The sequence below is a fragment of the Pyxidicoccus trucidator genome (assembly GCF_010894435.1).
Taxonomy (GTDB): domain Bacteria; phylum Myxococcota; class Myxococcia; order Myxococcales; family Myxococcaceae; genus Myxococcus; species Myxococcus trucidator.
Genome location: NZ_JAAIXZ010000006.1, coordinates 173015 through 288357, shown reverse-complemented (window position 1 = coordinate 288357; position 115343 = coordinate 173015). Strand labels below are relative to the sequence as shown.

Genomic DNA, 115343 nt, shown 5'->3' with positions numbered 1-115343 from the left:
CCGTCGGAGAGGGCCAGGGTGCCCGCCAGCAGCGCCAGCCGGCCAGCGTCCGGGCACTGCTTCGCCGCACACGCCGCCAGCTCGCTCCGGGCCAGGGCCGCTGCTTCCGGCTTGTGGAGGCGCACCGCCTCCAGCGTCGCCGGGGACTGCCCCAGGGCCACCCCCGCAACCAGACCCGCCACCAGCCCGGTCCAACTCATGTGGTCTTCCTTTCCTGACGCGGCTTTGCGGCCTGCCAACGAGACGCGAAGGCCGATCATTCCCCTTGCATTCTCGGGGGGGTGGTTTGACAGAACGGGCGACAAGTCCTAGATCCCCGGCGCGTCGGGCCAGTCCGGACTGTTCGTCACCCGTCAACATTCGCCTGAATCGTCCAGGCGATTACGTGCTCTTGGGTAGGAGAAGGCGACCCATTGCGTCACCCGGAGTGAATCACTACTTTGCGCGGCCGTTACGCGCCACTCCGGTCCGCCCACCAAATAGGTGGGAACGTCGTCCGGTAGCACTGCTCGTTCACAGCGCTCGGGGGGGGAAACAGCTCAGAGGGAGGGCTCCATGAAGCCGTGTCCAGCCGATCTGCCGCAAACCATCAACCCCGAGGCCGGGCCGAAGCGTGCCGGCGTCGAGACGCATCGCAACCTGAACTGCCACCACTATGACAACTGTCTGGACGAGGCCGTCCGGCGGGGTTGGCAGTCCTTCACGTGCATGAAGTGCCCCATGTACCAGCACGTGGCGCCGCCCCAGATGGGGCTCGAGGCCTACGCCACCCAGCGCCGTCCCGTCTGAGCTGAGCACGTCACCTTCGCGAGTCTCGGGGCCGCCCCTGGTCTTCGACAGGGGCGCCTCTCCGGAGGCCCGCCGCCCCACGCGTGTCAGTGGACCGCGGCGTAGATGACGGCCACCCAGTACTGCTTGCTGCCGAAGCGTCGGGAGTCTCCCCGCACCACGCCCACGCCCACCCGGTTGTTGGTGGCGTCCGCGAGGCTGCGCGACTCCGGCAGGGCGGACGGGTCCGACACGACGAAGAAGTCCACCGCCGCCGTGCCCGCATCTGGCAGGACCTGGAAGACGCGCTCGTGGAGGGGTGTCTCCGCGGGCTGTGCCGAGGGCTGGTCCAGCTCCAGCGCGCGCTTCGCATGGGCGCGGGCCAGGGCCTCCAGCGCCGGGCTGCGCTCCAGCGGCGGCAGCTTCTTCGATGCGCGCCAGCGGGAGAGCATGTCGTAGGCCTCCTGCTGCGGGTCCTCCGGGGCCTGGGCCGCGGGTGAAGCGGCGGTGAAGACCTCCGTGAGGACGGCTTCTTCCCGCCCATCCACCTTCTGGAACGTCACTCCCACGCCCATGAAGCGGAAGCCGGGGTCCAGCAGGTTGCGGCGGTGGCCGGGGCTGTGCTCGATGCCGAAGTGCGCCGCCAGCGGGCCGGCCGCGAGGCCCAGGTTCTCCCCGGCGCGAACGTAGCGGGCGTCGGCTGGCAGCCGCTTCGTCAGCGTGGAGCCGTCCGGCGCCACGTGCGCGAAGAAGCCCTCGGCCGACATGCGGTCGCTGTACCCCTGCGCCACGCGCTCCAGCACGGGCTCGGGTGTCAGCTCCGGCAGCCGGTGGGCGCGGCGCAGCGAGTTGATGCGCTCGTACACGGCCACCCGGGACTCGTGCAGGGTGGTGGGCTCGAGGTCCTCCGCGCGCCTGTCGCGGCGCTGGGACGCGCCCAACTGGGCGAGGAAGAGGGCGGCCACCTCGGGACCGCCCGCGGCCTTGCCCACCACCTCCACCGTGTAGGTGCCGGGCGTGGCGAAGTCGAGGCGGGTGCAGAAGTCCCCGCTGGGGCCCTTGCGGGAGAGGGGCACCAGGTCCACTTCGCCGTCCGGGCGGGTGACGTAGATGTCCGGGTTGCGCAGGGGCGCCACGAGGGTGCCGCAGAGCGTGCGCGAGGCGCGCTCGCCGCCAGCCATATTGCGCGGGAAGGGCTTCAGCTCCGCCTTCCGGTCCGACAGGAGCAGCACCAGCGCGGCGCGCTCGCCCAGCAGCGCCAGGCCCACGCCGAAGTGGGAGGCTCGCTCGGTGTTGAAGTCCGTGCGCGCGAGGAAGGTCTCGATGGCGTGCCGGTGCGCCCACGCGCGGATGACGAGGACACGCGGCGAAGGGTCCGCGCCGCCCGCGTCGCTGACGGCCAGGGTGAGGGTGAAGAGGTCCGGCGCGCCGGTGGTGTACTCGGTGAGCGCCTCGCGTGCGAGCCGCCGCGCCGCCGTGCCCAGCGTGGCGTCCTGCGCCGGCGCGCGCCGGCCCACGCGCTCGAACTCGCGCACCACGTGCCGGGAGGCCTGGGTCTCCATGTCCCCGGCGGAGGCCGGCGGCGCCGCCGCGAGGAAGGCGCCGAGCGCGAGCAGGGCAATCACGGGCGCTCCAGCCGGAAGGTGAGGGTCTTCACCGTGCCGGGCCCGAGCCGCGCGTTGAGCCCCTCGCACAGCGAGGCGGCCTCGGCTTCCAGCGAGCGCGCCCACTCCTCGCCAGCCACCGTCACCACCAGCGTGGTGCCATGGAGGGCATGGGGGGAGGTGTGGCGGGCGAGGTGGGGACCCACCACCGCCACCCACACGGGCGCGAGCGCCTGGCCCCGGCCCGACTCTCCCGCGAGGCGGGCCAGGACACGGGGAAGGAGGCTCTCCAGGGACTTGGGCTCGCTGCGCGCCATGGTGGGCGATCATCGTTCCCGGCCACTTGAAAAGCCAACCTTCCCTTTCATGGCAGGGGCGGGGAGCGGGCGGCCGGGCCCCGGGGCTGTCGGGAGGGCATCGGAGTGCTTCGGGGACCGTCGCGCAGCGGGCGTCCTGCCTGTAAGGTCGAGGACGGTCCCCCCTGGAGTCGCACCCCATGAGCCCCTCACCCCGTTCCCACCCGCTGGTCGGCCTCGCCTGCGCGCTGCTGCTGGTGGCCGGCTGCGCGTCGGACATGGATGAGACTCCCGTCATCCCCGGAGACCAGCCTCCGACGCAGACGAACTGCGCGGTGGACCAGGACTGTCCGGACCCGGCGTTCTTCTTCTGCGACACGGCCGTCGCGCGCTGCGCGCCCGCGTGCCGCACCCGCGAGGACTGTGGCGCGGCCCAGCGTGGCCGGTACGCGCTGCCCGACTGCGACGAGTCCGCGCTGGGCTGTCAGTGCGACCTCAACCGCTGTGTGCCGGGCGTGTGCGCGGACGACGCGGACTGCCGGGAAGGGCGGGTGTGCCGCGACGGGGCCTGCGTGGCGCGGCCGTCCGCCGATGCCGCGGCTTCCTGCGAGGTGACGCCCGACGTCGTCGTGGGCCGGCCGGGCCTGTCCTTGGCCTTCACCGTGTGGGCCCGGGACTCCGCCGGACTGCCGCTGGTTCCGGGCGGGGGCGTGACGTGGCGCGCGCTCGCGCCGGCGGTGACGGGCGAGGGCTCCGGGACGAGCGCCACCTTCGTCCTTGCCGGGCCCGGCGTGGAGCGCGAGGCGGTGGAGGCCCGCGTCGGAAGCGTCACCTGCCGCGCCCGCGTCACCGTGCTGCCGGCGGAGGTGCCCGCCGGTGGAGTGCGCGTGCTGGTGGTGGACGAGCTGACCGGGCGCCCCGTGCCGCTGGCCACCGTGGCGGTGTCCTCCGTCGGGGGCGTCGTGACGGCCAGCACGGTGACGGGCCCCGAGGGCGCCGCGTGGGTGCCGGCCGTGGGTACGGTGGGCCTGTCCGTCTTCCACGCGGACCATGGCTACCTCACGCTGGCGCGCCATGACGCGACGGGCTCGCGCGACGTGCGGCTGGCCTTGCGGCGCAACCCGTTGGATCGCACGGGAGGCGTGCGCGCGGCCTTCAACGGGTGGCCCGTGGCGGGGACGTCCGCGACCGCGCTGCGGCTGGGGCTCGCCGGCCTGTCGGTGCCGGGACTTCCCTCCGACCTGGCGCCAGCGGCGCTGCTGGGGCCGGAGCGCGAGGTGGAGATCGGCCTGGGCAACGGCCGGCGCCGCCTGTCGCTGCCCTCCGGTGTGGCCGCGTGGCTGGCCGGAGGCGAGCCCATGGAGGCCATCGCCCCCGGCGTGGCCGGCGTCTGCGACATGTCGCCGGACGGCGTGCTGGCGCCGGAGCTGGCGGTGCGCGACGGCGCGTGTGGCACCCGCGCCGGGTGGGCGCTGGCTGGAGACCTTCCACTGGGCGCGCTGCCCCTGAATGCGCTGGAGCCCGGGGCGGATCCGCTGCTGCTGCTGGCGCAGCTGGTGCCGGGCTCGACGCGCTTCACCTCCACCGTGCGGCGTGACACGCAATTCTCGCTGGCCCCCACGCCCGGCATCGCCACCGGGGAGCCGGACCCGGCGGACGTGGAGTACCCACGGGCCGTGTCCTTCGCGCCAGGCGTGAGGCTGGCCTTCCCCTTCGCCGTGCGCGTGCCGGAGCTGCCGCGCTACCGCGGCGCGTACCTGGACCGCGCCTACGTGGTGGCCACGGTGGCCGCGCCCGGCCGGGGGCTGGTGCCGCTGGGCCTGGGCGCCGCCACGAACGTGACGCCCGCCGACCCGAACACGGACAAGGACGCGAGGCTGCCCGACGCCGGGCTGGTGCTGGTGCGCATGGCCCCCGCGCACGGAGGCCTGGAGGGACAGCCCTACCGCCTGCTGGTGTCCGCCACCTCCAGCGCCAGCCGGGACGACGCGTCCACGCCGGTGGCCACCACCACCCTGGTGGCGGAGCTGCCCGGCCCCGAGTTCGACCCGGAGGGCGCCCGCCCCGTGGAGCTTCGCACGGCCTTCCTCGGCATCCCCGAGGACGCCCGCTACAACTTCGACTCCGCCGAGTACGAGGGCCTGGAAGGCCGCCGGTTCCGAGCCGACGTGGACGACCGGGCCACCCTGGTGCGCCTCGTCTTCACCGACCGCGCCGGCCGCCGGTGGACGGTGCTGGTGGACCCGGAGCATGCCCGCGAGGGCGTGCGCGTGCCCCGGCCGCCCGGCGGCCTCGTGGACCGCACCACCTGGGGCGATGCCCTGGGCTCTCGCGCGCGCCTCCAGGTGGAGGTGCTGGCGGTGGGCGGCCCGGCGACGCGAGACGGGCTGGGTCCGGCCCGCCTCGCGGCGGCGGACGGCCCGGGGCTGGAGCGCGTGGGCGACCTGACACGCGCCGCTTCCGTGCTGGACGTGGGACGCCCCGAGGTGCGGTGGCTCTTCCCGGAGCTGGAGGGGCAGCCCCTCGTCCGAGGCAGCGCCGTGCGCGTGCGCGTCACCGGCTTCCGCATGGGTTCCGGTGGGGACGCGGAAGGACATGTGCGCCTGTCCCTGCTCGGAGGCTCCGGCTGCGCCGGCACCGTGCTGCTTGGAGACGAGGACGTGTCCTCGGGCCGGGGCGAGGTGGAGCTGCAGCTTCCGGCCACCTGCTCGGGCACGGGGGTGACACTGGTGGCCGAGCTGGCGGACGAAGAGGGAGCCCCGCTGCGCCCCCCCGTCACCGCCGTGCGCGGCGTGGAAATCCCATGAAGGGGTAGGTCGTGGTAGGTCGCCGTCCGCACTCGGGGGCTCTACCCGGACTCCTGCGTGTGGCTCGCTTTCAGGATTTACCGGGTGGTAGCGTTGGCTCTACGGGAGGCAGGGTGCAGAAGGAGACGGTCGTCACGGTCATCTCGAAGATCTCCGACCGGCCGGTCAACCTCGACGCGGCGCTGGTGGTGATCTACGGCCTGGACCTGGGGCGCAAGTTCGACCTCACGCGCGAAGAGACGCTCATCGGGCGCTCCTCGAAGGCAGACATCCAGATCGACCAGGAGTCGGTGAGCCGCAACCACGCGGGCATCACCAACACGCGCGAGGGCGTGCGCATCCGCGACCTCGGCTCCACCAACGGCACGTTCATCAACGACGAGCTGGTGGAGGGCACGCGGGACTTGCGCAACGGCGACCTGGTGAAGATTGGCCGCACCATCTTCAAGTACATCGCCGGCGGCAACATCGAGGCGGCGTACCATGATGAGATCTACCGGCTGACCACCATGGACGGCCTCACGCAGATCTACAACCGCCGCTACTTCGACGAGCAGTTGGATCGCGAGCTGTCGCGCAGTCGGCGCTACGAGCGCGTGCTGTCGCTGGTGCTGCTGGACATCGACCACTTCAAGAAGGTGAACGACCAGTTCGGACACCTGGCGGGGGACTCGGTGCTGAAGCAGCTGGCGTCCACCGTGCGCACGAAGATCCGCCGCGAGGACGTCTTCGCCCGCTACGGCGGCGAGGAGTTCGCCGTCCTGCTTCCGGAGGTGTCGCTGGGTGGCACGCGGCAGCTGGCGGAGAAGGTGCGGCGGCTGGTGGAGAAGCAGCGCTTCGAGTTCGACAAGCAGCCCATCCCCGTCACCGTGTCCGTGGGTGTGGCCACGCTGGAGCCCCAGCACCGCGAGGCCGGGGACCTGGTTCGCACGGCCGACGAGCGGCTCTACGAGGCCAAGGCCAGCGGCCGCAACCGCGTGGTGGGCTGAGGCGGACGGCGTCACCCCAGCCCCGCCGTCTCACGCGCTCAGCCCGCGAAGACGGAGCGGCGCTCGCGCAGCAGCGACTGCACCATGCCCTGGATGGACTCGCGGGTCTTCTCCGTGAGGCGCTGCACCTCGCCCAGGTCGTCCGCGGCCTCGGGGTGGAGCCCCTCCATGCCGATGGGCTCGCCGAAGCGGATGCTCCACTTGGCCGGCAGGGGCAGCGGCCCCAGCGGGGTGAGCGGCACGTAGGGCAGGCCGAGGAAGGAGGCGGGGAGCCGGCCCAGCAGCGGTGACGTCTCCTCCGCGCCGACGATGGCCACCGGGACGATGGGCGCGCCGGTGCGCAGCGCCAGCTTCACGAAGCCGCCGCGCCCGAAGCGCTTCAGCTTGTAGCGCTCCGCGAAGGGCTTGCTCAGGGCCTGGTAGCCCTCGGGGAAGACCACCAGCGGGCGCTGCTCGTCCAGCAGCCTCAGCGCGTTCTCCGGGCAGGCCCGCACCGCGCCCAGGCGGTTGAAGAGCGTGCCCAGCACCGGCGCGTGGAAGACCTGGTCCTCCACCAGCCACCGCGGCTCGCGCAGGTCCGGACGCTCGCGCGAGATGACGAGCGACATCACCAGCCCGTCGTAGGGCAGGGCGCCCGAGTGGTTGGCCACCAGGATGGCCGCGCCTCGCGGCACATGGTCCGCGCCCTGCACGGACACGCGCCAGTACTGCGAATAGAGGAACTCCAGCACCGGGTCCAGGCGCTCCACGAGCGACGGGTCCTTGCCGTACTCGTCGATGTTCTCGCCGCCGCCCGTGCCCAGCCCGGCGCGTACCGCCTCCATCAGCCCGTTCACCGCGCCCATGGCCCGGCCCAGGCCCTCGCTCGCCAGCGCGTGGCCGGCGATGTCCCTCGCCAGCGACAACATCCCCGCGGCCCGCTGGGCCAGGGGACGCTGCGCCTCGGGCTCGCGGGCCTGGTCCGTGAAGAAGGGCTCGCGCGGCCCATCGCCCGACTCGCCAGGCTGCACCAGGGATAGCGGGGCCCTGCGGGGCAGCTCATCGCGCGTGACGTCCGGCACCTCCACCTCCGGCTCCAGCGACGAGGCATCGGGGGCCTCGGCATCCTGCACCGACAGCGTCACGGACAGCTCCATGCCGGACGTGTCCCAGGTGGACTCGTCGTCCTCGTCCTCCTCTTCCTCCTCGTCGTCCTCGCCGGGGCCGAAGCCTCCCTCGGCCTCGGCTTCGAGGTCGTACGGGGCGCCGGCGTTGGCGGTGCGCGCCGCGAGGTCCTCATCCCGGGGTTCATCCGGAGGAGGCTGCCCGGGGACATGGCGGTCCAGCACCTCGGCCACGGCCACCTCGGCGGCGACCTCGGCCACCTGCGCTGCCACGGCGGCGGCCAGCTCGCGCTCGCGCTCCGGACGCTGGGTGGACGGGCTGTGGTCCAGCACCTCCTCCACCGCGGCCTCGGCCAGCTCGGTGGCCAGCTCCGTGGCCATGAGTCGGTCAGCGCCCTTCTCCTGACCGGGCCGGCGCTCCAGCGCCTCGTCCACCGCGACCTTCGCCGTGGCCTCGGCCACCTCGGCGGCAAGGGCCTCGGCCAGCGCGTGGTCCACGTCGCGCTGCTGCCCCGTGCGCGTGCCCGGCTCGTACGCCACCACCGGCTTGCGAGGCGGCGGCGGCTTGCGCGGGGACACGGGCGCGGCGGGCTCGCGCAGGGGCAGCGCCTGGTCATCCTCGGTCCGGACGGAGGGCTTCGGCGTATGCGAACGGGCCTTGCCATTCCCGCCCTTTACCGCTGCCGGCTTCGCCCCGACAGCGTTGCCCTTGCCGGCAGCCGCGCGCGCGGGTTGCTTCGTCGGGGACTTCTTCGCGGCCCCCTTGCGCGGGGGCTTCGCGCTGCCGGCGTCGGCGGCGTCCTTCGCGCCACTGCCGGGCTTCGCGGGCGCACCGTCGCGGGACGCGGCGCCACGCTGGAAGGGATCGTTCCCGAGGACACCCTTGGCCATGACTAGCTCCTCCTCAGCGCCGCAGCGGCGTCCCTGACGTGATGGAAGGGGATGAAGCCGAGCGCGGACTCGGCACGCTCGCCGTCCGCGACCCACGAGTAATGGATGTAGTCGAGCAGGGCCATGGGCAACTTGCCGACCCCCACGACGTCCAGCGTGCGGAGCGCGGCACGGTACAGCGGCCCCGGCAGGGGGAGCGGGCGGCCACCCGCCTGGCGGATGAGGCCGGACAGCGGCAGCACGCCCCGGCCCACGATGTTGAACTCGCCGGAGACCTCCGCGCGCAGGGCCAGGTGCAGCGCCCGCGCGGCGTCCTCCTCGTGCAGCACCTGCCAGAGCGGGTCGTACCCCAGCAGCGTGGGCACCACCCCGCGCTTCAGCATGCGCGTGACGGGGTTGTCCGCCGAGGGGCCGAGCAGCGGCGCGAAGCGCAGCACCAGCACGCGCATGTCCGGGTGCCGCTCGCGGAAGGCGCGCACCTGTCCCTCCACCTCCACCTTGTCGGTGACGAAGCGGCTGTGCGGACAGCCCTGCATCGGCGAGTCCTCGCGCAGCAGCGCGGGGTTGTTTCCGCGCGCGCCGTACACCGCCGTCATGGAGGGCACCACCAGCCGGGGCAGCCGCGCTCGACCGGCCGCGGTCAGCACGTTCATGGTGCCGATGACCTCCAGCTCATGCGCCAGCGAGCCGTTGTGGATGGGGCCGAAGAGGAAGGCCAGGTGGTAGAGCGCGTCCACGGGGCCGTCGGCGAGTGCCTCGGTCAGCTCCGCCTCCGCGTCGTGCCGGGTGAGGTCCACCCGGTGGTATTCGATCTTGGCACCTTCTGGACGTGCCACGTCGAGTACCAGGATGCTCTCCACCTCCGGATCTCGCTCCAGCCGATGCAGCAGCAGCTTTCCGTACTCGCCGCTCGCGCCCGTCACCGCTACGCGCAGCCGCCTCTTGCCTGGTCGTGACACGTCCATTCGCGGTGGCGGGTGTTAGCCCAGACGCTCGGGAATGTCAGCCAACAGCAGTGCCGATGCGCTGGACAACGTCGGCTGGGTGGCGGAGGGTGAACGGTCGCCATGTCCCGCATTGCCCGCCTCAGTGACGTCCTCATCAACAAGATCGCCGCCGGCGAGGTGGTGGAGCGCCCCGCATCGGTGGTGAAGGAGCTGGTGGAGAACTCGCTCGACGCGGGCTCCAACACCATCCGCGTCGAGCTGGAGGGCGGGGGCGTGGACCGCATCATCGTGTCCGATGACGGGCACGGCATGGGCCGGCAGGACGCCATCGCGTGTCTGGAGCGTCACGCCACCAGCAAGCTGCGCGAGCTGGACGACCTGTTCCACATCGACTCCATGGGCTTCCGGGGCGAGGCGATTCCGGCCATTGCTTCCGTCTCCCGCTTCACACTCCACACCGCCGAGGTGGGCGCGGAGGTGGGCACGCGTGTGGTGGTGGAGGGTGGAGGACCGGCGCTGGTGGAGGACGCGCCCCCGCGCACCGGCACCGTCATCACCATCGAGGACCTCTTCTTCAACGTGCCCGCGCGCCGCAAGTTCCTGCGCCGGGGCGACACGGAGCTGAAGCACGCGGAGGAGGCCGTGGTGCGGCTGGCGCTGGCGTACCCGGAGGTGGGCTTCTTCGCCTCGCACGAGGGCGCCACGCTCTTCTCCAGCGCGGCCTGTCCGGACGACCCGCGCGAGCGCATCGCCGCGGCGCTGGGCCCCACCGCGCACCCGCACCTGTTCCCCGTGGAGGAGCGGCGGCTGGGCGTCACCGTCACCGGCTACGCCGCCTCGCCCGAGTTCACCTTCAACAACGCGCGCGGCCTCTACACCTACGTCAACCGGCGCTACGTGAGGGACCGCGGCCTCATCGGCACCATCCAGCGCGCGTACCAGGACTTCCTCGCGTCGGGCCGGCAGCCGGTGGTGGTGCTCCACATCGACGTGGACCCGCGCGCGGTGGACGTCAACGTGCACCCGCAGAAGCTGGAGGTGCGCTTCGCCGACGCGCGCGGCGTGCAGGAGGCGCTGACGGCCGCGCTGACCCGCATGCTGCGCGCCGCCCCGTGGCTGGGCGCCGCGGCGGACGCCGGTGTCCCGCAGCCGGGCCAGCCGCGCGAGGCCGCCCACTACGCGCAAGCCGTGGAGCGCTTCCTCACCCGCGCCCAGGAGGCGACGTGGGGCGGACCCTTGCCCACCGCCATGGACGCGCCGGGCTCGCCGCCCCGTGCCCCGTTGGGGCCCATGCCCTCCGGGCCGCTCGGGCCCGGTGCCCCCGGTGCCCGGCCCGGAGCGCTGCCCTTCGCGCCGGGCATGGGGCAGGCGCCCGCCTTCGGTCAGGCGCAGCCCCAGCTCAACGAGGCCCCGCCGCCGGGCTACTTCGGCGCGCTCCGGCCGCTGGGGCTGCTGGGCGGCCGCTTCCACGTGTGCGAGGGCCCCGGCGGCACGCTGGTGGTGTTGGATCCGCACGCGGCGCTGGAGCGCGCGCGGCTGAACGGCTACCTGCGCGCGCTGGACGACGGGAAGGGCCCTCCGGCGCCGTCGCTGTTCGGCGCCACGCTGGAGCTGCCGGTGCCGGCGGCGAAGGCGCTGGTGGAGGGCCGCGAGGCGCTGACGCGGCTGGGCTTCGACGTGGAGCCCTTCGGCGGCACCACGGTGGCGCTGAAGACGGCGCCGCCCGGGCTGGAGGGCGTGGATGCGCGCTCGCTGCTGGAGGCGCTGGCCCGCGCGCTGCCACCCAAGGGGGCCACGCTGGACGCGGTCTCCCTGGCCGAGGCGGTGCGGGTGATGGCCTGCCATGCCGCCCGTCGCGCGGGCACCGCGCCCCTCACCGACGCGCAGCTCCGTGCGCTGCTGGGCGAGCTGGACCGCGCCGACTTCCACCCCGCCTGCATCCACGGCACGGTGGTGGTGCTGGAGATGCCGCTGCTCGAGCTGGAGCGCCGCGCCCGCTGACGCCGCGCCGGGAATCCCCAGTCATCTGGCCCGCTTGCCCGCCCGGAAAATTGACGCGTGGGAGCCCCCTGTTACGGTGCGCCACACGCCTGTAGCACGGGCGCGGACCCGGCAAGGACGTACGCAACGCGCACTCACGGCAACGCACAGGAGCGGGCACATGCGTGGTGTCATCACCCTGCGGGACGTGGTGTCCAACCTGGGCGTCGTGCTGCGTGAGTTCGGCGCGGTGTGTGTCGTCCGCTGTCTGCTCGCCTCGCTTCGCCGCCAGCAGACCACCTTCCTGGAAATCGCGCTTCGTCCCAAGCGCCCCTGAAGCCCGGGCCTTTTCGTCCCGTCCACAGAGTCCCATTGATGCTTCGCCGCTTCCTGCCGCCGCTCGCGCTGCTCATCGCCGCCCCCGCCCTTGCCCAGGACCCGAGCGGCCCGGACGAGGAGTACGAAGAGGTCTCCACCTCGCTGGACGGGGTGGGGCGCATCTCCATCCAGGGCGGCTGGCGCTACACGTCCAACGAGACGTTCTATACGAACTGGTATGGGCGCGATGAGAACAAGGACCTGGAGCGCGCCCAGGAGTCCACCGGCGGGCCGCTGGCCGTGGGCTCGTTCGCCTATGCCATCAACGACCTGGTGGAGCTGGGCATCGACCTGTTCTTCACCGGCGGGCGGCTGCACCTCAACACGCCCGACGGCGAGCAGACGATCAACACGCTGAGCTACGGGGCCGCGGTGGGCCTGCGCTTCCAGACGGTGCTGCCCGAGGTGGGCCCGCAGGGCCTGGTGCCCTTCGCCGGCATCCTCACCGGGCCGGCGCTCACGTCCTCGAAGCGCCCGGGCGAGAGCATCAAGGAGGGCACCACCCAGGTGTGGATGGGCTCCCTGGGGGCCACGCTGCGGCTGTCCCCCCGCTGGGGCGTGACGGGGGAGTACCGGCTGGCCTTCCTCCGTGGGCCCGTGGGACCGCCCGAGAACAAGCTCACCTTCAACACGGGGGGTAGCTGGTTCACGCTGGGCGTGACATACAGCTTTCCGCCGGAGCCGTCCCGGCCGCTGCCCAGCGGCCTGTAGGACGAGCAGGCGACCGGGGCCTGGTTGTCAGCTTCTGGAAATGGACCGCCCTCTTGGGGCTGTTCCGCTCCGGAATTTATCGCCATACGCCCCGGAGAAATCCCTACGATGCGTGAGTCGGCCGAGATCGTTTCCGCGCCCAGGAAGATGTCCATGCCAGAGCAGCCGAAGACAGATGTGGAGAAGGAACTGGCGGACCTCCGCCGCGAAATCGTCGAGGCCCGCAACCTCGTCATCAAGAGCGACAACCTGCTGAAGAACCTCCATGCGGAGGTGAAGGCGGTGGGCAAGCGCCACGAGGACTTCCAGAAGCGCGCCTGGCTCTCGTCCGCGGTGGCCTACGTCCTCTTCGCGGTCATCGCCGTGGGCGCCGCGCTGATGATCACCAGCGCGCGCAGCTCCAGCGCCACCAACGAGCGCGAGCGCCTGGAGAAGATGGTCGCCGACCTCACCACGCAGCTGGACAAGCAGCGCGCGGACACGGCCACGCACCAGACGGCGCAGCGCGCCGCGGGCGAGGTCTACAAGATGATGACCAACCTCCCCGGCGACGAGCGCCTCAAGGGCATCGACGCGCTGGTGAAGCTGGACACCTCGCGCCTCTCCTCGCTGGAGCGCCAGGCCCTCAATGACCGCGCCGCCGCGCTGCGCCGCGAGGCGGGCGACGCCGCCTTCGAGCGCGGGAAGATCGCCTTCCGCAAGAACGAGATGGACAACGTCATCTCGGAGATGGAGCGCTTCCTGGCCATGAACCCGCCGCAGGATCAGGCGATGGACGCGTCCTTCTTCCTGGGCACGGCCTACAACAACTCCCGCAAGCACGAGAAGGCGGTGCCCCTGCTGGCCCGCTTCGTCGAGGGCGACCGGGCCTCCAAGACGCGCGACTACGCCATGCTGCTGCTGGCCCAGTCGTACCAGGAGGTCGGCCAGTTCGATAAGGCGCTCGAGACGGCGCGTGACGCCGCCGGCACCTACCCGAACAGCCAGTACCAGCCCCAGTTCCGCGGCCGCATCGCCACGGTGAAGCGCGCCATGAACCCGGAGGCCGCCGCCGCGCCGGGCGCCCCCGCCGCCGCGCCCGCGGCCGTGGCTGCCCCTGCCGGCCAGTAGGCCCCGGGCTTCCGGGCCCTTCGGGGCCCGGACCTCCCACCGGATGACGGTGGCGACACGGAAGCGTTGAAACACGGGGTCCACGGTCGTAAGACCTGGACCCCGTGTCCGTTCCCGACCCCCGGAAAGATCCCCGCTTCCGCCGCTACCGCGGTGCCGCGTGGGGCGTGTACATCCTGCTCACCACCGTGTTCTCGGTGTGGATCCTCTGGAGCGTGAGCCGCTCGGTGGCGTCCATGACGCCGGAGCGACCGCCCGCCACGGACCAGCTGCTCGGCTATCGCGAGTGCCTGGACGGCGCGCAGGCGCTCTGGGCCGAGCTGGAATCAGAGCGCGAGAAGCTGGTGCGCGTGTCGCCCGCCAAGGACGTGGACCGCCAGTGGATGCGCGTCCGGACCGAATGGCTGCAGCGGCTGCGCCAGCGCGAGGCCCTGTGCGGCCTGGCCTCTAGAGATCGCGAGCCCCTGCGCGTGGTGTTCCGCCGCCTGGAGAGCGTGCAGGACCTCTACACCATCCACGCCGTGCAGTACGCGGGCGAGGTGGGCGCCTCGGTGGACGCGCTGCACGCCGCCTTCGCCACCGCGCGGACGCACGCGGGCGCCGGCCGGCTGCCCTGACCTCAGCGCACCGGTATCAGCGCGGTGTAGCGGCCCTGCTGGTCCGACACCGCCTGGGACAGCAGCACCGATGAGGGCCGGCCCTCCAGACTCACCACCCGGTAGAAGCGGATGGAGGCATAGGGCACGCCCCGCGCGGTGCCCGCTTCCGCGTCGCCCAACGTCACCCTGCCGCTGACGGTGCGGCCCTTCTGCAGGGGGAAGGTGGCCAGCTCTTGCGGCGCGGTGTCCTCGCCGGGGAGCACCGTGACGATGCGGCTGACGCGCGGCAGGTTCTCCGTGGGCACGAAGTCCACGCGGTACACGGCCGGGTCCAGACTCAGCCGGAACACCCCGGACGTGTTCGTGGTGCCCTGCGCCTCGCCCCCCGCGGGAGGCCGGGGCCAGCCCGGCACCTGGCCCACGGGCTCCGCCACCACGCGCACGCCCGCCGCCGGGTTGGTGGAGTCCGGCAGCAGCAGGGTGCCGGTGACGATGCGCCGGTCCGGAAGGCGGACGTCCGGCAGCGTGGCGCCGGTGCGCGGCACCTCCACCGGCAGCACGGTGAGGCCCGCGGTGCCCGAAGGCGGCACCACCACCAGGGACAGCGTCCTGCCCGGCGCCGCCGGCAGCGTGTCCACCGCGAAGCGCCCCTCGGTGCTGGTGGTCGCCAGCGGGCCATGGAACATGCCCCCACCGCCCACCTCGCCCTGGAACGCCACGGTGGCGCCCGCCACGGGCCGGCCGTCCGGGCCCAGCACGCGGCCCGTCACCTGGACGGGACTGCCGTAGTCGCCCAGCGTCAGCGGCTCGCTGAGGGGCGTGCGCGGGTCCACGGTGAAGGTCTTCTGCGGCACCCACGGCGCGTCGCCCGTGGCCGTCACCCGCACCAGCACCGCCGAGCTCCGCGCCGCCTCGCGGGGCATGGCGAGGCTGAACTCCCCCGTGCCCCGCGTCACCGTCACCCGCTGCGACAGGGGCAGCAGGTCCGTGTCCAGCGCCTGGACTTCCAGGGCCGCGTCCACCAGCACGCCCGCCTGACGCTCCACCCGGCCCGTCAGCCGCGCCACCGTGTCCGCCGCGGGCAGCAGCAGCTCCAGCGGCACGGAGGCGCCCGGCTCCACGCGGCTGTCCCCCCACACCGGGGGCACGTCCAGGTCGTCCGCGCTCAGCATCACCGTGTAGTCGCCGGTGCCCACCGGCAGCTCCCACGCACCGTTGATGGGCACCAGGGTGGCCTCGTACCGCCGCGACACGCCGGGCAGCAGCAGGCTCTCTCCGGTGGCGAGCAGGTGGAGGGGCTCGGAGTAGGGGCGGGTGGCGACGCCACCGTCCGGCGCGGGCAGGGACGTGGCGCGCACCACCCGGCCCTTCACGCTGGCGGGGCCTGACAGCTGCAGTTGCTGCTCCGGCCGCAGGGCCTCCACCCGGAAGTCCTGCGCGTGCAGGCCGTCATGGGGGTTGGGCGTCACCTCCACGACGATGTCCCGGCCCGGGTCTCCGCACCCGTCCGGGAAGCACACCTCGTTCAAGGCGCACTGGTCGTCCGAGCTGCAGACGAGCTGGCTGGGGTCGGGCTCCGTCTCCAGCAGCGCGCACCCGGCGCCGAGGAGCACCGCCAGCAGCGCCAGCCGCGCGCCGCGGGCCGTCACCGGCAGTCCCCCTGCACGGTGTTCACCACCCACGCGTAGGTGACGGCATAGCCCGGGTCCTCCATGGTGGTGCCGTCCGGCAGCTCCACCGTCTGGGACCTGGGCACCCGGTCCACCAGCTCGGCGTCGCTGACCAGCGCCTCCACCAGGTGGGTGCCGGGCGTGCCCAGCGGGCTGTTGGCGGACGCGAGGCTGATGAGCAGCGAGCCCCGGTCCGCGCGCCGCGGCTCGCGGGTGTTCGCCAGCTCGTACTGGCGATAGGGCCCGCGCGGGTCCTGCGGGTTGTAGTCCAGGTACCAGTGCACGACGAGCCGGTCGTCCACGTCCGGGTCCTCCACCACCACCTCGAACGTGAGGTCACACTGGCCGGCGCCGAAGTTGGAGATGATGCGCGCCTGGGGCGACACCAGGCTCTCGATGATGCGGGGCGGCCGGTTCATGAACCCGGGTACGCCCTCCAGCTGGATGTCGTCCTGGGGGATGAGACAGCCCGACGCCGCGCACGCGGCCGCTGCCACCAGCAGCCCCTTCCAGCTCTGTCGCCGCGTCGTGCGTTCCATCGTCCGTGCGGGCCACTCTCTAACACTTAAAGCAGCTCGTCGCCCTCCTCGGGCGGCAGGGTGCGGCCCGTCTTCTCCGCTTCCAGCTTCTCCAGGTGGCGGAAGATGGTGCGCGGGTCCACGCCCAGGTCCTTGGCCGTCTTGGTGCGGTTCCCGCTGTTCCGGGCGAGCACCTCGTTGATGTAACGCTTCTGGAATTCTTCCTTGGCCTGGAGCAGCGGCATGATGGGCTCCAGGTTCTCCGGCTTGAGGTCCAGGTCGTCCGGGCCGAGCAGCGGCTTGTCCGCGAGCACCACCGCCTTCTTCAGCCGGTTCTCCAGCTCGCGGATGTTGCCCGGCCAGCCGTACTTGCGCATGGACACGGTGGCCGACGGGGTGAAGCCCCGGGCCTTGGAGTTGAACTCGCGCGAGTACTTGGACAGGAAGAACTTGCCCAGCACCACCACGTCCTCGCCGCGGTCTCTCAGGGGCGGCAGCTTCAGGGTGACGACGTTGAGCCGGTAGTAGAGGTCCTCGCGGAAGGCGTTCCGCTTCACCTCGTCCTCGAGCACCTTGTTGGTGGCGGCCACCACGCGGATGTCCACCGGCTCGCCCCGGTTGTCGCCCACCTTGTAGACAATCTTCTCCTGGAGCGCGCGCAGGAGCTTCACCTGGAGCTGCAAGGGCATCTCGCCAATCTCGTCCAGGAAGAGCGTGCCGCCGATGGCCGCCTGGAACTTGCCCGCCTTGGTGGCCACCGCGCCGGTGAAGGCGCCCTTCACGTGGCCGAACAGCTCGCTCTCCAGGAGGCTCTCCGGAATGGCGCCGCAGTTGATGGTGATGAAGGGGCCCTTGACGCGCGGCGAGCGGCGGTGGATTTCCCGGGCGATGAGCTCCTTGCCGGTGCCCGTCTCGCCGGTAATCAGCACGGAGATGTCCGTGGGGGCAATCTTGTCGATGCGCTTGTACACGTCGCGCATGCCCTGGCACGCGCCGACGATGTCGCCGTAGCGCTGGTCCTCCAGCTTGCGGCGCAGCTCGGTGTTGTCGAGCTTGAGGTCATTCACCAGCATCGCGTTCTGCAGGACGAGCGACGCCTGCGCCGCGAAGATGGTGAGCATGTCCGCGCTCTTGGGCTCGAAGCGGTTCACCAGCCGGTCATTGCCGACGTAGATGACGCCGAACAAGTCCCCCTTGTGCATGAGCGGCACGCACATGACGGAGTGGACGCGGAGGTTGACCACCGACTCGCTGGCCTTGAACTCCGGGGCGTCCACCGCGTCCGCGACGATGAGCGGCTTCTGGTCCTTCACCACCTTGGCGATGATGGAGTCCGACAGCTTCTCCACCGCGTCCTCGATGTTCTCCCGGGCCACGTTGCGCGCCACCTTCACGCGCGGGTCTCCGTTCTCCATCAGGATGAGGAAGCCCTTGTCCGCGCGCGTCACCTCGATGGCCTCGTCCATCAGGCCCTCCAGGATGCGCTCCACGTCATAGAGCCCCAGCAGCCGCTCGCTGAAGGCGGTGAGGCGGCGCAGCAGGACCAGCTCGCGGCCGGGTACGCCGGGCAGCTCCGAGGTGTGCGAGTCCGAGCTGGAGGTGCGGCTCACCTCGCGGGGCGGAGCGGGGGGCGGCGGAGCGCGGGGTGCGTCCTCGCGGGCGAACGTCAGCTCGGTGCCGCCGACGCGGACCACGTCGCCGGTGGACAGGGCGTGGGCGTCGCGCTTCTTGCCGTTGACGTGGAAGGTGGCGCCCAGGCTGCCCACCTCGTAGCGGGTGCCGTCGTAGGTGACGTGCAGCGCGCTGTCGGGCACGCCGGGGTCTTCGAGCTGCACGTCGTTGTCCGGGCCCCGGCCGATGCTGGTGATGCGCTTGAGCAGGGAGACCGCGCGGACCTTTCCATCTGGAGAACGGACGGTGAGGCTGGCCATGGCTTCGCTTACCTGGAAACGCTCAGAAGATGAGGGTGAGGCCGGCGCCGAGTCCGCCGGAAGGGGAGTACAGGCTCAGGCGCGCGGAGGTGCCGGGCGCCTCGGCTCGCGATGGGGTGGGCGGCGGAGCACGGGGCTCCACGGTGGTGCGGATGACCTGGTCCTCGTGGTGGTAGAGCGCGTCCACCACGCCCAGCGCATAGATGGTGTAGAAGCCCGCCGCCGAGGACAGCTTGAGCAGCTGCCACGTGTCGCGCTGGCGGCGGCGGCTGGTGGGGATGAAGCGGACGCGCACCGAGGCCCGGCCGTCCGGGTCGAGGACGTTGTCCAGGTCGATGACCTGCTCCTCGAAGAGCGAGTCATAGGCGAAGAAGGAGATGATGCTCGTCACCGCGAGCGCGCCCTCGGTGGCGGCGAAGACGATGCCGAGGCTGGTGCGGCCCTGCTGGAACTGGCCGGCGCCGAAGGGGACGAAGTTGACCAGGAAGTTGCGCTTCTCCACGGTGCGCACGGTGACCTGGCTGGCCAGCTCCTCGGCGCGGCGGCGCTGCACCTCGGCCTCCACGCGCTCCCGCTCGCGGCGCTCGGCCTCGGCCTTCTCGCGCTCCTGGCGCAGGCGCTGCTCCTGCCGGAGGAACTCCAGCTCGCTGGACATCTCCTCCTTGAGCGCATCCAGGAAGGCCACCGCCGGAGGCGGCACGACGAAGGGGTCCAGGCCGTAGTCCGGGTCCAACCGGAGCAGGGCGCGCAGGTGGCGCGTGGCGTCCTCGGTGCGGCCGAGGTTGAAGGCCGCGAGGCCCGCCAGCTTGTGCAGCTCCACCAGCTCGTGCTCGGCCAGCCCGCCGCGGTCGATGCGGGCGCCCGCGCGGTCCAACACCTCCGCGTACTTGCCGTACTCGAAGCTGGCGCGCAGGGAGTCCACCTCCGAGTCTCCGGAGTCCTGGGCGAGGACGGTGGCGGGGGCGGCCAGGGCCAGCACCCACAAGAGGAGAAGGAGGCCGCGGCTCATTCGGGGATGAGGCTCCCGCGCAGGCTGGCGCGCTCGCCGGGCCGCAGGTGCACCGTGCGCTTCGCCGTGCTGTAGCCGGGGTGGGAGATCTCCACCTCGACGGTGTGCTGGAAGCCGGAGGGGCCGCGCGGGAAGCGGACCTCGAAGGGGGCCTGGAGGCTCTCGTGTGCGACGCGCGACTGCCCGTTCAGCGAGACCGTGGCGTCCGCCGGCTGGTAGTCGAAGGAGAGCTGCGCGGGCTTGGGCTGGGCGCGCAGGTGGAAGACGTTCTCCCTGTCCGCGCGCACCTCGATGGTGTCCACCACGTCCTCGCAGTAGTCGCAGGAGATGGTGACGGGGTAGAGACCCGGCGCCACCTCCACGTCATGCTTCTGCAGCGGCTGGGAGCTGGGCGCGCCATCGCCCACCCGGATGATGCCGTAGGGCCGCACCAGGATGGACACGGGCAGCTTGCGCACCTGCGGCTTGCGGTGAGCGCCGTCGTCCGCGGCGACACGCTCGGCGAGCGAGCTGGAGCTGGCGCGGCCACTGCCCGGGCGCGGCGTGCCGCCCGTGGCGGGAGCGGAGTCGCCCCGGGGCGTGAGGCCGCCCGGAGGCGTGGGCGGCTGGCCGGCGCGCGGGCCCTGGGGCGCGGTGGTGCGCGGACCGGAGGGAACGGAAGGCGGCCGGGTGTCCTCGGTGGGGACCGGCTCCTGCGCCATCGCGGGAGGCTTCGGGGAGACGCCCGGCTGCGCGAGCGCATCCTTCCCTGGAGCCTCCGGACCCCGGGACGCCTCCGTGCCGGGCCCACCGTTTCCGGAGGGGTTCGTCCCGGGTGACTCCGCGCCAGGGGTGTCCTGCGTGGCGCTCGCCTGGCGCGCCTTCCAGCCCCCGAAGCCGAGCAGGGCGATGGCGGCGAGGCCGATGCCCAGGCGCAGCCCGCGGCGGCGCCACTTCTTGAGGCGCTGAGTACGCTGCAGGCCCTTGAGGAGCGCGAGCGCGCGGGCGTTGTTGACGTCCAGCGCGAGCACCTGGTTGAGGCTGGCCAGCGCGCGCGGGGTGCGCTTCTCCGCGAGCAGCCGCTCGCTGCGCTCCAGCAGCGTGGCGACGATGCGCTGGCGCGCCAGCCTTCCGTACGAGTGCGGGTCCGCGAAGAAGGACACCAGCTCCTCGCCCACGCGCGAGAAGCCCAGGCCGGCGAGGTAGTCCGACAGCGCGTCGCGCAGCTTGGCGGCGTCCGGGTAGCGACGCTGCGGATCCCTCTGGAGGCAGGTGGCGCAGATCTCCGCCAGCTCGTCCGACAGCGTGGGCACGCGGCGGCGCGGGTCCTCGTAGTCGCCGTCCAGGATGCGCTTGAGCGTGGCCGTGGTGTTGGGGGCGGAGAAGGGCAGCCGGCCCGTCATCGCCGCGTAGAACATGATGCCGACGCTGAAGACGTCCGCCTCGGGACCGGCCTCCAGGCCCTCGATGATTTCCGGCGCCATGTGGGCCGGCGAGCCCACCAGCGAGCCCGTGACGGTCATCCGCTCCTCGATGTCGAGCAGCTTCGCGATGCCGAAGTCCATGAGCTTGAGGACGCCGTCCTCGCGCACCATGACATTCTCGGGCTTGAGGTCGCGGTGGATGACGCCGGCCTCGTGGGCGTGGGCGAGGGCCGCCGCCAGCTCGTGGATGACCATGGCCGCCAGCTCCGGCGGGTCCATGGGCGCATCGTCGAGGAACATCTTCAGCGTCTGGCCGCGGATGTACTCGGTGACGATGAACGCGTCCTGCGCGTCCGCGGAGGAGAAGTCGAAGACCTCGAGGATGTTGGGGTGGTGGAGCTTGGCCACCGCGCGGGCCTCGCGGGCCAGGCGCCGGCGCGACTCGTCCTTGCCGGCGAGGTGCGGGTGCAGCACCTTCACCGCCACCTCGCGGTCCAGGGCCGTGTCGAGGCCCTTGTACACGACGCTCATGCCCCCCGAGCCGAGCTGCTCGAGGATGCGGTAGCGACCGATATGGCGGCCGACGAGCGACATGGTGTGCGGCGGTCCTCCCCCTCAGTCCCCGAAGCTGATGCCCATGCTCTTCGCGAAGCGCACCAGCTCGCCGGAGGGGTCCACCCGGCGCTCCTTGCGCGACTCACTCAACGGTACCGCGACAATCTGGCCGGCGCGCAGCGCCACCATGTGGTTCCACTGTCCGTCCCGCACGAGATCCAACACCTTGCACCCGTAGCGCGTGGCCAGCACCCGGTCCGCGGCGCTCGGGCTGCCGCCGCGCTGCAGGTGGCCCAGCACCGTGACGCGAATCTCCGCGTCGACGTGCCGCGCGAGCAGGTCCGCGCACACCTTGCCGGAGCCGCCCAGCCGCACCACGCCGCGCCCGGGCACGTCCTCGGCCTTCTCCAGCACGGCCAGCGCGCCGCCCTCCGGGAAGGCTCCCTCGGAGATGGCGATGATGGAGAAGCTGCGTCGGCGCGTCGAGCGGCGGCGGATCTTCTCCACGATGGAGTCCACCCGATAGGGAATCTCGGGAATCAGGATGACGTCCGCGCCCCCGGCGATGCCGCTCTCCAGGGTGAGGAAGCCGGCGTGCCGGCCCATGATCTCCACCACCATGACACGGTCATGCGCCTCGGCGGTGGAGTGCAGCCGATCCAACGCCTCGGTGACGATGAGGCGCGCGGTGTCGAACCCGAACGTCTGGTCCGTCCCGGAGAGGTCGTTGTCGATGGTCTTCGGACAGCCCACGACGTTGAGACCCCTGGCGGCCAATCGGTGGCCAATCGAAAGCGTCCCGTCTCCGCCCACGGCGATGAGCCCGTCCAGCTTCAATTCCTCGCAGCGGCGGAGGACCTGGTCGGACACGTCCCGCTCCACCCAGTGCTCGTTCTCCTTGAAGGCGTAGGAGAACGGATTGGCCTTGTTGGAGGTGCCGAGGATGGTGCCGCCCTTGGGGAGGATGCCGCGCGTGTCCTCCTCGGTGAGCGGATGGGCGAGGCCCGGCTCGACGAGCCCCATGTAGCCATTCTCGATGCCCACGAACTCATGGCCGAACTCGTGCGTGCCCCGCTTCACGAGGCCACGGATCAGCGCATTGAGTCCCGGGCAGTCGCCACCACCGGTGAGGACTCCGAGTCGCAGGGAGCGGGGCATAAAGGTCGGACGCGGGTGTCAGAGGGATGGGGTACCACCATGACAGCAACGTCGGACCTGATTCTAGGGGTGGCTCCAGGGGGGTGCAACGCGGGAATCACCCGGTGCGGCGGTTTTGCGAGTGTAAACGGGGCCTTCCGTCAGTCACGCTTGAGGCGACGTCGCGAGGCGACCCGGTCCAGCAGGGCCTGGAGGCGAGGCTGCGCCTCCTTCGGAAGGGCCTTGTCTGTCGGGGACTGTAGGGGCATCTCCTTCGCGAGCCGATAGAGCTCGATCAGCCGCTCCTTCAGCAGCTCGCTGTCCGGGCGCTCTTGAAGGGCACGGCGGTAGGCGGCGGCGGCTCCCACGTAGTCCCCGAGGGCGAAGAGGCGCTCGCCCTCCTGCGCGGGAGAGGAGGGGGCGAGGGGTAGGGACTCTTCCTCGGGGGGCTTGGAGGCCTCGAGCGCCTGGAGCTCCGTCGGCTGGAGGGAGTCGCGCAGGTTGGAGAGCTTGAGGGCGAGCCCCGCGTCGTCCGGGAAGGCCTGGACGAGGGACTCGTAGAGGCCGAGCGCTTCGGCGAGCTCGCCGCGGCGCAGGGCGCGATCGGCGTGTGCCTCCATGTCGGCCCGGGCTCCTGGGGTCATCGAGCCGGGGAGGTTACCCGCGACGTCGGGGGGATGTCACAACGAAGGAGGGGCGGCGGTCGGATGCCTGGAGGTGCCCCGGGGTGGAGGGTGCGCTCCACCCCGGCGCGCGCGGCGCGGTGGGCCTATGCTTCCTGGCGTGCGGCTCTCGCTTCTGACCACGGTGGTGCTGTCCGGCGCGCTTGGCTCCGAATTGCGGCGTGACGGCTACAACTTCCGTCCGCCCGAGGGCTTCCACATGGTGCGCTGGGAGCAGTACTCCGGCTCGCGCGCGGGGGCTGTGGCGCTGGAGGCGGATGCACCGCGCACGCTGTCCGCCGCGCTGGCGGATGGCGAAGACGCGGACGCGGCGACGCTGCTGGTGTCGGTGGTGGAGCGGAGCTTCTCCGCGAGCCCCTCCGCGCGCGACGACTTCGCGGCGGCGGTGATGCAGCACTTCCAGAGGGATTTGGGCCTCACGCTGTCACCCGAGCGCGTGGAGCGGCTGGGCGGGGCAGTGCCGCGCGTGGAGGTGCTGGGCACGCTGCGCGAGGCGGGGCAGGTGCGCACGGTGCTGGTGGCGGGGCTGGCGTCGGAAGGGCGTCACGCGGTGGTGACGGTGAGCGCGCCCGCGGTGCGGTGGGAGGAGCTGGAGCCCCGGGTGCGGGCCTCGCTGGAGACGTTCCGGCTGGAGGCGACGACGGCCGCGGGGCCCGTGCCGCGCAGAATGCTGGGCGCGCTCGCCGGGGCCCTGGCGGGAGCGCTGGTGGCTTCGTACACGGCGTGGCGCAGGCGGCGCGTGCGCCACGGCACGTGAGTCGCGGCGGGGCCTCAGCCACCACGCGCTGGCATCGGCCTCACCCCGTGATGTGGAAGCGGTAGTGGCACTCCGCGTCGCCCTTGGAGAAGCCCTTGAGCCGCTCGGACCGGACGTGCTTCGCGCCCAGCACCTCGAGCCCGTGCTTCATGAAGCCCATGGTGATGTATTCGTAGTACGCGTGGGGCGACGGGACGCAGGGCATGCGCCACCGCGTTCTCCCCGAAGGTCCAGTAGGCCATCGGGTCGTTCTTGTAGAAGCGCGCGAGCAGCGCCTCCGAGAAGCGGACGTACGAATCCGCCGGAAGCCACGTCATGGGCATCACGGGCTTCGTGAAGACGGGGTCCTTCTTCGCGTACTCCGTGAGGAATGAGCGCCACGCGGCCTCGCCGAAGTCCGCTACCACGGACTCGTGTCTCGCAAGGAACGCCGTGCCCTTGATCTCCATGATGTCTGCTGTCTCCCGAGGGGTGTGGATGCGGGCGCCGTGTCACGCCCGCGAGTCGCCGGATTGTCCCCTCGCGGCGCCAGCGGATGCGAGGGCAGGCATCCAGGGTTGCATGCCCGCCCGCTCTACAGGATGGATAAGCATCGTGCGCGATGGTCGGTTGCACGTTTACACGACGGGGTGGCTCAGGGCAGGGGAAGCCAACCCCGGAAGGAAAGCATTAATACGACTTGGTCACTTCCCGAGGGAGGGCGTGGAACTCCGAGGGGAAATCCTCCTCGGAGGGTGCTCGCAGTGACCGATTGTTATTAGAAACAGCGGGGATTCCGGCCAACCTGAGTGCACCTGCATTCACCAATTTCCGAGCCATTCAAGCAACAGGGTTCTGTTGTAATCTCGGAGCAGAGTTTGGTCTCCATAAAATCACAGCTCCACATCCCCGACGGGCATGCCGGAGGTGGGCAGGCAATAAAGACGCTGTCGCACGTCACTCCCCAGTTTTGGGTCGCGGAACAGCTTGTCGTCGACGACGGGCTGGGCCGGAAGAACCACTACGGCAGCAAGTCTCAACGAGGCACCGAGGTGGCCGCCCTCTTCTATTCCCTCATCGAGACGGCGCGCCTGCGCGGTGAGGACCCGGGGCACTACCTGCGGCGCGCTGCGCTCGCCGCCATCGAGAACCCGGGCACCGTCACGCTCCCGAAGAGCCAAGACTGACGGTCGCGCCCCCGTCCGACCCGGTCGGGGCAGCTCCGTGCCGGGACGGGGCACGGCGAACTCTTACGGACGATCTGGCTCATCGAATCCGATCTGCCGCTTCTGGACTGGCGTGAGGACGGTCTCCACGCCCACTTCGTCTACCTGGCCCTCACCGATCCGCAAGCTGCCCTCGAGGTGGCGACAAGAAGCATGTCCGCGCTCCGCCGCTGAGCCCCTGGGATCGCCTCGGGCGCGACCTCGGGATTGCCGAAACGAGCGAGAAGTTGAGCGGGACGGGCTGCGGGAATCTACCTTCCCGCATCAAACAGGTCGCCGCGCCGCCGGCTTATCATTCCCGGCCCGGAAGTTCCCGCATCGCCTCGGACAGGGCCGCGGAGGCCTCGAGACTTGCCTTCGTACCCGGCCGCGCGCCGAAGAGCCGAAGCACAGCGCTGATCGCGCGGCCGGCCTGTTCGCGCGGCATCCCGCTCTCGACGAAATTCAGCTGCGCGTTCGCTTGGTCGAGCTCGTCGAGCGCCCTGAAGGCGACATCGGATGCCTCGGCGGCGCCGATCGAGGAGTTCACCGCCTTCCCCATGTTGATGAACATATTCAGGTGCCAGCCCTCGCAGGACGGGCCGGCGACGTTCGGCAAGGCGAAGGTCGGAATGCCCCAGCTGCCATAGCTTTTCCCGATCAGCTCGAAGAGCGCCTCATGTTCGGCGATCGGCAGCGACTGGCCCCTGCAGTGCAGCCATCCGGGCGGCGATGGAGGGGCGCAGGCGAAGAGTCGCATTTCGCCGACCAAAGCGTCGCTCATCGGACGTTCGACGTCCGCATATTCCGCAGTCGTGGGCGCGCGTCCATCGACGCGACGGGCCATCCCCTGCAGAGAGATGTAATAATTGAGGGCGCCGCGCCGCGCCGCCAGCGGGTCCAATTTGGGCAGCGCGACTTTCTCAACCTCGTCGGCGCCCTGGTTGGGAAGCTGGGAAAAAAGCGCCTCGTTCGCGGCCCTCTCCACAAACTGGCCATCGCAAAGGGCCCAGCCGGACCGGGCGAACCCGTAGGGCATGGCCCTGATTTCGCCAACATAGGCGTCGATCGTCCTTGAGTCTGCTTCCCTCGGCTCAGCCTCCTCAGCCTCACTATGCGCCGCGGCGCTGGGCACATCCCCCTGAATGCAGATGCAATAGGTCAAGGTCTGCGTGCGGGGAGCCTCGGCGAATTCTTCATCGACATGACGGCCGCTGGAGGGTGCGCACGGCACGCCGGGTAGATCGGGCAAAGCGAATGTCGTCTCGCCGTCACCGCCATAGGTGGTGCCGAGCAGGCAAAACAACGCTCTGTTCCGCTCGATCGGAAGCAGCTGTCCCCGGCACCGGACCCACCATTCCGGGACGGAGGGAAAGCTCATCAGCCGCACGTCGCCGAGATACGGCATGTTATGCCTCCCCTCGCGGCGGCGGGAAGCCGCCGCGTGGCAGTCTTGCGCCCGGTCCGGAGCGAATACAAGAGACGGCGGGAAGGGCCGGAACGGCCGCCCGGGCGCCGCGCCGCCCGGTCATTGCGGGCGCCCCGGCATGGCCTTCAGCGCCCCGGACAAGACCGCCGTCGCTTCGACGTGCGCCTTAGTCCCCGGCCGCGCGCCGTAGAGGCGGAGCAACGCGACGATCAGCGGGTGGGCCTGCTCCTCCGGCATCCCGTGTACGTCGCCGAAGTCCCGGCTCGCATTTTCCAGTCTGATGTCGTAGAGCAACTTCGTGGCGACTCCGGACGCGCCTGTAGGGACTCCGGACGAGTCTCCGGAATCAATCGAAAAGTGCGGCACTCCCAGGTTGATGAAGAGGCTCAGCGGCTTGCCCTCGAAATCCGGGCCGGTGGCGTTCGGCAGGCCGAATGTGGATTGGCCGTCGCCGCCGTAGGTCGTTCCGATCGCCTCGAAGAGCGATTCATATTCGCTGACCGAAATCAGCCGGCCGTCACACTTCATCCATCCAGGCGGCTCGCAGTTGAAGCCGAAAATACGCGTCTCGCCGGCCAGCGAGTCGCTCATCCGATACTCGGCCCCCGATTTCAGGAAGCCCTTGGGGCCGCCCCCCGATACATACAAGAAGACTCCGTCCATCGCGATGCGATGCTCAAGGGTGCCGGACCGGGCGGCCATCGGGGCCAGCGTCGGAAGCTCGAAATACGCCCGGCGGTTAGGAAGCGCCGCTTCCTCCGCGACCCCAAGCAACCGTTCGTCGCAAGGGGCCCAGCCGGCCGGCACGAGGTCGTAGGGCATGGCCCTCACTTCGCCTGCGTAGACGTCGATCGTCCTTATCCCTTCCCGTCGCCGCTCGCCGGGCTCAACTCCGCTCCCCGCCGGGGCGGGCAAATCGCCGTGGAGGCAGATGCAATAATCGAGGGTGAGACCGGAGGTGGAATCGTTCTGGACCGGCACGCCGGGGAGATCCGGCAAGGCGAAAGTCGTCTGGCCGTCACCGCCATAGGTGGTGCCGAGCAGGGAAAACAACGCCCTGTTCTGCTCGATCGGAAGCAGCTGCCCGCCGCACGGCGCCCACCCCTCCGGGACCGAAGCGAAGCTCATCGCGCGCACGTCGCCGAGATAGGGCATCTTATGCCTCCCAATGCGCCGACCCTTGCCGCCGCGCCGCGATCATGCACCCGAGCCCTACCGAGCACAAGGCGCGGGGACGGTGTGAGACTGCCCCAGTTCCGTGGCAAGTGTTCGCCGTGCCCCGTCCCGACACTGAGCCGGCCGGGCCGGGGGCGCGGCCGGAGCGGTTGTCAGTTCTGGCTCTTCGGGAGCGTGACGGTGCGCAGGGTGTCCACGTGCGGCATGTGTACCTCGACGAGGAGCGCGTGGCGCGAGCCGCTGGCACCGGCGAGGCCAGCGGCACCGACGCGACGACAGGGCGCCTTCCCACGCAGGTACAGGTGCGCGGCCACCTCAAACGCCAGCGCTACGGTTCCGGTAACCGGGAGGTGAAGTGGCTGTACGTGGCGGGCTACGCTGCTCGCCGCTGGGTGGCGCCTGGCGTCACGCAGGTCGTCGTCTCCGCCTAAACCACCTGGACTAAGTCCTGTCTGACGAGTCGCGCAAAGGCCCGGCTTTTCGGCCTGAACGACGTCCCCTCTGACAGGACCTACCCCGGAAGGTTTGGTATGAAGACCTCACCCCGCCACATCACGAGGTCTTGTATGGTTTCGACGTCTCTGCCCGCTGCCTTTGGAGCAGTCTCTGCGCTGTTGCTGCTGCTCAACGCGCTGCCAGCCCTCGCGGGAGAACCCAGCTATGGGGAGACGCCCGACCTCGCAATGGAGAGCTGTCGGCACCTCTACTCCGCAGGCGTCCGCCGCTCGGGCGTCTACTACCTCAAGCCCGACGGCACCCAGGCCATCACGGCTTATTGCGACCTGGAGACGCAGGGAGGCGGCTGGGCGCTCGTCTACAATAGTGTGCTAGGGAGTAACACGACGGACTTCTGGAACATACCCTACGCCGAGCGCCTCGGGCGCAGGGGCCGTCCCAGCCTCGACTCCAACTTTTATGACGGTAGCCTCTATCTCTACCGCAAGACGGAGTACGTGAGCGCCGTCCAGTACATGGACATCATCGAGGACTTGCGCGGCAAGGCCGTCGTCGTGTTCACGGCGCAGGTGGAGGGCTTCAACACCACCACGATGAGGTTCCAGAATCCCCAACTGCTCGGCGGCGATGGGCTCATTTACATAGTGCAGTTTGCCTCGGGTTGGTCAGCGCCTGATTATGACGGCGACTTGAACCCGCTTGCGCAGTGCGCGACGACCTTCGCGAACGTCACCCAGCACTATCGCGATTGCTGGTATTACAGCCTGGGTTCCGACGCCGAAACCGATACTGAGGATGGAAGGGTCGGCCCCCACCTCAGCTCTCCCCGCGCCGCAGACCTACAGCTTGCCAGTGATGGTACTGCCTACACGCGAGTACGCCGCATCTCTCGCTTCGTCAGGTGGTAGCTGCCAGCAACAAAGAGCGCGCAGTGGGGCGCCGGAACTGCATGTGGCTGACCTGCTCGTTCAGCCGCATAATCTCCCGCTGTGCGCGCTCTAACTTCTCCGTCGTGACGCCATCGAACAGGCTGCAGAACCACACCAGTAGGGAGTCCTTGCCCGCTTGTCGCTGGCGCTTCTGCCGCCGAGACCGCTCCTCGGCCCTGGCCAGCGCGCCGGAGTTCTTGTCCATTCCCTTCGGTAGCCAGGATTCTCTCCAGGCGCGCGTTGGCGGCAAGATAGGCCACCTGCCTACGAGAGGTGCCCGCCTTGCCGACCCACCTTGCTGACCGACTCGCCCCGCTGATTCGCCACTACTTCGCGGGATACTGGCACCGGCACTGGCTGAGCGGACCCTCGCGACTCGCGGTACGAGACGGCGGGACGGCCCCACCACCCACTCCGGTGGGTGCAGGCCGCCGTCCCGCCCCCACCGGACACACGTGCCGCTGCTCCGCGTCCCCGCGCCCGGCGGGGTGGGGTAGGGTGGGACGCATCCATGTTCGCCTTCATCCTCGCCGCGGCCGTGCTCGCGCAGTCGCCGGTGGCCCCCTCCGAGCCCGGCCCGCCACGGTCCGACGCCGGAGTCCCCGAGGCCGCGCTCCCCGTGCCCGCGGTGGCGCTGCCTCCAGCCACCCATGAGCTGTTCCAGCGCATCCAGGGCCGCGTCGCCCAGGTGCGCATCATCGAGCGTCGCTCGGGGACGCGCTCGTCCATCGGCTCGGCGTTCTTCGTCTCCGCCGCCGGCCACGCGGTGACGAACTACCACGTGGTCTCCGACGTGGTCATCCACCCGGAGGACTACACGGCGGAGTTGGTGCTGAGCGGCGGCGCCGAGCCCGTGCCCGTGCGCCTCGTCGACGTGGACGTCGTGCACGACCTGGCCGTCATCCAGCTGGACACGCCCGTGAAGGACTTCTTCGCCCTGGAGGACCGCGAGCCCCCGCAGGGCGCGCGCCTGTTCGCCATGGGCAATCCGAGAGACCTGGGCACCACCATCGTCGAGGGCACCTACAACGGCCTCATCCAGGACGCGCTCTACGAGCGGCTCCACTTCAGCGGCGCCATCAACCCCGGCATGAGCGGCGGGCCCACCCTCACCGGAGAGGGCCGCGTGGTGGGAGTCAACGTCGCCACCATGGGCAACCAGGTCGGCTTCCTCGTGCCCGTGCGCTATGCGCGCGAGCTGCTCGCCCGCGCGCTCCAGGCGAAGAGCGCGGACGCGCAGGCGCTCCTGGCCACGGTGCGCACGCAGTTGCTGGACAACCAGCAGCGGCTCACCGAGCGGCTCCTGGCGGCCACGCTGCCGAAGCAGGCCCTGGGCGGCTACCGCGTCCCCGGCCGCTGGAGCCCCTTCCTCAAGTGCTGGGGCGACACGCCGCATGACCCGGAGGTGCCGTACACGGTGACGAACTACCAGTGCTCCTCCGAGGAGGACATCTACGTGTCCTCGCTCCACCGCACCGGCGTGGTGGCCTTCCTGCATCAGCACGCCACCAGCCAGAAGCTGGGCTCGCTGCGCTTCTCCGCGCTGTACAGCGCGCTGTTCTCCCAGGACCCGGACGCGGTGGAGGCCACGCGCCAGGACGTCACCAACTACCGCTGCAAGTCGGAGTTCGTCGACGTGGGCGGCCTGCCCGTGCGCGCCGCGCTGTGCCTGCGCGCCTATCGCAAGTTCCCCGGCCTCTACGACGTGGTGCTGCGCGCCGCCACGCTGAACGCGGGCACCAGCGGCGTGGACACCTCGCTCACGCTCGCCGGCTTCACCGCGGACAATGGCCGCCGGATTGCGCGCCGCTACCTGGAGGGGTTGTCGTGGACGAAGTGATCTTCCTGGAGGTGCTGGAAGGCGACGCCGTCCACGCCCGCCACCGCCTGGAGCGTTTCCCCGCCAGCGTGGGGCGCGGCTACTCCAACGACGTCATCCTCGATGACCCGAAAGTCTCCCCCGAGCACCTGCGCATCGAGCGCCGCGAGGACGGCGCGCTGGTGCTGCGCGACCTGGGCAGCCACAACGGCACGTACCGCGTGGAGCCCTGGGCCCCGCTCGCCGAGCTGGAGCTGACCCCCGACACCCGCGTGTCGGTGGGCGACACCGTGCTGCGCTTCCGCTCGCGCAGCCACCCGGTGGAGGCCACCGTCGTCGGGCCCGCGCCCACGGCGCCACGGCCCCGCCTCTTCGAGCAGCCCCGCACCTTCGGCCTGGCGCTGCTGGCGCTCGTGGGCGCGAGCCTGCTGGAGTCGTACCTCACCAACTACGGGCGCACCGACTGGGGCGAGCTGATGGTGTCGGTGATGGCGCCGCTCATGCTCATCCTCGTCTGGGCCGGTGGCTGGTCGGTGGCGAGCCGCATCGCCCGCCGGCAGTTCCACTACCGCGCGCACGCCACCATCAGCACGCTGGTGCTGCTGGGCGCCGTCCTCGGGCCCGCGCTGCTCACGCTCGTGGGCTTCAGCCTGGCGCTGGGCGGGGGCCTGTCGGGGCTTCAGTACGCCGTGCTCCTGGGGCTGCTGGGGTGGGGGCTGTACTGGCACCTGCGCTACGTGACGCGGTGGGAGCCGAGGCGGCTGATGCGCTCGCTCGTCTTCGTCGTCCTCGTGTTCGGCGTCCTCTCCCGCGCGGATGACCTGCTGGGCAACGAGGGCTTCAGCGATGGGCTGGACTTCCCCCGCACGCTGCTGCCGCCCCACTTCCGGCTCGCCCGCGCACAGCCCGTGGAGGATTTCTTCGAGGACACGGCACGGCTCCAGGAACAGGTGGACGCGCTGACGAAGGAGGAGTGAGTGCGCCCAGGTTTCACGCAGAAGTGCATTGCGTGAAGTCACGGGAAGGGCTCCCATGCGTGGAAGGTCGGGAATGACCCCGATTCCACAACAGGAGCAGCCATGCGTTCCCTTCTGCGTTTCTCGGCGTTCATCGTCACGACGTCCTTCCTGAGCCTGGGCTGTGGCGCCGCGCCCCAGCCGCAGGAGCCGCAGCAGCCGGCCGAGGTGGTGCCGGAGATGGCGGAGGTACAGCAGGGCGCGGTCGGCGACACGCTGCTGTGGTGCGCGAATCCGCAGGACCCGGAAGGCACGTACCTGGAGGTGGTGCAGACGGCCACCGGCTACGAGGCCGCGCACGTGTCCGAGGAGTACGACCCGTGGGATTGCCGCTGCACGTACACGAAGCGCACGGTGCTGGGGCAGTACACCCGTTGCTACAAGTCCACGGTGGACCCGCGCATCATGAACTGCTTCCGCATCGAGCCCACGGGCACGACGGGCAAGGTGGTGCTGTCCACCACGCGCGTGCAGAAGACGCAGATGGTGATTGGCAGCACGCAGACGGTCTCCTACAGCGAGCTGAGCATCGCGGCCATCAACCAGGACCCGGGCCAGACGCCGCGCAAGGACTTCGTCTACGGCCTGGCGGACTGCCAGTAGCCGGCAGCACGTGGCGGGCGGCCTCCTCACCTGGGAAGGCCGCCAGGCCTGCGGGCCTACGGGGAGGAGGGCACCAGGCAGTAGAGGGTGGTGACCTCCCGCGAGCGCGCGGCATGCAGCGGGTCTGACGTGTCCTTGGCCTTCGAGTGCCGCGCCGGAGTCGAGCGGGCCCACTTCACCGTCAGCCCGCACCGGGTGAATTGCTCCTCGAGCCACCCGGGCGGGCGCAGGCCCAGCAGCACCGCGAGGTCGGACAGGATGAGCAGCCCCTCCCCGCCGGGCGTGAGCGCCCCGGGGAGCCCTTCCAGGAAGCGCAGCAGGAAGCGGTTGTCCTCGTCGAACACGGCGCGGTCCACCCGGTTCTTGGGCGGCTCGGGAATCCAGGGCGGGTTGCAGACGACGAGGTCCGCCTTCCCCTCCGGGAAGAGGTCCGCCTCCGTCACCTGGAAGCGCTTGGCGAGGCCGAGCCGCTCCGCGTTCTCCTTCGCGCAGGCCACGGCCCGGGAGTCGCAGTCGGTGGCCGACGCGGAGGCCGCGCCGCGCTGCAGGAGGAGGAACGACAGCACGCCCGTGCCGGTGCCCACGTCGAAGACACGCTTGCCCTTCACGTCGGGAAGGGAGAGCAGCAGCTCCACGTAGTCCGTGCGGGTCGGCAGATAGACGCCGTAGTACGGATGGAGCAGGCCATTGAGGCCGGGCACGGCCAGGCCCTTGCGCCGCCACTCCGCGGCCCCGAGCATGCCGAGGAGCTGCTTGAGGGGGACGACGGTGGTGGCCGCCTCGGGCTCGCCCCAGACCTCGCGGCAGGCCTGTGCCACGTCCGGGGCGCGCGACAGGCCGAGCTTGTAGGCACCGTCGAGCGCGACGACGATTCGAGCCAGCGTCTCGTGCTCCAGTTGCCGGGCGCGCCGCTCCGCCCGGAACGCCTCCAGCGGCGAGCGGGCATTCGAGGGGCGGGAGAGCCGCCGGCCCAGCGCGCCCAGGAGCTGCTTCGCGTTGTGGAAGTCGCCGGTGTACAGCAGGAACTCGCCATTGCGGACGCGCTTGAGCGCGGTGTCGGCCTTGAGCCGGTCATCCACGGGGGACAGGCGCGCGGGCGCGGGCTCGCCACTCTCCGAGTGCCAGGTGAACGCGGCGCCAGGCGCCAGCCCGGCCGGCATGGCGGCGGCAGGCGCGCCTTCCTGGCGGGTGGTGGGTTTGCGGGGAGGGGACATGAGAAGGGGGTAGCACGTCCCCGGGCTCGCGTCGCGCTGGAGAAGTGGGCTTCGCGTTCGTGAGGGACGCATGCTCCGGGGCCTGCGTCCTCCGTGAACGCGGCTCCGCGGGATGACCCGGTGCTTCACAGAACGCCTCGATGCGGAGACATAGACTGGCCGGGGATCTGCATCGTCCCGCTGGCTCAGTGTCCCGCTTCGGAGGAACCCCCATGCAGCGCAAGCCCGCATCACCTCCCCGCAACCTCCTGGTCATCATGGTGGACCAGATGCGCTTCCCCCGGTTCCCCTATGGCCCGGAGGGCGGCTTCGCGGAGCCTCTCAAGGAGCTGCTCGGCTTCCAGCCCCTGCGCGAGGACAACCCCTATGCCTCGATGTTCCCGGGCTTCGTGAAGCTGCAGCGGCACGGCGTGGTGCTGCGCAACCACACCATCGCCTCCTCGGCCTGCATTCCCAGCCGCACCACCATCATGACCGGGCAGTACGGCACGCGGACGGGCGTCATGCAGACCGATGGCCTCTTCAAGAGCGCCGATGCCGCCGCCTTCCCCTGGCTGCGACCCGACGGCATTCCCACCCTGGGCCACTGGTTCCGCGCCGCGGGCTACCGCACGCACTACTTCGGCAAGTGGCACGTGTCGAATCCGCCGGAGCACTCGCTCTCGCGCTATGGCTTCGAGGACTGGGAGCTGAGCTACCCCGAGCCGCACGGCTCCAGCCCCAACAACCTGGCCTTCTACCGGGACTTTGGTTGCGCGGACCTGGCCTGCACCTTCCTGCGGCGCAAGGCCCTGGCGCTCGAGGTGGACAGGACCCAGGCCGTGGCCTCCGACAAGGCGCCCCTCCAGCCAGCGCCCGCCGCGGAGCAGGCCCCGTGGATGGCCGTGGTGTCCTTCGCCAATCCCCACGACATCGCCACCTACCCGGCCCTGCCACGCACCCTGGACCCGGAGGCGCCACCGGTCGGCCCGCTGCCCATCCCCGGGAAGCGCACGCTGTCCACGCCTCCCGCGGGCGGCACCTTCCGCTACCCGCTCAACCCGGAGGGACTGGACGCGACGTGCGCCCAGCCACCGCCTCCGGCCGCGATGGCGCTCGGCCCCGACAAGCCGTCCTGCCAGCTCGACTACTCGTACAAGGTCGGGCTCGGGCTCGCCGCGAAGACGGGAATGGGCGCGCTGCGGCAGGCCGTGGCGGCCGGCAAGACGCCCGCGAACCCCGAGGCCCTCGCGCTCGGCGTCACGCTCGCCTCCAACATCCCTTTCCAGCTCACGGTGAATCCGGAGGCCTCCGTCGCGGCCTTCGTGCAGTACTACGCCTACCTGCACCAGGTCGTGGATGGCCACATCGCCCGTGTGCTCCAGACGCTCGAGGAGGTGGGCCTGCACGAGGACACCCTGGTCGTCTTCATGTCGGACCACGGCGAGTACGGCGGCGCCCACGGAATGATGATGGAGAAGTGGCACGCGGCCTACCAGGAGGCGCTGCACGTGCCGGTGGTGTTCCGGCACCCTTCGCTCAACTCGGACCTGGCGCCCCGGCAGGTCGAAGCGCTGACCAGCCATGTCGACCTGCTGCCCACGCTCCTGGGCCTCATGGGGGTGGAGGGCAAGGACCTGGAGAAGGCCCGCGAGGAGCTGCGCCTGCAGCGCGTCGTGCCTCCGTTCGTGGGCACGGACCTGACGCCGGTGGTGAAGGGTGAGCAAAGCGTGGTGCTTGAGCCGGACGGCTCGGTGCGCGAGGGCGTGCTCTTCATCACCGACGACGAAATCACCGAGCCGCTGCCGGTGGATGGGGACCCGCACTCGGAACAGGACCTCGAGAACTACGCCTTCTTCTGCAAGGTCGTGGACCTGCTGCGCACCGGGGGGAATGGGGTGCTGCCCCCGGGGCGTCAGGTGCCGGAGCTGGCGCCCGGCCCGGTGCGCCAGCCGAACCACGTCCGCTGCGTGCGCAGCGGCGCCTGGAAGCTCTCGCGCTACTTCGACCCCCACGGGCAGGAGGCCGAGCAGTGGGAGCTGTACGACCTGGAGACAGACCCGCTGGAGTCCCACAACCTGCTGGCCGTCAACGGGCCCTTCCCGGCGGTGGCGCCCACGGTGCCGGACTCGCGCAAGGCCGCGGTCGAGGAGAAGGCCACGAGCCTCGGCAGCCTGCTCGCGCGCTACGAGAAGGAGAAGCTGGCCCCGTGGCCCGGGAGCGTCCGCAGCAGCGCCCCGAAGGCGTGAGCGGGGCCTTTGACCTGGCCGGTGGGGCAGGGGCGTGGGCCTGTGTTGCTTGAGGCTCAACGCCCCGCCCGCCGCGGTGGCCCGTGCGCCGGGAGCGACATCTCGATGACCTTCATCTGGGTCGGCGCGGGAATCCACCACTGCTCGAAGAGCGAGGGCTCGGCGAACGCGCGCCACGTGGTGAGGCGAGGCGCTTTGATGACGCGGGAAAGTGTGAGGTCGAGCTCGGGATTGAACGTGCGGGTCATCGTGATTTCTCCTCTTGGTAGAGCGCGGTGACCAGGTTCTCCAGTCGATCGGAGCGGGCCTCCCACAGTGCTCGTTGTTCCGCCATCCACGACTCGGCGGCGTGAAGTCTCTTCGGATTGACCCGGCAGGTTCGGAGTCGACCCGTCTTGGTGGAGCGAATGAGGTCGTGCTCTTCGAGCACCCGCAGGTGCTTCATGAACGACGGCAACGCCATATCGAAAGGCTTGCTGAGCTCGCTCACGGTGGCGGGGCCCTTTCCGAGCCGGTGGATGACGGCTCGCCGGGTGGCGTCGGACAGCGCGTAGAAGACCCCATCCAGCGAGGCTTGATGGTTACCCATATGGATAACCATATCCGGCCCGGACAGTAAGCTCAACGGCTAACTATCAACCCACTCATCCCGCGGACGCAGCCGTGCCCCTGTTCCCGGCCTGGCCGGGTCCACTTGAGGCGTCGTGGTGGCCTGCCACCTTCAAGGACGCGGTCGGGCGGCGCTGCCGCGCGCTCCCGCGCGCCGGATGAGGTCGCGGAAGGCGATCATCGCCGGGTCGGCGTCGGTGCGCTCGTGCCACCACAGGTTGATGGTGACGTGGAGCGGCGGCACCGGGCTCTGGATGGTGCGCAGTCCGAGGACCGGGCCGAGGCGGGCGACCAGCGAGGCGGGGAGGGTGGCGACCAGGTCGGTATCGGCGACCACCGCGGCGGCGGCGCTGAAGTTCGGTACGACGAGCGCGATGTCGCGGGCAATGCCGAGGCGGGCATAGGCGCCGGGCAGCTCGCGGTAGCCCTTGCCGGGCGCCACCTGCACCTCGACGTGGCGCAGGCCGGCCAGCGTGCTCTTGGAGACGCGGTTGCCGGCCTGGGGATGATTGCGGCGCGCCACCAGCACGGTGCGCTCGCGGTACAGCGGCTCGAGGTGCATGCCGGGGCCCTTCTCACCGACCGCAACGGCGACATCGACCTCGGCGTTGGCCAGTCCGCCGCGAGTGAGCAGGGTGTCGATACCCACGACGCGCAGGCTGGCGCGCGGCAATTCGGCGGCCATCAGCGTGACGAGGCGGGGCAGCCGCACCACCTGTCCGGCGTCGGCGATGGCGAGCGAGAACTGGCGGGTGGTGGTGGCGGGATTGAAGGCGGCGCCGTGCACGGCGTGGTCGAGGTCGCGCAAGGCGCGGGCCAGTGCCGGCGCCAGCTCGGCGGCGCGGGGGGTTGGCACGATGCCCCGGCCACTGCGGGCAATCAACGGGTCGCCGAGCGCGGTGCGCAGGCGGGCCAGTGAGTTGCTGATCGCCGAGGGCGTGACGTGGAGGCGGCGGGCGGCACGCACCACGCTGCGTTCGGCGAGCACGCTGTCGAGCACCAGGAGCAGGTTGAGGTCGAGAGAGGAAAGGCTCACGGTTGGTGAGGATAGACCTCATGAATCATCACTGGCCGAAAATGATGAGCGACCGCATGGTGGAGGCATGCGAACGATGCGGCTGTTCCCCTTGCTCCTCCCGGTCGCCCTCGCGGCCTGTCTGCGCGCGGCGCCGCCGCCCGCGCCCATCCCGCCGGAGACATCCATGCGTGAGGTCCGTGTCCTCGATTCCCACATGTCCTACCGCGAAGCCGGCCACGGCCCCACCGTGGTCCTGCTCCATGGCAACCCGACGTCGTCCTACGTGTGGCGCAACGTCATCCCCCATCTCGCCGGTCGCCACCGCGTGCTGGCGCCCGACCTGATTGGCATGGGCGACTCGGGCAAGCCCGACATCGCCTATCGCTTCGCGGACCATGCCCGCTACCTCGACGCCTGGTTCGACGCGCTCGGGCTGAAAGACGTCGTGCTGGTCGGCTACGACTGGGGCGGCTCCCTGGCCATGGATTGGGCCGCCCGTCACCCCGAGCGGGTGCGAGGGCTGGTCGTGTTCGAGACCTTCTTCCGCTCGCTCAAGTGGAGCGACTACCCGCCGCAGGGCGTCGAGCTGTTCAAGAACCTGCGCACCCCTGGCGTGGGTGAGACGCTGGTGCTGGAGCAGAACCAGTTCCTGGCCCGCTCGCTGGGAGCCGGCGTCAAGCGGGGCCTCACCGAGGCCGAGGCCGCGGTGTACTCCGCGCCCTATCCCGACCCTGCGTCGCGGCGCCCGATGCTGGCCTGGCCGCGCGAACTTCCCATCGAGAACCAGCCGGCCGAAGTGATGGCGGTGCTGGACCGCTACGTCGACTGGATGGCGGCGTCGCCGTCGGTGCCCAAGCTGCTGCTCACCTTCGACAGCCCGACGCCGCTCGGCTCCCCTGCGATTGTCGAGTGGGCGCGCGGCAGGTTCGCCGCGCTCGAGGTCGTGGCACTTGGCTCAGCTGGCCACCACGCCAGCGAGGACCTGCCCGATGACATCGGCCAGGCCATCTCCCGCTGGCTCGAACGCCACTCCGTCCGCCGGGAATGAGACCGGGGGCGCGTGCCACCCGGCGCCTGGGAAAAACGAACCACACGTCGTTTCCGTGCGACGTCGGGCCTCCAAGGTTTGTCCTCCTTTTTGGGAAGGATTTCTCACCTGGACGGGGAGCCGGCTGGAGCTCCCCGCCGTTCAGACCCAAAGGGGACGCGCATGAGCAGCAATATGGAAGCCATTCGTTCCTCCTCCGCGCAGGTGGCGGCGGAGGCTGCCCGCCGGTCAGCGCAGGAGGCCGCGGAGCGGGCCGCCCGGGAAGCGGCGGAGCGCGTGGCACGGGAGGCCCGGTCTCGGGCGGCGCCACGGAAGCCGGGCCCCACCGGCGACTCGTTTCAGGCCGCCACCTCCACTCGAAGCCAGACGCTGCTTGGAAGCGAGCCCGCTGTCGCGACGGCCGGTACGGCCCCCCAGGCCAGCACCTTGCGCACGGAGAACATCCGGGACGGGCAGGAGAACTGCCTGGACCAGGTGGGAGACTTCCTCGCCGCGTCACCGCAGATCCGCGCGCGCTCCGAGGTCCTCTTCCTCGCGGACTCCCGGTCGGGAGCCGAGGGCGAGAGTGGCCATGTGGTCATCCGGCAGGGCGGACGCATCTTCGACCCGACCACTCAGCAGTGGGCATCCGAGGCCGACTATTTCGCGAGCCATCCGCAATACTCGGTGGCGGGCACGGCCGGAGGCACGGCGGTGCACCACATCCTCCAGGCGCCCCCAGGGCCGGAGCGTGACGCGGCCATCGCGCGCTCGGGGCTGGACCCGGCCCTGTTCGACATGCGGGTGGCGGACGCGCCCCCACTCCAGATGTCGGCCGCGACGGTCGCGGCGATGGAGGCGTACGTCAGCAACCCCACCGAGGCGAACTTCGACGCGTACGTGAGGGCGCTCTCCCAGGACCAGCTCCAGACGCAGGACGTAGACCTGGCCGCCGCCCAGCAGCGCCTGGCGGGCGGTAGCCCGGTGGCCTGGGGCGACCTCACGCTCGCGGCGGTCGAGGCCCAGGCGCTCGTGCGCTTCCTGCAGGACGCGCCCCGTGCCCCGGAGCTGCTCGAGCAAAGCTTCGTGCAGCTCCGGGAGTGGGCGCGAGTGGCGGACCCGAGCCTCGGCGGGGTGACGCTGGAGCAGCTGCTGGCGGACCCCGCGCTCATGCAGCGCTTCCGCGATGCCGCGGAGAACACGGCCCAGGCCCAGTACGCGGTCCCCCGTCCTCCCGGCCAGGACACGCCCCAGGCGGAGGACAACCTGTCGGCCTTCCTGGACTTCGACTTCGCCTACTCGGTGCTCGGACCGGACGGCCATGGCGCGCAGGGGCTCACCCTGGACCAGGCCATGTCCCAGGCGCAGACCCAGCTGGCGGCGGTGATGACCGAGCACCCCGAGCTGGGAGTGCTGGACGAGGGCGCGCTCATCAACGCCTTCGTGCCGCCGGACGCGCAGCTGGGGCTCGCGTGGAGTCCGCAAGGCGTTCGCGGGCGCATCACCGTGGGGCAGCTGGACTGGGCGGACGGCACGAGCGGCACCTATCTGCTGCAGCAGACCATCGCCTCACGGGGGGCGGATGCGCGCGCACCCTTCCTGGGAGTCCTCGGCACCGCCCGCGCCGAGCTGGCCACGCTGATGAGCTACTTCGCGGCGGGCCAGGACCTCCCCACCGCGAGGGACCTGCGGCCCATGGCCATGACGGCCCTGCGGCAGCTGGCCCTGCAGCTGGGTGACCCGAGCTCGACCGTGGAGGACTTCCAGGCCTTCACCTCGGCCCTGGACACGCTGCAGCGCTACGAGAGCGAGGACGCGAGCCAGCAGAACAGGGACCTGCTCATCGCGGGGGCCACGTTCGTCACGTCCGTCGGCTTCACCATCGCGACGGGGGGCTTCGGTGCGCCGCTGGCGTCCGCCTGGGTCGTCGGTGCCTACGGGGCCGTCTCCACCGGGGGCATGGTGTACGGCTCGTACCGCCGCATCGAGCAGTATGCAGAGGAGCGCTACCTGTCGCAGTTCAACGGCGGAGGACTCAGCCTGTCGGGTGTGCCCCCTCCCTCCGACACAGGGTTCGCCCTGGGGCTGGCGCTGGACGCGCTGGGCATCGTGATGCAGGGCGCGCAGCTGGCCCACGCGAGCCGGCTGGTGACGGCCTCGCGGACGCTGGCCTCGCTCGGCTCGCTGGACGATGCCGGCCGACTGGCGGCGCTCGCCACGCTGTTCCCGGAAGGCACGCCCCTGTCGGCCATCCAGGAGCTCGCCGATGGGACCCGGAGCTTCGCCAGCCTCAGCGCGGAGGCGCGCAGAGCGTTGGCCCAGTATTCCGTGCTCAGTGATGACCTGTACCGGACGCTGGGCTCGACGGCGAAGGCGGATGACCTGCTCCACGTCTTCCGCCAGAGTTTCCTGCGGGGCCGCACCGTCGATCAGGCCCTCGAGGCGGGCGACATCACCGCGGACCAGCTGGCGATGTGGATACGCCGGCCCAGCTCGATGTCCCTGGGCAACATCACGATGAGTGACGAGCTGACGCCCTTCACCGCCACGGACATCACGCGGGCCCGCCAGCTCTTCAACGTGCCCCCGGGCATCAGCGACGACGTCGTCCGCGGCTTCCTGATGAATGTGCGGAAGAGCTACGGGACGATCGCCGATTTCCCCAATGGCTATTCGGCTCCGCCCATCATTCGTTACCGGACGCTGGATGAGCTGGTGGCCATCGCCAGCCGGCCGGGTGAGTGCAATAGAATCTCCCAGGCAATGCGGGATGCGTTGGGCGCCGGCGCCACGGCGCCTGCCCGGGCGTTCGCCGCTGAGGACGTCGGCTGGGTCTACGGAGGAAGACGCTTCGACGTGGCGGAAGACCTGGGAGGCAGCGGCACGGCCTACCATGCCTACGCGGTGGATGCCGCCGGGCGTGTGTGGGATCCGATGACCGGCATCTGGGGAACCCTCACCGAGCAGCAGTACCTCTCCTACTTCGTGGACGGTGCCAACAACCCCATCCTCCCCATCCGGTGAGACCGGGGGCGTGAATGCTGGCTCGGAGCTGTTCCAGATCCATCCCTCCGGGAAGAGCGACAAATCCGCCGCCGTCAGCTCCACCGGTGCGGTCATTGCTTCGGAATCCTCATGTTACTGAATAACATCTGGGCTCCACCTCGGAGGATGAGCCCCCATGCGTTCCATGCCCCTGGCCGTACTGCTGCTGCTGTCCGGCACCAGTCTCGCGGCGGTGAAGAATGTCGCCAACGTCTCCCAGCTCCAGTCCGCGCTCGCCTCGGCGCAGGCTGGCGACGAGATTGTGCTCGCGGACGGCACGTATGACGTCAACCAGGACCTCGGGTGCTCAGCGGAGGGCACCGCGTCGCAACCCATCGTCGTGCGCGCGGCGAACCGGCATGCGGCGCGCATCCGGTTCAACGCGACGGAGGGCTTCAAGGTCTCCGGCCGTTACTGGACCTTCGACGGGCTGGACCTCGAGGGCGTGTGCGCGCAGGACAGCGCCTGCGAGCACGCCTTCCACGTCACCGGCCATGCGGAGAACTTCGTCCTGCGCAACAGCCGCCTCCGGAACTTCAACGCGCAGCTCAAGGTGAACGCGGTCAAGAATGCCAGCGGCGTCTTCGAGATGCCGCACCGGGGCCTCATCGAGCGCAACGAGGTCTACGACACGCGCGCCCGGAACACGGGGACTCCGGTGACGAAGCTCAACATCGACACCGGCGACGACTGGGTGGTGCGTGAGAACTACATTCACGACTTCGCCAAGGCGGGCGGCATCTCCTACGGCGCGTTCATGAAGAGCGGCGGCCACCGGGGCGTGTTCGAGCGCAACCTCGTCATCTGCACGAAGGACGCGGCCACGGGCAACACGCGCATCGGCCTGTCCTTCGGCGGAGGTGGTACGGGGAACGCGTTCTGCGCGCCGGCCTTCGACGCGAGCGTGACGTGCGACCCGGAGCACTCGGATGGCGTGCTGGCCAACAACGTCATCATCAACTGCTCTGACGTCGGCATCTATCTCAACAAGGCGGCGAACACGCGGGTGCTGTTCAACACCCTCATCGCCACCACGGGCGTGGACTTCCGCTTCGCCTCCAGCACCGGCGAGGCCCACGGCAACGTGATGTCCTCGGTGATTCGCGTCCGTGACACGGGGAGCTTCACCGCGGGCACCAATCTCCTGAACGTGGCGTCGGGCACGTGGTCCACCTGGTACCAGGCGCCGCTGAGTGGCGACCTGCGCATCAAGGGCGACGTGTCGCAGCTCATCGGCGCGGCCGCGGCGCGGGCCTCGGTGACGGTGGACTATTGCTCTCGACCCCGGCCGACGGGAGCGGCCTACAGCCTGGGCGCGCTGGAGCACTCGCTGGGGGATTGCAGCGACGCCGGCACCGGAACCCCCGCGGATGCGGGCACTTCCGTGGACGCTGGCACTGGGAGCGACGCGGGGACTTCTGGAGGCGGAGAGGACGCGGGCCCAGTCCTCATCGACGAGGACCCGGACTCTGGCGGAGGTTGTGGCGCGGCGCCGGGGCTCGCCGCCTTGCTCGTGGCCCTGCTGCTGCCCATCGGGCTGCGGCGCCGTGGCTCCCGGGCCACACCTGTGTCGTCCGATGGTGCCTGATGCTGCGTGCACTGCTGACCCGGTACCTTTGGGACTCGACGACGGGTGTCCTCACGGTGAGTCTCTTGCTGGGGAGCGTCCTGGCTCTGCCGGCATGGTTTCACCTGCTGGACCGGGGGCGTCACACCGTCGCGGTGGAGGAGCTGAGGCCCGGCGACTTCACAGGGACCACGTCACGCCGCGTCGTCGTGAACGCCCGCCCCGACGTCTGGGGGGCGTATGAGTCTTCGTTGCGGCCACGTGGAGGAACGGAGCGCTGGCTGTGCGTTCAGCTCCTCTCCTCGCAGGGGCCAGCAACCGCCGACAGCGAATCCGTCTGGGCCCTCATTCCCATCGAGGAAGAACGCTCCGCAGAGGAAGTCGCGGAGGGGCTCGAACACCAGAGACGCTTCGAGGGGGTGTTGCGGAACGTCCTGTGGGAGCAGTGGGAGAGCGAAGATCGGCTGATAGGGCCTGATACGCCACGGGGGCATCCGAATGCGATGGTCGTCCAGGTCGGCCGCAATCAGCAGACGGACCTTGCCTCCATTATCGGCTCCTACGTGTTCTGGAGCGTTGCCGGAATCATGCTCGTACTGCTGCGGCGGCCTGCAAGGGCCTCCCCAGCCACTTGAGGAAGCCCGAGCAGGAGCTTTTCGCGGCGTACAAAAGAGCGCTGCGCCGCCCCTTCACGTCACGGTGAGTAGAGCTCCGAGGAGGCGAGCGGCAGGCCCGTGCTGTCGGTGCCTCCCACCGCCAACACCCGGCCCGAGGGCAGGAGGCTGGCGGTGAACTGGCTGCGCACCGCCAGCATGCTGGCCGTGGGGCTCCAGAGGTGGGTGCCCGGCTGGTACAGCTCCGCGCTGGACAGGTAGAGCGTCGTGCTGCTGCCGCCAAGCTTGTTCAGCCCACCAGCCACCAGCACGGCGCCCGACGACAGCGGCGCGATGACATGGCCATGGCGCGGGGTGCTCATGGTGCCCGCGGGCGACGCGGTGCTGGCCGTGAAGGCCTCGGCCGAGGCGAGCGAGGCGTGGCCGGTGAATTTGCCCGTGCCAGAGAGTCCTCCGATGAACAGCGAGGTGGTGGAGGTGAGCTGGAGCGACAGGTGGTCGCTGCGGGGCGTGGCGAGGCTTCCGGTGGTGGACCAGGTGCCGGTGGCCGGGTCATACAGCTCCGCGCTCGCGAGCCGGTACAGGGCGGTGAAGACGTAGTAGTAGCCGCCGGTGACGAGCACCCGCCCGCCAAGCCGCACGGCGGAGTGGCCCATGCGGCCCGTGGCGAGGCTTCCCGTGGCGGACCAGGTGCCGGTGCCCGGCTCGTACAGCTCGGCGCTGGTGAGGTAGACGCCGCCGTCGGAGCGGCCACCGGCGACGAGCACCTGGCCCGTGCCCAGCGGGGTCGCCGTGAAGCCGGCGCGGGCGGTGGCGAGGCTGCCGGTGGCGGTCCACGTCTCCGTGGTCGGGTCATACAGCTCCGCGCTGGCGAGGCTGCCGCTGGAGCCACTGCCGCCCATGACGAGCACCTGGCCCGACGGCAGCAGGAGGGCGGTGTGCCCCGCGCGGCCCTGGGCCAGGCCTCCCGTGGCGGACCAGGCGTTGGTGGTCGGGTCATAGAGCTCCGCGCTGGCGAGGTAGCTCCCCGCGCTCCCGGTGCCTCCGGCCACGAGCACCTTGCCCGACGCGAGGACGGTGGCGCTGTGGTTGGACCGGGCCGTGGCGAGCGGAGCGGAGCGGCTCCAGGTGAAGGCGCCTGCCTCGTAGAGCTCGGCGGTGGCCACCTCGCCCGCCGAGGTGGAGCCTCCGGCCGCCAGCACCTGCCCGGAGCGCAGGAAGATGCTGGCGGGGCCAGCGCGGCCCGCGAGCATGGGAAGGGTCGGGCTCCACGTCCCAGCGGCCGGGTCGTACAGCTCGGCGGAGCCGGAGCTGTCGAAGACCAGCACCTTGCCCGAAGCCAGCAGCGCGGCGGAGTGGCTCGAGCGGGGCTGCGTGAGGGCGCCGGTGGTGGACCAGGTGTTGGTGGCCGGGTCATAGAGCTCCGCGGTCGTGGTGCCGCCGCTGCCGCCGGTGACGAGCACCTTGCCCGAGGGAAGCAGCGTGGCCGTATGCGCATGGCGCGCGACGCTCATGCTCGCGCCCGCGGCCCAGGTGTTGGTGGCCGGGTCGTACAGCTCCGAGGTGCTCGTCGAGGAGAGCCGGCCCTGGCCTCCGGTGACGAGCACCTTGCCTGACGTGAGCAGCGTGGCCGTGTGCGCATGGCGCGGGGTGCTCAGGCTTCCGGACGTCCAGGTGCCGGTGGCCGGGTCGTACAGGGCCGTCGTGAGGATGGGACCGGTGCTCCCGGCGCCCCCGGTGATGAGCACCTTGCCGGAGGGGAGCAGGGTGTTCGTGCCCGCGCTCCGTGCATGGGGGACGCTTCCCGTGGCGGACCAGGTGCCGGTGGCCGGGTCATACAGCTCCGCGCTGGTGAGGTAGACGCCCGCGCCGCCGCCCGCATAGCCGTTGGCCACGAGGACCTTGCCCGTGTTCAGCAGGGTGGCGGTGTGGCCCGTGCGCACCGAGGTCATGCTGCCCGTCGCGGCCCAGGTGCCGGTGGCCGGGTCATACAGCTCCACGCTCGACTGGACCGCGCCCGCGCTGTAGCCGCCGGTGACGAGCACCCGGCCCGACGCGAGCTGCACGGCCCTGCCGCTGCTCCGCGTCCGCAGCGCGCTGCCGGTGGACACCCACTGCGGGGAGCCCAGCGCCGCGCCGGAGCGCTGGAGGGACTCGACGCCCGGAGCGTGCTCCGTCCCGGCGTCGGCAGGGCCGCAGGCCACGCACGCCAGCAGCAACAGGATGGAGAAATGGATGACTGGGATAGGACGTCTCATGGCTTGCCCCCTCGGAGTGGCGCCTTTCGGCGCGGGGCATCCTGGTCGTCGGCGTCACGCGACTTCAAGCACGCGGGCCAGGGCCGGAAGCCCACCGCGAGCCCGGCTTCCAGCGGCAGCGGGCACCCGCCGATCACGAGCCCTGGAGCCGACGCCGATGAGCGTGGTGTCCTGGACGGCTCACGGTCGATACGTGTGTTCACCTGCCAGATAGTATTGGAAAGCACCTACCTCGCGAGTAGTCTCCTGGCCCGCGGAGCGGACCGCAAATCTCCTCGCGAGGCAGTCCATGGAGCCTGTCCCACTGAATCCGGCATGCCTGCCCCCGGGAACGCGCATCGGCTCGTGGCGTGTGGTCGAGCAGCGCGGCCGGGGTTCCTACGGAGCGGTCTACCGCGCCGTGGATGCCGAACGGGGCGCCGGGGACTCCGTGGCCCTCAAGCTGGCCCTGCACCCATGGGATGCGCGCTTCATGCGGGAAGCCGAGCTGCTCTCCCGCATCCGCCACCCGGCCGTGCCCCGTCTCAGAGATCAGGGGCAGTGGATGTCTCCCACGGGCACTCCCCATGCGTGGCTCGCCATGGAGCTCGTGGAGGGCACACCGCTCTATATCTGGGCACAGGCGCACCTCCCCACATCACGGCAGGTGCTTCGGGTCCTCGCACGGCTGGCGCGGGCCCTCGAGGCCACCCATGCGGCGGGCGGCGTCCACAGAGACGTGAAGGGCGACAACGTGCTCGTTCGTCGCGAGGACGGGCAGCCCTTCCTGATGGACTTTGGTTCCGGGCACTACCTGGGCGCCGCGACGCTGACGTGGCGGGTGTTTCCTCCCGGCACTCAGGCGTACCGCTCGCCGGAGGCCTGGCGGTATGGGCTCCGCTTCAGCAGTCCTCCGGTGGTGCCCTACGCGCCCGGTCCGGCGGATGATGTCTTCGCGCTGGGCGTCACCGCGTTCCGGGTGCTCACGGAGAAGTATCCACCGCCGACGCACCCCGAAGACGAGGATGCGTGGCTCTGGCGCCCGGAGGAGATGGAGTCCTGGTCCGCGAGGGCCACCAACGCCCGCTGCTGTCCGGAGTTGAGCGAGCTGGTGTCCCGAATGCTATCGCCGCGTCCCGAGGCACGCGGCAGCCCGCGCGAGCTGGCAGAGGCGCTGGAGCGGGCCGCACGGAAGGCTGGGCCCGCGGCGGATGTCTCCCTCTTCACGGGAGATGAGCCCAGGCTCGCGGGCCTCATGCCCGTGCCCCAGTACGTCACCGTGCGGCCACGGCGCGTGGCGAGGTGGCCATGGTTCGCGGCAGCCGCGGGCCTGGGCGGCGCATTGGCGCTAAGCGCCGGGGGAGTGCTGCGCGTACCGGCCATCGAGGAGCCCGCGACGGCGCCGCTCGCGCAGCAGGAGGAATCAAGGGATGGCGGCACCGTGGCGGTCGGAGACACGGCGCTGACGGCCCCGGTGGCGCCCGGGCGTGAGCCCTCCGTGTGGTCGACCATCGCGGTGGAGATGCCGCCCAAGCCTCTTCCAGGGCAATCACGGCCAGACGCCACCGGCCGCTGCCCTCGCCGGATGCAGGTTCCCCTCAACGGCGGCTGCTGGGTGAAGGTGTCGATCTCGGACATGAAGGAGTGCGACGAGAGCGCCTATGTGTACAAGGGCGGGTGCTACGAGCCTGCGTTCCCATCTCCACGCCCAGCCACCTCAGGGCCCACGAGGCGCGCCGACAGTCCATAGCCTCCTCGGCCCAGGTCGCCCACCGAGGGCGCGGCGTCCCAGGTTCCTCGGAGAACCTGGGACGCCCCTGCAAACCCTTGGGACTACTCGGACCACCAGGACATGGTCATCACGCTGAAGCCGCTCTCGGTGTCGACGAAGATGGCGACGCTGTTGCTGCTCCAGGGGTCGTTCGCGAAGCCGAAGTAGCACCCCTTGAACGTGCGCCCCGTGATCAGCGCGTCGAGGTTCGCAATGCCGGCGGACATGACGCTGCTGGGGATGGAGTTGAAGCGGTTGGCGGCGTTGATCGTGCCTACGACCTCGGCACGCACCTCGGCGGCGTTGGCCAGGTAGGGCCGGACACTCGCGCTATACGGCACGCTGTTCGGCTCGAGCCCGAAGCACTCCAGCTGGTGCTGGTAGGAGCCGTTGCTCGTCACGATCTCCCACCAGTCGAAGTGGCGGGCCAGGTACACACCGGAGTGGCCGTTGCCCGGCACCGCGTTCGCCGCGTTGATGAGCGTCTCCAGCGGCCGGCTCAGCGTGGCCGCGTTGCGGATGTTCCGCAGGCTCACGTCACCGATACCCCCCATGTCGGCGATGGTCTGCGCCGAGGTGAACGGGCGCTGGTTGAGGAGGGCCTCCGCGCCATTCCACGCGTACGGCAGGATGTCGTGCAGCTCGGAGGAGCTCACGGTGTTCACCAGCGAGACGATGGCGGCGGAGTCATCGGTGGAGACCGCGATGGAGTCCATGATGCCGACGCAGCTGGAGCCGATGTAGCTCTTGGCGCGGGCGCCACCCTCGAGCTGCTCGAGGCGGGCCGGGCCCATCCCCTGGACGGCGGAGACCTGCGCCAGCGTCACGAACGGAGACGACGCACGCTGGGAGACGAGGCGGGTGACGACGTCACTCGGCAGGTACAGGTCCAGCGTCTGGAACGACGCGCCATTCACGAAGGTGATGATGCCCTGACACTCCGGGGCGACATCCACATCCGTGCTGGTGAGCGCCGCCTGCTGGCTCTCGGTGGACGGGGACTCGGAGGACGGTTCGGCTTCAACTCCTCCACAACCAACGAGCATGCTCACGGCAAGAACGGCCGAGCCAAGACGAAGCATCTGGGACTCCTCATGGGGGGAACAGCGAGGTGAGCCGGCTCAATACACCAAATTTTCTCGGTTTACCTGAACCTGGCAGGTTTCCACGGTTCGTGTGTATTGCAGGGATGGGGGCTCTGTTGACAGTGCGGGCTGGCGCCGAGGGGACTCGGAGGACGGCTGACGGAGGTGGCGCCCGAGCAGCGGCGCAGGCATGACCGGACGCAGGGGGGAGGGCGGGAGATGTCAGACTGGACGGGTAGGACGTGTCGTGTGGGGCGGGTGGGCCGTGGGCCGCCTGGAGAGCACGACCCGAGCGTTCATGGACGTCCGACAGAAGAGCCAGATTCTCGCCGACGCGGCGAACTACGACGCCTCCTGCGCGAGCAGTGGAGGCAGGCGCGAGGCCGGCATCGCGGCCTTCCCTCTTCGAAGTGGAGGCGTCCGCATAGACGGGAGCGCTCCGCGGCGGGTGCGCGTGGAGCCGGACCTGGCGTCCTTCCGGGCGGTGGCACGGGGGCTGCTGGCTCGCGGCGAGCCTCCGGAGCGCGTGTGCTTCGAGGAGGCGCGGGGGCGGCAGGGCTCGCTGCTGGCGGTGGGCAAGCCGATGACGGAGCTGGGACTCCCGGGTGGGGCGCCCGCGCCAGCCGTGCCCAGGGACTTCCTGGGGCTGGCGGAGAAGGTGGCGTGTCACCGGGACGCGGAGCGCTGGGCGCTGCTGTACCGCGTGCTGTGGCGGCTGACGCACGGGGAGCGCAACCTGCTGGAGGCGGACAGCGACGTGGAGGTGCACCGGCTGCGGCTGATGGAGCGGGCGGTGCGGCGGGACGCGCACGAGATGATGGCCTTGGTGCGCTTCAGGCGGGTGGAGCGGGAGGGGGTGGAGCACTTCATCGCGTGGCACCGTCCGGACCACCTCATCGTCCGGCACGTGGCGCCGTTCTTCGTGCGCCGCTTTCCGTTGATGCGCTGGAGCATCCTCACTCCGGACGCCTGCGTGCACTGGGATTTGGAGCGGCTGTCCTTCGGTGACGGGGTGCCGCGTTCGGAGGCTCCGGAAGAAGACGTGCTGGCTCCGGTGCGGGAGGTGTCCGCTGCCACGGCGTTCCTCCCTGAGCGGCGGGAGCTGCCGGCACTGGCAGAGGCGTCGCGAGGCTGCCGGGCGTGTCCGCTACATGCTCGTGCCACGCAGGCGGTGTTTGGCGAGGGCCCCGTGGGAGCTCCGCTGATGCTGGTGGGTGAGCAGCCTGGAGACCTGGAGGATCGCGAGGGGCGGCCCTTCGTGGGGCCCGCGGGGCAGCTGCTGGACGAGGTGCTGGGGCGGGCGGGGCTGAAGCGCTCGGAGCTGTATGTCACCAACGCGGTGAAGCACTTCGGATGGACGACGGGGGCGGGTGGGAAGCGGAGGTTGCACCAGTCGCCGGGACGGACGGAGGTGCTGGCGTGTCGCGGCTGGCTGGAGGCGGAGGTGGCAGCTGTGCAGCCGAGGATGATTGTCGCGCTGGGGGCCACCGCGGCGCAGGCGTTCCTGGGGGCGGGATTCCGCATCAACCTCAGCCGGGGGCAGGTATTCGAGACGCCATGGGCGGACGGGTGGATGGCGACGTTCCACCCGTCGGCGCTGCTGCGCATGCCGGACCCTCGCAAGCGGGCGGAGGCACGCATCCATTTCGAGGCCGACCTGCGCTCGGCGGCGGCGTGGCTTCGGCGGAGTGCGTAGCGCGCGGGGGTGTGACGTCACCACCGTCCGTCGTCGAGCGCGCGGAGGACCGCGTCATGGCCCGCGCGCCAGGCTGACTCGAAGGACTCTCCACTACCCTTGAAGGCCTCGACGGAGGTGGCGCCCATGCGGACGTGAATCTCCCGCACCTCGCAGCCCAGGTCCGGACGGTAGAAGGCGGGCTCGTCGGTGACGTTGATGGTGATGAGCCGCGAGCCCGGGAAGAGCACACAGGCGTCATGCACGGGCACCGCCGAGACGCGGTCCGCGCCCGGGTCGATGCGCCGCAGCGTCGCGTCCTCGAAGAGGAACGGGTTGGCCGCGCTGGACGCCACCGCGTCGGCGACCGAGCCCTCCGTCGCGGTGACGCGCTGGAGGCCCTCCTCCGTGGGCTCCTGGTAGAAGGTGGCGAAGGGCACCGGCAGGTCCTCGATGCGGGCACCGTGGTGGAACCTGTCCAGCACCTGCGTGAAGCGCTCATGGCTGAGCTCGGGCACCGTGGAGGCGCCTCCCGCCGCTCCGAGCGCACTCGCCGCGAGCGCGGGCGCCAGCGCACCGCCCGAGAGCAGCACCGCGAGCAGCCCCACGGCCGCCCCCACCGTGCCGCGCTTCGTGGCCTCGCGCACCGTCTCGCGCTCGTAGTCTCGGAAGAAGGCCCGGTAGCGGCTCCGGAGGTCCCTCTCCGGCGCGGCGGCGTAGAGGCTCCCCACCAGCGCGCCCATGCTGTTGCCCACGACGCAGTCGATGCGCACGCCCCGCGCCACCAGCGCGTCCAGGGCACCCAGGTGGGCCAGCCCCCGGGCCGCTCCCACCGAGAGCACCACGCAGGTTCGCTCCGGCGCGCGCCGGAGCGCTGATGACGTCCGGCAGGACGCGGTCCCCAGCGCGAGGACGGTGAGCAACGTGACGCGCAGGAGCCGCTTCATCGAGTCCTCCGAAGACGAGCACCCGATTGTAGCCGCTTCCTGCCCGGGACGTGGCCCCGGTGGGGACGCCGCTGGCCCCGCTCAGGCGTCCCGGTTGCGCGCCTCGACGGTGCCCGGGATGGCCGCCTCGCCGTTCGGGGTCATGGTCAGCTTCGCCAGGGCCTCACCCACGACGCCCCGCTCATTGGTGTACGTCGCCAGGACATTGGCGACGTCCGCGGGCGTCTGGGCCTCCGACAGCTTCTTGATGATGACGTAGTCCTGGTTGGTGGGGTCCCACTTCCCACCCGCCAGCTTCGCCTGGCCTTCCGCGAAGCCACGGGCGCGGTCCTTGAGCTGCATCAGCTGGTCCGCGGTGAAGGACATGTGGATGTCGTTGGCCCCGTCGAACAGGTGCTGGTCGACCTGGAAGGCCTGGGCGTACGCCTCCTCGGAGCCACCCTCCAGGCCCTTCAGGAACAGCGAGAACTCCTGCTTCGACGGGTCCTCGTTCCCCTGCGCGTCGATGTGCCGCTTGAAGTAGAGCTCGCTGCCACCGTCCGGGTTGTACTCGACGAGGTGGTCCTTCGAGCCGTCAGGCCACGTCGTCGACGTCCAGGTGCCCGTGCTCTCTCCGCTGACCTCCACGGAGCCCTTCCAGGGCCCCAGCTTTCCCTCCAGCTCGGAGCTGCCGGACAGCTCGAGCTTCTCGATCTTCGCCGCGCCGGAGACGCCGTTGCCATCCGTGAAGGGCATCTCGCCCGTGGCGACGAACGTGTCGTAGGCGGCCTTCCCCTCGGGGTTGGCGAGGTCGAACTCCGCGGTGCGCAGCTTGTAGTTGCTCACCGACTCATTGCCCGTGAGGGTGACCCCGGCGTGGTCGCCTCCGACTGTTACGGAGAGCCCCTTCTCGAGCACGTCGGTGGGCCCCGCCGTCACCTGCACCTTGTCGCCGTCGCGCTCGGTCTGGATGGACAAGCCCTTGCTGCGCGTCTGCTCCTCTCCCACCGTGATTCCCAACTCCCTCTTGAGCGAGCCAAGGCTGGCCTCGCCGGACCAGCCCTTGAGCTCGGACGATTCCATCGTCACCGAGCACTGGTCCGGGATGGTGTCCGGCTTGAGCGGGTGCGGGGGCGGAAGCTCGCCCCGCTTGAGCTTCTCGAAGTCCTCGTCCTTCATCTTCACTTCGTACGTCTGCGACGTCCCCGTCGAGACGCCTCCTCCGACAGTGACCCTGCCCATTTCCAGCGAGCCGGACGCGGTGGCCTTCATCTCCGCGGTGAGCGTCACCGTCGTGTAGCCGTCCTTCTGCACCACATCCTTCTCGAGCGTGTCGCTGAGCTCGATGCTGGCTTCCGTCGCCTGGCCCGGGACCTTGACGGGGATGGGCCCGGTGGTGACGTCGTGGGGCGGGTTGTTGACGTCGGGCGCCTCCCCGGGGATGGCGGGGTCGGCGACCATCATCTTCTGGAGCTCGGGGGACACCTTCGCGTCGGCGAGCGCCTGGGCGCGCTCGGGCGAGCCTGGCTCGGTGGAGAACACCTTCGCGGCCGCCGTGCCGGACATCGAGCCGACCTCGCTGTAGTGCGGCTGCTCCTTGAGGTACGCCTGCATGTTCTCGTAGCTCTTGCCGCTGCTCGGGTCGAGCACGCGCTCGCCCTGGCGCACCACCACGTGGCCCGCCTGGCCCTCGGCGCCCCCACGCGAGTCCGCGAGGAACACCATCTCCGAGCGGCCCCGCAGCGCGGGTGAGGTCTTGTTCAGCCAGTCCGCTGCCTGGTCGAGGCAGTTGACGCTCCCGTCCCGCGCGTCCTCGGTGAACAGCGACGAGGCGGGCGCGGGCGCGCCCTGGCCATCCAGGCTCAACGGGTTCTTCGTGGCCGCCGGCTCGAAGGAGGACTGCCCCCCGGGCGCCGCGGAGGCGACCGAAGTCTGTCGGGTGGCGGCTTCCGCGAGCTTCCGCGCTGCGGCCTCCGCGGCCTGCCGTGCTGCTTCCGCCGCGCGGCGGGCCGCCTCCGCCTGACGTGCCGCCTCTGCTGCTCCTCCATCTCCAATGCGTCCAGTCGCCATGGTGTCTTCTCCTTTCAGCTCCCTGCTTTGTTGAGCTGGCTGGAGAATTCCCGTCCCAGGAATCTTGGAGCGGCCGATACGGGGAAGGGGCGCGCGTTACATGCCGCGCACCTCGTGGGGCTTGTAGGGCGCCTCCAGCGCCTTCAGTTCCTCGGCGGTCAGCTTGAGGTCCACCGCGCGCACGGCGTCCTCCAGGTGCTCGGGCTTCGTGGCGCCGATGATGGGCGCCGTAACCCCGGGCCGGGACAGCAGCCACGCCAGTGCCACCTGCGCGGGGGGCACGTTGCGCGCGGTGGCCACGCGCTGGTTGGCCTCCACCACCTCCCAGTCGCCGGGCTGGTCGTAGAGCTGGCCGGAGAAGGTGTCCGACTTCGCGCGGGCCGTGGAGTTGCGGTCGTTCAGCGACTTGCGCGAGCCGGCGAGCAGGCCGCGCGCCAGCGGGGACCAGGGGATGACGCCGATGCCCTCGGACTGGCACAGGGGCAGCATCTCCCGCTCCTCCTCGCGGTAGACGAGGTTGTAGTGGCCCTGCATGGAGACGAAGCGAGACCAGCCGTTCAGGTCCGCCACGCCCAGCGCCCGCGCGAACTCCCACGCGTACGCGGAGGACGCGCCCAGGTAGCGCACCTTCCCCTGGCGCACGAGCTGGTCCAACGCGGAGAGCGTCTCCTCCAGCGGCGTGTTCGGGTCCATGCGGTGGATTTGATAGAGGTCGATGGCCTCCACGCCCAGCCGCTTCAGGCTCGCCTCGCAGCCCTGGACGATGTGCTTGCGCGACAGGCCGCGCATGTTCTGCCCGTCGCTCATGGGGAAGTAGACCTTGGTGGCCAGCACCACCTCGTCCATGCGCGCATAGCGGCGCAGCGCGCGGCCGGTCACCTCCTCGCTGACACCCAGCGAGTACATGTCCGCGGTGTCGAAGAAGTTGATGCCCAGCTCCACCGCGCGGCGGAAGAAGGGCTGCGAGGACTCCTCGTCCAGCACCCAGGGGCGCCAGGTGGGGGTGCCGTAGCTCATGCAGCCCAGGCAGATGCGGGACACCCGCAGGCCCGTGCGGCCCAGGTTGGTGTACTTCATCGGTGGTTTCCTCCGTCGCGCGCCGGCCGGGCAAGCAGCCCACTCGCCCCGTCCGGGTATGGATGCGTCATACCTTGGATGGGTGGGTCATGCGCGAACTCCCATCTTTCCTGACTGCGTAGAATCCGCTAAATGTGCGGGGAAACCGAGGGGTCGCTGGGCGGAGCGGAGTGGCGAGTCCCCAGGCTTCCTGGAGGGGCGCGCGTCACGCCGTGAAGGCTGGCGTCCCCCTCTGGTGGAAGGCCCCCCGGGACTCCGACATGTACCTGCCGACTCGCGCCGACCCCGCCTCCGAATTCGTCTGTCCCGAGGACGCGACCTTCGTGGACCTCTGCCGGGCCCGGGCGGCGGCGCAGGGCGGGCAGGAGGTCTTCACCTTCTTCGATGAAGAGGGGGACAGCACCGTCACCTACGCGGAGCTGGACGCGGGCGCACGGGCGGTAGCGGCGCTGCTGCAACAGCACCTGGCCCCGGGAGACCGGGCGCTGCTGCTGTACCCGCCGGGGCGCGAGTACGTGCTCGGCTTCCTGGGGTGCCTGTACGCCGGAGTGGTGGCGGTGCCCGCGTACCCGCCGGACCCGATGCGGCTGGGACGCACGCTGCCGAGGCTCCAGGCGCTGGTGGCGGACTGCGGCGCCCGCGTGGCGCTGACGACCTCCGGAATCGCCGGGCTGGTGGAGCCGCTCACCGCGGACGCACCGGACCTGCGCGCGCTGCGCTGGCTGGCCACGGACGCGGTGCCCGCGAGCGAGGCGGAGGCGTGGCGCGCGCCAGCGCTGAGCGCCGACGCGGTGGCGTTCCTCCAGTACACGTCCGGCTCCACGGGGACGCCGCGCGGGGTGGTGCTGAAGCACCGGCAGTTGCTGCACAACTCGGGGTTGATTGCGCGCGGGTTCGACGCGCAGCCGGGGCCGGTGGGCGTCATCTGGCTGCCGCCGTACCACGACATGGGGCTGATTGGCGGCATCCTCCAGCCGCTGTTCCGGGACATCCCCACGGTGCTGCTGCCGCCGCTGTTCTTCCTCCAGCGGCCGTTGCGGTGGCTGGAGGCGGTGTCGCGGTTTGGCGGCACGGTGAGCGGCGGGCCCAACTTCGCGTTCGACCTGTGCGTGCGCAAGAGCACGCCGGAGGAGCGGGCCGCGCTGGACTTGAGCCGCTGGGAGGTGGCGTTCTGCGGCGCGGAGCCGGTGCGCGCGGAGACGCTGGAGCGCTTCGCGGAGGCCTTCGCCCCGGCGGGCTTCCGGCCCGAGGCGTTCTACCCCTGCTACGGGCTGGCGGAGGGGACGCTCATCGTCACGGGTGGGAAGCGCGCGGCGGTGCCGGTGGTGCGGCGGCTCGCACGGGAGGCGCTGCGGCACGGCGAGGCGCGGGAGCCCACGGACGGCGAGGTGGAGGCGGTGCTGGTGGGGTGCGGCACGGCGCTGGGCGGGCAGGAGTTGCGCGTGGTGGACCCGGAGACGGGCGTGCCGTGCGCGCCGGGACGGGTGGGGGAGCTGTGGGTGCGAGGCCCCAGCGTGGCGGAGGGGTACTGGCAGCGACCGGAGGAGACGGCGCGCACGTTCCATGGGCGGCTCGCGGGGGCGGACCCGGGCGAGAGGCCGTACCTGCGCACCGGGGACCTGGGCGTGGCGGACGGCGGCGAGGTGTTCGTCACCGGGCGACTGAAGGACGTGCTGGTGCTGCGCGGGCGGAACCACTACCCGCAGGACCTGGAGCTGTCCGTGGAGCGCTGCCACCCGGGCCTGCGTCCCGGCTGCGGGGCGGCGTTCGCCGTGGAGGTGGACGGCGAGGAGCGGCTGGCGCTGGTGCAGGAGGTCTCCGCGAAGGTGGCGGGAGACGTGGAGGAGGTGCTCGCGCGCATCCGCGCCGTGTTGGCCGAGGAGCATGGCGTGGCCGCGCACGCGGTGGTGCTCATCTCCGCGGGAGCGCTGCCCAAGACGTCGAGCGGGAAGGTGCAGCGGCGCGCCTGCCGCGAGGCGTACCTGGGCGGCGCGCTGGACGTGGTGCGGGAGTGGCGTGAGGGCTCGCAGGGCTTCGCGGGGGCGGCGACTCCCTCCGCGTCCGAGCCGCGCTCCAGTGTTCCGGGGCAGGGAGACGAGGCGGGGGCGAGGCTCGCGGCGGGTGGGAGCAGTGGCTCCGAGACGGCTGCTCGGGACGTGCTGCCGTGGCTGGTGGCTCGCGTGGCGCGGTTGCTCGGCGTGGACGCGCGCGAGCTGGACGTGGACGTGCCGCTGACCCACTTCGGTCTCGACTCGCTGCGCGCGCTGGAGGTGCTGCACGCGGTGGAGGAGGGGTGGCGCGTGTCGCTGCCGCCCGCGCTGCTGCTCCAGGGGCCAAGCCTTCGCGAAGTCACTGCGTGGGTGGAGCAGAAGCTCGCTGGCGCGTCCGGGCTCGCGGAGGTTCGCGACGAGGCCGCGCTCACGAGTGGCGCGACGTCCATCTCCGACGGACAGCGGGCGCTCTGGTTCCTCCAGCGCATGGCGCCCGGGAGCACGGCGTACCATGTGGCTCGCGCGGTGCGGTTCACCTCGACGGTCGACACCACCGTGCTCGGGCGTGCCTTCTCTTCGCTCGTCGTCCGCCACCCGGCCCTGGCCTCCGCCTTCCCCGAGGAGCGCGGTGAGCCGGTGCTCCGGCCCGCCGCTTCCGCGCCCGCGCTGGAGCTGGAGGACGCCTCCTCCTTCACGGCCGAGGCGCTGCGTGAGCGGCTCGACGCGGAGGCCCACCGGTCCTTCGACCTGGAGCATGGGCCGCTGGTGCGCGTGCGCCTGTTCAATGGTGCGCCAGGCGGCTCCGTGCTGCTGCTGGTGCTGCACCACCTGGTCACCGACTTCTGGTCGCTGGAGGTGCTGGCCGAGGAGCTGGGCACGCTCTACACCGCCGAGGTCCAGGGCGCGTCCGCCGCGCTGCTGCCTCCTCCGCCTCCGGCACCCGCCATCCTCCAGGCGATGGAGTCCCGGTACACGGGCGCTCCGGGCGAGGCGCTCCAGGCCTGGTGGCGCGAGCGGCTGGGCGGTGAGCTGCCGGTGCTGGAGCTGCCCACGTCGCGGCCGCGTCCCAGGCTCCAGTCCTTCCGTGGCGCCACCGTGTCCTTCCGCGTGGAGCCGGAGACGGCCGCGCGCCTGAAGGCCCTGGCGCACGCGCGGGGCGCCACCCCGTTCATGACGCTGCTGGCGGGCTACCTCGCCTTCCTGCGCCGCTACACCGGTCAGGAGGACCTCATCGTCGGCACGCCCACCGCGGGCCGGACGCGCGCGGACCTGTCCCGGCAGGTGGGCTACTTCGTCAACCCCGTGGCCCTGCGTGCCCGCGTGCCTCGCTCGCTGTCCTTCTCCGGGCTGCTGGCCCAGGTGCGCGGCACCGTGCTGGAGGCGCTGGAGCACCAGGAGTTGCCCTTCGCGCGGCTCGTCGAGCGGCTCCAGCCCCGACGAGACGCGTCCCGCGCGCCCGTCTTCCAGGCGATGTTCGCGCTGCAGACCGGCCGGCCCGGGCGCGAGTCGCTGGGCGCCTTCGCGCTCGGAGAGCCGGGCGCGCGGGCCCGCCTGGGCGCGCTGGAGCTCGAGTCCTTCCCGCTGGGCCACCGCGCGGCGGCGTTCGACCTCACGCTGATGATGGCGGAGGTGGACGGCGGCTTCTCGGCCAGCCTGGAGTACTGCGCGGACCTCTTCGACGCGGACACCGCCGCTCGCATGGCCCGCCACCTGCGCGCGCTGCTGGAGGCCGCCTCGGCCGCTCCGGAAGTTCCGCTGCTGGACCTGCCCCTGCTGGACGTGGAGGAGCGGCGCACGCTGGTGGAATTGGGACGGCGAGCGGAGGCGCGGCGCCAGGTCTCCGACACCGAAGGCCCGGGCTTCCTCGAGCGCTTCGAGTCCTGGGCGGCGCGGACTCCGGACGCGGTGGCGCTCGTCGCGGGCGCGACCCGGTGGACGTATCGCGAGGTGGACGCGTGGGCCGGACGGCTGGCCGCGCGGCTGCGGCGTCACGGCGTGGGGCCCGAGGTGCGCGTCGGCACGCTGCTGGAGCGCGGAGGGCCGGAGGCGGTGGTGGCGTTCCTCGCGGTGCTGAAGGCGGGGGGAACCGTGCTGCCCTTCGAACCGACGCATCCTCCCGAGCGCGTGGCGTGGATGCTGGCGGACGCGGGCGCGCGCATGGTGCTGGCGCATGCGCGACTCCTGCAACGCCTCGTGCTTCCCGAGGGCGTGGAGTCCCTCCGGTGGGAGGAGCATGGTGCTCCGGGGGCCGCCGCCTCGGAGGAGCCCGTCAGCTCCGTGACGGACCCGTCCCGCGTGGCGTACGTCATCTACACGTCGGGCAGCACCGGGCGCCCGAAGGGCGTGGGGGTGACGCACCGGGGCCTCGCGTACCTGTCCGGGGCCATGGGCGCGGGGCTCGCGGTGGGCCCGGGCTCGCGTGTGCTCCAGTTCTCCTCGCCGTCCTTCGACGCGTCGGTGGCCGAGTACCTCCAGGGGCTCACCACGGGCGCCGCGCTGCACCTGCCTCCATCGGGCGAGCTGCTCGCCGGTGAGGCTCTGCACCGCGTCCTGAAGGAGCAGCGCATCACCCACGTCACGCTGCCGCCGTCCGTCTCCACGCTGCTGCCGGAGCCTCCGCTGCCGGACCTGACGATGCTCATGTCCGCGGGCGAGGCGTGCCCGGCGGACCTCGTGGTCCGCTTCGCGCAGGGCCGGGCGTTCCTCAACGCGTATGGCCCCACGGAGATTACCGTCTGCGCGACGTGGGAGCGCTGCTCGCCCGAGGACGCGGGGCCTCCCGCCATCGGCCGGCCGCTGCCCCACACCGACGTGTACGTGCTGGACGAGGCGATGCGCCCGGCTCCCCTGGGCGTGGCGGGTGAGCTGTATGTCGGCGGCCCGTCCGTGGCGCGCGGCTACCTGGGCCGTCCGGACCTCACCGCCGAGCGCTTCGTGCCGGACCCGTATGGCGGCGAGCCCGGTGCGCGGCTGTACCGCACGGGTGACGTGGCGCGCTGGCGGCCGGACGGGCGGCTGGACTTCGTGGGGCGCGCGGACTCGCAGGTGAAGCTGCGGGGCTTCCGAATCGAGCCGGGCGAGGTGGAGGTGGTCCTGCGCGAGCTGGCCGGCATGCGGCAGGCCCATGTCACCGTGTGGCGGCCTCCGGCGGGAGGCGAGCCCCGGCTGGTGGCGTACGTGGTGCCTCCGTCCGCCGAGCCGATCGCGCCGGGCGAGGTGAAGGCCCTGCTGCGCGCGCGGCTGCCCGAGCACCTGGTGCCCGCGGACATCGTCGCGCTGGACGCGCTGCCGCTGCTGGCGAGCGGCAAGGTGGATGCGCGCGCGCTGCCTCCGCCCGCGAGGACCGCGGCGCCGGATGGCGCGCCCCGCACGCCGCTGGAGGAGACCATCGCCCGCGCGTGGGCGGAAGCGCTGGGCCACCCGTCGGTGGGCGTCCACGCGCACTTCTTCGACGACCTGGGCGGCAGCTCGCTGGCGGCGGTGCGGGCGTGCTCGCGGCTGCGCGAGTCGCTCGGGCGGGACGTCCCCATCACCCACTTCTTCGAGCATCCCACCGTCCACGCGCTCGCCCGGCGGCTGTCCGCCGAGGCGCAGCCCGCGGCCGAGGATGCAAAGCACCAGGAGCGAGCGGAGGCCCGCAGGCAGGTCCTCCAGCGTCGCGGAAGGAACACCCGAGGCCATGGCTGATCAAGACCTGACGACGGGCGGCAACGACATCGCGATCATCGGCATGGCCGGGCGCTTCCCAGGCGCCGCGGACGTCCAGGCTTTCTGGCGGAACCTGTGCGAGGGCGTGGAGTCCATCGCCCGCCTGAAGCCGGAGTTGCTGGAGGCCTCCCCGCTGGCGCCCGAGTCCGTGCGGAGCCATCCGGACTTCGTGCCCGCGGCGTCCGTGCTGGAGGAGGGCGAGTCCTTCGACGCCGGCTTCTTCGGCGTGTCGCCGCGCGAGGCGAAGTGGATGGACCCGCAGCAGCGGGTGTTCCTGGAGTGCGCGTGGGCTGCCCTGGAGGATGCCGCGTATGACCCGGAACGCTACGCGGGGAAGATCTCCCTCTACGCGGGCGCGGGGCCGTCGCTGCACACGCTGTCGCTGCTGGGGCAGGGACAGCTGGACCCGGCGTCGCTCTTCGAGCTGATGGGCACCACGGGCGAGAACCTGGCCACCAAGGCGTCCTTCAAGCTGAAGCTGCGGGGCGAGAGCCTCGCCGTGTACACCGCGTGCTCCACGGGCCTGGTGGCCGTGCACATGGCCTGTCAGAGCCTGCTGCTGCGCCAGTCCGACATGGCCATCGCCGGGGCCGCGCGGCTGTCGCTGCCGCAGCGCTCGGGATACCTCTTCCAGGACGGGATGATTCTGTCCCCGGACGGGCACTGCCGCGCCTTCGACGCGAAGGCGGCGGGCACGGTGCCGGGCAACGGCGTGACGGCGGTGGTGCTCAAGCCGCTGGAAGACGCGCTGCGCGACGGGGACCACGTGTACGCCGTCATTCGCGGGTCGGCGCTGAACAACGACGGTGGCCTGAAGGTGGGCTACACGGCGCCCAGCGTGGAGGGACAGGCGGACGTCATCGGCGAGGCGCTGGCGTACGCGGGGCTGGAGGCGGGGGACATCGGCTATGTGGAGGCGCACGGCACGGGCACCGCGCTGGGCGACCCGATTGAGGTGGCGGCGCTCACGCGGGCGTACCGGAAGCAGACGGACCGGAAGGGCTACTGCGGCCTCGGCTCGGTGAAGACGAACATCGGCCACCTGGACACGGCGGCGGGCCTGGCCGGGCTCATGAAGGCGGCGCTGGCGCTCCACCATGAAGAGCTGCCGCCCAGCCTCAACTTCGAGCGGCCCAACCCCGCCATCGACTTCGCCAACAGCCCCTTCTTCGTCGTGAGTGAGCGACGGCCGTGGCCGCGCGGAGAGGTGCCCCGGCGCGCGGGTGTCAGCTCGTTCGGCATTGGCGGCACCAACGCGCACGCGGTGCTGGAGGAGGCGCCGCTGCCCCCTCCGCCCGCGCCGAGTGCCCGGCCCACGCAGGTGGTGACGCTGTCCGCGCGCACGGCGACGGCGCTGGCTGCGACGGCGAGGCAGTTGGCGGACTGGCTGGAGGCCGCGTCGGCGGACGTGGCGCTGGCGGATGTGGCCTTCACTCGCAACGCCGGGCGACGGGCCTTCGAGCACCGGCGCGCGGTGGTGGCGAAGGACCGGGCGGAGCTGCTGGCCCGCCTGCGCGCGCCGGGCAAGCCGCAGGTGCTGGAAGACGTCGCGGCGGCGCGCGAGCGGCGCGTGGCCTTCCTGCTGCCGGGGCAGGGCGCGCAGTCGGTGGGCATGGGGCGCGAGCTGTACGCGGCGGAGCCTGCGTTCCGCGAGGCGCTGGACGCGTGCCTGACGGGGCTGGGCTCGCAGCTGGAGACGGCGGTGCGCGCGGTGCTGCTGCCCGCGCCGGGTACCGAGGCGGCGGCACGCGAGACGCTGGCAGACCCGCGCTTCGCGCTGCCCGCGCTGTTCTCCGTGGAGTACGCGCTGGCGCGGCTCTGGGAGTCGTATGGCGTGAAGCCCTACGCGCTGCTGGGGCACAGCTTCGGTGAGTACACGGCGGCGTGCCTCGCGGGGGTGATGCCGCTGGAGGACGCGCTGGCGCTGGTGACGGCGCGCGGGCGGCTGATGTCGCGGCTGCCTCCGGGGAGCATGACGGCGGTGGGCGGTGCGGAGGAGGTGGTTCGCCCGCTGCTGACCGGTGGACTGGCGCTGGCGGCGGTGAACGGGGAGGAGCGGTGCGTGGTGTCCGGGCCCACGCCGGAGGTGGAGGCGATGGAGCGCGAGCTGGTGTCGCGGGGCGTCGGCGTGCTGCGGCTGCCGGCGGTGCACGCGTTCCACTCGGTGGCGGTGGAGCCGTTGATGGAGGAGCTGAAGCGGGTGGTGTCGGGCCTGCGGCTGTCTCCGCCCCAGGTGCCTTACGTGTCGAGCGTCACTGGCACGTGGATTCGCGCGGAAGAGGCGACGGACCCGGCGTACTGGGCGCGGCAGATGCGAGCGCCGGTGCGCTTCGGTGACGGGCTGGAGGCGCTGAAGGCGGACGGCTGCACCGTGTTCCTGGAGGTGGGGCCGGACCAGGCGCTCACCGCGCTGGCCCGGCTGGGGCTGCGCGGGCATGGAGGACGCGCGGTGGCGTCGCTGCCTCGCGCGGGTGCGAAGGCGGGCGAGCACGCGGCGCTGAGCGAGGCGCTCGGCGCGCTGTGGGAGCAGGGGTTGGACGTGCGCTGGCAGGACGTCTACGCGCACGAGGAGCGCCGCCGCCTGTCGCTGCCCACGTACCCCTTCGAACGCCAGCACTTCGGCGTGGAGCTGCCCAAGGCCGTTTCAGCCCAGGTCGCCAACACGGTTCCTGCGACTGCGCTCCTCGTGGAGGAGCAGCGTTCCGCCGTTCCGGCAGCAGCGGTGGAGCTGCCAGCGGACAAGGCCGGGCCTCGCACGGACGTGGAACGCAAGGTGCTGGACATCTGGCGCGAGCGGCTGGGACGCGCGGACTTCGGCATCCACGACGACTTCCTGGAGCTGGGGGGCAACTCGCTCATGGCGGCGCAGATGCTGACGCGCCTGCGCGAGGCCTTCCCCGTCCAGCTCCCGCTGAGTGACTTGTTCGAAGCGCCGACGGTGGCGGGCGTCGCGGCGCGCATCCAGGCGCGGCTGGGCACGGATGGAGCGGAGGGGACGGAGACGGCGCTGCCTCCACTGGTGCGCATTCCCCGTCAGGGGGTGCTGCCGCTGTCGGTGGTGCAGGAGCGCGTCGTCGCGCTGGAGCAGGCGCTGCCGGGCAACCCGGCGCTGAACATGTCCATGGTGCTGCGGATGCGCGGCACGCTGGACGTGGCCGTGCTGGAGCGGAGCCTGGAGGCGGTGACGCGGCGTCACGAGTCGTTGCGCACGTCGTACCCCCGCGTGGAAGGGCGGACGGTGCTCCGCGTCGCTCCGGAGCTGAAGCTGCCCCTCACCGCGGAGCCCGTGGCGGGGGCCACGCCGGAGGCGCGCGAGGCCGAGTGGCGCAGGCAGGTCCACGCGGAGACGGCGCGACCGCTCGACATCGAGCGCGGGCCGGTGGTGCGTGCGCGGCTGCTGCGGCCCGAGGTGGACGAGCACCTGCTCGTCGTCACGGTGCACCATGTGGTGTGTGACACGTGGTCGCTGGTGGTGCTGGGCCGGGAGCTGGGGGCACTCTACGGAGCCTTCCAGCAGGGCCAGCCCTCGCCCCTGCCCGAGCTGCCGGTGCAGTACGTGGACTACGCGGCCTGGCAGCGGAAGGCGCTGGAGGTGGGCGCGTTCGCCTCGCAGATGGCTGCCTGGCGCGAGCGGCTGGTGTCGCTGCCCGGAGCGCTGGACCTGCCGGTGGACCGCCCTCGCGGGGACGGTCCCGCGCTGAGCTCGCTCCGCCGGAACGTGGGCTTCTCGCGGGCCATGACGGGCGCGGTGCACGCGCTGGCGCAGCGCGAGGGTGTCACCGCGTACATGGTGATGCTGGCCTCGTGGAAGGCGCTGCTGGCGCGCTGGGCGGGGCGGGATGACGTGGTGGTGGGCACGCCCATCGGCAACCGGAGCCGCCCGGAGCTGGAGCCCGTCATGGGCTACGTGGCGCACGCGGTGCCGCTGCGCACGGACCTGTCCGGGGACCCGAGCTTCCGCGAGCTGCTCGGGCGCGTGCGGGACGTCATGCTGGAGGCGTACGCCCACCCGGACGTGCCCTATGAGCACCTGGTGCGGGAAGTGGAGCCCGCGAAGGACACGGGCCGCGAGCGCGTGTTCGACACGCTGTTCGTGCTGCACAGCCGCTTCGAGGCCCACCTGGACCTGCCGGGCCTGCGGATGAGCGTGGTGGAGGTGCACGACGGGCCGGCACAGTTCGGCGGCGTGCTGTCGTCCCTCTCCGTGTCCATGGGCGAGGGCGAGGACGGCTTCGCCGGCACGCTGGACTACGCGGAGGAGCGCTTCGCCCCGGAGACGATGGAGCGGTTGATGGCGCACTGGGAGGCGCTGCTCTCCGCTGCCGTGGCGGACCCGGACCTGCGCCTGTCCGCGCTGCCGCTGGAGGCCGGGGCCGCGCGAGCCGCCACCGTGCCGACGGTGGAGTCTCCGCTGCTGCCGGCCGCCTCGCAGCTGGAGGCGCGCGCCGGGAAGGATGCCGGCGCCGTCGTGCTCAGCGTGGGCGCGCAGGGTGTCACCTGGGGTGAGCTGCGCGAGAAGGCGCGGCGGCTCGCGGTGGAGCTGGTGGCCCGGGGCGTGGGCCCCGAGGTGCTGGTGGCCGTGTGCCTGGAGCCCTCCGTGGAGCGCGTGGCGGCGCTCTGGGCGGTGCTGGAGGCGGGCGGCGCGTACGTGCTGCTGTCCGTGCCCCAGCTTCGCGAGCTGGCTGCGCTCGCGCCCGAGGGGGGAGCGCCGCCGCTGCTGCTGACCCACGAGCGCGTGCAGACGAGCGTGACGCTCGACGCGTCGCGCGTGCTGCGCGTGGACACGCTGCTCGCGGAAGGGACGGTGCCCGCGTCCCCCGTGCGAAGCCCACCGGTGAATGTGTCGGCGGAGACGATGGTGTGCCTGGAGTCGCTCGTGAGTCCTTCGGGCGACAGGCTCCGTGCCGTCCACACGCACCGCACGGTGGCGGACCTGTTCCGCCGCCTGGACGCGGAGGGCGACACGGCGGGCGGCGCGTGGCTGGCGGTGGAGGAGCCGCACACGCCGGGCTCCGGCCTGGAGCTGCTGTGGGCCCTGACGCGGGGCCTGCGCGTGGTGCTGCCGCCCGAGCGGGCCCGCTTCAACGTGCTCGCGGCCGGCAACGGGCTGTCCCGCCGGGGGCCCGACTTCAGCCTGTCCTTCTTCGCCAACGACGAGGACTCGCTGGGCGGGCGCAAGTACCGCCTGCTGCTGGAGGCGGCGAAGTTCGCGGATGCGAATGGCTTCTCCGCGGTGTGGACGCCGGAGCGGCACTTCCACGCCTTCGGTGGCCTGTACCCGAGGCCGGCGGTGGTGGGCGCGGGCGTGGCCACGGTGACGGAGCGCGTGGGCATCCGCGCCGGAAGCGTCGTGCTGCCGCTGCATGACCCCGTCCTCGTCGCGGAGGAGTGGGCCGTGCTGGACAACCTGTCCGACGGCCGCGTGGGCGTGTCGTTCGCCTCGGGCTGGCATGCCAATGACTTCGTCTTCGCGCCGGACCGGTACGCGCGCCGCAAGGAGGTCATGCTCCGCGGGGTGCAGGAGGTGCGCACGCTTTGGCGCGGGGGCTCCGTGCTGCGCAAGAACGGCGCGGGCGATGAGATAGAGGTGTCCCTCCGCCCACGTCCCGTGCAGAAGGAGCTGCCTGTCTGGCTCACCGCCGCGGGCAGCCCGGAGACGTTCCGGCTCGCGGGTGAGATGGGCGCGTACGTGCTCACCAACCTGATGGGCCAGAACCTGGAGGACCTGGCGGGGAAGGTGGCGCTGTACCGCGAGGCCTGGCGGCAGCACGGGCACGCGGGCCGGGGCCACGTGAGCCTCATGATGCACGCGTACCTGGGCGCGGACCCGGCCGAGGTGCGCCAGCGCGTGCGCCAGCCGCTGCTCAACTACTTCCGCAGCTCGGTGGACATCCTCGCGGGCTTCATCGCCAGCCAGGGCCTGAAGATGGACCCGCGCTCGCTGACGCCCGCGGACGTGGACACCCTGCTGGACCACGGCGTGGAGCGCTACGTGGAGGACGGCGGCCTCTTCGGCACGCCCGACTCCTGCGGCCCCGTGGTGGAGAAGGTGCGCGGGCTCGACGTGGATGAGGTCGCCTGCCTCATCGACTTCGGCGTGGAGGTGGAGGCCACCCTGGAGGGCCTGCGTCACCTGGACACGCTGCGCGGCCGGTACTCGCCGGAGGCCGGTGCGCCAGTGCCCGTCCCCATGCTCCAGGAGGGACCGGGCGCGGCGGAGGCGCTGCTGGCGCTGGTGCGCGAGGCGGGTGTCACGCACCTGCACTGCACCGTGGCGGCGGCGCACGCCTTGTCGGCGCTGCCCGAGGCCACCGAGGCGCTGCGCCCCGTGCGGCGCATGTGGCTGGAGGGGGCGACCACCGACGCGGCGGCCTCGCTGGCGCGCGCCGTGTCGTCCGAGGTCCTCCGCCGTGACGCGGGGCTCGGGCTCGGTGCCTGGCTCCCGCTCGCCGGAGAGCTGCACGCGCCCTGGGAGGTGGTGGACACGCGGGGCCGGCCGGTGCCCCCGGGCGTGGTGGGCGAGCTGGCCGTGGCTGGCGCGGGCGTGCCGCGCGGCTTCTGGAATGCGCCCGGCTCCAGCGCGCTCCGGGTGCTTCCGGCCTCGGAGTCAGGGGCGCGCAGGCTGGCGACGGGCCGCCGCGCCCGGCGGCGCCTGGATGGCTCGCTGGAGCTGCTCGGCGCAGTGCCCGCGCCGTCGCGCCGTCCGAAGCCCCCGAAGGTGGCCACGGTGCCCGCGGCGAAGAAGCCCGAGGGCCCTCCGCCCATTCCCCGCGTCCCGCGCGACGGGCCGCTGCCGCTGTCCTTCGCACAGCAGCGGCTCTGGTACCTGGACAACCTGGAGCCGGGGAACGTCGCCTACAACAACGCCGTCATGCTCATCATGAGCGGCGCGTTGGACCGGGCCTCGCTGGAGCGCGCCCTCAACGAGGTGGTGCGCCGCCATGAAGTCCTCCGGACCACCTTCGCCATGGCCGACTCGGGCTCGGTGCAGGTCATCCTGCCCTCGCTGGAGGTGCCCATCCTCCCGTCCGTGGCGGAAGGCGCCAGCGAGGATGCGGTCGATGCCTGGGCGCGGGAAGAGGCCCGCCGCCCGTTCGACCTGCAAACGGGGCCGCTGATTCGCGCGAGGCTGATGCGCGTCCGGGACACCGAGCACGTCCTGCTGCTCGTGCTGCACCACATCGTCTCGGACGGCTGGTCCGCGGGGGTGATGATGCACGAGCTGGCGCGGCTCTATGAGGCCTTCATCCAGGGCCGGCCGTCTCCGCTGCCGGCGCTGCCCGTGCAGTACGCGGACTACTCGGTCTGGCAGCAGGCGTGGATGCACGGCCCCGAGCTGAAGGCCGAGCAGGACTGGTGGCGCGACGTGCTCGCGGACGTGCCGGTGCTGCGGCTGCCCACGGACCGGCCCCGGTCACCAGTGCAGACGTACCCGGGGGCGCGGCTGCCCCTGACCGTACCGAAGAAGCTGGCGGAGGCCCTCGGCGCCATGGGCCGGCGCGAGGGGGCCACGCCCTTCATGGTGCTGATGGCGGCATGGCAGTCCCTCCTGCATGCACACTCCGGGCAGGAGGACTTCGCGGTGGGCACGCCCGTGGCGGGCCGCAACCGCCCCGAAGTCGAGCCGCTCATCGGCTGCTTCATCAACACCATTGCCCTGCGCGCCGACCTGTCGGGCGACCCCACCTTCACCGAGCTGCTCGGGCGGGTGCGCCGCGCGGCGCTGGGTGGCTTCGCGCACCAGGACGTGCCCTTCGAGAAGCTGGTGGAGGCGCTGCGCGTGGAGCGCGACCTCAGCCATACGCCCATCTTCCAGACGATGCTGACGATGCACAACACGCCCGCGCCCGAGCTGGCGCTGGCAGACGTGCGCATCCGCAGCCGCCTGGCGCCCACGGTCGCCACCAAGGTGGAGCTCACGTTGGACCTCGTGGAGTCGCGCGAGGGCCTGACGGGCTTTATCGAGTACAACACGGACCTCTTCGACGCGGACACCGCCTCCCGCCTGGGGGGGCACCTGCTCCGGCTGCTGGAGGACGTGGCCGTCGCGCCGGAGCGGCGGCTGTCCCAGCTCTTCGTCCTGTCCGAGGCCGAGCGCGAGCGGCTGCTCGTCACCTGGAACGACACGCGCACGGACTTCCCGGACACGGCCACCGTGCATGGCCTCTTCCAGGAGCAGGTCGAGCGGACTCCGGACGCGCTGGCCGTGTCGATGGGTGACAGGCGGCTCACGTTCCGGGAGCTGGACGCGCGCGCCAACCAGCTCGCGCACCACCTGCACGGCCTGGGCGTGAGACGGGGGACGCTGGTGGGCCTGTGCTTCCACCGCTCCGCGGACATGGTGGTGGCCCTGTGGGCCGTCCTGAAGGCAGGCGGCGTGTACGTGCCCATCGACCCGGCCTGGCCCGCGTCGCGCGTGACCTTCCTCCTGGAGGACACCGGCGTGCCGGTGCTGCTCACGGAGGAGGCGCTGGCGGACACGTTGCCCGTGTCCGCGCAGTACCTGCTGTGCCTGGACACCGAGTGGGAGCGCACCGCGGGCCGTGAGCCCGTGACGCCGCCCGAGCCCCGCGCCACGGCGGACGACCTCGCGTACCTCATCTACACGTCCGGCAGCACCGGGCGCCCCAAGGGCGTCATGGTGGAGCACCGGGGCGTGGTGAACTACTTGTGCTGGGCGCTGCGCGCCTATGACATCGCTGGCGGCGGTGGCTCGCCCGTGCACTCGCCGCTGTCGTTCGACCTGACGGTCACCAGCCTCATCGCCCCGCTGGTGGCGGGCCGGCCGGTGGTGCTGGTGCGGGAGGAGGCGGGCGTCGAAGGCCTGGGCGAGGCGCTCCGCTCGGGCAGGGACTTCAGCCTGGTGAAGCTGACGCCCTCGCACCTGAAGATGCTGGCGCAGCAGCTCCGTCCCGAGGAGGCGGCGGGGCGCACGCGCGCCTTCGTCATCGGTGGCGAGGCGCTGACGGCCGAGGACGTGGCCTTCTGGCGCGAGCATGCGCCGGCCACACGGCTCATCAACGAGTACGGCCCCACGGAGACGGTGGTGGGCTGCTGCGTGTACACGGTGGACGCGGCGGACGCGGCGCGCGGCCCGGTGGCCATCGGCCGTCCCATCGCCAACACGCGCCTGTACGTGCTGGACGCGCACCTGCGGCTGGTGCCCGTGGGCGTGCCGGGCGAGCTGTACATCGGTGGCACGGGCGTGACGCGCGGCTACTGGCGCCGGCCGGAGCTGACGGCGGAGCGCTTCATCCCGGACGCCTTCAGCACCGAGCCTGGGGCGCGCCTGTACCGCACCGGAGACCGGGTGCGCTGGCTCGCGGATGGGCGGCTGGAGTACCTGGGCCGCACGGACTTCCAGGTGAAGGTGCGGGGCTACCGCATCGAGCTGGGGGAAATCGAAGCCGTGCTGCGAGCGCATCCGCTGGTGGGGGATGCGGTGGCGGTGGTGCGCGAGGACGGCCCCTCGGGGGCGAGGCTCGTGGCCTATGTGGTGCCTCGGGACGGGGAGGACTCCGCCGCGAAGCCCGACGTCGCGGCGCTGCGCGCGTTCCTGGGCGAGCGGCTGCCCGCGTACATGGTGCCAGCCACCTGCGTGACGCTGGCCGCCCTGCCGCGCACCCGGAACGGCAAGGTGGACGTCCGCGCGATCCCCGCGCTGGAGCGTCAGGCCCTGGAGAACCAGAACGCTCCGCCGGTGGCCCCGCGTACGGAGGTGGAGGAGCGGCTCGCGGCGCTGTGGCGCGAGGTGCTCAACGTGGAGCGCGTCGGCATCCACGACGACTTCTTCGAGCTGGGCGGGGACTCCATCCTCAGCCTGCAAATTGTCACCCGGGCCCGGGCGGTCGGCATCGAGCTGTCGCCGAAGCAGCTCTTCCAGCACCCCACGGTGGCCAGGCTGGCCGCCGTGGCCGGCACGAGGCTCGCCGTTCAGGCTGAGCAGGGGCCCGTCGTCGGGCCGGTGGCGCTCACGCCGATTCAACGCTGGTTCTTCGAGCTGGACGTGGAGGCGCCGCAGCACTGGAACATGACGCTGCTGCTCGAGGTGAAGATGGCGCTGGACGCGGCGCTGCTGGAGCGGGCGCTGGCGCACGTGCTGGAGCACCACGACGCGCTCCGGCTGCGCTTCGCTCGCGCGGAGGACGGCTGGCATCAGACCTCCGTGGCTCCGGGTGAGCCGGTGACGGTGGAGCGCGTGGACCTGTCCACGGTGGCGGACGACGCCTGGGCGGCGGAGCTGGAGCAACAGGTGGAGGTGCTCCATCAGACCCTGCGGCTGGATGGCCCGCTCGTGAAGGCGGCGCTCCTGGACGCGGGCGCGGGGCGGCCGGCGCGGCTGATGCTGGCCGTGCACCACCTGGTGGTGGACGCGGTGTCGTGGCGCATCCTGCTGGAGGACCTGGCGGCGGCGTACGCCCAGCTCGCGACGGGGACGGCGGTGCGGCTGCCGCCGAAGACGACGTCCTTCCAGGCGTGGGCGAGCGGGCTGGAGACGCTGGCGCGCTCGGAGAAGCTGGCGGCGGAGCGGACGTGGTGGCTGGAGCGGCCGTGGAGCGAGGCCGCGCGGCTGCCGGTGGACTTCGCCGACGGCGTCAACACGGAGGCCACCTCGCGCACGGTGCGCGTGGCGCTGGACGCGGACGAGACGAAGGCGCTGCTGCACGACGTGCCGAAGGCGTGGCACACGCAGCCACCGGACCCGCTGCTCACCGCGCTGGCACAGGCGCTGGCGAAGTGGACGGGGCGGAGCGCCGCGCTGGTGAACGTGGAGGGCCACGGCCGCGAGGAGGTGCTCCCGGGCGTGGACGTGTCCCGCACGGTGGGCTGGTTCACGCGCATCTTCCCGGCGCTGCTGGACCTTCGGGGCGCGCACAGCCCCGGGGACGCGCTGCGCAGGGTGAAGGAGGGGCTGCGCGCGGTGCCGTCGCAGGGCATGGGCTGGGGCCTGCTGCGGTACGTGGCCCGGGACGCGTCGCTGGCGGCGCTCCCCCCGGCGGAGGTCGGCTTCAACCACCTGGGACAGGTGGATGGAACCGTCGGAGCGGGGGCGCCCTTCACGCTCGCGCCCGAGGGCGAAACGCTCCGGCAGCGGGCGGGCAGTGCCCGCCGTCCGCACCTCCTGGAGGTGACGAGCGTGGTGCGGGACGGCCGGCTGGAGGTGACGTGGTCCTTCAGCGAGGCGCTGCACCGGCGTGAGACGGTGGTGGGCGTGGCGGAGGACTTCCTCGCGCGCCTGAAGGCCCTGGTGGTGGCGTCGCGGGCGCCGGAGGCGGGCGGACACTCTCCGTCCGACTTCCCGCTGGCGAAGGTGAAGCAGACGCAGCTCGACAAGCTGTCCGCACGGTTCGGGAAGAAGACGCGATGAGTGACAACATCGAGGATCTGTACCCGCTGTCGCCCCTGCAGGGCGGCATGCTCTTCCACGCGCTCTCGGAGCCCGAGCAGGGCCTGTACTTCAACCAGCTCGTCTGCGAGCTGCGAGGGCGGCTGGACGTGGACGCCTTCATCGCGGCGTGGCGGGGGGCGCAGCAGGCACACCCGGTGTTGCGGACGGCGCTCGTCTGGGAAGACATGGACGAGCCGATCCAGGTCGTGCTTCGCGAGGCGGACCTGCCGGTGCGTGAAGAGGACTGGCGCGGGCTGTCACCCGAGGCCGTCGACGCGAGGCTGGAGGTCTTCTTGAAGGAGGACCGGCGACAGGGCTTCGACCTGTCCAGTGCGCCGCTGCTGCGCCTGGCGCTGCTGCGCACCGGGGACGCGGCGTGGCGGTTCGTCTACAGCCACTCGCACCTGCTGATGGATGGCTGGTCGCTCCCGCTGCTGATGCGGGACGTGTTCGCGCTGTACGCGGGAAGGCTCGCGGGACGGCCCCAGGGCCTGGCCTCACCACGGCCCTACCGGGACTTCATCGCGTGGCTGGGAGAGCGGGATGCCGGCCCGGCGCGGGACTTCTGGCGACGCTCCCTGGCGGGCTTCACCGAGCCCACGCCGCTGGAGCCGGGAGACGCAGCTGCGGGGAGCACGGGAAAGGGAGAGCGGACCCTGAGCCTGGGCGTGGAGGAGACGGCGGCGCTGGAGGCCTTCGCCCGAAGGCGGAAGACGACGGTCGGCACGCTGGTGCAGGCGGCCTGGGCGCTGCTGCTCGCACGCTCCAGCGGCAGGGACGATGTGCTCTTCGGTGTGACGGTGGCCGGACGGCCCTCGGAGTTGTCCGGCGTCGAGGACATGCTGGGGATGTTCATCAACACGCTGCCGGTGCGCGTGCGGCTGCCTCCGTCCATGACGGTGGAGACGTGGCTGGGCGGGTTCCAGGATTGGCTGCTGGAGGCGCGGCAGCACGAGCACACCCCCCTCGTGGAGGCGCGTCGCTTCAGCGACGTCCCGGTGGGGGCTCCGCTCTTCGAGAGCCTGGTCGTCGTGGAGAACTACCCCGTGGACGTGGCGCTCGCCACGAAGCTCCAGGGGGTGGAGGTCCGAGGCGCCCGCTCGGTGGAGGTGGACAACCACCTGCTGTCGCTGGTGGCCGTCCCGGGCCGTGAGCTGGAGCTGCGCATCGGCTACCGTGAAGAGCGGTACGCCGCGGTGGCCGTGGACCGCATGCTGGCGCGCATCCACCACCTGCTGCACGCGCTGGCCGGCGGCGAAGGGCGGACGCTGGGGACGATTTCGGTGCTGGACGAGGCCGAGCGGCACCGGCTGCTGGTGGAGTGGAACGATACCGTCGCGGAGCCCGCGGCGGACGTGTGTCTGCACACCCTGTTCGAGCAGCAGGTCGCGCGGGCGCCGGACGCCGTGGCCGTGGTGGCCGGCGCCGGAGCGCTGACGTACCGGGAGCTGGAGGCGCGTGCCAATCAGCTCGCGCACCGGCTGCGTGCGTTGGGGGTGGGGCCCGAGGCCCGCGTGGCCCTCTGCGTGGAGCGCTCCCTGGAGATGATGGTCGCCCTGCTGGGCATCCTGAAGTCGGGCGCCGCGTACGTGCCGCTGGACCCGGGCTACCCGCGAGAGCGGCTGGCCTACATGCTCCAGGACAGCGGCGCCTCGGTGCTGCTCACCCAGCAGGCCCTGCGTCCGCTGTTGCCCGAAGGCGCCCACGTTCTCTGCCTCGATTCCGACGGGGACGCCATCTCCCAGCAGCCCCTCACGCCGCCTGCCTCCGGGGTTCTCGCCGACAACGTCGCCTACGCCATCTACACCTCTGGCAGCACCGGCCTGCCCAAGGGGGCGCTGCTGTCCCACCGCGCCCTCGTCAACCACATGGCGTGGCTGCTCTCCACCTTCGGCCTCGGCAGCGAGGACCGGGTGCTGCAGAAGACGCCGCTGAGCTTCGACGCCTCCGTCTGGGAGTGCTGGGCGTCGCTGCTGGTGGGCGCCCCCCTCGTCATCGCGCCACCCGAGGCCCATAGGGACCCGGTGGCCCTCGCCGAATGTGTGGTGCGCGAGCGCGTCACCGTGTTGCAGGTGGTGCCCTCCATGCTGCGCATGCTGCTGGAGGAGCCCGCGCTGCTCCGGGCCTCGCACCTGCGCTACCTCTTCTGCGGCGGCGAGGCCCTGCCCGCGCGGCTCACCTCGCGTCTTCAGGCGCTGCTGCCCGGGGTGCGGCTGGTCAACCTCTACGGCCCCACCGAGACCACCATTGACGCCACCTTCGCGTGGGCCTCCGGGGAGGAGCAGGGCCCCACCGTGCCCATCGGGCGCCCGGTGGCCAACACGCAGGTGTACGTCCTGGACGGGGCCGGGCAACTGGCGCCCGTGGGCGTCCCCGGCGAGCTGTACATCGGAGGCGTGCAGGTGGCCCGCGGCTACCTGGGCCGCCCCGCGCTGACCGCCGAGCGCTTCGTCCCAGACTCCTTCGGCCCGCGTCCCGGCGCGCGCCTCTACCGCACCGGAGACCTGGCGCGCTGGAGGAGGGACGGCACGCTGGAGTACCTGGGCCGCACCGACTTCCAGGTGAAGCTGCGGGGACAGCGCATCGAGCTGGGAGAGGTGGAAGCCGCGCTCGCGGCGCACCCGTCCGTGCGCGAGGCCGTGGTGATGGTGCGGGAGGACGGCGCCGAGGGGCAGCGCCTGGTGGCGTACGTGACGGCCGCCGGGGGCGTGACGCTGGAGGCGTCGGCGCTGCGCGCCCATGCCCGGGGCCGGCTGCCCGAGTACATGGTGCCTGGGGCCTATCTGGTGCTCCCGGCCCTGCCGCTGACTCCGAGCGGCAAGGTGGACCGCAAGGCCCTGCCGGCGCCGGAGTCTGGGCCGCGTGAGGGCTTCATCGCGCCGCGCACCGCCACCGAGCAGGTGCTCGCGGGCCTCTTCGCCGAGGTGCTGGGGCTGGAGCAGGTCGGCCTGCACGGGCACTTCTTCGAGCTGGGAGGACACTCCCTGCTGGCCACCCGCGCCGTCTCCAAGCTGCGCGGTGCGTTCGGCGTGGAGTTGCCACTGCGGGAGTTGTTCGAAGCGCCCACGGTGGTGGCACTCGCCGCCCGCATCGAGCGTCTGAGACGCACGGGTTCCTCCGTGCCGGCGCCTCCGCTGAGGCCTCGGGCAGACCGGACCGCGGCGCCGCCCGTTTCCTTCGCGCAGCAGCGGCTGTGGTTCCTGGACCAGTTGGAGCCGGGGAGTGCTTCGTACAACGTTCCGGCGGCGGTGCGGCTGACCGGGCCCCTGGACGCCCAGGCGCTGGAGAGGAGCTTCCAGGAGCTGCTGCGGCGCCACGAGTCGCTGCGCACCACGTTCCGTACAGAGGTCGGCGTTCCCGTGCAGGTCATCGCGCGGGAATGGGCACTGGCCTTCCACGAGGTCGACCTGAGCGCACGGCCGGAAGCCCTGCGTGAGGCCGAGGCGCGGCATCATGTGGAGCAGGAGGCGTTGCGTCCGTTCGACCTCGCGCGAGGGCCGCTGCTGAGGACGACGCTGCTGAAGCTGGCGCCCGGCGACCACATCCTGGTGCTCGTGATGCACCACATCGTGTCGGACGGTTGGTCCGCGGGCGTGCTGGTGCGCGAGGTGGCGGCACTCTACGACGCCTTTTCCCAGGGGCTGCCGTCACCGCTGCCCGAGCTGCCGGTGCAGTACGCGGACTACGCGGTGTGGCAGCGGGGCTGGTTGCAGGGTGAGGCGCTGGAGACGCAGTTGGCGTACTGGCGCGGGCAGCTGGAGGGAGCCCCGCGCGCATTGGAGTTCCCGACGGACAAGCCACGCCCGGCGGCCCAGACGTTCCGGGGCGGCTTCCGGCAGCAGACCTGGCCCAGGGCGCTGTGGCGCGAGGTGGAGGCGCTGAGTCGGCGCGAGGGCGTCACGCCCTTCATGGTGCTGCTGGCGGCGTACCAGGTGGTGTTGTCGCGCTACTCGGGACAGCAGGACCTCAGCGTGGGCTCGCCCATCGCGGGCCGCACGCACGCGGAGACCGAAGGGCTCATCGGCTTCTTCGTCAACACGCTGGCGCTGCGGGCGCAGGTGCGGCCCCAGGCCACGTTCCAAGAGCTGCTGGCGCAGGTGAGGGAAGTGACGCTGGGCGCCTACGCGCATCAGGACGTGCCCTTCGAGAAGCTGGTGGAAGCGCTGCTGCCAGAGCGCGACATGAGCCGCAGTCCGCTCTTCCAGGTGTCACTGACGCTGCAGAACACGCCGCTGCCCCAAATCGAATTGCGGCAGGGGCTGAGGCTGACGGGGCTGGAGGCGGACACCCGCACGTCGAAGTTCGACTTCTCGCTGATGGTCGAGGAGGTCGCCGAGGGTGTCTCAGCGGTCATCAACTACAACAGCGACCTGTTCGAGCCGGAGACGATGGAGCGGCTCTTGCGGCACGTGAGGGGGTTGCTCGAGGCGGCGGTGGCGGACCCGCAGCAGCGGGTGTCGGAGCTGCCGCTGATGGACGCAGGGGAGCAGCGGCGGCTGGTGGAGGAATGGAGCAGCCGCGCCGTGCAGTACCCTCGCGAGCAGTCACTGGCGGAGCTGTTCGAAGCGCAGGTGGTGAAGACGCCACATGCCGTGGCGGTGGAGTACGAGGGCCAGCAGCTGACGTACGCGCAGCTGAACGCGCGGGCCAACCAGCTGGCGCACCACCTGAAAGCCATGGGCGTGGGTCCCGAGGTGAAGGTGGGCCTGTGCGTGGAGCGCTCGCTGGAGCTGGTGGTGAGCGTGCTGGGCATCCTGAAGGCGGGGGGGGCCTATGTGCCTCTGGACTCGCACTACCCCCTGGAGCGGCTGGGGTGGATGAAGCGCGAGGCGGGCATCGCGCTGCTGGTGGCGCAGGAGAAGCTGGCGGAGGAGGTCGCCGAGGGCGCGAAGCTGGTGGTGTGTGTGGACACCGGGTGGTCCACCATTGCCCGCCAGCCAGAGAGCAACCTGCCGGGGCGAATGGGCGGGGACAGTCTGGCGTACGTCATGTTCACCTCGGGCAGCACCGGCAAACCGAAGGGCGTGGGCGTACCGCAGCGCGCGGTGTCGCGGCTGGTCCTGGGCGCGGACTACGCGCACTTCGGGCCGGACGAGGTGTGGTTGCAGCTGGCTCCCATCTCCTTCGACGCGTCGACGTTGGAGGTCTGGGGCGCGCTGCTGCACGGGGCGAAGCTGGTGGTGGCCTCGGCGGGCACGCCGTCGCTGGAGGAGCTCGGACGCACGTTGGTGGAGTCGGGCATCACCTCGCTATGGCTGACAGCGGCCCTCTTCGAGCAGATGCAGGCGCACCAGCCCGAAGCCCTGGGCCGGGTGAAGCAGGTGCTGGCGGGAGGGGACGTGCTGCCAGCCGCGCGCGTGCGCGAGCGGCTGGCTTCGGGTGGCATGCTCATCAATGGCTACGGCCCGACGGAGAACACGACCTTCTCCGCCTGCCACCGCATGCAGAAGGTGGAAGAGGCCGGAGCGCGCACGGTGCCCATCGGCCGGCCGGTGGCGAATACGACGGCGTACGTGCTGGACGAAGCCCTGCGGCCGGTGCCGGTGGGCGTGCCGGGCGAGCTGTATGTGGGAGGCGAGGGCCTGGCGCGCGGGTACGTGGGCCGGCCGGAGTTGACGGCGGAGCGCTTCGTGCCCAGCCCCTTCGGGAGGGGCGAGCGGCTGTACCGCACCGGAGACACGGTGCGGTGGAGCCAAGCGGGCACGCTGGAGTTCCTGGGCCGTAGGGACTCGCAGGTGAAGGTGCGCGGCTACCGCATCGAGCTGGGCGAAGTGGAAGCAGCGTTGCGGCAGCAGGGGCAGGTGAGGGAAGTGGTCGCCGTGGTGCGCGAGGACCTGCCCGGGGACAAGCGGCTGGTGGCCTATGTGGTGGCGCCGGACGCGGACGCTTCGGCCCTCAAGGACTTCGTGCGGCAGAAGCTGCCGGAGTACATGGTGCCCTCGGCGGTGGTGGTGCTGGACGTGCTGCCGCTGTCCGCCAACGGCAAGGTGGATCGGCGCGCCCTCCCCGCACCTGACTCCCTCCCGTCGGCTCAGCGTGAGCACCTCGCTCCTCGCACGGTTACCGAACAGGAACTCGCGGCGCTCTGGGCCGGGGTGCTCGGCACGGCCCGCGTGGGACGCGACGACGACTTCTTCGCGCTGGGCGGCCACTCCCTGCTCGCCACGCAGCTCATCGCGCACATCCGTTCCTCGCTGGGCGTCGAGCTGCCGCTGCGCGCCCTGTTCGAGGCCCCCACGCTCGAAGCCCTCGCGTCGCGCATCGACTCCGCGCGCAACGCGGGCGCGGCACCCGAGGCTCCTCCGCTGGTGCCGGTGCCTCGCACCGGAGTGCTGCCGCTGTCCTTCGCCCAGCACCGGCTGTGGTTCTTCGACCAGTTCTCGCCTGGAAGCGCCGCCTACAACATCCCCATCAGCCTGCTCGTGGAGGGCACCGTGCGGTGGGACGCCCTCCAGCAGGCCTTCTCCGCGCTGGTGGCCCGGCACGAGTCCTTGCGCACCACCTTTGCCGTGCACGAAGGCCAGGCCCGCCAGGTCATCCATCCGCCCGCGGACCTTCCGCTCGACCATGAGGACCTGAGCGCCCTGCCCGAGCCGGAGCGCCGGGATGCGGCCCGCCATCGCGGCGTGCAGGAGGCCCTTCGCCCGTTCGACCTGGAGCGGGGTCCGCTCCTCCGCGCCAGCGTGCTGCGGCTGGCTCCCCAGGAGCATGTGCTGGTGCTGGTGATGCACCACATCGTCTCGGACGGCTGGTCCATGGGCGTGCTGGTACGGGAGCTGGGCGCGTTCTACGCCGCGTTCGCCGAGGGCCGGCACCTCCCGCTTCCTCCGCTGCCGGTGCAGTACGCGGACTACGCCGTCTGGCAGCGACAGTGGCTGAGCGGCGGCCCGCTGGAGGCCCAGCTCGGTTGGTGGAAGGAGCGCCTCGCCGGAGCATCCGCGCACCTGGAGCTGCCCACCGACAAGCCCAGGCCCGCGGTGTTGTCGCACCGGGGCGCCACGGTGCCGGTGCGGTTGCCTCGGGAGCTCAGCGACGCTGTCTCGGCGCTGGCTCGGGAGCAGGGGGCCACGCCGTTCATGGTGCTGCTGGCGGGCTTCCAGGTGTTGCTGTCGCGCTACTCGGGGCAGGAGGACCTCAGCGTGGGCTCGCCCATCGCGGGCCGCCGGTACGCGGAGCTGGAGGGCCTCATCGGCTTCTTCGTCAACACGCTGGTGCTGCGGGCGCAGGTGCGGCCCCAGGCCACGTTCCAGGAGCTGCTGGCACAGGTGCGGGAGACGACGCTGGGCGCCTATGCGCACCAGGATCTGCCCTTCGAGAAGCTGGTGGAGGCCCTGCAGCCGGTCCGTGATTTGAGCCGGAACGCGCTCTTCCAGGTCTTCTTCGTCCTGCAGAACGCGCCCTTGGAGGCGCTGGCGCTGCCCTCCCTGTCCTTCAAGCCCCTGGGCGTCGAGGGCACCGAGGCGGCCCGCTTCGAGCTCACGCTGAACCTGAACGAGACGCCTGACGGCTTCGCGGGCATCCTGCTGTACAACACGGACCTGTTCACCCAGGCCACGGCCGTGGGCATGGTGGCCCGCTTCCAGATGCTGCTGGAGGCCGTCACCGCGAATCCAGGCCAGCGCCTCTCCGCGCTGCCGCTGATGACAGGCGCCGAGCGCCAACAGGTCCTGCACGCCTGGAACGACACTTCCTCCGAAGCGCCGCTCGACACCTGCGTCCACCACGCCTTCGAGCTTCAGGCTGCGCGCACTCCGGAGGCGCCCGCCGTCTCATACGAGGGCACCGTCCTGTCGTTCGCGCAGCTCAACGCCCGGGCCAACCGACTGGCGCACCAACTGCGCACGCTGGGCGTCGGGCCCGAGGTCCCCGTGGCGCTGTGCTTCGAGCGCTCGGTGGACATGGTGGTGGCCCTGCTGGGTGTCATGAAGGCCGGTGGCGCCTACGTGCCGATGGACCCCGAGTGGCCCGTCCAGCGCCTGGAGTTCACCCTCCTGGACTGCGCCGCGCCGGTGCTGCTGACGCAGCAGCGGCTGGTGGGCGCGTGGACTTCGGCGGGGACTCGCGTGCTGTGCCTCGACGCGGAGAACGCGCTGCCCTCGTCGCTGCCGTCGCACAACCCGGCTCCGGCCGCGTCGCCCGACAACCTCGCCTACGTCATCTACACGTCAGGCAGCACGGGTACGCCCAAGGGCGTCATGGTGCGGCACCGCTCCGTGCTCAACCTGCGCCACGCCCTGGCGCGCACGGTGTACGCGGGGCAGCCCGCGGGCCTTCGCGTCAGTGTCAATGCGCCGCTGGCCTTTGACGCTTCCGTCAAGCAGCTCATCCAACTCCTCGACGGCCACTGCCTGTGCATCGTTCCCGAGGCCACCCGTCAGGACCCGGACGCCATGCGTGAGTGGGTGGCGCAGCACCGCGTCGACGTGCTCGACTGCACGCCCTCGTTGCTGCGCCTCATGGTGCAGGAAGGCCTGCTCCAGGACGCGGCCGCCCCGCGCTTGTTGGTGCCTGGAGGTGAGGCCATCGACGAGGCGCTGTGGCAGCAGCTCGCCGCTGCACCCCGCACGCGCACGTTCAATGTCTACGGCCCCACCGAGTGCACGGTGGACTCCACCGCTTTCGCCGTGCGTCCAGACACCCGGCCCACCATCGGCGGCCCGCTGGCCAACGTCCAGGTGTACGTGCTGGATGCGCACCTGCTCCCGGTGCCCGCGGGCGTGCCCGGGGAACTCTTCATCTCCGGCACCGGCCTCGCGCGGGGCTACCTGGGCCGCCCGGGTCTGACAGCCGAGCGCTTCCTGCCGGACGCCTTCAGCGCCATGCCCGGCGCGCGCATGTACCGCACCGGCGACAAGGTGCGCTGGTCGGCGGACGGCACGCTGGAGTACCTGGGCCGCACCGACTTCCAGGTGAAGTTGCGCGGCTACCGGATTGAGCTGGGCGAAATCGAAGCGGCGCTCGCGCAGCACCCGTCCGTGAAGCAGACCCTGGTGCTGCTGCGCGAAGACGTCCCCGGCAACCCGCGCCTGGTCGCGTACCTCACCCACGCAGGCACCGCGCCGGATGTGGCCAGCCTGCGTGCTGCCCTCGAGCAGCGGCTGCCCGGGTACATGGTGCCGGCGGCCTTCGTGGTGCTGGAGTCCTTCCCGCTGACGCCCAACGGGAAGGTGGACCGCAAGGCCCTGCCTCCGCCGGACCTCGCCGCTTCGACGTCGGAAGGCTTCGTCGCGCCGCGCACCGCCACCGAGGTGACGCTGGCGGACGTCTTCGCCGAGGTGCTCGGTTTGGTGCAGGTGGGCCTGCACGGTCACTTCTTCGAGCTGGGCGGGCACTCGCTGCTGGCCACGCGTGCCGTCTCGCGGCTGCGTACTGCCTTCGGAGTCGAGCTCCCCATCCGCGCGCTGTTCGAGGCGCCCACGGTGGCCGCGCTCGCCGGCCGTATCGAGGAACTGAGGGGCGCCGGAAGCCTCGCCCTGGCGGCCCCGCCGCTGAAGCCGCGCGGGGACCGGAGCAGCCCTCCACCCCTGTCCTTCGCGCAGCAGCGCCTGTGGTTCATGGATCAGCTCCAGCCTGGGAGCGCTTCGTACAACGTGCCGCACGTCGTGCGCCTGGAGGGGACGCTCGACCGGAGCGCCCTCGAGTCCGCGCTGCGTGCGCTCGTGCTGCGGCACGAGGTTCTGCGCACGACGTTCCACGTCCACGACGGCCAGCCGTTCCAGCGCATCCATCCGGAAGGCCAGGTCCACCTGGAGTTCATGGACCTGGTGTCCCTGCCCGCGCAGGCGCGTGAGGCCGAGGCCCGGCGGCTGGCGGACGCGGAAGCCCGACGTCCATTCTCGCTCGAAGCGGGGCCGCTCTTCCGGGCGACGTTGGTCCGCCTCGAGGTCGGCGAGCACCTACTGCTGCTGACCACGCACCACATCGTGTCCGACGGCTGGTCCACTGGCGTGCTGGTGCGGGAGGTGGCGGCCTTCTACGAGGCGTTCGTCGCCGGCCGCGTGCCGAGCCTGCCGGCCCTGCCGGTGCAGTACGCCGACTTCGCCGTGTGGCAGCGCGACTGGCTGCAGGGCCCCGCCCTCCAGGCGCAGCTCGACTACTGGCAGCGGCAGCTCTCCGGAGCGCCGCCCGCGCTGGAGCTGCCCACCGACCGGCCCCGGCCGCTCTCCCAGACGGATGCGGGTGCATTCGTTCCGGTCCAGCTGTCGGCCCCGGTCTCCCAGGCGCTGAAGACGCTGGCTCGGCAGGAGGGTGCCACGCCCTTCATGGTGCTGCTGGCGGCATGGCAGGTCGTGCTGGCGCGCTACTCGGGCCAGGACGACATCAGCGTGGGTTCGCCCATCGCGGGCCGCACGCACGCGGAGACCGAAGGCCTCCTCGGCTGCTTCATCAACAACCTGGTGCTGCGCACCCAGGTGGCTCCGGAGCAGAGCTTCCGCGAGCTGCTGACGCGGGTGAAGCAGACGACGCTGGACGCGTACGCCCACCAGGACGTCCCGTTCGAGCGCCTGGTGGAGCTGCTCCAGCCCGAGCGCGATCTGCGCAGGCCGCCGCTCTTCCAGGTGACGTTGACCCTGCAGAACACGCCGACGGAGGCCCTGCGGCTCTCCGGACTGGCGCTGCGGCCCGTCACGCCCGAGCTGACCACGTCGCGCTTCGAGCTGAGCCTCCTGCTGGACGAGAGCGAGCAGGGCTTCGGAGGAGCGCTCAACTACAACACCGACCTCTTCGACGCGACGACGGCGGAGCGGCTGGCACGGCACTTCGGCGCGTTGGTGGAAGCCGCGGTCTTCCACGCGGACGCGGCGGTGGGCACGCTGGAGCTGCTGACGGCGGGTGAGCGTCAGCAGCTGCTGGTGGAGTGGAATGACACGGCGACGTCGGCGCCGCTGGCGACGCCGGTGCATGTCGTGTTCGCCCGTCAGGCGGCGGTCACGCCTGACGCGGTGGCCGTGGTCTTCGGCGACACGCAGCTGACGTACGGAGAGCTGGAGCAGCGGTCCAACCAGCTGGCCCGCTACCTGCGCACGTTGGGCGTCAAGCGTGGCACGCGCGTGGGCCTGAGCGTGGAGCGCTCGCTGGAGCTCATCGTTTCGCTGCTGGGCATCCTCAAGGCCGGCGGCGCCTACGTGCCGCTCGACCCCAGCTACCCGGCGGAGCGCCTGTCCGTCCTCGTCCAGGATTCGGGCATGGGCGTGCTGATTGCGCAGGAGCACGTGGCGGATCAGCTCCCCGTGGTCGTCCCACTGATGGTGTTGGTGGACGCGGAATGGGACATGGTGGCCACGCAGTCGGGTGCGCCGCTGGAGGAGGAGGGGAGCGGCGAAGACCTGGCGTATGTGATGTTCACGTCGGGCAGCACGGGCCGCCCCAAGGGCGTATGCGTGCCGCACCGCGCGGTGGTGCGGTTGGTGAAGGACGCGGACTTCATCCACTTCGGGCCGGAGGAAGTCTTCCTGCAGCAGGCGCCGGTGTCCTTCGACGCGTCGACGCTGGAAGTCTGGGGTGCGCTGCTCAACGGCGGGCGGCTGGTGGTGGCGCCTCCGGGGGCGGTGTCGCTGGAGGAGCTGGGCGCGCTGCTCAAGCAGCAGGGCGTCACGGTGCTGTGGCTGACGGCGGCGCTGTATGAGCAGGTGGTGCGCTTCCAGCCGGAGGCCCTGGCGGGAGTGAAGCAGGTGCTGGCCGGTGGCGACGTGCTGCCGGTGGGCCGGGTGCGTGAGCACCTGGAGCGGCTGCCTCAGGGCGCGGTGCTGGTGAATGGCTACGGCCCGACGGAGAACACCACCTTCTCGGCCACGCAGACGCTGCGGGCCGGGGACGGGGTGGGCGCGACGGTGCCCATTGGCAAGCCGGTGGCGCACTCGACGGCGTACGTGCTGGACGCGCGCCTGCGGCCGGTACCGGTGGGCGTGCCCGGTGAGTTGTACGTGGGAGGCGAGGGCCTGGCGTGGGGCTACCTGGGCCAGGCGGCCCTGACGGCCGAGCGCTTCGTGCCCGACGCGTATGCGACGAAGCCGGGCGCACGGCTGTACCGCACCGGAGACCGGGTGCGGTGGCTGGAGGGTGGCCGGCTGGAGTTCCTGGGCCGCGTCGACTTCCAGGTGAAGGTGCGTGGCTACCGCATCGAGCTGGAGGAAGTGGAGGCGGTGCTGCGGCAGTGCGCCGGGGTGGAAGAGGCAGCCGCGGCGGTGAAGGAAGACGAGTCGGGCGACAAGCGGCTGGTGGCCTATGTGGTGGCGCCGGACGCGGACGCTTCGGCCCTCAAGGACTTCGTGCGGCAGAAGCTGCCGGAGTACATGGTGCCCTCGGCGGTGGTGGTGCTGGAGGCGCTGCCGGTGTCGGCCAACGGCAAGGTGGACCGGCGCGCGCTGCCGATGCCGGAGGCCCCGGCCGCGGCGGCGGAGACGTACGAGGCGCCGCGCACCCCGACGGAGGAGAAGCTGGCGGCCATCTGGGCCGAGGTGCTGCGGGTGGAGCGGGTAGGGCGCTTCGACGACTTCTTCGAGCTGGGGGGCCACTCGCTGCTGGCCACCCAGGTGGTGTCGCGCCTTCGAGTCCTGGCGGGCGTGGACCTGCCGCTGCGCGAGTTGTTCGAGGCATCCACGGTGGCGGGGCTCGCCACCCGCGTGGAGGCACTGGCGCTCGCTTCTCAGGGCACCGCGCTGGCCCCACCGCTGCTGCCCGCGCCGCGCACGGGCCCGCTGCCGCTGTCCTTCGCGCAGCAGCGCCTGTGGTTCCTCGACCGGCTGCAGCCAGGCAGCCCGTTCTACAACATGCCCGTCGTGCTCTGGCTGGACGGCACGCTGGACGTGGGCGCGATGGAGCAGAGCCTGACGGAGCTGGTCCGCCGCCACGAGGTGCTCCGCACCACCTTCGGGGAAGGCCCGGTCCAGGTCATCCACCCGGCCGCGCCCGTCCCCCTCGCGGTCGTGGACCTGTCGCCGCTGCCCGAGGCGCGGCGCGAGCCGGAGGCCCGGCGACTGGCTCTCGAAGAGGTTCGGCGTCCGTTCGACCTCGTGAAGGGGCCGCTGCTGCGCGCCACGCTGCTCCGCGTGTCCGCTTCACGGCACCTGCTGCTGCTCACCCTGCACCACATCGTCTCGGACGGCTGGTCCATGGGGGTGCTGGTGCGCGAGTCCGCCGCCCTCTACGCGGCCTTCTGTGCGGGCCAGCCCTCGCCGCTGCCGGAGCCGGCCGTGCAGTACGCGGACTACGCGGTCTGGCAGCGGGGCTGGCTGCAGGGGGAGGCGCTGGAGGCGCAGCTCTCCTGGTGGCGCGAGCACCTCTTCGGCGCGCCTCCCGCGCTGGAGCTGCCCACCGACTTCCCGCGTCCCGCCGTCGCGGGGCTGAAGGGGGCCAAGCTCCAGCGGGTGCTGCCGCGCGGCCTCGTCGACGCGCTCAACGCCCTGTGCCAGCGCGAGGGCACCACGCTCTTCATGTCCCTGCTGGCGGGCTTCCAGGTCGTCCTGTCGCGCTACTCGGGCCAGGAGGACTTCATCATCGGCACGGACATCGCCAACCGCAACCACGTGGAGACGGAGGGGCTCATCGGCTTCTTCATCAACCAGCTGGCCCTGCGCGCGCGGCTGGACGGCGAGCCGAGCTTCCGCGAGCTGCTGGGCCGTGTGCGGCGGACCACGCTCGGTGCGTACGCCCACCAGGACCTGCCCTTCGAGGAGCTGGTCCGGGTGGTGAATCCCGACCGGGGCCAGGGCCATGCGCCGCTGTTCCAGGTGAAGCTGGTGCTCCAGAACCAGCCGCACTCCACCCTGGAGGTGCCCGGCCTCACCCTGCGCGAGGAGCCCGTCAGCGCGGGCACGTCGCGCCTGGACCTCACCCTGGCCCTCGTGGAGTCGCCCCGGGGCCTGGAGGTCGCGTGCGAGTACCGCACGGACCTCTTCCAGGAAGAGACCATCGACCGCCTCGTGCGGCACCTGGCCACGGTGCTGGAGGCCGCGGCGGCCCGGCCCGAAGCGCGCCTGTCCTCGCTGCCCCTGCTCTCCGAGGCGGAGCAGCGCCAGGTGCTCGTGGAGTGGAACGCCACGGCGCGGGACTTCCCGCGCGACGCCTGCGCGCACCACCTCTTCGCGGCCCAGGCAGCACGCACGCCAGACGCGGAGGCCCTGCGCTTCGAGGGCCAGTCGCTCACGTACGCGCAGCTCGACCGGCGCGCCAATCAGCTCGCGCACCACCTGCGCACGCTGGGCGTGCGTCCCGAGGTGCCGGTGGCGCTCTGCGTGGAGCGCTCGCTGGAGATGGTGGTGGGCATCCTCGGCATCCTCAAGGCCGGCGGCGCCTGGGTGCCCATGGACGCGAGCTACCCGGTGGAGCGCCTCACGTACATGCTGCGCGACTGCGCCGCGCCGGTGCTCGTCACCACCGAGGCCATCTCCGATGAGCTGCCCGCCGGCAGCGAGCAGCTCGTCCTGCTCGACGCCGACGCGGCCCTCATCGCCGCTCAGCCCGAGACGCCCTTCGAGAGCGGGGCGGGCGCGGACCACCTCGCCTACGTCATCTACACGTCGGGCAGCACGGGCCGTCCCAAGGGCACGTTGTTGCAGCATCGCGGCCTGTGCAACACGGCGCTGACGGCCGGGCGGATGCAGGACTTCGCTCCTGGCACCCGCGTGCTCCAGTACGCGGCGTTCGGCTTCGATGCCTCGGTCTGGGAGGTCTTCTCGACGCTGCTGGCGGGCGCGGCGCTGGTGCTCGCGCCTCGCGAGCGGCTGCTGCCGGGCGCACCGCTGAGCACGCTGCTGCGCGAGGAGTCCATCACCGCCATTGCCCTGACGCCGTCCGTCCTGGCGCAGCTGGCGCCGGAGGACTTCCCCTCGCTGCGGACGCTCGTGTCCGCGGGCGAGGCCTGCACGCCGGAGCTCGTGGCCCGCTGGGGCGCGCGGGTGCGGCTGTTCAACTCGTACGGCCCCACCGAAGTCACGGTGTGCGCCACCAACACCGGGCTCCTGCAGCCGGGGCAGCGCCTCACCATTGGCCGGCCCTGGGCCAACCTCCAAGTGTACGTGGTGGACGCGTCGCTGAGGCTGCTCCCGGTGGGAGTGCCCGGCGAGCTGTGCGTGGGCGGCGTGGGCCTCGCGCGCGGCTACCTCGGCCAGCCAGGCCTGACGGCCGAGCGCTTCGTTCCGGACCCGTTCTCCGGCATCCCCGGGGCACGGCTTTACCGCACGGGAGACCGCGCACGGTGGCTCTCGGACGGCACGCTGGAGTACCTGGGCCGCATCGACTTCCAGGTGAAGCTGCGCGGCTTCCGCATCGAGCTGGGAGAGGTCGAGTCCGCCCTCACGCAGCACGCCTCCGTGCGCGAGGCCGTGGCACTCGTGCGAGAAGACGCCCCCGGCGACAGACGCCTGGTCGCCTACGTCGTTGCAGAAGAGGGGGACACGCTGGACGTGGCCGCGCTGCGCCATGCCCTCAAGCAGCGGCTGCCCGAGCACATGGTGCCCTCGGCCATCGCCGTGCTGCCCTCGCTGCCGCTGACGTCCCACGGCAAGGTGGATCGCGCGGCCCTGCCCGCGCCGGAAGGGGCTCGCGCTCCCGGAGCGCCCGGGTACGTGGCACCGCGCACCGCCACCGAGGAGCAGCTCGCCACGCTGTGGGCGGAGCTGCTGCACGTGGAGCGCGTGGGCGTCCACGACGACTTCTTCGATCTGGGGGGCCACTCGCTGCTGGCCACGCAGCTGGTGTCCCGCCTGCGCGCCGTCATGGGCGTGGAGGTCCCCCTTCGCGTCCTCTTCGAGGCCCCGACGCTGGAGGCCCTCGCCCGGCACGTGGAGCACGTCACGAAGAGCCTCGCGCAGTCCGCGCCGCGCCCAGTGCCCCGGGGCGGCCCGCTGCCGCTGTCCTTCGCCCAGCAGCGCCTGTGGTTCCTCGACCGGCTCCAGCCCGGCGGCGCTACCTACAACGTGCCCTCCTTCCTGCGTGTGGATGGCCGGCTCGACGTGGACGCACTGGCGCAGGCCTTCGCGGAGCTGGTGCGCCGGCACGAGAGCCTGCGCACCCGCTTCCCGGACGAGGGCGGCATCCCCGTCCAGGTCATCGACCCGCCGGGCCCGTTCCACCTCGCGGTGACGGACCTCCGCGAGCGCGAGGACCGCGAGCCGGAGGCGCGGCGGCTGACCCGCGAGGAGGCGCTGCGCCCGTTCGACCTCGCGCGTGGGCCCCTGCTGCGCGTCTCGCTGCTGCGATTGTCCGGAGAGCAGCACCTGCTGCTCCTCACCCTGCATCACATCATCTGCGACGGCTGGTCCTCGGGGGTGCTGGTGCGGGAGCTGGAGGCCCTCTACCGGGGCTTCGCCGCGGGCAGTCCCGTGGCCCTGCCGGAGCTGCCCCTCCAGTACGCGGACTACTGCGTCTGGCAGCGGGAGTGGCTGCGTGACGAGGTATTGGAATCCCAGCTCGCCTATTGGAAGGGCCATCTGAGCGGGGCGCCGCACGCGCTGGAGCTGCCCACGGACTTCCCGCGTCCCGCCGTGCCGTCCTCGCGGGGCGCGAGCTTCGGATTCCAGCTTCCTCCGGAGCTCTCCCGCGAGCTCCAGGCCCTGTGCCGCGCGGAGGGAGTCACCCTCTTCATGGCGCTGCTGGGCGCCTTCCAGGTGGTGCTGGCCCGTCACTCCGGACAGGACGACGTCGTCGTCGGCACCCCCATCGCGGGCCGGCGCTTCGCGGAGCTGGAGGGACTGGTGGGTCTCTTCATCAACACGCTCGCCCTGCGGACGCGCCTGGACGGAGACCCGTCCTTCCGCGAGCTGCTCGGGCGCGTGCGCGAGACAACGCTGGGCGCGCAGGCCCACCAGGACCTCCCGTTCGAGAAGCTGGTGGAGGAGCTGCGGCCCCAGCGCGACCTGGGCCGCTCGCCGCTGTTCCAGGTGATGCTCATTCTCCAGAACACGCCGGATGCGGGGCCGCGCCAGGACACCGCGCTGTCCCTCAGTCCCGTGGCCGTGGAGAGCGACAGCGTCAAGTTCGACCTGACCGTGAGCTTCGTCGAAGGACCTGACGGCGTGCGCGGCCATGTGGGGTACCGCACGGACCTGTTCCGCGAGGAGACCGTGCGCCGTCAGGTCGCGCAGCTCAGGATGCTCCTGGAGGCAGTTACCGCCAACCCGGCGCTGCGCCTGTCGGAGCTGCGCCTGCTCGGCGCGGACGAGCAGCGGAGCCTCCAGGTGGACTTCCAGGGCCCGGCGGAGGCGTACCCGCGCGACGTGTGCCTGCACTCGCTCATCGAGGCGCAGGTGGAGCGCACGCCCGAGGCCGAAGCGGTGCGCTTCGAGGACACGGCGCTGTCCTACCGGGAGCTGGACCGTCGCGCCAACCAGCTCGCGCATCACCTGCGCGCGCTGGGCGTGGGGCCGGAGACGCGCGTGGGTGTGTGTCTGGAGCGCTCGTTGGACCTGGTGGTTGCGCTGCTGGGCGTGCTGAAGGCCGGCGGCGCGTACGTGCCGCTGGACCCGGCGTACCCGAAGGAGCGGCTGGCTTGGATGCTGGAGGACTCGGACGCGTCGGTGCTGCTCACCTGGCGGTCGCTGCGGGAGGTGCTGCCCGCTCACTCCGCCCGGGTGCTGTGCCTGGACGGCGAGGGGGACGCGGTGTCGCGGGAGGCGGGCTCGCGGTTGGTGCCGATCGTCGGTCCCGACTCGCTGGCCTACGTCATCTTTACGTCCGGAAGCACCGGCCGGCCCAAGGGCGCGATGAACGCGCACGCCGGCCTCGTCAATCGCCTGCTGTGGATGCAGGGAGAGTACGGGCTGACGGCGGCGGACACCGTGCTGCAGAAGACGCCCTTCAGCTTCGACGTGTCCGTCTGGGAGTTCTTCTGGCCGCTGATGTCGGGGGCGCGGCTGGTGCTGGCGCGGCCCGGCGGGCACCAGGACCCCGCGTACCTCGTGCGGTTGATGGAACAGGAGCGCGTCACCACCGCGCACTTCGTGCCGTCCATGCTCCAGGCCTTCGTGGAGGAGCCCGGGCTGGAGCGGCTGGAGCACCTGCGTCACGTGGTGTGCAGCGGTGAGGCGCTGCCGGCTCCCGTGGTCCGCCGCGCGCAGGCCCGGCTGCCGGTGGCACAGGTCCACAACCTCTATGGCCCCACCGAGGCGGCCGTGGACGTCACGTACCATGCGTGCCCGCGTGACGATGCGCGGCCCGTCGTGCCCATTGGCCGGCCGGTGGCCAACACCCGCATCTACATCGTGGACCGCCACGGCCAGCTCGCGCCGGTGGGCGTGCCGGGCGAGCTGCTCATCGGCGGCATCCAGGTGGGCCGGGGCTACTGGCGCCGGCCGGAGCTGACGGCGGAGCGCTTCGTGCCGGACCCCTTCACCGGCACGGCGGGCGCACGCCTGTACCGCACCGGGGACCTGGCGCGCTGGCTGTCGGACGGAACGCTGGAGTACCTGGGCCGGCTCGACTTCCAGGTGAAGCTGCGCGGCTTCCGCATCGAGCTGGGAGAAGTCGAGGCCGCCCTGCGCGCGCACCCGGGCGTGGGTGACGCGGTGGTGGTGGCGCGTGACGACGGCCCTGGTGGAGCGCGGCTGGTGGCCTACGTGGTGCCCGCGTCCTCCGCGTCTCGGGACGGTGGCACGCAGCGGGAGGTGCGCTTGTCCCAGGGCGGTGCCCCCATGTCGGAGGGCGCCATGGTGGAGGTGACGGAGCCGCGCACCTCGCCTCGGGTCAGCGCTTCCGTGCCAGAGGGCGCCACGCTGGAGGTGACGGAGCTGCGCACCTTCCTGTCGCGGCACCTGCCCACGTACATGGTGCCCTCGGCGTTCGTGGCGCTGAAGGCGCTGCCGCTCACGCCCAGCGGCAAGGTGGACCGCAAGTCGTTGCCCGCGCCGGAGGACGGTGCCTCCACCACGGGTACGGTGCATGAGCCGCCCCGGACGCCGCTGGAGCAGTCGCTGGCCGAGGTGTGGGCCCGCGTGCTGCGGATGGAGCCGGAACGGGTGGGCCGGCGCGATGACTTCTTCGCGCTGGGAGGCCACTCGCTGCTGGCCACACAGGTGGTGGCGAGGCTGCGCGAAGCACTGGGGGTAGAGGTGCCCCTGCGGGCCCTCTTCGAGGCGCCCACGGTGGAACGGCTCGCGGCCTGGTTGGAAGGCGCGAGGAATGACGGTCCCGCGCGCCACTGCGTGACGTTGAGGGCGGAGGGCTCGGGCACACCGGTGTTCCTCGTGCACGCGGTGGGCGGCGCGGTGGGCTCCTACCGCGAGCTGGCGCGGAGGCTGGGCCCGGGCCGTCCCCTCTACGGCTTGCAGGCCGCAGGGCTCGATGGGAGCGAGCCTCCGCTGGAGACGGTGGAGGCCCTGGCCCTCCGGTACGTGGAAGCGGTGCGCGCGGTGCGGCCGGAAGGGCCCTACGTGCTCGGCGGCTGGTCCATGGGTGGCGCGGTGGCCTTCGAGATGGCGCGAGCACTGGAGCGCCAGGGGCAGCGGGTGGAGTTGCTGGTGCTGCTCGACAGCTTCGCGCCGGGGGACGACGCTCCCAGGCGGGAGCCGGATGGCGCGCTGCTGCTCGCCGGCATGGCCATGGACCTGGCGCGCACGGCGGGCGTCGAGTCGGCGCTGCGACCGGAGGTGCTCGAAGGCTTGTCCGAGGATGCGCAGCTCACGGTGGTCATCCAGCACGCGCGCGAGGCGGGCTGGCTGCCACCGGAGGTCCGGGAGTCGGACCTCCGGGCCTGGCGCGACGTGATGCGGGCGAACCTGCGCGCGCAGCTGGCCTGGCGGCCCGGAGACTACGAGGGCGGGCCGGTGCTGCTGATGCGGGCGAAGGACTCGAAGCGCGAGCCCACCGTGGATGCGACCCATGGCTGGTCGCGCCACGTGACGTCCGTGCTCACGGTGGAGGACGTCCCCGGAGACCACTACAGCGCGCTGCGTGCACCGCACGTGGACACGCTGGCGGCCCGCCTCGCGAAGCACCTCGACGCGGCCATGGAGGACGACCGGCGCGAGGAGGGCTAGCCGCACACCGAGAAGGAGGGCGGACCTCCCTCCTTCTCGGGCCTCCAGGGTCTACAGTCGCTCCCGCTTCTCGCGGATGCTCCGCAGCACCACGTCGTTGACGCCCTTGTCGCGCAGGTCGCCTTCCAGGGTGGTCAGCTCCTGCTTCGCCTCGTCCTTGCGCTCCATGCCCGCGAGCAGCTTCGCGCGCTGCTCGGCGACGCGGTGCTGCGTGAGGTTGAAGGCCGGGGAGCGCTGCCGCCGGTACACGTCGAGCGCTCTCCCGGAGAGGTCGAGCGCCACCTCGGGCTCCGCCTCGTGCGTGCGGACGATGCGCGAGTCCTCGCGCCGGTGGAACGGGCGGGCGCGGCTGTTCGCCACGGTGAGCGCGGCCTGGGCGCCCAGCGGCGAGTCCTTGTAGCGGTCCGCCACGTCCTCCAGCGTGTCCATGCCCTTGCGCAGGAAGGGCGAGCGCGAGCCGCCCAGGTACAGGCTCAGGCCCACCGCGTGGGTGAAGAAGTCCTGGGCCCGTCGGTCCTCCTCGCGGCCTCGCGGCACCCCGACGCGGAGCCGGTGCACGTTGGAAGGGATGAGCAGGTCGCCCGTGCCCTGGTACACCGCGCGCACGAGGTACTCGCCGGGCTGGTCGAAGTAGAAGCCCGTGCTCCCGTAGTCGAGGAACACCTCCTCGCTGTAGCGGTCCTCGCCCGGCGCTCCCTGGTCCCGGGGCATGAGCTTCCGCATCCGTGGCGTGGCCAGCTTGCAGAGGACTGGCGAGTAGGTGCGCAGCTGCCCGTCCGGCCCGCGGATGAAGACGGTGACGCCGCCCTGCTCGGGTTGCAGCAGGGTGTCCATCTCCAGCGGCAGGTCCGGCAGCAGGTTGCGCAGGCGCAGCTCCACGGTGACGGGCTCCATGAAGTCGAACACCTCCCGCGAGCGGATGCGCAGCTCCACGGGCGCATCGCCCTCCAGCAGCGTCATCGCCTCGGCGGGGGCCTCCAGGTGGCCGCCCGAGGACCACGGGTCTCCGCCCATGATGACGGCGGCGCGGTCTCCGTGGCGCAGGTGGAGCAGCTCGTCGTCGTCGAAGCGGAACAGGAAGTTTCCCCAGAAGGAGTCGGGCCCGTTGCGCTGGTCGTAGCGCCAGTCGTAGTTCATCCAGCTGAGCGAGTCCGGGCGGGACTTGTTCCACGAGTGCAGGAAGTTGAAGGCGTGCCCCGCCTCGTGGATGTACGTGTAGAGGAAGTGCCGCATCGCGGCGGCCTGGGCCTGGGTGGAGGGGACGCCCGGCACGAGGTCTCGGAACCAGGTGTGGTCCCGGAACAGCGCGAAGCCCTGCCGCTCGGGCGCTTCGCCCGCGCCTCCGAAGGCCGCGGCCGCGTCGAACATGATGCCGCCCACGGCCGGCTCGTCGAACGTGCCCGCCATCAGTCCCCACATCCGCCACGCGGGCCAGGTCTTCCCGTACTGGCTGTAGTGTGTCTCCATGGCGTCATGCAGCTCGGCGGGAGACCAGCGGCTCAGGCTGGAGGTGCTGTCGTCCAGCACGCCGCCTTCCCGCATGAGCTTCACCTCCACGCCCGCCTCCCGGTAGACCGACTCGAAGGTGAGGGTGCGGCGGGGCAGTCCATCCGGGTGGATGCCGTGCGCGTGGGTGTCGCAGCTCGGCAGCAGCGGCTCGCGGTTCACCGACTTGCACACGTCGATTTCCAGCTGCAGCTCGCGGAAGGCGCTGGAGCGCCGCGCGCAGTGATAGGTGATGGGGGTGCCCATCATGCTGGTGAAGGTGGCCTCGGCCGGGCCCGCCGGGGAAAAGGCGGCCCAGGGGATGACGAGCTTCAGCTCCGTGGTGGAGTGGCTGCCCCGCCAGAAGCGCACCGTGCCCGTCACCACGACGCGGTTGATGAAGCGCGTGACGTGGGGGGCGTCGACAATCCACGACTCCAGGTAGTTGCGCCAGGTGTACGCGGGCCGTCCGGGCAGGCTGGCGCGGAAGACGCGGTAGAAGTCGCCGCTGATGCGGTTCATCACCGGGGAGTGGGCCTGGCTCGGGTCGATGTCCACGCGCAGGTCCAGCTCGGAGTTGGACGGGCCGGGGCCGGAGTAGCGCCCGCTCAAGGGGCCGAGCCGGATGTGCTGCCAGTACTCCGGGGGTACCCCGGGGATGGGAATGTCGGGGAGCCCGCCACCGTCCTCCGGGAGGATGGGGCCGCGTGCCTCCATGGCGCCCTCGCCACCAGGTGCGGTGCCTCCGGAGCCTTCATTGAAACGGTCGAATGGTTGTTGCCTGGGCATGACGGTTCCTCCGGACGGAGGTCCAGTCGCGCGCAGTACTCGCGTCCCCTGATGCGGAGGCGCGGGTAATCCGTTCACGAACGGGAGGTGTCACCCTCCGCCGCCCGTGCCGGCTGCCTCCGCCTGCAAGTGTTCATGGGGTGGAGCAGGAGGACGAAGGGTGTGACTCCGCGAGGCCGCGCGCGTTGGCGTGTCCGGGGAGTCAGCGGGCGGGCGAGGCGAGCGCCTCCACCAGTCCCTGGGCCACCGCGGCGGCGAAGGCCTCCAGGGTGCGCTCCTCGCGCCAGCGCGCGGCCTCCTCGAAGTCGAGCGCGTGGTGCGTCTCGATGATGACGGAGGGGATGGTCGGCCTGCGCAGCACGAAGATGCGCCGGTGGGTGGGCTCACTCACGCGCGTGAAGAACACGCCGGGCTGGGCGGAGTCGGCGGCGTAGAGGCCGGTGTAGTCCACGCCGTCGTAGTGCCGGAAGCCGGCGTGCTTCAGGCCCCGGGCCAGCGCGCGGGCCAGGTGGGCGCGCTGGGCGCGCAGTGGCGCGTCGGCCTCCTCGGACCAGAGCACGCTGAAGCCGGGAGACGCGTCCTGCCGGTAGCACTGCTGTCCCGGCGCGGGCTCCCAGGGGAACGCCATTCCCCGCGCATCCGAGTGCAGGCTCAGCAATGCGTGCGCGTTCCAGGCCCGTGCGGCGTTGAGGCGGGAAGGGTAGGGGATGCGCTCGCCGGCCTTGCGGCTCAGGCGCACCCGGAAGTGGCCGGTGGCCTCCAGCCGGCGCGCCAGGTCCTCCGCGACGCGCAGGGTGAAGGACTCCTCGTCCTCGCAGGTGACGGACCGGTTGCCCGTGTTCCCCTCCGCGCCATGCCCCGCGTCCAGGTAGATGCGTCGCTTCCCGAAGCCCGCGGGGAAGCGCACCTCCGCCACGCCGAGCGGAGCGCCCGGCGCGGGCCACGCCAGCGCGGGGGGGCCGGCCGCGCTGTCCTGCGCCAGCACTGGTGAGGAGGCGAGCCCGGGAGCTCCAGGCTCCTGCGCCAGCGCTCGTGAGGAGGCGAGCCCTGTGAGCAGGGCGAGTCCCAGTCGGAGCAGTGCGGCCGTTCCTGGCATGGCGGATGGGACGTCCCTGGCCGGGGCGCCGTTCCGCAGTGTCGCGCGGAGGCGGGGTGGAGCGGAAGCCTCATGCCATGGCTGGCTGCTCGCTCAGGGGGGCCGGTCCGCGCGGCTTCCATGCCCCGCAAAGACAACGGGCAGGTCCCCGAGAGGGAACCTGCCCGTGTCACTGCCTACCGGCCGTGAAGCCTCGCGCTAGGCGCGAACCTCGGGCTCCGCGGGCTTCTGGGCCAGCGAGGCGTCCTTGCCGGGCTCGCCGCCGCTGGAGGCGAGGCCGACCGGCGGGGACTCCAGCGCGGCCTTGAGCACCTCGTCCATGTGCGTGACGAAGATGAACTCCAGCTCGTTGCGCGCCTGGTCCGGCACGTCGATGAGGTCCTTGCGGCACCGCTCGGGCAGGATGACCCGCTTGATGCCCGCCCGGTGCGCCGCCAGCACCTTCTCCTTGATGCCACCCACCGGCAGCACGAGGCCGCGCAGCGTGGCCTCGCCCGTCATCGCCGTGTCGTGCCGCACCCGGATGCCCGTCAGCAGGCTGGTGAGCGCGGTGAGGATGGTGACGCCGGCCGACGGCCCGTCCTTCGGAATGGAGCCCGCCGGGAAGTGCAGGTGCAGGTCCGTCTTCTCCAGGAAGTTCGGGCTGATGCCGAGCTGCTCCGCCTTGCTGCGCAGGTAGCTCAGCGCCGCCGTGGCGCTCTCCTTCATCACGTCGCCGAGCTGGCCGGTGAGCGTCATGCCGCCCTTGCCCGCCATCTTCGTCGCCTCGATGAAGAGCAGGTCGCCACCCGCCGCCGTCCAGGCCAGGCCCGTGGCCACACCCGGCACCTCGGTCCGCTCGGCGACTTCCGAGTAGAACATCTCGGGCCCGAGGATCTCCTTCACGCGGTCGGAGTTGATGGTCTGCTTGTCCAGCTTCCCGCCGGCCACCTCCACCGCCACCGCGCGGCAGATGTCCGCGATGCGGCGCTCGAGGTTACGCACGCCGGCCTCTCGCGTGTACGAGGTGGTCAGCGTCAGCAGCGCCTCATCGGTGATCTCGATGTGGTCCGTGCTCAGCCCGTGCTCCCTGAGCTGCTTGGGCACGAGGTGGATGCGGGCGATGGCCTGCTTCTCCTCGAAGGTGTAGCCCGTCAGCTCGATGATCTCCATGCGGTCGCGGAGCGGCCCGGGGATGGGGTCGAGCTGGTTCGCCGTGGCGACGAACATGACCTTGGACAGGTCGAAGGCCACGTCGAGGTAGTGGTCGCTGAACGAGTTGTTCTGCTCCGGATCCAGCACCTCGAGGAGCGCCGCGCTCGGGTCGCCGCGGAAGTCCGCGCCGAGCTTGTCGATCTCGTCGAGCATCATCACCGGGTTCTTGGTGCCGGCCTTCTTCATGCTCTGGATGAAGCGGCCGGGCAGCGCGCCGACGTACGTACGCCGGTGGCCGCGGATCTCCGCCTCGTCACGCACGCCGCCCAGCGACAGGCGCACGAACTTGCGGCCGGTGGCCTTGGCGACGCTCTGGCCCAGCGACGTCTTGCCGACGCCCGGGGGACCCACGAGGCAGAGGATGGGGCCGCGCATGTCGTTCTTCAGCTTGCGGACGGCCAGGTACTCCAGGATGCGCTTCTTCACCTTCTTGATGCCGAAGTGGTCCTTGTCGAGCTGCTGGCGCGCGTTCTCGATGTCGAGGTTGTCCTCGGAGATCTTCGACCACGGCAGGTCGGCAATCCAGTCCAGGTAGGTGCGCGAGACGGTGTACTCGCTGGAGGCCGCCGGAATCGTCTTCAGGCGGTTGAGCTCCTTGTTGGCCACCTTCTCCACGTCGGGCGGCAGGCCGGCCTTCTTCAGGCGCTCCTGCAGCTCGTCGAGCTCCTCCTCCTCCTCGCCCATCTCCCCCAGCTCTTCCTTGATGGCCTTGAGCTGCTGGCGCAGGTAGTACTCGCGCTGGGTCTTCGACATCTCGCCCTTCACGGCGGAGTCGATCTTGTTGGAGAGCTTGAGGATCTCCCGCTTGCGGTTGAGCAGCTCGAGGACGAGCTTCATCCGCGCCTTGAGGTCCACCGTCTCGAGGACGGCCTGCTTCTCCTCAATCGGCACGTCCACGTTGGCGGCGATGAGGTCCGCCAGGTGGCCGGGGTGGGTGATGCTCTCCACCAGCTCGGTGGCGGCGGCGGGCAGCTCGGGCATCAGCTCGATGACCTCGCGCGCCAGCTTCTTCAGGTTGATGCCCAGCGCCTCGACTTCGACGTTCTCCGAGGAGGTCTTGTCCTCCACGGCGTCGACGCGGGCCTTCAGGTAGGGCGCCTCCTGCACCAGCTCCACCACGCGGAAGCGGGCCAGGCCCTGGACGACGAGCGAGTAGTTGTCCTCGCCCATCTTCAGCAGCTTCACGATGCGGGCGACGGTACCCATGGTGTAGAGGTCGGACGCGCCCGGGTCCTCCTCCTCGGCGCGGCGCTGCGTGACGACACCGATGACCTGGTCGTCGCGCACCGCGTCCTTGATGAGGGCGATGGTCTTCTGGCGGCCGACGGCCAGCGGAAGCACCCCGCCCGGGAAGAAGACGCTGTTCCGCAGCGGCAGGATGGGCAGCACCTGCGGAATGTCTTCCTTGTTGATGAGCCCCGGCGGTGCCATCGCGGTGGGCATGGCGCTCGCAGAGGAGCCCTTCTTCTTCTCGTCGGACATGAAGTTCGGCCTCTTCTCTTGCTCAAGCCCGGTCAGCAAGCGACCGGACCCATTGACTTCTCGGTTTTCTGCGACGGATGAACCAACGTAACAACCAAAACGGACATGGCAAACGCGATGTGCGTTTTTCCACTCCCTCGTCGGATGCCCGACGATCCTCTGAAGTCTCGCGTCCTTGCGTGGGGTGGGGCATGCTTGCCCCCCCCAGCTTGATGCGGCGCGCCGCCCTGGTGCGCCGTCCCCCCGGAGACGCCCATGAAGCTCCGTACCTGTGCCCCCCTGTTGCTGCTGCCGGCCCTGTGGGGGGCGGCATGCAAGTCGCCCGTCGATGACCCGGGCTCCACCCTGCCAGGGAAGTGCGAGAGCGAGTCCCCGGTCGTCGCCCCCCAGAAGACGGACATCCTCTTCGTCATCGACAACTCGTCCTCCATGGCGGAGGAGCAGGAGGGCATCGCCCAGGAGCTGCCTGCCTTCGTGGAGGCGCTCGAGGCGGGAGGCGGCCTGGCCCAGGACTTCCGTGTGGGCGTCATAACGACGTCCGTGTACCGGCGCGTCCTCTTCCAGGGGCAGGATCAGGTCCGGTACTACGAGGGCGAGTCCGGCCGCCTGCAGGCCGTGCCCGACACGGGGGGCCAGCCGACCGACGAGCGCTTCATCGAAGGCACGGACCCGTTCCTCGTGGAGAAGTTCCGCCGGCTGGTGGAGCAGGGCACCATGGGCAGCGGGCAGGAGACCCCCTTCGAGGCCGTGCGCCTGGCGGTGACGGAGCCGCTGGCGACGACGGCCATCTCCGAGGGTGGCAACGGCGGCTTCCTGCGGGACGGGGCGCGGCTGCTGGTGGTGGTGGTGACGGACGAGGAGGACTGCAGCTCCAAGGCGCGCCCGCCGCCGGTGGTGCTCACCGAGGACACGTCGGTGGACCACTGCACCGAGCAGGGTGACAAGCTGACGTCGGTGGACGAGTACTTCTCGGACTTCCAGAACCTGCATGATGCGACGGGTGCCTCCCGCGAGGTGCTGTGGGCCACGATTGGGCCGGTGGCGCTGACGGACAAGCGAGCCGGTCTGGTCCAGGACGTCACGAGCAACGGAACCTTCGTGCGCAACGTCGACTGCCCGACGTCGAACGGCCCGGGCTTCCGGCAGCGGGCCATGACGGAGAAGTTCGACCAGGACCTGCGGAACCTCGACTCCATCTGCAAGACGGGCTACCGGGACACGCTGCTGGGCATCGCCGAGCTGGCCACGGTGGCGCAGAGCATCGACGTGGTGAACCTGCCGGATCCGCGGCTGGCGCAGGTGGAGCTGACGCGCGCGGACGGCACGGTGGAGCGCTGCTCGGTGGCGGCGGGCGACGTGCGCTACGAGCCCTCGGGTGAGGACCGCTCCGCGCGCCTGTACTTCCTGGGCTCGTGCCTGCGCCGCGCGGATGACACGAAGGTGGAGGTGAAGGTCCTCTGCGCGGGTTAGCGCCCCCGGAGCGCACGCAGACCCTGGAGATCTGAAGGGTCGTCCCCGTGGATCCGAGCTGTCAGGTCTGGTCCACCGCACCATCGCCCTGCGTCCTGTGCGGCGCATGTCAGACCTACGAGCATACTGAACGAGCGTCCAGGCGACCGTTCAGGGTGTCGGGTTCTGGCGAGGAGGCGAGATGAGCGCGGCGGTGGAGCAGCGGGCAGGGGCGGGAGCGGCGGGTTCGGGCTCGGTGGTCGAGCAGCTTCGGGAGCGCATCCGCCAGCTCCAGGCGGCACCCCGGCGCTACCTGGCGGTGCTGCGCACGGGCATGGAGGCGGTGGACGCGCTGCTGCCCGCGGGCGGCTTCCCGCTGGGGCAGGCGGTGGAGCTGTGCGGTGAGGCGGCCTCGGGGCGCACCAGCCTCGCGCTGCGCGCGGTGGCGGCGGCGCACCGGGAAGAGCGGCTGTGCGCCTGGGTGGATGGCCCCCGTGAGCTGTATCCGCCCGCGGCGGCGGCGCTGGGCGTGGACCTGGAGCGGCTGCTCATCGTCCGGCCAAAGGCGCCCGATCAGCGGGTGTGGGCGGCGGTGCAGCTGGCTCGCAGCGGCGCCTTCGCCTGCGTGGTGCTGGACCTGACGCGAGGGGTGGGCTCGCCGGGGAGGACGCCCCGGGTCGCCCTGGCGGAAGCGCGGAAGCTGGCGGACGCGGCGGAGCGTGGGGGCGGGCTGCTGCTGCTGCTCACCTCGCCGGAGGCGCCCGCGGACGGGATGACGCGGCTTCGCACGGAGGCCCAGGACGGGAAGGGCTGGTCCGTGGAGGTGGTGCGCAGCCGTCAGGGGGGCACGGGCACGCGGGCGGTGCTGCCGTGGAGCGAGCTGTACCCGGAGCTGGGCCTGGAGGACGGCGGGCGGCTGCTGGACGTGGCGGAGGCGGGGGCGGACACCACGCCGGACTTCCTGAAGGACCAGGCCGGAGCGCTGCGCAACGGCTGCGGCATCCTCGGCCAGCGGCCCGGCCGTGACGCGCCCATGCCGTCCCTGCGGCAGGGCTTCGACTCGGCCGGCGTGGCGCACTGAGCATGGCCATGCGCAGGGCGTATCTGCACTTCACGCGCTTCCCGGTGCAGCGCAAGGTGCTGGAAGTCCCGGAGCTGACGGGCCGGCCCTTCGCGCTGGTGGAGGAGGTGCGCGGCCAGCGGCGCGTGGCCTTCGCCTCCACGACGGCGCTGAAGGCGGGGGTCAAGCCGGGGATGACGCTGACGGCGGCGACGGCGCTGGAGCCGGTGCTGCGGCACTTCCCCTACCGCCCGGAGGACGAGGCGCGCGCGCTGACGGTGCTGGGCGAGGCGCTGCTGGCGCTGGCGCCGGGCTTCCAGCTCTCCGCGCCGGACGGGCTCTGGCTGGACGCGGGGGCGGCGCACCTGGCGGGGGGCGAGGAGGGGCTGGGGGCGCGGGCCCTGGAGCTGTGCGCGGAGCTGGGCTACCGGGCGCATGCCGTGGTGGCCTCGGAGGCGTTCACCTCGCGGGCGCTGGCCCGGTACGGGGCACGGCGGGTGGAGGTGGTGCCGGCGGGTGAGGGGGCCCGGGCGCTGGCTCCGCTGCCGCTGGCGGCGCTGGAGGCGGCGGAGGGGACGGCCTTCTCCGCGCTGGGGCTCTCCACGCTGGGCGAGGTGGCGGCGCTGCCCGCGGCGGCGGTGGCGGCGCGAGGCGGAGCGGCCGGGGCGCGGGTGCATGCGCGCTGCCGGGGGGAGGACGACACGCCCTTCGTCGCGGCGGTGCTGGAGGAGGTGCTGGAGGAGCGGGTGGTGCTGGACTTTCCCGCGGACTCCTTCGAGCCGCTGCGCTTCGCCCTGAAGACGCTGACGGACCGGCTGGGGGCGCGGCTGTCCGGGCGGCGGCGTGCGGCGGTGCGGCTCACCTTCTCGCTGAAGCTGGACCCGAAGGGGCAGGCCCGGGTGCCGCTGACGCTGGCGCGGCCCACGGCACAGGCGAAGCTGCTGCTGGACCTGGCGCGGCACCGGCTGGAGGAGCTGAAGCTGGAGAACCCGGTGGCGGAGGTGTCCGCGTGCGTGGACGAGCACTCCGAGGACCGGGGCCAGCAGCTGGCGCTGGGAGACGCGCCAGAGGGGGACGCGGCGCTGGAGGTGGTGCTGTCGCGGCTGGTGACGACGCTGGGAGAGGAGTCGCTCTTCGCGGCGGGGCTGGAGGCCGTGCACCGGCCGGAGGCGGCGCACGCGGCGAAGGGCTTCCACCCGCCGGAGCGCAGGCGGGGGCTGGCGGCGGACGGGCTGGAGGACGTCGTAAGGAGGGACGCGGCGGCGGGCGCCGGGCGCGAGCGGCCCTCGCGGCTGCTGGCGACGCCGGCCTGGCTGGACGCGGAGGTGGCGGAGTCGGGACGGCTGCTCGCGGCGCGGGTGGGCGGAAAGCGCCACCGGGTGACGGCGGTGGCGGGCCCGGAGCGGCTGGGCGGCGAGTGGTGGTCCGACACGCCCTACCAGCGGGACTACTACCGGGTGCACTTCGAGGGGCTGGGCCCGGCGTGGGTGTTCCGGGACGGGAAGGACGGCCGCTTCTACCTGCAGGGGCTGTTTGACTGACGCCAGCGTCCCTGGGGGGCAGGGGACGGAGCGGAGCAGGGCCTGGGCGGCGGGCCGGCTCTCGTATCATTAATAGGAGGTTCACCACCTTCCGCCTCGGGTCTCCCCATCATGCGCGTCTTCCGTCCCGCCGCCGTCCTGCTGAGCCTCCTGCTTGCCGCCTGTGCCACGCCCCAGGTCCGGCCGCCCGGGGCCCTGCGCAAGGTGGTGGTGGCGGTGGGCTCGCGCGTGGACGCGCTGCCGACGTCCACGTACCGCGAGGACCTGATGGGCGAGGGCAACCCGCGCACGGTGCTGGTCAGCCAGACGGAGGCGGTGCTGCGCGAGCGGGGCTTCGAGGTGGTGGGCACGCGCATCTCCCCGTCTCCCGCGCCCTCCACGGAGGAGGTGGTGCAGCTCATCAGCGACAACGGGGCCGAGGCGGCGGTGGTGGTGGTGCTGGCCTGGGTGGACGCGTCCGCCATCAACGCGCTGGGCCGGGTCGAGGTGGTGCTGGACACGGGAGTGGTGTCGCCCGTCGGCGAGCTGGCGTGGCGCAACGAGACGCACACCGTGGCCCAGGTGGGCATCTACCAGGCGCAGACGGACTGGCGCTCCTATCTGCGCAAGGCCGTCATCGAGGCCGTCCGCGCCGTGCCCTGAGCTCCGGCGTCAGGGCTGGGGCGGCTTGGGGCTGGCCCGGCGCAGGTGCTCGTAGACTGTCTCTCCGCGCAGGTAGAGGAACTGGGCGTCGCCGAAGGCCAGGGTGTCCCCGTCGTGGAGCTTCGCCTGGGCGCGGTAGGCCAGCGGCGCGCCGTTGATGAACGTGCCGTTCATGGACTCCGCGTCGCGCACCGTGAAGCCGCCGCTGGTGGCGTTCCAGCGCAGGGTGGCGTGGTGCTGGGACACGGACGGGTCCGGCACCACGAGGTCGCACGTGTCCGTGCGGCCCACGGTGAACTCTTCTCCGTCCACGGTGGGCTGGAGGAAGTGGACCTCCAGGTTGTCGAAGTCGCGCAGCATGGCGAGCAGCCGCTCCTCCATGCGTGCGCGGTGGGCCATGCCCACGGTGCGCAGACTCACCTCGCCCAGGGAGGCGGCCTGCAGGAGCGCGGCGGGCGGCTGGATGAGGGCCACCGGGCCGGACGCGGCCATGAACGCGTCCAGCGGGGCCCCGGCGAAGGGGCGGAGCTGTTTCACGGACACCATGGGGTCCACCCTACGTGCAAGCGGTGTTGACGGGAAGCGTCATGGCCAGCCCCCGCCCGGAGTGGAGCCTGGGAGCCGCCGGCCGCTCCACCGTCCCGTCGGAGCCCCGCGGCCCCGTAGCCCCGCCCCGGCGGCCGCTCCGGTGCGATGAGCGTGGCCCCGGGCCGCGCATCCATGGGAGCGTGAGGGCCGCATGCGGGTCCTGGTCACCGGAGCGGCGGGCTTCATCGGCCACTACGTCAGCGCGAGGCTGCTGGCGCGAGGGGACGTCGTCATCGGCGTGGACAACCTGGACCCGTCCGGGGACGTGGCGCTGAAGCGGGCCCGGCTGGCGCGGCTCCAGGGGCTGCCCGGCGCGGAGGCCTTCACCTTCCACGCGGTGGACGTCACGGACGGGCCGGAGCTGCGGGCCCTCTTCGAGCGCGAGCGTCCCGAGCGGGTGGTGCACCTGGCGGCGCGCGTGGGCGTGCGAGCGGCGGGGACGTCCCCCCGTGGCTACCTGGACACGAATGTCACCGGCTTCTTCCACCTCCTCGAGTGTGCGCGGGGCGTGGAGCACCTGGTCTACGCGTCCTCCAGCTCCGTGTATGGGGCGGGGACGTCGGCCCCGTTCCGGGAGGACGCGGCGGCGGACCGGCCGCTGAGCTTCTACGCTGCCACCAAGCGCGCGGACGAGCTGATGGCCCACACGTACGGCCACCTGCAGGGGCTGCCCACCAGCGGCCTGCGCTTCTTCACCGTGTATGGGCCCTGGGGGCGTCCGGACATGGCGCCCATGCTCTTCCTGCGGGCCCTGCGCGAGGGACGCCCCATCGACCTGTACGGCGAGGGGCGGATGCAGCGCGACTTCACGCACGTGGACGACGTGGCGGAGGCCGTGGTGCGGGTGCTGGACCGGCCTCCCACGGGAGCGCCGCCGTACCGGCTCCTCAACGTGGGGCGGGGCGAGCCGGTGACGCTGCGCGACTTCCTCTCCCTGCTGGAGCGGCACCTGCGCACGCGGGCGACGCTGAACCCGCTGCCGGCGCAGCCCGGGGAGCTGGAGTCCACCTGGGCGGACCCGTCGGCCCTGGAGCGCGAGACGGGCTTCCGGGCCCGGATATCGGTGGAGGACGGCGTGGCGCGGCTGGTGGCGTGGTACCTCCAACAGTCCGGCCTTTGAGCCGCCGTCCCATCCATCCCCGCGAGACGCGGCGGCTCCGGTGTCGCGAGCCGCCGCGGCGTCATGGCCACGGCCTCACAGCAGGGGCGTGAGCGCGGCCACGGGCGTGACAATCTGCTTCGCGTAGTCCACGGGCGTGAGCACCTTCACCGTGCCAGAGTACGAGTACGTCCGGCCGAGGAAGTCCGAGTGGGAGAACTGCAAGGGATACGTTCCCGCTCCCAGCCAGGTGGAGAGCCCGCTGGACGAGCTGTAGGTGATGCCCGACAGCTTCCAGGAGAACGACGACGAGGTGACGGAGAGGTTGGCTCCGCGTGCACCCCAGGCGGACGCGAGGTTCAGCGCCTCGGTGGTGCGGATGACCGTCCGGCCCGTCAGCTCCGCGACGCGCACGGGCTCCGGGTAGAGGATGTGCAGCGCGAGCTGGTCCCAGTTGGACAGGCCCGCGTGGCCGTAGTTGCCGTGGATGCCGCAGGACAGGAACTGGTAGTGCATAACCGAGTACCGGTCATACGGCGTCAGGTGGCCGCTGCTCGCCCCGCCGCCATAGCCGGAGGCGCTGCACATCGCGAAGTCCACGTCGTTGCGCTCGTGCTCGTGGGCGAGCCCGAGCGCGTGGCCGAACTCGTGCAGCGTGTGATCTCTCCAGGGCACGCCGAAGGCATCGCCGTCGTCACCGAGCTTCAGGTTGTAGCGGCACCCCCGGTGCGTGGAGAGGTCGATGGGGGCGTTGGACCAGCTGCCCCAGCCGTTGTTGTCCCCGTTGTAGACGCCATTCACGAGGAACATCGGGCAGCCGTTGCCGGGCACCATGCCGGTGCCGGACACGCTGGTGCCGGGAATGACGACGCGGATGTCACCGTCGTGCCAGTCATTGCCGTTGGCCAGGACGATGGGGGCCGGGCAGGTGCCCAGGTAGTTGATGCGGATGTTGGCGGCGCGCTCGAAGTCGTGGATGTAGTCGAGCACCTGCTGCACGCGCGCCGGCCGCGCGGTGAGTGCGTTGCCCACGAAGCACACGCTGGGCGTGCTGCTCCGGACACCGGCTTGCCAGTAGAGAGAGGCCTGGGCGGGGAGCGCCCCCAGCAGACATGCCAGGACGGCGAGCCCCAGGCCTGAGCGTCGGGTTTCCATAAGAGACCTCGGGAGTCCGACGCGGTTCACCACATTGCAATCCAGTTGATCAGCCGGCAGTCACTGGACAGACAGCCGATGCTGGTGCCGGCGGTGCTGGACGGGTTGTAGTCGATGGACAGCGTGCGGCCGCCGGCGAGCGCGGTGGTGAGCAGGCTGAGCGTCCGGTTCGCATGCGCGCTGTCGGAGGTGGGGAGCGCGAAGTACCAGATGCCCCCGGCGGCGGACGCGGCGCACTTCACGTGGATGCGGTTGGACAACACCGCCACGTTGGACGGCGTGCAGGACGTGCTGTCGGCGAGCGCGGGGAGGCTGGTGAGGGACAGGCCCAGGACGAGCGCGGGCAGAAGGCGGGTCATCTTCATCGTTGTTCTCCAGGGAAGGGACGCGGGTTGCGTCGGTTGCCCCCGGAGAACGAGGGCCCTCGAAAATCTTCCCGGCGATTTCGTCCGGGCCTGCCGATTCACCTCCGACGTCGCGCGCTCACCCGGACGTCACCTCCACACGCCCATGCTCCACGCGCCAGGACTCGGAGGTGCAGGCGCGGGCGAACGCGGCGTCATGGGACACGAGCAGCAGCGCTCCCGGGTACTCGCGCAGGGCCACCTCCAGCCGTTCGATGGAGGGCAGGTCCAGGTGGTTCGTGGGCTCGTCCAGCACCAGCGCCCAGGCATGCTGGCCCAGCCCGCGCGCGATGAGCAGCTTGCGCGCCTCGCCCGGGGACGGCTGCTCCGAGGCGAGCAGTCGCTCCGGGTCCACGCCGAGCGCGGCCACCAGGGACAGCACGCGCCCGCGCTCCTCGGGAGGCAGCTCCCTCACCGCGTCCAGCGTGGCCCGGGCCTCCACGGCGCCGACGTCCTGGGGCAGGTACAGCACGCGCTCCAGGGGCACGCGGGAGTGGTCCAGCAGCGCGCGCACCAGGGTGCTCTTCCCGGCGCCATTGGGGCCTTCGACGCGCACCCGGGCCTCGCGGCCCACGGACAGATTCACGGGCCCGAGCAGCTCCACGTCCCCCGCGTGCACGGCCGGCACGTCGAGGGTGAAGAGCCACGGGTTGGGCGAGCGCACGTAGCCCACGAAGACGGAGCGGCCCACCGTCTTGTCCGCGGTGAACTCGCCAACCGCGTCGCTGACCCGCTCGAACTCCCGGCGCAGCACGCCCACGCGGTGGCCGGCGCGGTCCTCGGCCCAGCCGGCGACGACCTTCGCGCCCATGGAGCGGGCGTCGTTGTCGTTCTTGTCCTTCAGGCGCTTGCGGGTGCTGCGGTTGGCGGTGACGGCCTGTTGCTCGCGGCGGGCCTGGTCCAGCAGGTGGGCCGCGCGTCGCTGCTCGGCGCGAGCGCCCTGGTAGGCGGCCACCTCGGCCTCGCGCTCGGCCTGCCAGTGCTCCTGGGCGGCGGAGTAGGCGCCGGGCCACAGCCGCGCGCTCCCGGCGTGGACGCGCAGGGTGGACGTGGTGAGGGACTCCAGCAGCGAGCGGTCATGCGACACGACGACGCCGATGCCCCGGAAGCGCTTCAGCGCGGCGACGAGCCACGCGCGGGCCTCGGAGTCCAGGTGGTTGGTGGGCTCATCCAGCAGCAGCACGTGGGGCTCTTCGGCCAGCGCCGCGCCCACCTGCCACCGCTTGCGCTCGCCCGGGGACAGCGTGGGCCAGCGCTCCAGCGCGGTGACGTCCAGCCCCAACTGCCCGTGCAGCCGTCGCGCGAGGGAGTCCCAGGACTCGGCGAAGGCGGTGATGTCGGGCGTCAGCGTCTCCACCTCTTGAGGACAGAGCCGGACGGTGGGCGAGGGCGGCTCGAGCTGGAGGTTCCCCTCGGTGGGCGTCAGCTCGCCGGCCAGCAGGCGGAGGAGGGTGGACTTGCCAGCGCCATTGGCGCCGACGAGTCCCGTCCAGCCGGAGGGCAGGTGGAAGTCGACTTCGGAGAGGACGGGGACGGCGTCGGAAAAAGCGAACGACACGCGGTGTGCGCGAACGGAAGACATATGAAGCGAGCTCCTGAATCCAGAGCGCAAGCCCGCCGGAAGGCGGCTCAGCGCGGAAAGTCCAAGGGACCTGGTTTCAGCGGCTCAGCTTCAAGGGTGAATCGACCTCGCGTGGGAAGGGGGTGTCAGGCCCTTCGGGTGGAACGAACAGCGCCATTTATGGCCAGGGGCGGTCCGGAATGCAACCCCGACTCGCCCGCCGGCCTGGTGGGACGGCGCGCACGCGAGCCTCCTGACAGCGGGAATTCCGCGGCGCCGCCCCACCTCCGCCGCGGCTCGCAAGGGCTTCAGCCCACCGTCGTCCGGGACGACAGTGCCACGGCCCCGCGCGACAGGCGCCACGCGCCGACGGAGGTCAGCAGCGCGCCGAGCGTGGCGAGCATCAGCGCGAATGCCACGTTGTGGAGCGACTCGTAGAAGCCCACGAAGAGCACGGAGGTCGCCATGTCCGAGCCCGCGCCGGTGTAGTAGCGCAGCAGGGAGATGATGCCGGAGAAGAAGCCGAGCGCACCGGACATCAGGGTGACCAGCCCGAGTGACAGCATCAGCGGCACATAGCGCGACTCGGGCCGGCGTGCGTACTGGAGGCAGGTGGCGATGAGGGCGAGTCCGACCACCAACGTGGGGTACATGCCCCAACCCCCTTCGATGAATGCGTTCTGCATGAGGCCTCCGGATGACTGCGGTGTCTGGCCCCCTGGACACCCCGGCGCGGAAGAAGTTCCCGCGCCGGGCCCGGAAGCGGTGCGTCAGTCGTCCTGCGACTCGGTGGTGGGACGCGGGCGGCGAGGGGGGACGGCGGGCGTGCCGGCGAGGGTGGCCGGCTCGTGGATGGCGCTGCTCCGGGCAATGGCCTGGGCGCTCAGCGAGGCGGCGGAGGGCGCCGAGGGCCGGGCGGGGGCGGCCTGGCCAGCCCGCGGCCTGGCGCCGGCCTCGCCGAAGAGCTCCTTGACGGCGGAGATGGCGCCCAGGGCGGCGGTGGCCTCGTAGGGGATGAACATCTTGTTGTCGCCCCGGCCCAATTCCTGGAGGGTCTCCATGTAGCGCAGCGCGAGCACCTCGGGGGTGGCGCGGCCCTGGTGGATGGCCTCGAAGACGAGGCGGGTGGCCTCGGCCTTGCCCTCGGCCTCCAGCATGACGGCGCGCTTGTGGCCTTCGGCGCGGGCCACCTCGGCGTCGCGCTCGGCCTCGGCGCGGAGGATGCGGGAGATCTTCTCGCCCTCGGCCTGGAGGATGGCGGCGGACTTGTCGCCCTCGGCCTTCGTCACCTCGGCGCGGCGCTCGCGCTCGGCGGTCATCTGCTTGGCCATGGCGGCCTTGATGGCCTGGGGAGGCTCAATCTCGCGCAGCTCCACGCGCGTCACCTTGACGCCCCACTTCTCGGTGGCCTCGTCCAGCACGATGCGCAGCTTGGTGTTCACCGTCTCGCGGCTGGTGAGCGTCTGGTCCAGCGTCAGCCCGCCCATGACGTTGCGCAGGTTGGTCATGGTGAGCTGTTCAATCGCGAGCGCCAGGTTCTCCACCTGGTAGAGCGCCTTCGCGGGGTCGACGATCTGGTAGTAGATGACCGAGCCGACCTCCATGTTGACGTTGTCATGGGTGATGACCTGGACGGTCTCGAAGCCCATGACCTGCTCGCGCAGGTCCACCAGGTTGCTGCGCATGACGCGGTTGCCCGCGCGCATCTCGATGGCCCGGGGGCTGTCGAGGAACGGGATGAGGATGTTGAGCCCGCTGGTGGCCACGTTGTGGAACTTGCCGAGCCGCTCCACGACCATGACCTTGGCCTGCGGGACGATGCGGATGCCGGTGACGAGGGCAAAGCCCACGACCACCGCCGCGATGATGAAAAGAACGGTCAGGAAGTCCATCAGGCCCTCTCCTTCTTCTGATGTTCCCCGGAGGGAACGGACAATGACGCCGATGGGCGGCGCACCCAAAGCTTGAGACCTTCCACCTGCTCCACGGTGACGCGCTCGCCCTCGGCCACGAGTCCCGACAGGGAGCGGGCCGACCACAGCTCGCCGTTGATGCGCACGGTGCCCCCATGGGGCTCGCCGAGCGACTCCACCACCACCGCCTCCTGGCCGAGCATCGCCTCGATGCCCGTCTTCAAATGCGAGGCGGTGCGCATGAAAACGTTTTTGAAGATGGTGCGCGAGGCGGCGAAGAGGCCGGCGGAGACGGCGGTGAAGAGGAAGAGCTGGAAGTTGATGCCCAGCCCGAGCGAGGCGGCGAGCGAGGAGGCCAGCGCCCCCACGGCGAACCAGAGCATCACGAAGCCTGACAGCTTCATCTCCAGCCCGCCGCAGACCAGCGCCGCGACCATCCAGAGCTGCCAGGCAGTGGGGGTGAGGTCCATGGTCCCCTGTTTGGCAGCCGCCTCGCCGTCCTGTCAAACCGGGGGCCGGCGCACGGAGGGGGACTGGAAACAATCGCACTGGAGCCGGGGGTTCCGGCTCCGGACCACCGCCCTATCCTGGATATCCATGCCGTTCCTGTCCATTCGTGGCGCGAAGCTCTACTACGAGGACTCTGGAGGGCCCGGTGAGCCGGTGGTGTTCAGCCACGGGCTCCTGTGGGACTCGCACCTGTTCTCGCGACAGGTGGATGCGTTGAAGGGCCGCTACCGGTGCATCTGCTACGACCACCGGGGGCAGGGCCGCAGCGAGGCGCCCGAGGACGGCAAGCCGATAGACCTGAGGACGGTGTACGAGGACGCGGTGGCCTTCATCCAGGCGCTGCGGCTGGCGCCGTGCCACTTCGTGGGGCTGTCGATGGGGGGCTTCGTGGGGCTGCGCGTCGCGGCGCGGCATCCTGAGCTGCTGAGCTCGCTGGTGCTGCTGGACACGTCGGCGGGGGCGGAGCTTCCGAGCAACCTGCCGCGCTTCCGCCTGCTCTCCTCGGTGACGCACTGGCTGGGGCTGGGACCGGTGGTGGACCGCATCATGCGCATCTACTTCGGGCCCACGTTCATGAACGACCCGGCGAGGCAGGCGGAGCGGGAAGCGCTGCGCCGGCAGCTCGCCAGCAACCCGCGCGCGGTGTGGCGGGCGATGGACGGGGTCATCAACCGGCGGAGCGTGGAGGGCGAACTGCACCGCATCCCCACGCCGACGTTGATTCTGGTGGGCGAGGAGGACGCGGTGACGCTGCCGGAGATGGCGGACCGGCTGCATGAGCGCATCTCCGGCTCGCGGCTGATGCGGCTGCCGCACGGCGGGCACATGAGCAACCTGGAGCAGCCGGAGGCGGTGAACGCCGCCATCTCCTCGTTCCTGGACGAGGTGTCCGAGGATCAGCTCCAGGCGGTGTGAGGGAGCGGCCCGGGGCGACCTTCACGTGTCGAAGCGATAGGCGGTCTCCGCGATGGAGGCTCGCGTCGAGAACCGCCGACAGAACGCGGTCAGCTCGGAGTAGGGAGCGGTCGGCAGGACGTCCCGGAACTCCAGATGCGTCACGAGGCAGAAGAGCGTGACCTCCAGGAAGCTCAGGTCCCGCTGTGGAGGGAGTGCGGCGAGCGCGGACGTCGCGTTCGTCTCCAGCCACGACATCATGTCGACCAGCGCTTTTCGCTGCTTGGTGTGGTGGGCATTGCTGTCGCTGCCGCCAGCGACCTTCGCCATGATCAATGCCACTTCCGTGGCCATGGCCTGAAGCACGAGCTCCTGCGCATTGGCAAGCACCGGCTGGTCGAGGTCCTCCGGCCAGACCACGCGAGGCTTGAGGCTCGAACGGCGCCACAGCTCGCGACAGACATTGAGCGCACCGAACCAGGCACCTCGGGACGTCTGGAGGACGGGGATCCTGAGCGCGGGATTGCCGCCGTAGTCCGCCGGGTCGGAGGACATGAGGTCTCGCACCACCTGAAAGGAATAGTCGACGCGCAGCTCCGCGGCGAAGATCCGGGTGATGCGCGTGAAGTGTGAGCTCGAGCGGCCGATGAGGACAGGGTTGGCGGACTCTTCGAGCGCGGCGGGCATACGTGTTCCTCCGAGGCAGGGAGCTACACGCAGCGACTATAGGTGCTTCCCGCGCCCGGGTCCGCCTTGAGGGAACGCCCTTCGCGTGCGTCGGCCGGCCCGAGGCGACGTACAACGCATTCGCTTCTCCAGTCAGTGGGAACTGCGGCCTCAGCGTCTGCGGGCCGTGACTGGGAGTAGATATGTACTTCCCTGTAGGCCGGGCCTGGGAACGAGTCCCGGGCCCGGTGGAGCGAAGGTGGCTCAGCTCTCGGCGGAGCTGGACACCTCAGCGGTCTGTTCCTCGCCGCAGACCTGTGACGCCACGGACTGCCGGGCCTCGTCCTGGCTCACGGAAGCCGAGGCGTCCGAGGGTTCTTCGCGGGCGCCAGCGCAGACGCCATAGGCCCCACAGGTCGTCAGGGTGCCGCCGCGAGCGCAGGGTTGAGTGCACTCGCTGTATTCAAAGTCGCATTCTTCGTAGCACTGAGGCGGAAGGGCCGAAGCGGCGGTGGGGGCGAGGGTGAGGAAGGCGGTGGCTGCCAGCAGGGACCTCAGAAGCTTGCTCATGATTCCTCCATCCGGGTGTGTATTGCCTTGCCACGTTGATAGGGGTTGAAGCGCAAGTAAATACGTGGTTCCCCGTAGAGTGCGGGAGGGGGCGAATTCCGTAGAGCGTGCGTCGAGGCGAACGTAGCCCTCCGGATGCCTTTGGCGACAACGTGTTTCCGGCGGCGGAGTTCACCTGGCACCGAGGTATGTCGGCGCGGCTCGGCGACTTCCGCCTCGCGGTGATTCCCGGAGGTCACGGGCTCATGTTCTCCGACCCGAGGGCGCTGAGTCGGGGGCTCGTCACCGCCGGCCAGGACTGAGTGGCAGGGGTTGGCTCCGCGGACCGCCCCTGGACGGGGTGCCGCGCCGCGCGCCCCATCCGGAGGCTGGCGTAGGGGCTCTGCTCTCGGCGGAGGCGGACAACTCCGTGGCCTGCTCCTCGTCGCAGACCTGCGATTCACTCTGCCGGGAACGTCAGGGTGCCGGTCTTCCACTCCTTGAGTGTCATCTCGGCATTGAGCCTCACGATGCTCGGAGGCCCTTGGGCGAGGCGCGCCAGCTCGGCCTCCGCGGCTTGGGGCTTGAACTCCAGGACATGCGATGCGGCCCACCCCCGCACATGGGGGTTGCTGCTCCCCATCAACCGAACCAGCGCACTCCGCCCCTCCTCACCCCGGCCCCTCAGCTCCATCCACACGCGGGTGACCTGCTTGTACTGGGCATTGGCTGTCCGGTGGTCGCCGGCTTGAGACGCCTGCCCATGGAGCCAGGCAACTTCTTCGTACGTAGCCTCAAGGTCGGGAATCGAGGCGCTCTTCAAAGACTTGCCCTTCAAGGGGTGGCTCCAAAGTCACGAAGGGTCTTCAACCCGAAATCCCGTTGCGCGTCGAAGGACTGGGTGCTCAACCAGTGACGTACCGTCTTGCCCGCCGTGAAACGCTGAATTGATGAGTAATAACCGCTGATCTTCACATGTAGCCCTTCATTCAGGGCAATCACATTGTGGGTATTGTGAATGACGTGTTTGCCGAACCTGCCGACATTGCCCTTGGTTTGCTCGACGATGTGGTGCCATTGCTTGCCCTGTCCCGCAGGGCCCAGGGCTTTCTTCAGGCCGCTGTGCGAGCCCCAGGACCTGAAGTGGGTCAATGCGGAGGCGCCACGGCTTCGTGGGCTGGTGGCGGCCATGGCTACCGCGCCGGGTGCCAGGACCATGGCGAAGCTTTCCTCCACCACGGCTACCGCGCTCACCTGCCCCACGGCGTCGAGTCTCAGCCCTACTTGTGAGGCGCCCAGCGCCGTCGCCTCAGTGAAGCGGGGAAGGAGTGGCAGTCGCGAGGTCATCCACGAAGCACTTCCCGCCGTGCCTTTGCTCACCAGCGCTGTCGCTGCCAGCAGGAAGATGCGCGCGCCCTCCTGGCCCAGCACTCGGCCGAACCTTGCTCCAGCCTCTTCCAACTCCTGGAAGGTGGTGGCTCTATCGGTGAGGCTCTTCAGCTCTGAACATGCCCGCACTACCTCCAGGAAGGAGTCGACTCCAAGGTAGACCACCAGCACTGCCGCGAGAATCGCCGCGCCTTTGGTGAACACCGGCTCGGGGTTTGCGGCCAGCACTGCCCACGACACCAGGGCAGACACCACCACGGTAGTGAAGAAGTGCGGATTGAGAGTGTCCTCCACCGCTTCAGCGATGCTCTCGCGCATCGGGTCCAGCGACAGTCCCAACGCCAGTGCCAGCTTGTCTTCGGAGGTGAAGCCCAGACCGTCCTCTAGCAGCGAAAGGCAGTCGCCGGGGCCCTCATGGGCCAGGCACCAGCGGCCGTAACTCTTGCGCAGTCCGCCCTGAAGCACTTTGTCCATGGTCGCGCCGTGTGTGGAGGCGCGCACCAACCACCCCGCGGCAGGCGCCCGGATGGAAAGAGGCACGTCCAGCACCAGTCGCGCTAACGACTCCTTGAAGTCGTCTTCGCTCACTGCGATGGCTCTGTCCAAGGAGGTCGGGACGTACTCCGGTGGCCCGCCTTCTCTCGTGTCGAGGTGTGCGACGCGAGTGCTTGCGCAGCCCATCCACACGAAGAGCAGCAGCAACGCTACGGCTCGGCGCCACATCATCGAGATCCTCCCATTCTGGCTGTTGCTGAGCGGTGGATATCTACCAGAGCGCTCAAGTTCGAGAGCCAGGAGATTCCGGTGCGGAGTCTGGGGCTTCTGCTCAAGTGTCAGGCGTTTTCACGCGAGCCGCTGGCCCGGGGAGCGGAGTCGCTCGACCTCTCGGAGTTCGAGGCGACAGCGTGTTCCCCCCCCGCAGTGGAGGCCAGCTGGCGCGAACCCTCGTCACCCTCGGGGCAGGACTGAGCATCGGTCCTCGGAAGTGTCCGGGGACGCACATCGACCCTGGGTCAGCCGGGGCGGATCGTCCTCATTCGCGGCAACCCATGAAGTCTCCCTGCTCACCGAGTGCAGATCCGACCTAGCGCCTGAACGGCCGCTCAGTATGTTGATCCGTTGTGGACTACGCCGAGCTCGTCTGTCGCTCCAACTTCTCGTTCCTGCGCGGGGCCTCGCATCCGGAGGAGCTGGTGGCGACTGCCGCGAGGCTCGGGCTGCGCGCGCTGGCGCTGACGGACGCGGACGGGCTGTACGGGGTGGTGAAGGCGCACCTGGCGGCGAAGGAGCACGGCCTGAAGCTCATCCTCGGGGCCGAGCTGACGCTGGAGGACGCCCCGCCGGTGGTGGTGTACGCGGCGGACGCAGGCGGGTACGCGAACCTGTGTAGTCTGGTGTCGCAGAGCCGGATGACGCATCCAAAGGGGGAGGCGGGGCTGCCGTGGCGGGCGCTGGCGGACCGCTCCGCGGGGCTGATCGCATTGCTTCCCGAGCCGGCTCCGGTGGAGCGGGTGGCCGCGCTGGCGGAGGCCTTCCCGGAGCGCTTCCACGTGGGGCTGTGCCGGACGCTGTCGGCGGGGGACGCGGCACGCGAGGCCCAGGTGGACGCCCTGGCGCGGGAAATGGGCGTGCCCGTGGTGGTGCACAACGACGTGCATACGCACCACCGGCGAAGGCAGCCGTTGCAGGACGTGCTGGTGGCGGTTCGCCACGGGACGACGGTGGACAAGGTGGGGACGCGGCTGCATCCCAACGCGGAGCGGACGCTGAAGGGGCCGCATGAGATGGGGCGGCTGTTCGCGGACCGGCCGGAGGCGCTGGAGCGGACGGTGGAGCTGGCGTCGCGCTGTCACGCCTCGCTGGATGACCTGCACTACCGCTTTCCGGAGGAGGACCTCCCCGAGGGGCGGACGGCGAACCAACATCTACGGACGCTGACGTACGAGGGGCTCGCGGTGCGCTATCCGGGAGGCGTGCCGCCGGAGGTGGTGCGGCAGATTGAGCATGAATTGAAGCTCATCGCCGCGCTGGATTTCGCGGGGTACTTCCTGGCGCTGTGGGACATCGTGGGGTTCGCGCGGAGGCGGGGGATTCTCTGCCAGGGACGAGGGAGCGCGGCGAACTCGGCGGTTTGCTACGCGCTCCAGATTACTGCGATTGACCCGGTGCGGATGGGGCTGCTGTTCGAGCGGTTC

The 115343-nt window shown here is 71.3% G+C and carries 71 protein-coding genes (2 of these 71 running past the window's edge); 32 read left to right on the top strand and 39 right to left on the bottom strand.

Going from position 1 to position 115343, the window contains the following annotated elements:
- Positions 1 to 200: the start of a lytic transglycosylase domain-containing protein gene (locus G4D85_RS19325; protein WP_164014026.1), read on the bottom strand. 1939 nt of this gene lie to the left of the window's left edge; 200 of the gene's 2139 nt are visible here — the first part of the coding sequence; it begins with the start codon at positions 198 to 200; the stop codon falls past the left edge of the window.
- Between the two features lie 355 nt (positions 201 to 555).
- Between G4D85_RS19325 and G4D85_RS19320 the strand changes: the two genes are divergently transcribed.
- Positions 556 to 789 carry a hypothetical protein gene (locus G4D85_RS19320; RefSeq protein ID WP_164001952.1) on the top strand — a complete coding sequence of 78 codons (234 nt, stop codon included), beginning with the start codon at positions 556 to 558 and terminating at the stop codon, positions 787 to 789.
- 86 nt (positions 790 to 875) lie between these two features.
- Here G4D85_RS19320 and G4D85_RS19315 read toward each other — a convergent pair whose 3' ends face one another.
- Positions 876 to 2393, bottom strand: coding sequence for a CAP domain-containing protein (locus G4D85_RS19315; protein ID WP_164014024.1), 1518 nt, complete (start codon positions 2391 to 2393; stop codon positions 876 to 878).
- Positions 2390 to 2689, bottom strand: coding sequence for a DciA family protein (locus G4D85_RS19310; protein ID WP_164014023.1), 300 nt, complete (start codon positions 2687 to 2689; stop codon positions 2390 to 2392). The genes G4D85_RS19315 and G4D85_RS19310 overlap by 4 nt, the downstream gene beginning before the upstream one ends.
- A 179-nt stretch (positions 2690 to 2868) precedes the next feature.
- Between G4D85_RS19310 and G4D85_RS19305 the strand changes: the two genes are divergently transcribed.
- A complete protein-coding gene (locus G4D85_RS19305; protein ID WP_164014021.1) occupies positions 2869 to 5475 on the top strand; it encodes a carboxypeptidase regulatory-like domain-containing protein in 2607 nt (868 codons plus the stop codon).
- Positions 5476 to 5588: 113 nt separating this feature from the next.
- Positions 5589 to 6464, top strand: a complete 876-nt coding sequence (locus G4D85_RS19300; RefSeq protein WP_164014019.1) for a GGDEF domain-containing protein — start codon at positions 5589 to 5591, stop codon at positions 6462 to 6464.
- Positions 6465 to 6502: 38 nt separating this feature from the next.
- On the opposite strand, the gene G4D85_RS19295 is transcribed toward G4D85_RS19300, so the two are convergent.
- Positions 6503 to 8458 carry a lysophospholipid acyltransferase family protein gene (locus G4D85_RS19295; RefSeq protein ID WP_164014017.1) on the bottom strand — a complete coding sequence of 652 codons (1956 nt, stop codon included), beginning with the start codon at positions 8456 to 8458 and terminating at the stop codon, positions 6503 to 6505.
- A 2-nt stretch (positions 8459 to 8460) separates the two neighbouring features.
- On the bottom strand, positions 8461 to 9423 hold the full coding sequence (locus tag G4D85_RS19290; protein WP_164014015.1) for an SDR family oxidoreductase: 963 nt from the start codon (positions 9421 to 9423) through the stop codon (positions 8461 to 8463).
- Positions 9424 to 9525: 102 nt separating this feature from the next.
- Between G4D85_RS19290 and mutL the strand changes: the two genes are divergently transcribed.
- The 5 genes from mutL to G4D85_RS19270 all read left to right on the top strand — a co-directional run bounded on the left by mutL (position 9526) and on the right by G4D85_RS19270 (position 14201).
- Positions 9526 to 11406, top strand: a complete 1881-nt coding sequence (gene mutL / locus G4D85_RS19285) for a DNA mismatch repair endonuclease MutL (protein ID WP_164014013.1) — start codon at positions 9526 to 9528, stop codon at positions 11404 to 11406.
- A gap of 160 nt (positions 11407 to 11566) precedes the next feature.
- Positions 11567 to 11722 carry a hypothetical protein gene (locus G4D85_RS48875; RefSeq protein ID WP_205525609.1) on the top strand — a complete coding sequence of 52 codons (156 nt, stop codon included), beginning with the start codon at positions 11567 to 11569 and terminating at the stop codon, positions 11720 to 11722.
- A gap of 38 nt (positions 11723 to 11760) precedes the next feature.
- On the top strand, positions 11761 to 12474 hold the full coding sequence (locus tag G4D85_RS19280) for an outer membrane beta-barrel protein (RefSeq protein WP_205525629.1): 714 nt from the start codon (positions 11761 to 11763) through the stop codon (positions 12472 to 12474).
- Positions 12475 to 12582: 108 nt separating this feature from the next.
- Positions 12583 to 13584 carry a tetratricopeptide repeat protein gene (locus tag G4D85_RS19275; protein WP_164014009.1) on the top strand — a complete coding sequence of 334 codons (1002 nt, stop codon included), beginning with the start codon at positions 12583 to 12585 and terminating at the stop codon, positions 13582 to 13584.
- A gap of 104 nt (positions 13585 to 13688) precedes the next feature.
- The gene (locus tag G4D85_RS19270) at positions 13689 to 14201 is read left to right on the top strand and encodes a hypothetical protein (RefSeq protein WP_205525608.1); all 513 of its coding nucleotides are present in this window, start codon (positions 13689 to 13691) and stop codon (positions 14199 to 14201) included.
- A gap of 2 nt (positions 14202 to 14203) precedes the next feature.
- On the opposite strand, the gene G4D85_RS19265 is transcribed toward G4D85_RS19270, so the two are convergent.
- The 7 genes from G4D85_RS19265 to G4D85_RS19235 form a co-directional block, all read right to left on the bottom strand.
- The gene (locus G4D85_RS19265; protein ID WP_240359373.1) at positions 14204 to 15832 is read right to left on the bottom strand and encodes a carboxypeptidase-like regulatory domain-containing protein; all 1629 of its coding nucleotides are present in this window, start codon (positions 15830 to 15832) and stop codon (positions 14204 to 14206) included.
- A complete protein-coding gene (locus tag G4D85_RS19260; protein WP_164014005.1) occupies positions 15829 to 16392 on the bottom strand; it encodes a hypothetical protein in 564 nt (187 codons plus the stop codon). The genes G4D85_RS19265 and G4D85_RS19260 overlap by 4 nt, the downstream gene beginning before the upstream one ends.
- A gap of 26 nt (positions 16393 to 16418) precedes the next feature.
- A complete protein-coding gene (locus tag G4D85_RS19255; protein WP_164014003.1) occupies positions 16419 to 18302 on the bottom strand; it encodes a sigma 54-interacting transcriptional regulator in 1884 nt (627 codons plus the stop codon).
- A gap of 22 nt (positions 18303 to 18324) precedes the next feature.
- Entirely contained in the window at positions 18325 to 19311 is a 987-nt protein-coding gene (locus tag G4D85_RS19250; protein WP_164014001.1) for a tetratricopeptide repeat protein, read from the bottom strand.
- Positions 19308 to 21308 carry a serine/threonine protein kinase gene (locus G4D85_RS19245; RefSeq protein WP_164013999.1) on the bottom strand — a complete coding sequence of 667 codons (2001 nt, stop codon included), beginning with the start codon at positions 21306 to 21308 and terminating at the stop codon, positions 19308 to 19310. Before G4D85_RS19245 ends, G4D85_RS19250 begins: the two co-directional genes overlap by 4 nt.
- A gap of 21 nt (positions 21309 to 21329) precedes the next feature.
- Positions 21330 to 22427, bottom strand: coding sequence for a 6-phosphofructokinase (locus G4D85_RS19240; RefSeq protein ID WP_164013997.1), 1098 nt, complete (start codon positions 22425 to 22427; stop codon positions 21330 to 21332).
- 140 nt (positions 22428 to 22567) lie between these two features.
- Complete coding sequence (locus G4D85_RS19235; RefSeq protein ID WP_164013995.1) at positions 22568 to 23050, bottom strand: tetratricopeptide repeat protein; 483 nt, start codon at positions 23048 to 23050, stop codon at positions 22568 to 22570.
- Between the two features lie 127 nt (positions 23051 to 23177).
- Between G4D85_RS19235 and G4D85_RS19230 the strand changes: the two genes are divergently transcribed.
- Positions 23178 to 23846 carry a hypothetical protein gene (locus G4D85_RS19230; RefSeq protein WP_164013993.1) on the top strand — a complete coding sequence of 223 codons (669 nt, stop codon included), beginning with the start codon at positions 23178 to 23180 and terminating at the stop codon, positions 23844 to 23846.
- 40 nt (positions 23847 to 23886) lie between these two features.
- Here G4D85_RS19230 and G4D85_RS49500 read toward each other — a convergent pair whose 3' ends face one another.
- The gene (locus tag G4D85_RS49500; protein ID WP_240359371.1) at positions 23887 to 24051 is read right to left on the bottom strand and encodes a hypothetical protein; all 165 of its coding nucleotides are present in this window, start codon (positions 24049 to 24051) and stop codon (positions 23887 to 23889) included.
- A gap of 652 nt (positions 24052 to 24703) precedes the next feature.
- On the opposite strand from G4D85_RS49500, the gene G4D85_RS19220 reads away from it, so the two are divergent.
- A complete protein-coding gene (locus tag G4D85_RS19220) occupies positions 24704 to 25012 on the top strand; it encodes a hypothetical protein (RefSeq protein WP_164013991.1) in 309 nt (102 codons plus the stop codon).
- A gap of 331 nt (positions 25013 to 25343) precedes the next feature.
- Here G4D85_RS19220 and G4D85_RS19215 read toward each other — a convergent pair whose 3' ends face one another.
- Both G4D85_RS19215 and G4D85_RS48870 read right to left on the bottom strand, forming a co-directional pair.
- Positions 25344 to 26438 (bottom strand): tail fiber protein, encoded by a 1095-nt coding sequence (locus G4D85_RS19215; RefSeq protein ID WP_164013989.1) that lies wholly within the window; start codon positions 26436 to 26438, stop codon positions 25344 to 25346.
- 120 nt (positions 26439 to 26558) lie between these two features.
- The gene (locus tag G4D85_RS48870) at positions 26559 to 27614 is read right to left on the bottom strand and encodes a phage tail protein (protein ID WP_205525607.1); all 1056 of its coding nucleotides are present in this window, start codon (positions 27612 to 27614) and stop codon (positions 26559 to 26561) included.
- Between the two features lie 218 nt (positions 27615 to 27832).
- Between G4D85_RS48870 and G4D85_RS19200 the strand changes: the two genes are divergently transcribed.
- Positions 27833 to 28066, top strand: a complete 234-nt coding sequence (locus tag G4D85_RS19200; protein WP_164013987.1) for a hypothetical protein — start codon at positions 27833 to 27835, stop codon at positions 28064 to 28066.
- Positions 28067 to 28165: 99 nt separating this feature from the next.
- Positions 28166 to 28999 carry a fibrinogen-like YCDxxxxGGGW domain-containing protein gene (locus G4D85_RS19195; protein WP_164013985.1) on the top strand — a complete coding sequence of 278 codons (834 nt, stop codon included), beginning with the start codon at positions 28166 to 28168 and terminating at the stop codon, positions 28997 to 28999.
- On the opposite strand, the gene G4D85_RS19190 is transcribed toward G4D85_RS19195, so the two are convergent.
- Positions 28989 to 29225, bottom strand: a complete 237-nt coding sequence (locus G4D85_RS19190; RefSeq protein WP_164013983.1) for a hypothetical protein — start codon at positions 29223 to 29225, stop codon at positions 28989 to 28991. The two genes, G4D85_RS19195 and G4D85_RS19190, sit on opposite strands and share 11 nt — an antisense overlap.
- Positions 29226 to 29531: 306 nt before the next feature.
- On the opposite strand from G4D85_RS19190, the gene G4D85_RS19185 reads away from it, so the two are divergent.
- From G4D85_RS19185 to G4D85_RS19175, 3 genes are all read left to right on the top strand, one after another.
- Positions 29532 to 30860, top strand: a complete 1329-nt coding sequence (locus G4D85_RS19185) for a S1C family serine protease (RefSeq protein WP_164013981.1) — start codon at positions 29532 to 29534, stop codon at positions 30858 to 30860.
- Positions 30848 to 31816, top strand: coding sequence for an FHA domain-containing protein (locus G4D85_RS19180; RefSeq protein WP_164013979.1), 969 nt, complete (start codon positions 30848 to 30850; stop codon positions 31814 to 31816). The genes G4D85_RS19185 and G4D85_RS19180 overlap by 13 nt, the downstream gene beginning before the upstream one ends.
- 102 nt (positions 31817 to 31918) lie before the next feature.
- On the top strand, positions 31919 to 32458 hold the full coding sequence (locus tag G4D85_RS19175; protein WP_164013977.1) for a hypothetical protein: 540 nt from the start codon (positions 31919 to 31921) through the stop codon (positions 32456 to 32458).
- Between the two features lie 56 nt (positions 32459 to 32514).
- On the opposite strand, the gene G4D85_RS19170 is transcribed toward G4D85_RS19175, so the two are convergent.
- Positions 32515 to 33618 carry a 50S ribosomal protein L11 methyltransferase gene (locus G4D85_RS19170; RefSeq protein ID WP_420821716.1) on the bottom strand — a complete coding sequence of 368 codons (1104 nt, stop codon included), beginning with the start codon at positions 33616 to 33618 and terminating at the stop codon, positions 32515 to 32517.
- 266 nt (positions 33619 to 33884) lie between these two features.
- Here G4D85_RS19170 and G4D85_RS19165 point away from each other — a divergent pair, with 266 nt between their 5' ends.
- Entirely contained in the window at positions 33885 to 35900 is a 2016-nt protein-coding gene (locus tag G4D85_RS19165; protein WP_164013973.1) for a sulfatase-like hydrolase/transferase, read from the top strand.
- A 56-nt stretch (positions 35901 to 35956) separates the two neighbouring features.
- Here G4D85_RS19165 and G4D85_RS19160 read toward each other — a convergent pair whose 3' ends face one another.
- The 3 genes from G4D85_RS19160 to G4D85_RS19150 form a co-directional block, all read right to left on the bottom strand.
- The gene (locus tag G4D85_RS19160) at positions 35957 to 36148 is read right to left on the bottom strand and encodes an SRPBCC family protein (protein WP_164013971.1); all 192 of its coding nucleotides are present in this window, start codon (positions 36146 to 36148) and stop codon (positions 35957 to 35959) included.
- Positions 36145 to 36525 carry an ArsR/SmtB family transcription factor gene (locus G4D85_RS19155; RefSeq protein ID WP_240359370.1) on the bottom strand — a complete coding sequence of 127 codons (381 nt, stop codon included), beginning with the start codon at positions 36523 to 36525 and terminating at the stop codon, positions 36145 to 36147. Before G4D85_RS19155 ends, G4D85_RS19160 begins: the two co-directional genes overlap by 4 nt.
- Positions 36526 to 36621: 96 nt before the next feature.
- Positions 36622 to 37545 (bottom strand): LysR family transcriptional regulator, encoded by a 924-nt coding sequence (locus G4D85_RS19150; RefSeq protein WP_164013969.1) that lies wholly within the window; start codon positions 37543 to 37545, stop codon positions 36622 to 36624.
- 166 nt (positions 37546 to 37711) lie between these two features.
- Here G4D85_RS19150 and G4D85_RS19145 point away from each other — a divergent pair, with 166 nt between their 5' ends.
- The 4 genes from G4D85_RS19145 (at position 37712) to G4D85_RS19130 (ending at position 43801) form a co-directional block, all read left to right on the top strand.
- Entirely contained in the window at positions 37712 to 38575 is an 864-nt protein-coding gene (locus G4D85_RS19145; RefSeq protein WP_240359369.1) for a haloalkane dehalogenase, read from the top strand.
- Positions 38576 to 38737: 162 nt separating this feature from the next.
- Positions 38738 to 41578, top strand: a complete 2841-nt coding sequence (locus tag G4D85_RS19140; RefSeq protein WP_164013965.1) for a hypothetical protein — start codon at positions 38738 to 38740, stop codon at positions 41576 to 41578.
- A 157-nt stretch (positions 41579 to 41735) separates the two neighbouring features.
- Positions 41736 to 43187 carry a chondroitinase-B domain-containing protein gene (locus G4D85_RS19135; RefSeq protein WP_164013963.1) on the top strand — a complete coding sequence of 484 codons (1452 nt, stop codon included), beginning with the start codon at positions 41736 to 41738 and terminating at the stop codon, positions 43185 to 43187.
- Positions 43187 to 43801, top strand: a complete 615-nt coding sequence (locus tag G4D85_RS19130; RefSeq protein WP_164013961.1) for a hypothetical protein — start codon at positions 43187 to 43189, stop codon at positions 43799 to 43801. The genes G4D85_RS19135 and G4D85_RS19130 overlap by 1 nt, the downstream gene beginning before the upstream one ends.
- A 59-nt stretch (positions 43802 to 43860) precedes the next feature.
- Here G4D85_RS19130 and G4D85_RS19125 read toward each other — a convergent pair whose 3' ends face one another.
- Positions 43861 to 46038, bottom strand: a complete 2178-nt coding sequence (locus G4D85_RS19125) for a Kelch repeat-containing protein (protein ID WP_164013959.1) — start codon at positions 46036 to 46038, stop codon at positions 43861 to 43863.
- Between the two features lie 289 nt (positions 46039 to 46327).
- Between G4D85_RS19125 and G4D85_RS19120 the strand changes: the two genes are divergently transcribed.
- Complete coding sequence (locus G4D85_RS19120) at positions 46328 to 47767, top strand: serine/threonine protein kinase (protein ID WP_164013957.1); 1440 nt, start codon at positions 46328 to 46330, stop codon at positions 47765 to 47767.
- An 83-nt stretch (positions 47768 to 47850) separates the two neighbouring features.
- Here the strand turns inward: G4D85_RS19120 and G4D85_RS19115 are convergent, their stop codons facing one another.
- Positions 47851 to 48870, bottom strand: a complete 1020-nt coding sequence (locus tag G4D85_RS19115) for a hypothetical protein (RefSeq protein ID WP_164013955.1) — start codon at positions 48868 to 48870, stop codon at positions 47851 to 47853.
- Positions 48871 to 49171: 301 nt separating this feature from the next.
- Here G4D85_RS19115 and G4D85_RS19110 point away from each other — a divergent pair, with 301 nt between their 5' ends.
- Positions 49172 to 50569 carry a UdgX family uracil-DNA binding protein gene (locus tag G4D85_RS19110; RefSeq protein ID WP_164013953.1) on the top strand — a complete coding sequence of 466 codons (1398 nt, stop codon included), beginning with the start codon at positions 49172 to 49174 and terminating at the stop codon, positions 50567 to 50569.
- Positions 50570 to 50586: 17 nt separating this feature from the next.
- Here G4D85_RS19110 and G4D85_RS19105 read toward each other — a convergent pair whose 3' ends face one another.
- The 3 genes from G4D85_RS19105 to G4D85_RS19095 all read right to left on the bottom strand — a co-directional run bounded on the left by G4D85_RS19105 (position 50587) and on the right by G4D85_RS19095 (position 54621).
- Positions 50587 to 51495: a patatin-like phospholipase family protein gene (locus G4D85_RS19105; RefSeq protein WP_164013951.1), complete on the bottom strand. Its 909-nt coding sequence runs from the start codon at positions 51493 to 51495 to the stop codon at positions 50587 to 50589.
- An 81-nt stretch (positions 51496 to 51576) separates the two neighbouring features.
- Positions 51577 to 53544 carry a hypothetical protein gene (locus G4D85_RS19100; protein ID WP_164013949.1) on the bottom strand — a complete coding sequence of 656 codons (1968 nt, stop codon included), beginning with the start codon at positions 53542 to 53544 and terminating at the stop codon, positions 51577 to 51579.
- A 96-nt stretch (positions 53545 to 53640) separates the two neighbouring features.
- A complete protein-coding gene (locus G4D85_RS19095; RefSeq protein ID WP_164013947.1) occupies positions 53641 to 54621 on the bottom strand; it encodes an aldo/keto reductase in 981 nt (326 codons plus the stop codon).
- Positions 54622 to 54881: 260 nt separating this feature from the next.
- On the opposite strand from G4D85_RS19095, the gene G4D85_RS19090 reads away from it, so the two are divergent.
- Genes G4D85_RS19090 through G4D85_RS19080 form a run of 3 tightly spaced genes read left to right on the top strand, consistent with a single transcriptional unit; the run spans position 54882 to position 91682 of the window.
- Positions 54882 to 60299, top strand: a complete 5418-nt coding sequence (locus G4D85_RS19090) for a non-ribosomal peptide synthetase (protein WP_164014463.1) — start codon at positions 54882 to 54884, stop codon at positions 60297 to 60299.
- Entirely contained in the window at positions 60292 to 71688 is an 11397-nt protein-coding gene (locus G4D85_RS19085) for a non-ribosomal peptide synthetase/type I polyketide synthase (RefSeq protein WP_164013945.1), read from the top strand. The genes G4D85_RS19090 and G4D85_RS19085 overlap by 8 nt, the downstream gene beginning before the upstream one ends.
- Complete coding sequence (locus G4D85_RS19080) at positions 71685 to 91682, top strand: non-ribosomal peptide synthetase (RefSeq protein ID WP_164013943.1); 19998 nt, start codon at positions 71685 to 71687, stop codon at positions 91680 to 91682. Before G4D85_RS19085 ends, G4D85_RS19080 begins: the two co-directional genes overlap by 4 nt.
- Positions 91683 to 91733: 51 nt before the next feature.
- Here G4D85_RS19080 and G4D85_RS19075 read toward each other — a convergent pair whose 3' ends face one another.
- The 3 genes from G4D85_RS19075 to lon form a co-directional block, all read right to left on the bottom strand.
- Entirely contained in the window at positions 91734 to 93884 is a 2151-nt protein-coding gene (locus G4D85_RS19075; RefSeq protein WP_205525606.1) for a hypothetical protein, read from the bottom strand.
- Positions 93885 to 94158: 274 nt separating this feature from the next.
- The gene (locus G4D85_RS19070) at positions 94159 to 95052 is read right to left on the bottom strand and encodes an N-acetylmuramoyl-L-alanine amidase family protein (protein ID WP_164013940.1); all 894 of its coding nucleotides are present in this window, start codon (positions 95050 to 95052) and stop codon (positions 94159 to 94161) included.
- Between the two features lie 198 nt (positions 95053 to 95250).
- A complete protein-coding gene (lon, locus tag G4D85_RS19065; RefSeq protein WP_164013938.1) occupies positions 95251 to 97728 on the bottom strand; it encodes an endopeptidase La in 2478 nt (825 codons plus the stop codon).
- Between the two features lie 255 nt (positions 97729 to 97983).
- On the opposite strand from lon, the gene G4D85_RS19060 reads away from it, so the two are divergent.
- The 4 genes from G4D85_RS19060 (at position 97984) to G4D85_RS19045 (ending at position 102420) form a co-directional block, all read left to right on the top strand.
- Positions 97984 to 99198 (top strand): vWA domain-containing protein, encoded by a 1215-nt coding sequence (locus tag G4D85_RS19060; RefSeq protein ID WP_164013936.1) that lies wholly within the window; start codon positions 97984 to 97986, stop codon positions 99196 to 99198.
- A gap of 181 nt (positions 99199 to 99379) precedes the next feature.
- Positions 99380 to 100258: an ImuA family protein gene (locus tag G4D85_RS19055; protein ID WP_164013934.1), complete on the top strand. Its 879-nt coding sequence runs from the start codon at positions 99380 to 99382 to the stop codon at positions 100256 to 100258.
- Between the two features lie 8 nt (positions 100259 to 100266).
- A complete protein-coding gene (locus G4D85_RS19050; protein WP_164013933.1) occupies positions 100267 to 101778 on the top strand; it encodes a Y-family DNA polymerase in 1512 nt (503 codons plus the stop codon).
- Between the two features lie 111 nt (positions 101779 to 101889).
- Positions 101890 to 102420: a hypothetical protein gene (locus G4D85_RS19045; protein ID WP_164013931.1), complete on the top strand. Its 531-nt coding sequence runs from the start codon at positions 101890 to 101892 to the stop codon at positions 102418 to 102420.
- Between the two features lie 9 nt (positions 102421 to 102429).
- On the opposite strand, the gene G4D85_RS19040 is transcribed toward G4D85_RS19045, so the two are convergent.
- Positions 102430 to 102966, bottom strand: coding sequence for an FHA domain-containing protein (locus G4D85_RS19040; protein ID WP_164013930.1), 537 nt, complete (start codon positions 102964 to 102966; stop codon positions 102430 to 102432).
- 193 nt (positions 102967 to 103159) lie between these two features.
- Here G4D85_RS19040 and G4D85_RS19035 point away from each other — a divergent pair, with 193 nt between their 5' ends.
- Positions 103160 to 104128, top strand: coding sequence for an NAD-dependent epimerase/dehydratase family protein (locus tag G4D85_RS19035; protein ID WP_164013928.1), 969 nt, complete (start codon positions 103160 to 103162; stop codon positions 104126 to 104128).
- 75 nt (positions 104129 to 104203) lie between these two features.
- Here the strand turns inward: G4D85_RS19035 and G4D85_RS19030 are convergent, their stop codons facing one another.
- The 6 genes from G4D85_RS19030 to G4D85_RS19005 all read right to left on the bottom strand — a co-directional run bounded on the left by G4D85_RS19030 (position 104204) and on the right by G4D85_RS19005 (position 109610).
- Complete coding sequence (locus tag G4D85_RS19030) at positions 104204 to 105262, bottom strand: zinc metalloprotease (RefSeq protein WP_164013926.1); 1059 nt, start codon at positions 105260 to 105262, stop codon at positions 104204 to 104206.
- 26 nt (positions 105263 to 105288) lie between these two features.
- Complete coding sequence (locus G4D85_RS19025; RefSeq protein ID WP_164013924.1) at positions 105289 to 105627, bottom strand: hypothetical protein; 339 nt, start codon at positions 105625 to 105627, stop codon at positions 105289 to 105291.
- 118 nt (positions 105628 to 105745) lie between these two features.
- Complete coding sequence (locus G4D85_RS19020) at positions 105746 to 107248, bottom strand: ATP-binding cassette domain-containing protein (protein WP_164013922.1); 1503 nt, start codon at positions 107246 to 107248, stop codon at positions 105746 to 105748.
- A 287-nt stretch (positions 107249 to 107535) separates the two neighbouring features.
- Positions 107536 to 107913 (bottom strand): hypothetical protein, encoded by a 378-nt coding sequence (locus G4D85_RS19015; RefSeq protein WP_164013920.1) that lies wholly within the window; start codon positions 107911 to 107913, stop codon positions 107536 to 107538.
- A gap of 84 nt (positions 107914 to 107997) precedes the next feature.
- Positions 107998 to 109119: an SPFH domain-containing protein gene (locus G4D85_RS19010; RefSeq protein ID WP_164013918.1), complete on the bottom strand. Its 1122-nt coding sequence runs from the start codon at positions 109117 to 109119 to the stop codon at positions 107998 to 108000.
- Positions 109119 to 109610: an NfeD family protein gene (locus G4D85_RS19005; RefSeq protein WP_164013916.1), complete on the bottom strand. Its 492-nt coding sequence runs from the start codon at positions 109608 to 109610 to the stop codon at positions 109119 to 109121. The genes G4D85_RS19010 and G4D85_RS19005 overlap by 1 nt, the downstream gene beginning before the upstream one ends.
- 127 nt (positions 109611 to 109737) lie before the next feature.
- On the opposite strand from G4D85_RS19005, the gene G4D85_RS19000 reads away from it, so the two are divergent.
- Positions 109738 to 110565 carry an alpha/beta fold hydrolase gene (locus tag G4D85_RS19000; RefSeq protein ID WP_164013914.1) on the top strand — a complete coding sequence of 276 codons (828 nt, stop codon included), beginning with the start codon at positions 109738 to 109740 and terminating at the stop codon, positions 110563 to 110565.
- A gap of 21 nt (positions 110566 to 110586) precedes the next feature.
- Here G4D85_RS19000 and G4D85_RS18995 read toward each other — a convergent pair whose 3' ends face one another.
- The 4 genes from G4D85_RS18995 to sitA5 all read right to left on the bottom strand — a co-directional run bounded on the left by G4D85_RS18995 (position 110587) and on the right by sitA5 (position 113874).
- Positions 110587 to 111231, bottom strand: coding sequence for a glutathione S-transferase N-terminal domain-containing protein (locus G4D85_RS18995; protein ID WP_164013912.1), 645 nt, complete (start codon positions 111229 to 111231; stop codon positions 110587 to 110589).
- Positions 111232 to 111474: 243 nt separating this feature from the next.
- Complete coding sequence (locus G4D85_RS18990; protein WP_164013910.1) at positions 111475 to 111780, bottom strand: hypothetical protein; 306 nt, start codon at positions 111778 to 111780, stop codon at positions 111475 to 111477.
- Between the two features lie 439 nt (positions 111781 to 112219).
- Positions 112220 to 112597 carry a DUF2019 domain-containing protein gene (locus tag G4D85_RS18985; protein ID WP_164013908.1) on the bottom strand — a complete coding sequence of 126 codons (378 nt, stop codon included), beginning with the start codon at positions 112595 to 112597 and terminating at the stop codon, positions 112220 to 112222.
- A complete protein-coding gene (gene sitA5 / locus G4D85_RS18980) occupies positions 112594 to 113874 on the bottom strand; it encodes a SitA5 family polymorphic toxin (protein ID WP_164013905.1) in 1281 nt (426 codons plus the stop codon). The genes G4D85_RS18985 and sitA5 overlap by 4 nt, the downstream gene beginning before the upstream one ends.
- A gap of 395 nt (positions 113875 to 114269) precedes the next feature.
- Between sitA5 and G4D85_RS18975 the strand changes: the two genes are divergently transcribed.
- On the top strand, positions 114270 to 115343 hold the 5' portion of the coding sequence (locus G4D85_RS18975; protein WP_164013904.1) for an error-prone DNA polymerase. 1947 nt of this gene lie beyond the right edge of the window; the window shows 1074 of its 3021 coding nt (coding positions 1-1074); its start codon is at positions 114270 to 114272; the stop codon falls past the right edge of the window.

Bases quoted from the DNA above. Each gene is read 5' to 3' on its own strand.
- G4D85_RS19320 (WP_164001952.1), top strand. From the start codon at position 556: ATGAAGCCGTGTCCAGCCGATCTGCCGCAAACCATCAACCCCGAGGCC.
- G4D85_RS19310 (WP_164014023.1), bottom strand. From the start codon at position 2,689: ATGGCGCGCAGCGAGCCCAAGTCCCTGGAGAGCCTCCTTCCCCGTGTC.
- G4D85_RS19305 (WP_164014021.1), top strand. From the start codon at position 2,869: ATGAGCCCCTCACCCCGTTCCCACCCGCTGGTCGGCCTCGCCTGCGCG.
- G4D85_RS19295 (WP_164014017.1), bottom strand. From the start codon at position 8,458: ATGGCCAAGGGTGTCCTCGGGAACGATCCCTTCCAGCGTGGCGCCGCG.
- G4D85_RS19290 (WP_164014015.1), bottom strand. From the start codon at position 9,423: ATGGACGTGTCACGACCAGGCAAGAGGCGGCTGCGCGTAGCGGTGACG.
- mutL (WP_164014013.1), top strand. From the start codon at position 9,526: ATGTCCCGCATTGCCCGCCTCAGTGACGTCCTCATCAACAAGATCGCC.
- G4D85_RS48875 (WP_205525609.1), top strand. From the start codon at position 11,567: ATGCGTGGTGTCATCACCCTGCGGGACGTGGTGTCCAACCTGGGCGTC.
- G4D85_RS19280 (WP_205525629.1), top strand. From the start codon at position 11,761: ATGCTTCGCCGCTTCCTGCCGCCGCTCGCGCTGCTCATCGCCGCCCCC.
- G4D85_RS19275 (WP_164014009.1), top strand. From the start codon at position 12,583: ATGCGTGAGTCGGCCGAGATCGTTTCCGCGCCCAGGAAGATGTCCATG.
- G4D85_RS19260 (WP_164014005.1), bottom strand. From the start codon at position 16,392: ATGGAACGCACGACGCGGCGACAGAGCTGGAAGGGGCTGCTGGTGGCA.
- G4D85_RS19255 (WP_164014003.1), bottom strand. From the start codon at position 18,302: ATGGCCAGCCTCACCGTCCGTTCTCCAGATGGAAAGGTCCGCGCGGTC.
- G4D85_RS19250 (WP_164014001.1), bottom strand. From the start codon at position 19,311: ATGAGCCGCGGCCTCCTTCTCCTCTTGTGGGTGCTGGCCCTGGCCGCC.
- G4D85_RS19245 (WP_164013999.1), bottom strand. From the start codon at position 21,308: ATGTCGCTCGTCGGCCGCCATATCGGTCGCTACCGCATCCTCGAGCAG.
- G4D85_RS19240 (WP_164013997.1), bottom strand. From the start codon at position 22,427: ATGCCCCGCTCCCTGCGACTCGGAGTCCTCACCGGTGGTGGCGACTGC.
- G4D85_RS19235 (WP_164013995.1), bottom strand. From the start codon at position 23,050: ATGACCCCAGGAGCCCGGGCCGACATGGAGGCACACGCCGATCGCGCC.
- G4D85_RS19230 (WP_164013993.1), top strand. From the start codon at position 23,178: ATGCTTCCTGGCGTGCGGCTCTCGCTTCTGACCACGGTGGTGCTGTCC.
- G4D85_RS49500 (WP_240359371.1), bottom strand. From the start codon at position 24,051: ATGCCCTGCGTCCCGTCGCCCCACGCGTACTACGAATACATCACCATG.
- G4D85_RS19215 (WP_164013989.1), bottom strand. From the start codon at position 26,438: ATGCCGTATCTCGGCGACGTGCGGCTGATGAGCTTTCCCTCCGTCCCG.
- G4D85_RS48870 (WP_205525607.1), bottom strand. From the start codon at position 27,614: ATGCCCTATCTCGGCGACGTGCGCGCGATGAGCTTCGCTTCGGTCCCG.
- G4D85_RS19195 (WP_164013985.1), top strand. From the start codon at position 28,166: ATGAAGACCTCACCCCGCCACATCACGAGGTCTTGTATGGTTTCGACG.
- G4D85_RS19190 (WP_164013983.1), bottom strand. From the start codon at position 29,225: ATGGACAAGAACTCCGGCGCGCTGGCCAGGGCCGAGGAGCGGTCTCGG.
- G4D85_RS19185 (WP_164013981.1), top strand. From the start codon at position 29,532: ATGTTCGCCTTCATCCTCGCCGCGGCCGTGCTCGCGCAGTCGCCGGTG.
- G4D85_RS19175 (WP_164013977.1), top strand. From the start codon at position 31,919: ATGCGTTCCCTTCTGCGTTTCTCGGCGTTCATCGTCACGACGTCCTTC.
- G4D85_RS19170 (WP_420821716.1), bottom strand. From the start codon at position 33,618: ATGCCGGCCGGGCTGGCGCCTGGCGCCGCGTTCACCTGGCACTCGGAG.
- G4D85_RS19165 (WP_164013973.1), top strand. From the start codon at position 33,885: ATGCAGCGCAAGCCCGCATCACCTCCCCGCAACCTCCTGGTCATCATG.
- G4D85_RS19160 (WP_164013971.1), bottom strand. From the start codon at position 36,148: ATGACCCGCACGTTCAATCCCGAGCTCGACCTCACACTTTCCCGCGTC.
- G4D85_RS19145 (WP_240359369.1), top strand. From the start codon at position 37,712: ATGCGTGAGGTCCGTGTCCTCGATTCCCACATGTCCTACCGCGAAGCC.
- G4D85_RS19140 (WP_164013965.1), top strand. From the start codon at position 38,738: ATGAGCAGCAATATGGAAGCCATTCGTTCCTCCTCCGCGCAGGTGGCG.
- G4D85_RS19135 (WP_164013963.1), top strand. From the start codon at position 41,736: ATGCGTTCCATGCCCCTGGCCGTACTGCTGCTGCTGTCCGGCACCAGT.
- G4D85_RS19130 (WP_164013961.1), top strand. From the start codon at position 43,187: ATGCTGCGTGCACTGCTGACCCGGTACCTTTGGGACTCGACGACGGGT.
- G4D85_RS19125 (WP_164013959.1), bottom strand. From the start codon at position 46,038: ATGAGACGTCCTATCCCAGTCATCCATTTCTCCATCCTGTTGCTGCTG.
- G4D85_RS19120 (WP_164013957.1), top strand. From the start codon at position 46,328: ATGGAGCCTGTCCCACTGAATCCGGCATGCCTGCCCCCGGGAACGCGC.
- G4D85_RS19115 (WP_164013955.1), bottom strand. From the start codon at position 48,870: ATGCTTCGTCTTGGCTCGGCCGTTCTTGCCGTGAGCATGCTCGTTGGT.
- G4D85_RS19110 (WP_164013953.1), top strand. From the start codon at position 49,172: ATGGACGTCCGACAGAAGAGCCAGATTCTCGCCGACGCGGCGAACTAC.
- G4D85_RS19105 (WP_164013951.1), bottom strand. From the start codon at position 51,495: ATGAAGCGGCTCCTGCGCGTCACGTTGCTCACCGTCCTCGCGCTGGGG.
- G4D85_RS19100 (WP_164013949.1), bottom strand. From the start codon at position 53,544: ATGGCGACTGGACGCATTGGAGATGGAGGAGCAGCAGAGGCGGCACGT.
- G4D85_RS19095 (WP_164013947.1), bottom strand. From the start codon at position 54,621: ATGAAGTACACCAACCTGGGCCGCACGGGCCTGCGGGTGTCCCGCATC.
- G4D85_RS19090 (WP_164014463.1), top strand. From the start codon at position 54,882: ATGTACCTGCCGACTCGCGCCGACCCCGCCTCCGAATTCGTCTGTCCC.
- G4D85_RS19085 (WP_164013945.1), top strand. From the start codon at position 60,292: ATGGCTGATCAAGACCTGACGACGGGCGGCAACGACATCGCGATCATC.
- G4D85_RS19080 (WP_164013943.1), top strand. From the start codon at position 71,685: ATGAGTGACAACATCGAGGATCTGTACCCGCTGTCGCCCCTGCAGGGC.
- G4D85_RS19075 (WP_205525606.1), bottom strand. From the start codon at position 93,884: ATGGAGGCACGCGGCCCCATCCTCCCGGAGGACGGTGGCGGGCTCCCC.
- G4D85_RS19070 (WP_164013940.1), bottom strand. From the start codon at position 95,052: ATGCCAGGAACGGCCGCACTGCTCCGACTGGGACTCGCCCTGCTCACA.
- lon (WP_164013938.1), bottom strand. From the start codon at position 97,728: ATGTCCGACGAGAAGAAGAAGGGCTCCTCTGCGAGCGCCATGCCCACC.
- G4D85_RS19060 (WP_164013936.1), top strand. From the start codon at position 97,984: ATGAAGCTCCGTACCTGTGCCCCCCTGTTGCTGCTGCCGGCCCTGTGG.
- G4D85_RS19055 (WP_164013934.1), top strand. From the start codon at position 99,380: ATGAGCGCGGCGGTGGAGCAGCGGGCAGGGGCGGGAGCGGCGGGTTCG.
- G4D85_RS19050 (WP_164013933.1), top strand. From the start codon at position 100,267: ATGCGCAGGGCGTATCTGCACTTCACGCGCTTCCCGGTGCAGCGCAAG.
- G4D85_RS19045 (WP_164013931.1), top strand. From the start codon at position 101,890: ATGCGCGTCTTCCGTCCCGCCGCCGTCCTGCTGAGCCTCCTGCTTGCC.
- G4D85_RS19040 (WP_164013930.1), bottom strand. From the start codon at position 102,966: ATGGTGTCCGTGAAACAGCTCCGCCCCTTCGCCGGGGCCCCGCTGGAC.
- G4D85_RS19035 (WP_164013928.1), top strand. From the start codon at position 103,160: ATGCGGGTCCTGGTCACCGGAGCGGCGGGCTTCATCGGCCACTACGTC.
- G4D85_RS19030 (WP_164013926.1), bottom strand. From the start codon at position 105,262: ATGGAAACCCGACGCTCAGGCCTGGGGCTCGCCGTCCTGGCATGTCTG.
- G4D85_RS19025 (WP_164013924.1), bottom strand. From the start codon at position 105,627: ATGAAGATGACCCGCCTTCTGCCCGCGCTCGTCCTGGGCCTGTCCCTC.
- G4D85_RS19020 (WP_164013922.1), bottom strand. From the start codon at position 107,248: ATGTCTTCCGTTCGCGCACACCGCGTGTCGTTCGCTTTTTCCGACGCC.
- G4D85_RS19015 (WP_164013920.1), bottom strand. From the start codon at position 107,913: ATGCAGAACGCATTCATCGAAGGGGGTTGGGGCATGTACCCCACGTTG.
- G4D85_RS19010 (WP_164013918.1), bottom strand. From the start codon at position 109,119: ATGGACTTCCTGACCGTTCTTTTCATCATCGCGGCGGTGGTCGTGGGC.
- G4D85_RS19005 (WP_164013916.1), bottom strand. From the start codon at position 109,610: ATGGACCTCACCCCCACTGCCTGGCAGCTCTGGATGGTCGCGGCGCTG.
- G4D85_RS19000 (WP_164013914.1), top strand. From the start codon at position 109,738: ATGCCGTTCCTGTCCATTCGTGGCGCGAAGCTCTACTACGAGGACTCT.
- G4D85_RS18995 (WP_164013912.1), bottom strand. From the start codon at position 111,231: ATGCCCGCCGCGCTCGAAGAGTCCGCCAACCCTGTCCTCATCGGCCGC.
- G4D85_RS18990 (WP_164013910.1), bottom strand. From the start codon at position 111,780: ATGAGCAAGCTTCTGAGGTCCCTGCTGGCAGCCACCGCCTTCCTCACC.
- sitA5 (WP_164013905.1), bottom strand. From the start codon at position 113,874: ATGATGTGGCGCCGAGCCGTAGCGTTGCTGCTGCTCTTCGTGTGGATG.